The sequence below is a fragment of the Enterobacter cloacae complex sp. IR5459 genome (assembly GCF_049238005.1).
GTDB classification, from domain to species: Bacteria; Pseudomonadota; Gammaproteobacteria; order Enterobacterales; family Enterobacteriaceae; genus Enterobacter; species Enterobacter hormaechei_C.
Window position 1 is genome coordinate 1 of record NZ_JBMKIG010000008.1, and the last position, 113,619, is coordinate 113,619.

General features: G+C 56.4%; 105 protein-coding genes and 2 pseudogenes (1 of these 107 only partly in view). 56 read left to right on the forward strand and 51 right to left on the reverse strand.

The genetic code is table 11. The annotated features are described in order from the left end of the window. Positions 1–25 precede the first annotated feature (25 nt). Together ACOTX4_RS16730 and ACOTX4_RS16735 are read left to right on the forward strand one after the other, a co-directional pair. Entirely contained in the window at positions 26–265 is a 240-nt protein-coding gene (locus tag ACOTX4_RS16730; protein ID WP_022650864.1) for a hypothetical protein, read from the forward strand. Then, positions 265–588, forward strand: a complete 324-nt coding sequence (locus tag ACOTX4_RS16735; protein ID WP_137041795.1) for a hypothetical protein — start codon at positions 265–267, stop codon at positions 586–588. The genes ACOTX4_RS16730 and ACOTX4_RS16735 overlap by 1 nt, the downstream gene beginning before the upstream one ends. A 189-nt stretch (positions 589–777) precedes the next feature. Here the strand turns inward: ACOTX4_RS16735 and ACOTX4_RS16740 are convergent, their stop codons facing one another. The 3 genes from ACOTX4_RS16740 to ACOTX4_RS16750 are packed head-to-tail and all read right to left on the reverse strand — an operon-like array spanning position 778 to position 1,671. Beyond that, a complete protein-coding gene (locus ACOTX4_RS16740) occupies positions 778–960 on the reverse strand; it encodes a DUF1869 domain-containing protein (protein WP_003856955.1) in 183 nt (60 codons plus the stop codon). A 3-nt stretch (positions 961–963) separates the two neighbouring features. Then, on the reverse strand, positions 964–1,317 hold the full coding sequence (locus ACOTX4_RS16745; protein ID WP_003856958.1) for a DUF1971 domain-containing protein: 354 nt from the start codon (positions 1,315–1,317) through the stop codon (positions 964–966). A 27-nt stretch (positions 1,318–1,344) separates the two neighbouring features. Next, positions 1,345–1,671 carry a DUF1971 domain-containing protein gene (locus ACOTX4_RS16750; RefSeq protein WP_015570441.1) on the reverse strand — a complete coding sequence of 109 codons (327 nt, stop codon included), beginning with the start codon at positions 1,669–1,671 and terminating at the stop codon, positions 1,345–1,347. Positions 1,672–1,914: 243 nt separating this feature from the next. Between ACOTX4_RS16750 and ACOTX4_RS16755 the strand changes: the two genes are divergently transcribed. Both ACOTX4_RS16755 and ACOTX4_RS16760 read left to right on the forward strand, forming a co-directional pair. Beyond that, positions 1,915–2,088 carry a GhoT/OrtT family toxin gene (locus ACOTX4_RS16755; protein WP_003856960.1) on the forward strand — a complete coding sequence of 58 codons (174 nt, stop codon included), beginning with the start codon at positions 1,915–1,917 and terminating at the stop codon, positions 2,086–2,088. Between the two features lie 86 nt (positions 2,089–2,174). Further along, positions 2,175–2,933, forward strand: a complete 759-nt coding sequence (locus tag ACOTX4_RS16760) for an alpha/beta fold hydrolase (protein ID WP_045333083.1) — start codon at positions 2,175–2,177, stop codon at positions 2,931–2,933. Positions 2,934–2,966: 33 nt separating this feature from the next. Here the strand turns inward: ACOTX4_RS16760 and ACOTX4_RS16765 are convergent, their stop codons facing one another. Genes ACOTX4_RS16765 through ACOTX4_RS16775 form a run of 3 tightly spaced genes read right to left on the reverse strand, consistent with a single transcriptional unit; the run spans position 2,967 to position 9,461 of the window. Further along, positions 2,967–5,141: a virulence factor SrfC family protein gene (locus ACOTX4_RS16765; protein ID WP_048244150.1), complete on the reverse strand. Its 2,175-nt coding sequence runs from the start codon at positions 5,139–5,141 to the stop codon at positions 2,967–2,969. Beyond that, entirely contained in the window at positions 5,138–8,119 is a 2,982-nt protein-coding gene (locus tag ACOTX4_RS16770) for a virulence factor SrfB (protein WP_003856965.1), read from the reverse strand. The genes ACOTX4_RS16765 and ACOTX4_RS16770 overlap by 4 nt, the downstream gene beginning before the upstream one ends. Before the next feature lie 4 nt (positions 8,120–8,123). Continuing rightward, positions 8,124–9,461 (reverse strand): SrfA family protein, encoded by a 1,338-nt coding sequence (locus ACOTX4_RS16775; protein ID WP_045333081.1) that lies wholly within the window; start codon positions 9,459–9,461, stop codon positions 8,124–8,126. A gap of 282 nt (positions 9,462–9,743) precedes the next feature. Between ACOTX4_RS16775 and ACOTX4_RS16780 the strand changes: the two genes are divergently transcribed. Both ACOTX4_RS16780 and ACOTX4_RS16785 read left to right on the forward strand, forming a co-directional pair. After that, the gene (locus ACOTX4_RS16780) at positions 9,744–11,342 is read left to right on the forward strand and encodes an ABC transporter substrate-binding protein (protein ID WP_045333080.1); all 1,599 of its coding nucleotides are present in this window, start codon (positions 9,744–9,746) and stop codon (positions 11,340–11,342) included. A 74-nt stretch (positions 11,343–11,416) separates the two neighbouring features. Continuing rightward, positions 11,417–11,650 carry a YdcY family protein gene (locus ACOTX4_RS16785; RefSeq protein WP_003856971.1) on the forward strand — a complete coding sequence of 78 codons (234 nt, stop codon included), beginning with the start codon at positions 11,417–11,419 and terminating at the stop codon, positions 11,648–11,650. 3 nt (positions 11,651–11,653) lie between these two features. Here the strand turns inward: ACOTX4_RS16785 and ACOTX4_RS16790 are convergent, their stop codons facing one another. Beyond that, positions 11,654–12,103 carry a DMT family transporter gene (locus ACOTX4_RS16790; protein WP_032658547.1) on the reverse strand — a complete coding sequence of 150 codons (450 nt, stop codon included), beginning with the start codon at positions 12,101–12,103 and terminating at the stop codon, positions 11,654–11,656. Then, positions 12,100–12,618, reverse strand: a complete 519-nt coding sequence (locus ACOTX4_RS16795; protein WP_003856975.1) for a GNAT family N-acetyltransferase — start codon at positions 12,616–12,618, stop codon at positions 12,100–12,102. The genes ACOTX4_RS16790 and ACOTX4_RS16795 overlap by 4 nt, the downstream gene beginning before the upstream one ends. A gap of 148 nt (positions 12,619–12,766) precedes the next feature. Here ACOTX4_RS16795 and ACOTX4_RS16800 point away from each other — a divergent pair, with 148 nt between their 5' ends. The 3 genes from ACOTX4_RS16800 (at position 12,767) to ACOTX4_RS16810 (ending at position 15,371) form a co-directional block, all read left to right on the forward strand. Further along, a complete protein-coding gene (locus ACOTX4_RS16800) occupies positions 12,767–13,342 on the forward strand; it encodes a helix-turn-helix domain-containing protein (protein ID WP_003856978.1) in 576 nt (191 codons plus the stop codon). A 66-nt stretch (positions 13,343–13,408) separates the two neighbouring features. Beyond that, entirely contained in the window at positions 13,409–14,443 is a 1,035-nt protein-coding gene (locus ACOTX4_RS16805) for an NADP-dependent oxidoreductase (RefSeq protein ID WP_045333079.1), read from the forward strand. 259 nt (positions 14,444–14,702) lie between these two features. Beyond that, positions 14,703–15,371 (forward strand): GntR family transcriptional regulator, encoded by a 669-nt coding sequence (locus ACOTX4_RS16810; protein ID WP_032658540.1) that lies wholly within the window; start codon positions 14,703–14,705, stop codon positions 15,369–15,371. A 123-nt stretch (positions 15,372–15,494) separates the two neighbouring features. On the opposite strand, the gene pqqU is transcribed toward ACOTX4_RS16810, so the two are convergent. Beyond that, on the reverse strand, positions 15,495–17,612 hold the full coding sequence (pqqU, locus tag ACOTX4_RS16815) for a TonB-dependent receptor PqqU (RefSeq protein ID WP_045333078.1): 2,118 nt from the start codon (positions 17,610–17,612) through the stop codon (positions 15,495–15,497). A gap of 246 nt (positions 17,613–17,858) precedes the next feature. Between pqqU and ACOTX4_RS16820 the strand changes: the two genes are divergently transcribed. Further along, on the forward strand, positions 17,859–18,920 hold the full coding sequence (locus ACOTX4_RS16820; protein WP_023324693.1) for a YncE family protein: 1,062 nt from the start codon (positions 17,859–17,861) through the stop codon (positions 18,918–18,920). Between the two features lie 92 nt (positions 18,921–19,012). On the opposite strand, the gene ansP is transcribed toward ACOTX4_RS16820, so the two are convergent. After that, a complete protein-coding gene (gene ansP, locus ACOTX4_RS16825; RefSeq protein ID WP_022648235.1) occupies positions 19,013–20,509 on the reverse strand; it encodes an L-asparagine permease in 1,497 nt (498 codons plus the stop codon). 327 nt (positions 20,510–20,836) lie between these two features. Further along, positions 20,837–21,727, reverse strand: a complete 891-nt coding sequence (locus tag ACOTX4_RS16830) for a LysR family transcriptional regulator (RefSeq protein WP_032658533.1) — start codon at positions 21,725–21,727, stop codon at positions 20,837–20,839. Positions 21,728–21,839: 112 nt separating this feature from the next. Here ACOTX4_RS16830 and ACOTX4_RS16835 point away from each other — a divergent pair, with 112 nt between their 5' ends. The 13 genes and pseudogenes from ACOTX4_RS16835 to ACOTX4_RS16895 all read left to right on the forward strand — a co-directional run bounded on the left by ACOTX4_RS16835 (position 21,840) and on the right by ACOTX4_RS16895 (position 33,315). Next, positions 21,840–22,238 carry a (R)-mandelonitrile lyase gene (locus ACOTX4_RS16835; protein WP_023314200.1) on the forward strand — a complete coding sequence of 133 codons (399 nt, stop codon included), beginning with the start codon at positions 21,840–21,842 and terminating at the stop codon, positions 22,236–22,238. 71 nt (positions 22,239–22,309) lie between these two features. After that, positions 22,310–22,849: a shikimate kinase gene (locus ACOTX4_RS16840; protein ID WP_003856993.1), complete on the forward strand. Its 540-nt coding sequence runs from the start codon at positions 22,310–22,312 to the stop codon at positions 22,847–22,849. 109 nt (positions 22,850–22,958) lie between these two features. Next, the gene (locus tag ACOTX4_RS16845) at positions 22,959–23,960 is read left to right on the forward strand and encodes an MsnO8 family LLM class oxidoreductase (protein WP_421635402.1); all 1,002 of its coding nucleotides are present in this window, start codon (positions 22,959–22,961) and stop codon (positions 23,958–23,960) included. Further along, positions 23,957–25,078: an amidohydrolase gene (locus ACOTX4_RS16850; RefSeq protein WP_017382285.1), complete on the forward strand. Its 1,122-nt coding sequence runs from the start codon at positions 23,957–23,959 to the stop codon at positions 25,076–25,078. The genes ACOTX4_RS16845 and ACOTX4_RS16850 overlap by 4 nt, the downstream gene beginning before the upstream one ends. 16 nt (positions 25,079–25,094) lie before the next feature. Continuing rightward, positions 25,095–27,358: pseudogene (locus ACOTX4_RS16855) on the forward strand (NtaA/DmoA family FMN-dependent monooxygenase). Between the two features lie 9 nt (positions 27,359–27,367). Then, entirely contained in the window at positions 27,368–27,877 is a 510-nt protein-coding gene (locus ACOTX4_RS16860) for a GNAT family N-acetyltransferase (protein ID WP_022651238.1), read from the forward strand. Between the two features lie 9 nt (positions 27,878–27,886). Next, positions 27,887–28,813 (forward strand): amino acid ABC transporter permease, encoded by a 927-nt coding sequence (locus ACOTX4_RS16865; protein ID WP_003857005.1) that lies wholly within the window; start codon positions 27,887–27,889, stop codon positions 28,811–28,813. Beyond that, positions 28,797–29,570, forward strand: coding sequence for an amino acid ABC transporter ATP-binding protein (locus ACOTX4_RS16870; protein ID WP_003857007.1), 774 nt, complete (start codon positions 28,797–28,799; stop codon positions 29,568–29,570). The genes ACOTX4_RS16865 and ACOTX4_RS16870 overlap by 17 nt, the downstream gene beginning before the upstream one ends. Positions 29,571–29,579: 9 nt before the next feature. After that, positions 29,580–30,467 carry an ABC transporter substrate-binding protein gene (locus tag ACOTX4_RS16875; RefSeq protein ID WP_022651236.1) on the forward strand — a complete coding sequence of 296 codons (888 nt, stop codon included), beginning with the start codon at positions 29,580–29,582 and terminating at the stop codon, positions 30,465–30,467. Positions 30,468–30,508: 41 nt separating this feature from the next. Then, positions 30,509–31,126, forward strand: a complete 618-nt coding sequence (locus ACOTX4_RS16880; RefSeq protein ID WP_045333076.1) for a glutathione S-transferase family protein — start codon at positions 30,509–30,511, stop codon at positions 31,124–31,126. 37 nt (positions 31,127–31,163) lie between these two features. Then, entirely contained in the window at positions 31,164–31,394 is a 231-nt protein-coding gene (gene pptA, locus ACOTX4_RS16885) for a tautomerase PptA (protein WP_003857012.1), read from the forward strand. Between the two features lie 186 nt (positions 31,395–31,580). Beyond that, positions 31,581–32,582: a Kdo(2)-lipid IV(A) acyltransferase gene (locus tag ACOTX4_RS16890; RefSeq protein ID WP_045333075.1), complete on the forward strand. Its 1,002-nt coding sequence runs from the start codon at positions 31,581–31,583 to the stop codon at positions 32,580–32,582. 91 nt (positions 32,583–32,673) lie between these two features. Further along, positions 32,674–33,315, forward strand: coding sequence for a hypothetical protein (locus ACOTX4_RS16895; protein ID WP_023296669.1), 642 nt, complete (start codon positions 32,674–32,676; stop codon positions 33,313–33,315). Here the strand turns inward: ACOTX4_RS16895 and ACOTX4_RS16900 are convergent. Beyond that, a complete protein-coding gene (locus tag ACOTX4_RS16900; RefSeq protein ID WP_000612740.1) occupies positions 33,308–33,607 on the reverse strand; it encodes an ArsR/SmtB family transcription factor in 300 nt (99 codons plus the stop codon). The two genes, ACOTX4_RS16895 and ACOTX4_RS16900, sit on opposite strands and share 8 nt — an antisense overlap. Before the next feature lie 161 nt (positions 33,608–33,768). On the opposite strand from ACOTX4_RS16900, the gene fusA reads away from it, so the two are divergent. Then, entirely contained in the window at positions 33,769–35,871 is a 2,103-nt protein-coding gene (gene fusA, locus ACOTX4_RS16905; RefSeq protein WP_003857019.1) for an elongation factor G, read from the forward strand. A gap of 67 nt (positions 35,872–35,938) precedes the next feature. Here fusA and ACOTX4_RS16910 read toward each other — a convergent pair whose 3' ends face one another. The 3 genes from ACOTX4_RS16910 to ACOTX4_RS16920 form a co-directional block, all read right to left on the reverse strand. Next, positions 35,939–36,364 (reverse strand): DUF3828 domain-containing protein, encoded by a 426-nt coding sequence (locus ACOTX4_RS16910; protein ID WP_045333074.1) that lies wholly within the window; start codon positions 36,362–36,364, stop codon positions 35,939–35,941. Continuing rightward, positions 36,364–36,726, reverse strand: a complete 363-nt coding sequence (locus ACOTX4_RS16915) for a hypothetical protein (protein ID WP_038416106.1) — start codon at positions 36,724–36,726, stop codon at positions 36,364–36,366. Before ACOTX4_RS16915 ends, ACOTX4_RS16910 begins: the two co-directional genes overlap by 1 nt. Positions 36,727–36,851: 125 nt before the next feature. Continuing rightward, positions 36,852–37,424, reverse strand: coding sequence for a flavin reductase family protein (locus tag ACOTX4_RS16920; RefSeq protein WP_045333073.1), 573 nt, complete (start codon positions 37,422–37,424; stop codon positions 36,852–36,854). 105 nt (positions 37,425–37,529) lie between these two features. Between ACOTX4_RS16920 and nhoA the strand changes: the two genes are divergently transcribed. Both nhoA and ACOTX4_RS16930 read left to right on the forward strand, forming a co-directional pair. Next, positions 37,530–38,375, forward strand: coding sequence for an N-hydroxyarylamine O-acetyltransferase (nhoA, locus tag ACOTX4_RS16925; RefSeq protein WP_045333072.1), 846 nt, complete (start codon positions 37,530–37,532; stop codon positions 38,373–38,375). A 46-nt stretch (positions 38,376–38,421) separates the two neighbouring features. Then, positions 38,422–38,871, forward strand: a complete 450-nt coding sequence (locus ACOTX4_RS16930) for a hypothetical protein (RefSeq protein WP_047071785.1) — start codon at positions 38,422–38,424, stop codon at positions 38,869–38,871. A gap of 87 nt (positions 38,872–38,958) precedes the next feature. Here the strand turns inward: ACOTX4_RS16930 and narI are convergent, their stop codons facing one another. The 6 genes from narI to ACOTX4_RS16960 form a co-directional block, all read right to left on the reverse strand. Continuing rightward, positions 38,959–39,639 (reverse strand): respiratory nitrate reductase subunit gamma, encoded by a 681-nt coding sequence (gene narI / locus ACOTX4_RS16935; RefSeq protein WP_003857027.1) that lies wholly within the window; start codon positions 39,637–39,639, stop codon positions 38,959–38,961. Next, positions 39,636–40,331: a nitrate reductase molybdenum cofactor assembly chaperone gene (narW, locus tag ACOTX4_RS16940; protein ID WP_063937605.1), complete on the reverse strand. Its 696-nt coding sequence runs from the start codon at positions 40,329–40,331 to the stop codon at positions 39,636–39,638. Before narW ends, narI begins: the two co-directional genes overlap by 4 nt. After that, positions 40,331–41,875: a nitrate reductase subunit beta gene (gene narH, locus ACOTX4_RS16945; RefSeq protein WP_022651229.1), complete on the reverse strand. Its 1,545-nt coding sequence runs from the start codon at positions 41,873–41,875 to the stop codon at positions 40,331–40,333. Before narH ends, narW begins: the two co-directional genes overlap by 1 nt. Next, positions 41,872–45,612: a nitrate reductase subunit alpha gene (locus ACOTX4_RS16950; protein ID WP_022651228.1), complete on the reverse strand. Its 3,741-nt coding sequence runs from the start codon at positions 45,610–45,612 to the stop codon at positions 41,872–41,874. Before ACOTX4_RS16950 ends, narH begins: the two co-directional genes overlap by 4 nt. Before the next feature lie 67 nt (positions 45,613–45,679). Next, on the reverse strand, positions 45,680–47,065 hold the full coding sequence (locus ACOTX4_RS16955; protein WP_003857034.1) for a NarK family nitrate/nitrite MFS transporter: 1,386 nt from the start codon (positions 47,063–47,065) through the stop codon (positions 45,680–45,682). A 211-nt stretch (positions 47,066–47,276) separates the two neighbouring features. Beyond that, entirely contained in the window at positions 47,277–47,852 is a 576-nt protein-coding gene (locus ACOTX4_RS16960) for a TetR family transcriptional regulator (RefSeq protein ID WP_003857036.1), read from the reverse strand. Between the two features lie 116 nt (positions 47,853–47,968). On the opposite strand from ACOTX4_RS16960, the gene ACOTX4_RS16965 reads away from it, so the two are divergent. Then, the gene (locus tag ACOTX4_RS16965; protein ID WP_045333070.1) at positions 47,969–49,459 is read left to right on the forward strand and encodes an MFS transporter; all 1,491 of its coding nucleotides are present in this window, start codon (positions 47,969–47,971) and stop codon (positions 49,457–49,459) included. 45 nt (positions 49,460–49,504) lie between these two features. Here ACOTX4_RS16965 and ompC read toward each other — a convergent pair whose 3' ends face one another. Both ompC and yddG read right to left on the reverse strand, forming a co-directional pair. Beyond that, positions 49,505–50,578, reverse strand: a complete 1,074-nt coding sequence (ompC, locus tag ACOTX4_RS16970) for a porin OmpC (RefSeq protein ID WP_045333069.1) — start codon at positions 50,576–50,578, stop codon at positions 49,505–49,507. A 627-nt stretch (positions 50,579–51,205) separates the two neighbouring features. Next, on the reverse strand, positions 51,206–52,084 hold the full coding sequence (gene yddG, locus ACOTX4_RS16975; protein ID WP_023314188.1) for an aromatic amino acid DMT transporter YddG: 879 nt from the start codon (positions 52,082–52,084) through the stop codon (positions 51,206–51,208). Positions 52,085–52,304: 220 nt separating this feature from the next. Between yddG and fdnG the strand changes: the two genes are divergently transcribed. The 3 genes from fdnG to fdnI are packed head-to-tail and all read left to right on the forward strand — an operon-like array spanning position 52,305 to position 56,897. After that, the gene (fdnG, locus tag ACOTX4_RS16980) at positions 52,305–55,352 is read left to right on the forward strand and encodes a formate dehydrogenase-N subunit alpha (RefSeq protein ID WP_099544046.1); all 3,048 of its coding nucleotides are present in this window, start codon (positions 52,305–52,307) and stop codon (positions 55,350–55,352) included. A gap of 11 nt (positions 55,353–55,363) precedes the next feature. Continuing rightward, positions 55,364–56,248 (forward strand): formate dehydrogenase subunit beta, encoded by an 885-nt coding sequence (gene fdxH / locus ACOTX4_RS16985; RefSeq protein WP_003857048.1) that lies wholly within the window; start codon positions 55,364–55,366, stop codon positions 56,246–56,248. Continuing rightward, positions 56,241–56,897 carry a formate dehydrogenase-N subunit gamma gene (gene fdnI / locus ACOTX4_RS16990; RefSeq protein ID WP_003857050.1) on the forward strand — a complete coding sequence of 219 codons (657 nt, stop codon included), beginning with the start codon at positions 56,241–56,243 and terminating at the stop codon, positions 56,895–56,897. The genes fdxH and fdnI overlap by 8 nt, the downstream gene beginning before the upstream one ends. Positions 56,898–56,956: 59 nt before the next feature. On the opposite strand, the gene ppk2 is transcribed toward fdnI, so the two are convergent. Then, the gene (ppk2, locus tag ACOTX4_RS16995) at positions 56,957–57,775 is read right to left on the reverse strand and encodes a polyphosphate kinase 2 (protein WP_023314186.1); all 819 of its coding nucleotides are present in this window, start codon (positions 57,773–57,775) and stop codon (positions 56,957–56,959) included. A gap of 161 nt (positions 57,776–57,936) precedes the next feature. Here ppk2 and araJ point away from each other — a divergent pair, with 161 nt between their 5' ends. Beyond that, positions 57,937–59,112: an MFS transporter AraJ gene (gene araJ, locus ACOTX4_RS17000; RefSeq protein WP_003857053.1), complete on the forward strand. Its 1,176-nt coding sequence runs from the start codon at positions 57,937–57,939 to the stop codon at positions 59,110–59,112. A 39-nt stretch (positions 59,113–59,151) separates the two neighbouring features. On the opposite strand, the gene ACOTX4_RS17005 is transcribed toward araJ, so the two are convergent. Further along, a complete protein-coding gene (locus ACOTX4_RS17005) occupies positions 59,152–60,354 on the reverse strand; it encodes an NAD(P)/FAD-dependent oxidoreductase (RefSeq protein WP_045333067.1) in 1,203 nt (400 codons plus the stop codon). Between the two features lie 130 nt (positions 60,355–60,484). On the opposite strand from ACOTX4_RS17005, the gene ACOTX4_RS17010 reads away from it, so the two are divergent. Further along, entirely contained in the window at positions 60,485–60,994 is a 510-nt protein-coding gene (locus ACOTX4_RS17010; protein ID WP_015570482.1) for an RrF2 family transcriptional regulator, read from the forward strand. A gap of 39 nt (positions 60,995–61,033) precedes the next feature. Here ACOTX4_RS17010 and adhP read toward each other — a convergent pair whose 3' ends face one another. From adhP to ACOTX4_RS17045, 7 genes are all read right to left on the reverse strand, one after another. After that, positions 61,034–62,044: an alcohol dehydrogenase AdhP gene (adhP, locus tag ACOTX4_RS17015; protein WP_023314184.1), complete on the reverse strand. Its 1,011-nt coding sequence runs from the start codon at positions 62,042–62,044 to the stop codon at positions 61,034–61,036. A 206-nt stretch (positions 62,045–62,250) separates the two neighbouring features. Beyond that, positions 62,251–63,960 (reverse strand): ABC-F family ATP-binding cassette domain-containing protein, encoded by a 1,710-nt coding sequence (locus tag ACOTX4_RS17020; RefSeq protein ID WP_045333066.1) that lies wholly within the window; start codon positions 63,958–63,960, stop codon positions 62,251–62,253. Between the two features lie 387 nt (positions 63,961–64,347). Further along, positions 64,348–66,045 carry an NAD-dependent malic enzyme gene (locus ACOTX4_RS17025; protein ID WP_003857058.1) on the reverse strand — a complete coding sequence of 566 codons (1,698 nt, stop codon included), beginning with the start codon at positions 66,043–66,045 and terminating at the stop codon, positions 64,348–64,350. A gap of 176 nt (positions 66,046–66,221) precedes the next feature. Then, entirely contained in the window at positions 66,222–66,359 is a 138-nt protein-coding gene (gene sra, locus ACOTX4_RS17030; RefSeq protein WP_003857059.1) for a stationary-phase-induced ribosome-associated protein, read from the reverse strand. A gap of 95 nt (positions 66,360–66,454) precedes the next feature. After that, positions 66,455–66,670, reverse strand: coding sequence for a biofilm-dependent modulation protein (gene bdm / locus ACOTX4_RS17035; protein ID WP_003857061.1), 216 nt, complete (start codon positions 66,668–66,670; stop codon positions 66,455–66,457). A gap of 141 nt (positions 66,671–66,811) precedes the next feature. Then, positions 66,812–67,333: a VOC family protein gene (locus ACOTX4_RS17040; protein ID WP_003857065.1), complete on the reverse strand. Its 522-nt coding sequence runs from the start codon at positions 67,331–67,333 to the stop codon at positions 66,812–66,814. A gap of 51 nt (positions 67,334–67,384) precedes the next feature. Then, on the reverse strand, positions 67,385–68,236 hold the full coding sequence (locus ACOTX4_RS17045; protein ID WP_032666370.1) for a Vmh family MBL fold metallo-hydrolase: 852 nt from the start codon (positions 68,234–68,236) through the stop codon (positions 67,385–67,387). Positions 68,237–68,347: 111 nt separating this feature from the next. Here ACOTX4_RS17045 and ACOTX4_RS17050 point away from each other — a divergent pair, with 111 nt between their 5' ends. Further along, entirely contained in the window at positions 68,348–69,235 is an 888-nt protein-coding gene (locus tag ACOTX4_RS17050) for a LysR family transcriptional regulator (RefSeq protein ID WP_074167744.1), read from the forward strand. Between the two features lie 69 nt (positions 69,236–69,304). Beyond that, positions 69,305–69,733 (forward strand): OsmC family protein, encoded by a 429-nt coding sequence (locus ACOTX4_RS17055; protein ID WP_003857069.1) that lies wholly within the window; start codon positions 69,305–69,307, stop codon positions 69,731–69,733. Between the two features lie 23 nt (positions 69,734–69,756). Here ACOTX4_RS17055 and ACOTX4_RS17060 read toward each other — a convergent pair whose 3' ends face one another. Next, positions 69,757–70,662 (reverse strand): LysR family transcriptional regulator, encoded by a 906-nt coding sequence (locus ACOTX4_RS17060; protein WP_045333064.1) that lies wholly within the window; start codon positions 70,660–70,662, stop codon positions 69,757–69,759. Between the two features lie 136 nt (positions 70,663–70,798). Between ACOTX4_RS17060 and ACOTX4_RS17065 the strand changes: the two genes are divergently transcribed. Further along, positions 70,799–71,548, forward strand: coding sequence for an SDR family oxidoreductase (locus ACOTX4_RS17065; protein WP_003857073.1), 750 nt, complete (start codon positions 70,799–70,801; stop codon positions 71,546–71,548). On the opposite strand, the gene ACOTX4_RS17070 is transcribed toward ACOTX4_RS17065, so the two are convergent. From ACOTX4_RS17070 to ACOTX4_RS17105, 8 genes and pseudogenes are all read right to left on the reverse strand, one after another. Beyond that, a complete protein-coding gene (locus tag ACOTX4_RS17070) occupies positions 71,502–71,612 on the reverse strand; it encodes a hypothetical protein (protein WP_349861263.1) in 111 nt (36 codons plus the stop codon). The two genes, ACOTX4_RS17065 and ACOTX4_RS17070, sit on opposite strands and share 47 nt — an antisense overlap. Continuing rightward, positions 71,569–72,471: pseudogene (locus ACOTX4_RS17075) on the reverse strand (oligopeptide/dipeptide ABC transporter ATP-binding protein); the annotation flags it as partial. The gene ACOTX4_RS17070 and the pseudogene ACOTX4_RS17075, both read right to left, overlap by 44 nt. Beyond that, positions 72,464–73,450: an ABC transporter ATP-binding protein gene (locus ACOTX4_RS17080; protein ID WP_022651223.1), complete on the reverse strand. Its 987-nt coding sequence runs from the start codon at positions 73,448–73,450 to the stop codon at positions 72,464–72,466. The pseudogene ACOTX4_RS17075 and the gene ACOTX4_RS17080, both read right to left, overlap by 8 nt. Next, positions 73,447–74,343 carry a D,D-dipeptide ABC transporter permease gene (gene ddpC, locus ACOTX4_RS17085; protein ID WP_003857076.1) on the reverse strand — a complete coding sequence of 299 codons (897 nt, stop codon included), beginning with the start codon at positions 74,341–74,343 and terminating at the stop codon, positions 73,447–73,449. Before ddpC ends, ACOTX4_RS17080 begins: the two co-directional genes overlap by 4 nt. Continuing rightward, positions 74,340–75,362, reverse strand: a complete 1,023-nt coding sequence (locus ACOTX4_RS17090) for an ABC transporter permease (protein WP_003857077.1) — start codon at positions 75,360–75,362, stop codon at positions 74,340–74,342. Before ACOTX4_RS17090 ends, ddpC begins: the two co-directional genes overlap by 4 nt. Positions 75,363–75,385: 23 nt before the next feature. Beyond that, the gene (locus tag ACOTX4_RS17095; RefSeq protein WP_003857078.1) at positions 75,386–76,918 is read right to left on the reverse strand and encodes an ABC transporter substrate-binding protein; all 1,533 of its coding nucleotides are present in this window, start codon (positions 76,916–76,918) and stop codon (positions 75,386–75,388) included. A gap of 15 nt (positions 76,919–76,933) precedes the next feature. Further along, entirely contained in the window at positions 76,934–77,506 is a 573-nt protein-coding gene (gene ddpX / locus ACOTX4_RS17100; protein ID WP_063937601.1) for a D-alanyl-D-alanine dipeptidase, read from the reverse strand. Positions 77,507–77,518: 12 nt separating this feature from the next. Further along, positions 77,519–78,373, reverse strand: coding sequence for a MurR/RpiR family transcriptional regulator (locus tag ACOTX4_RS17105; RefSeq protein ID WP_022651219.1), 855 nt, complete (start codon positions 78,371–78,373; stop codon positions 77,519–77,521). A gap of 266 nt (positions 78,374–78,639) precedes the next feature. Here ACOTX4_RS17105 and ACOTX4_RS17110 point away from each other — a divergent pair, with 266 nt between their 5' ends. The 11 genes from ACOTX4_RS17110 (at position 78,640) to dsbG (ending at position 91,606) form a co-directional block, all read left to right on the forward strand. Beyond that, on the forward strand, positions 78,640–80,115 hold the full coding sequence (locus tag ACOTX4_RS17110; RefSeq protein ID WP_063937599.1) for an alpha/beta hydrolase: 1,476 nt from the start codon (positions 78,640–78,642) through the stop codon (positions 80,113–80,115). An 87-nt stretch (positions 80,116–80,202) separates the two neighbouring features. Further along, positions 80,203–81,414 carry a diguanylate phosphodiesterase gene (locus tag ACOTX4_RS17115; protein WP_045333061.1) on the forward strand — a complete coding sequence of 404 codons (1,212 nt, stop codon included), beginning with the start codon at positions 80,203–80,205 and terminating at the stop codon, positions 81,412–81,414. 88 nt (positions 81,415–81,502) lie between these two features. Further along, on the forward strand, positions 81,503–82,399 hold the full coding sequence (locus tag ACOTX4_RS17120; RefSeq protein ID WP_032609241.1) for an aminoimidazole riboside kinase: 897 nt from the start codon (positions 81,503–81,505) through the stop codon (positions 82,397–82,399). A 171-nt stretch (positions 82,400–82,570) separates the two neighbouring features. Continuing rightward, entirely contained in the window at positions 82,571–84,088 is a 1,518-nt protein-coding gene (locus tag ACOTX4_RS17125; RefSeq protein WP_032609240.1) for a carbohydrate porin, read from the forward strand. A 66-nt stretch (positions 84,089–84,154) separates the two neighbouring features. Further along, positions 84,155–85,525 carry a sucrose-specific PTS transporter subunit IIBC gene (locus ACOTX4_RS17130; protein ID WP_045333059.1) on the forward strand — a complete coding sequence of 457 codons (1,371 nt, stop codon included), beginning with the start codon at positions 84,155–84,157 and terminating at the stop codon, positions 85,523–85,525. Next, entirely contained in the window at positions 85,525–86,931 is a 1,407-nt protein-coding gene (locus ACOTX4_RS17135; RefSeq protein WP_045333058.1) for a sucrose-6-phosphate hydrolase, read from the forward strand. The genes ACOTX4_RS17130 and ACOTX4_RS17135 overlap by 1 nt, the downstream gene beginning before the upstream one ends. Before the next feature lie 28 nt (positions 86,932–86,959). After that, complete coding sequence (locus ACOTX4_RS17140; protein ID WP_003857087.1) at positions 86,960–87,976, forward strand: LacI family DNA-binding transcriptional regulator; 1,017 nt, start codon at positions 86,960–86,962, stop codon at positions 87,974–87,976. Positions 87,977–88,071: 95 nt separating this feature from the next. After that, positions 88,072–89,622: a methyl-accepting chemotaxis protein gene (locus ACOTX4_RS17145; RefSeq protein WP_045333057.1), complete on the forward strand. Its 1,551-nt coding sequence runs from the start codon at positions 88,072–88,074 to the stop codon at positions 89,620–89,622. Positions 89,623–89,811: 189 nt separating this feature from the next. After that, a complete protein-coding gene (locus ACOTX4_RS17150) occupies positions 89,812–90,225 on the forward strand; it encodes a hypothetical protein (protein ID WP_045333056.1) in 414 nt (137 codons plus the stop codon). Then, positions 90,222–90,788, forward strand: a complete 567-nt coding sequence (locus ACOTX4_RS17155; RefSeq protein ID WP_045333055.1) for an RNA polymerase sigma factor — start codon at positions 90,222–90,224, stop codon at positions 90,786–90,788. The genes ACOTX4_RS17150 and ACOTX4_RS17155 overlap by 4 nt, the downstream gene beginning before the upstream one ends. Before the next feature lie 41 nt (positions 90,789–90,829). Then, positions 90,830–91,606: a thiol:disulfide interchange protein DsbG gene (dsbG, locus tag ACOTX4_RS17160; protein WP_045333054.1), complete on the forward strand. Its 777-nt coding sequence runs from the start codon at positions 90,830–90,832 to the stop codon at positions 91,604–91,606. Positions 91,607–91,645: 39 nt separating this feature from the next. Here the strand turns inward: dsbG and ACOTX4_RS17165 are convergent, their stop codons facing one another. The 3 genes from ACOTX4_RS17165 to ACOTX4_RS17175 form a co-directional block, all read right to left on the reverse strand. Beyond that, positions 91,646–92,935, reverse strand: a complete 1,290-nt coding sequence (locus ACOTX4_RS17165) for a glycoside hydrolase family 10 protein (RefSeq protein ID WP_045333053.1) — start codon at positions 92,933–92,935, stop codon at positions 91,646–91,648. Between the two features lie 7 nt (positions 92,936–92,942). Continuing rightward, positions 92,943–93,230 (reverse strand): VF530 family DNA-binding protein, encoded by a 288-nt coding sequence (locus tag ACOTX4_RS17170; RefSeq protein ID WP_003857097.1) that lies wholly within the window; start codon positions 93,228–93,230, stop codon positions 92,943–92,945. A 130-nt stretch (positions 93,231–93,360) separates the two neighbouring features. Further along, positions 93,361–94,842: a UbiD family decarboxylase gene (locus ACOTX4_RS17175; RefSeq protein WP_045333052.1), complete on the reverse strand. Its 1,482-nt coding sequence runs from the start codon at positions 94,840–94,842 to the stop codon at positions 93,361–93,363. 113 nt (positions 94,843–94,955) lie between these two features. On the opposite strand from ACOTX4_RS17175, the gene ACOTX4_RS17180 reads away from it, so the two are divergent. Further along, positions 94,956–95,840, forward strand: a complete 885-nt coding sequence (locus tag ACOTX4_RS17180) for a LysR substrate-binding domain-containing protein (RefSeq protein ID WP_003857101.1) — start codon at positions 94,956–94,958, stop codon at positions 95,838–95,840. Here ACOTX4_RS17180 and ACOTX4_RS17185 read toward each other — a convergent pair. From ACOTX4_RS17185 to ACOTX4_RS17200, 4 genes are all read right to left on the reverse strand, one after another. Then, positions 95,831–96,739, reverse strand: coding sequence for a LysR family transcriptional regulator (locus tag ACOTX4_RS17185; protein WP_045333051.1), 909 nt, complete (start codon positions 96,737–96,739; stop codon positions 95,831–95,833). The genes ACOTX4_RS17180 and ACOTX4_RS17185 overlap by 10 nt on opposite strands. Position 96,740: 1 nt before the next feature. Then, a complete protein-coding gene (locus ACOTX4_RS17190; protein ID WP_045333050.1) occupies positions 96,741–97,718 on the reverse strand; it encodes an MBL fold metallo-hydrolase in 978 nt (325 codons plus the stop codon). A 107-nt stretch (positions 97,719–97,825) separates the two neighbouring features. Beyond that, positions 97,826–98,710 carry an SDR family oxidoreductase gene (locus ACOTX4_RS17195; RefSeq protein ID WP_045333049.1) on the reverse strand — a complete coding sequence of 295 codons (885 nt, stop codon included), beginning with the start codon at positions 98,708–98,710 and terminating at the stop codon, positions 97,826–97,828. 111 nt (positions 98,711–98,821) lie between these two features. Further along, the gene (locus ACOTX4_RS17200; RefSeq protein ID WP_003857109.1) at positions 98,822–99,349 is read right to left on the reverse strand and encodes a GNAT family N-acetyltransferase; all 528 of its coding nucleotides are present in this window, start codon (positions 99,347–99,349) and stop codon (positions 98,822–98,824) included. 131 nt (positions 99,350–99,480) lie between these two features. Between ACOTX4_RS17200 and treZ the strand changes: the two genes are divergently transcribed. Genes treZ through glgX form a run of 3 tightly spaced genes read left to right on the forward strand, consistent with a single transcriptional unit; the run spans position 99,481 to position 105,824 of the window. Further along, complete coding sequence (gene treZ, locus ACOTX4_RS17205) at positions 99,481–101,268, forward strand: malto-oligosyltrehalose trehalohydrolase (RefSeq protein WP_045333048.1); 1,788 nt, start codon at positions 99,481–99,483, stop codon at positions 101,266–101,268. Continuing rightward, positions 101,265–103,733: a malto-oligosyltrehalose synthase gene (treY, locus tag ACOTX4_RS17210; protein ID WP_061856105.1), complete on the forward strand. Its 2,469-nt coding sequence runs from the start codon at positions 101,265–101,267 to the stop codon at positions 103,731–103,733. The genes treZ and treY overlap by 4 nt, the downstream gene beginning before the upstream one ends. 15 nt (positions 103,734–103,748) lie before the next feature. Next, a complete protein-coding gene (gene glgX, locus ACOTX4_RS17215; protein WP_063937595.1) occupies positions 103,749–105,824 on the forward strand; it encodes a glycogen debranching protein GlgX in 2,076 nt (691 codons plus the stop codon). Here the strand turns inward: glgX and ACOTX4_RS17220 are convergent. Next, positions 105,821–106,369 (reverse strand): winged helix DNA-binding protein, encoded by a 549-nt coding sequence (locus tag ACOTX4_RS17220; protein ID WP_003857118.1) that lies wholly within the window; start codon positions 106,367–106,369, stop codon positions 105,821–105,823. The two genes, glgX and ACOTX4_RS17220, sit on opposite strands and share 4 nt — an antisense overlap. Positions 106,370–106,593: 224 nt before the next feature. On the opposite strand from ACOTX4_RS17220, the gene ACOTX4_RS17225 reads away from it, so the two are divergent. The 3 genes from ACOTX4_RS17225 to ACOTX4_RS17235 are packed head-to-tail and all read left to right on the forward strand — an operon-like array spanning position 106,594 to position 109,304. Next, positions 106,594–107,316: a DUF969 domain-containing protein gene (locus tag ACOTX4_RS17225; RefSeq protein ID WP_003857121.1), complete on the forward strand. Its 723-nt coding sequence runs from the start codon at positions 106,594–106,596 to the stop codon at positions 107,314–107,316. Beyond that, on the forward strand, positions 107,313–108,299 hold the full coding sequence (locus tag ACOTX4_RS17230) for a DUF979 domain-containing protein (RefSeq protein WP_063159052.1): 987 nt from the start codon (positions 107,313–107,315) through the stop codon (positions 108,297–108,299). Before ACOTX4_RS17225 ends, ACOTX4_RS17230 begins: the two co-directional genes overlap by 4 nt. 9 nt (positions 108,300–108,308) lie before the next feature. Then, on the forward strand, positions 108,309–109,304 hold the full coding sequence (locus ACOTX4_RS17235) for a DUF2891 domain-containing protein (protein WP_003857125.1): 996 nt from the start codon (positions 108,309–108,311) through the stop codon (positions 109,302–109,304). 21 nt (positions 109,305–109,325) lie between these two features. On the opposite strand, the gene ACOTX4_RS17240 is transcribed toward ACOTX4_RS17235, so the two are convergent. Beyond that, positions 109,326–110,714: an MFS transporter gene (locus ACOTX4_RS17240; protein WP_023314162.1), complete on the reverse strand. Its 1,389-nt coding sequence runs from the start codon at positions 110,712–110,714 to the stop codon at positions 109,326–109,328. Positions 110,715–110,843: 129 nt separating this feature from the next. Here ACOTX4_RS17240 and ACOTX4_RS17245 point away from each other — a divergent pair, with 129 nt between their 5' ends. The 3 genes from ACOTX4_RS17245 to ACOTX4_RS17255 all read left to right on the forward strand — a co-directional run bounded on the left by ACOTX4_RS17245 (position 110,844) and on the right by ACOTX4_RS17255 (position 112,576). Further along, positions 110,844–111,773, forward strand: a complete 930-nt coding sequence (locus ACOTX4_RS17245) for a LysR family transcriptional regulator (RefSeq protein WP_045333045.1) — start codon at positions 110,844–110,846, stop codon at positions 111,771–111,773. A gap of 63 nt (positions 111,774–111,836) precedes the next feature. Further along, the gene (locus ACOTX4_RS17250; protein WP_045336276.1) at positions 111,837–112,103 is read left to right on the forward strand and encodes a DUF1778 domain-containing protein; all 267 of its coding nucleotides are present in this window, start codon (positions 111,837–111,839) and stop codon (positions 112,101–112,103) included. Beyond that, positions 112,091–112,576 carry a GNAT family N-acetyltransferase gene (locus tag ACOTX4_RS17255; RefSeq protein ID WP_003857133.1) on the forward strand — a complete coding sequence of 162 codons (486 nt, stop codon included), beginning with the start codon at positions 112,091–112,093 and terminating at the stop codon, positions 112,574–112,576. Before ACOTX4_RS17250 ends, ACOTX4_RS17255 begins: the two co-directional genes overlap by 13 nt. A gap of 176 nt (positions 112,577–112,752) precedes the next feature. Here ACOTX4_RS17255 and ACOTX4_RS17260 read toward each other — a convergent pair whose 3' ends face one another. Further along, positions 112,753–113,619 carry the 3' portion of a glycoside hydrolase family 28 protein gene (locus ACOTX4_RS17260; RefSeq protein WP_045333044.1) on the reverse strand. 426 nt of this gene lie beyond the right edge of the window, so 867 of the gene's 1,293 nt are visible here — the last part of the coding sequence; its start codon lies beyond the right edge, outside the window; it ends in the stop codon at positions 112,753–112,755.

Genomic DNA, 113,619 nt, shown 5'->3' on the forward strand with positions numbered 1-113,619 from the left:
CACAGTAATAAAGGGAGTGCAGATTATGCCCCGAATTTCAGATATTCAGGCCGCCTTTATTGCGGCCATAGAGCTTAACCCAAAGGGCTACCGCTACCTGAGAACAGACAGCTTTATAGAAAAGTTGCGTGGTTTTAACTGGCACTTCACCCGAGCCGACGCCAATGCATGGATAGAGCGCAATCAGCCAGGCTTCGCTGACAAGACGACAGACGGCAGTGATAACAGATACTGGATCCTGCGCAACATGGGGAGAGTTCTCTAATGGGATTTGCATCACCTGCTACCGATTACGTCGAACGCCAACTTTCTCCATCCGTTCTGTGCAACATAGGGGCCGAAAGCAGGGTGCTTGAAACAGATGTTGGGTTTGCAGTCATCGAGCCAGCCACGAAAAAAAGGCCAGGAGATGTGTTGTTAATTTTGTGCGACGGCCATACGCAGTTTGCCAAACTGATGGGTAAGGCGTTAATCACGGACGATGGCGAGGCGATAGAAGGCCCGGCACTGGAAGAGGTTGAGGTAATGGGGCGGGTGACGTTCTTCATTAACCGTGCGAGGGATGATGACGACTGCCCGGTGATGTAATGGGGCATGGTTGGGGCAAAAAATTAGCGCAAAACAACTCAAAACCTCATAAGGCAGTGATTCGTCTTGCGCTAATACTTTGGTTTTAGCTAGCTTCTTACTTACTTCAACTCAGTTCGTCAAAAAGATGCCGTACATCATGTTTAAACACTAAACCCTCATGCCCGGCGCAGTGCCGGGCGATTCAGCTTACCAGCCACATACCTCGTGTTCATTTTCCGTATCGTAGGCGCGAACGGTGTTCACCAGATCCTTCACGACATCTGCCGCGACGTCCGGGATCAACAGCTCCATTGGCGCTTCTGTTTCATAATCCACTGACACGCCGTTGCTGTTGTTGGTGACGGTCACGGTATAGGTAGCCTTACCCATTATTTACTCCTTATGCGTGTTGACCACTTTACCGATGCCCGCACCGCTGAGCGTGACGGCAGGATCCGCGAAAAAGTCGATATTAAAATAGGTGTCGTCGGTCAGAAGCTCAATGCGGTGCCATTTTTGCGGTGGGGAGATGCCAAAAGAACCGGCCTCAATGACCACTTCCAGATCGGGCTCGGTGGCGTCGCCATCGGCAAAGCCAAAGTAACGCACCGCACCCTGCATGACGGACAACCGACCGTACACGCCGGCTTTGGTGTTGTGATGGGTAAAAAGCGCTTTTGGGGCGGTCTCTTTATTCCAGAACGGCGTCGAGCGGGTATGAACAAAGTTTTCAGGAATACGTAACATCATAGTTTCCTTCATGTTGGCGGGTGCTTAAAGGGACTTAAGCACCTCAGGTTCAACAAAGAATTCAATATTGAACAGGGTGTCGTCGGTCATCACCTCAATGTGGTGCCATCTCTCTGGCGGGAAAACGCCGAAACGACCCGCTTCAATGACGAGCTCGCTGTCAGGCTCAGGTGTAAATTCATCAGCATAGCCCAGATAACGCACTGCGCCACGCATCACCGAAAGGCGAGGGTAAACGCCCGGACGCGTGCCCGTATCAAGGTGACGTTTAAAAATGCCAGCTGGGGCCGTTTCTTTGTTCCAGAAAGGCGTGGAACGGGTGTGAATGCAACTCTGCGGAATGCGTAGCATGTTTCCTCCCTTAAAAGCCTGCTGTTATTAGACTGCTTTCTGCGGGGATGGATTTATCAAAAAGTGCATTTAGTTTGCATGTTATCAATAATAACCGTTTTGCTTTACCCGGCGTTGTTACACAAGGTACTCAGTTGTTATTATCCATAGTGTTTAAGTGGTTATGATGTAACGAAAAAACTTGATCTGTGTCAACATATGACGCATATTGCGTGCGGTTATTTTTCGGCTCAGGTAAACAGAATGACGTTGTATCAAAAGATGTTGGTGTTCTACGCAATCATGGCCTCCATCTGCGCATTAATCACCTGGTTCCTGTCTAAAGATCGTAAACGTATTCGCCTGTTGAGCGCATTCCTGGTGGGTTCCACCTGGCCGATGAGCTTTCCTGTTGCCCTGTTGATCTCTCTTTTCTGAAGCACGCTTCCAGAATCGGCATCCAGACATAGCATTCCATACATTGAGGCTGTATAAATATACAGTTTGTCATACATGGAGTGCTTATGAACAGTTTCTATTCGCAGCAAGCAGGCTGCACTGTGCGCTGGCAGGATCTTCCCGGTTTCGGTGACCCGGTTGTGTTTATCCACGGGTTGGGCTGTGCATCGTCGTATGAATATCCTCGTATTGTCTGTGATACCCGTTTCGGGGGGCGCAGAGCCATTCTGATCGATCTTCCCGGTAGCGGTTACAGTGACAAACCTGACATCTACCGTTATCGCACGAGCGAACAGGCGCAGGTGGTGGTTGAACTGTTAAACCATCTCGGCCTGGATAGTCTATGGCTCTATGGTCATAGCATGGGGGGGAGTATCGCGATCGAAACGGCAACGCTGTTAACGTCGCGCGTTAAGGGCCTGATAGTGTCTGAACCCAATTTTCATGCGGGTGGCGGGATGTTCAGCCGGGCAATTGCGGCCCAAACGGAACAACATTTTCTGGCTCAGGGCTATGATGACATGCTGCGGGCGGAAACGTCGCCGTGGACTGGAAGCCTTCAAAGTAATGCCCCCTGGGCCGTCTGGCGCGGCGCAACAAGCCTGGTCGAGGGCGTTAAACCTGACTGGGAACACCTGTTCTTGTCATTGCGCTGCCCGGTAATGTTAGTTTTTGGTGAGCGATCCCTACCTGATGACGATTTTAATCGTCTGCAACAAAACGGCGTTGCTGTAAAAATTATCCCTGATGCGGGCCATTCAATGTCCTGGGAAAACCCGTCAGCGTTGGCTCAGGCTTTGTCTGGCTTCATAAACGGCTCATGAATGGGCAGCCCGCATTGTTGCGGGCTGGAATGATTAAGACAGCAAGGCAGACAAGGCTTTCCGTGCCGCAGGCTGAACGTCATACGGACACTGATAATCCACGTTCTCAATCGCGCGGGTGTAGAGCGCAACCAACCAGTCATAAACATAGGCTGTCGCCGCATGGACAGGCTGCTCGCCAAGTCGGGTAAGACGGGGTGAGGCGCTGCTCACAACGGGCGTCACAAAAATTGGCTCACCTTTGCGGATCCGGCTTGCAGGCCGTTCAGAGACGGGTGTCAGTTCATAGCCAAGCCAGCTAATGAAATTGCCTGTCGCGGCATGCAGCTGCGCGGCGCTGCTTTTATCTTTTTCTGCAATGCGTTGCAGTTGCAGCGGCAGATCCAGCCGATAGCTGGTAACGATCAGCACATCCGCAATCTGCTGTAATACCTCTGCGTCCAGGCCCAGACGGGCAGCCGCCGCGTCGTTGCGACTCCACTGACGAAGATGGTTAACCCACACGTTATGGGCCAGCCGCGCTTTGTCTTTGGTCTGCAACGCGCCTGGATTTTCCTGCGTCTCTTCCGCAAACAGATCGATAACATCGTTAAACAGGCCGTTGACCTGTTCCTCACGAGGCTGGTGGACGGTCAGCAGCGTCTCAAACGCGTTTAACGGCGGCAGAAGCCCCTCAAGCAGTTCACCATGACGAGCGGCACTGCCTTGCAGCGTTCGGACCATTTTTTCGGCCATTGCCCGCCCTGCGCCTGGCTCCTGAGTGAGAGGCGCGACATATGGGCGCATCAGCGTTGACAGCGACTCTAGTAACAGCCTTTTCAGCGCGCGGAGACGCTTCTGGCGCTGTGCCGGCAGGGTAGCCTGCGACAGCCACTCAATCACTCGCTGCATGCTGTGGCTATCGAGCGCCTGAAGCGTGCCCCAGCGCAGACCCGGCTGGCCCAGCAATTGCTGCACCGCTTCGTCCAGATTCTGCTTTGTGGTAAACCGCGCATCATGAGGGGTAATGGCCCAGACCAGCCCCGGCAACGCGGATTCTTCAACCGGCTGCGTCTCTTTGACCCAGTTTTGCAGGAGCCTTGCCGTTTTCGCGGTCTGCTGGTGGTGCGCCGTTGCATTGCAGATAACCAGGACATCCGGCTGAATGTGCTGACGATAATGCTCCAGCAACCACAGGCATTTTGCCTGCATCATCAGCGGCGTGTTTTCCTCAGAAATGGCCGGAATATCAATGACGTCAACGGTATCCAGCACGCAGTTCTCAACGGGCAGCACAACTTCGCGGGTCAGAGATGCCAGTACATCAACTGGCAGGCTAATGGCGTTAAGCAGCTCGCCGTTTTTTACCGGATGAAGCAGTGTTTCCTGTGCTTCCGGCACGGTAAACGCCCCGTGAGTAAGAAAGCCTTCGCAGGGTAGACCAAAGCTGTCCACCAGCAGACTCAACGGCGCCGCAAGTGCGCTGGCATGGCTGGTTTGATGCAGCACCTGGGCGAATTTAAGCCACTGCTGGGTTAACTCCTGCTGCTCACCCCACAGCAGAGACCAGACGCTGGCGCGGGTGCTGAGATCAAGCGACGGAACCAGCAGAGCAAACTGGTGCCACAGGGCATCATCAATATGCTGCTTAGCGCCGGGTACTACGCTTTGCCAGAACCGGGCAATGGTCGCGACTTCCCGCGCCGTCATTCCCGGCACGCTCTGCGGTTGACGCAGCACCCGCCACTTCTCAAGCCGGGCTTCAATCACCGATTTATCCACCGCGCGGATCTGCGGATCCAGCGTGGTGCGCGCGATAAACAGCTGCACCAGCTCGGCCTCCGTTACCAGGCGCAGGCGCAGGGGAAACGCGTCGTCTGCGACCTCGCGGGACGCTCTGCTGAAACGCACGGCCATGTTGGTCGGTGCATGCCCGGGGTTAATATGCGAGAAGTAATCAAAAGTGCGTTGACCCGGCGTTACGTTCAGCCGTTCGTCCCCGCTGCCGCACAGGGCAGCCAGCAGGTGCGCTTTCGCGGCCTGCGAGTGGCCATATAGGCCGATACTGCCCTGGCTGACAAGGGCGCGATCGAGCGCCTCTTCACGCGCGCTTAGTGCGTTAAGGCGGGCAAGCAGGGCGTCGGCTTCGTTATCCAGCATCGGGGCGTGCTGTCGCGTCTCGTTGATCCACCCGATTAAGGCCTGAGTGGTGGCAGTCGTCGCAGTCATTTGAGGTATACGCTCCCGCTGTCGATCCAGTAGTGGCTGCCGCTGTGTCGGCGATCGGCCAGAGTATTCAGTTTAAAGGTCAGGGCATCCGGCGGCACTGGCGTGCCGTCCTGTAGCCAGGCATCACTCAGCTCGAAAGATTCCGGACCTTCCTGCTTAGTGCCGCCACGCAGCTTCAGGCGCACGTTCAGTACGCCGTCGCCCGCAATGGCTTTCGCCAGCTCGGCAGAGTTGATGCTCAGGGTATAGAGCGGTGTCGCGGGCCAGCGGGCATTGGCCAGCTGCCGGAAGCCGAGCGTAACGTTGCCGCGCAGCGGGAAGTGCAGACGGGCGTCCAGTTTCGCGCCGGGTTTATCGAGGTCGATATCGTGATACCAGACGTTCTCGTCCCGCAGGGTATTGATCGTGTTATCCAGCACGCCCAGATAGCGCACCGTAGAGTACGCGCCGATATCCGCTGCTTTAAAGTTAAAACGCGGCAGACGAAGATCCAGCGCCAGGCTACAGAGCATCGCTCCTACCGCAGCGGTGGATTTCGGGTTGCCGATCCGTCCCTGCTGGCTGAACGGATACCATTCATGAACCTGATATTTATCCAGCCAGACGATGCGGTTGACGGGCACCGGTTGCAGGTGGCGAATCAGGGCCTGAACGCCCGGCAGGCAGCCCGGCCGTCCCGTGATCAGCAGGATATCGCAGCTGTAGTGAGAGATCGCCTCACATACCGCATGAAGCGGGGCGGCAAGCGTGAACTGACCCGCCAGCATGGCGTCCCGCATCTCCCGAAAGCTGACGTGCAGCGGTACGCTGAACAGATCAAAGTGTTCTGAGCCGGCAGGCAACGCATGGTCAATCGCCTGCTGGAGATAATTCATCACGTTGCGCGTCGGTTTTTGCGTAAGCAGGTCGCCAAAGGTGGCATGCAGCCCGGCCAGCGGATCGTCAACATCGCTCGATTCCCACGCCGCCAGGATCGCGTGACCTATCGGCATAAAAAGCTGAAGCGCCGTCTGCTGGCGCAGGACCGCCTGGGTATCGATCCGCCCTGAATCACCGAACAGGGATGCCATCAGTTGGGAGGCATCGGCTATGCCGGATTTCTGAAGCTGGGTTTGCAGCGCGGGCAGAACGTAGCGCTGGATCACGTCCAGCAGCGTATCATCGCCAGCGACCTTGAACCCTTCGCGGAACAGCAGCTGCGGGGTGATTTTGACGTTATTTCCGGAACCATCATCTAACTGATAGTGCGTGATGGCCATATCCGTCGTGCCGCCGCCGATATCAATCGAGGCCACGCGCAGCGCACGCCCCGGCAGGACGCCAGGCTCAGGCGCGCGATCCGGACGGGCGAGGGAGGCGAAAAAGGCCTCGGTCTGGCCACCGAAATGGGAAATGGCTTCGTTATACAGCCACACCAGCTGGCCGCAGCTGGCCTCGTCCCACTCCATCTGGATCTCAGGGACCGGCACCACGCTTTTTTCCTGCTGCTTGCGGCTGGCAAAATCTTCATCCTGCGGGTGCCAGCCCATCGCTTTCCAGACGATGGCGATGGCTTCGAACATGCGGCGACGGAAAATCTCGCGCTCCTGTTTCGGCATTGCCGAAGGCAGGGTGAGGATCAGCGTCCGCAGCTGGCGGGGAGAGGCCGGGAAGCCGAGCCGCAAGCGGGTGGCCACGCTGTTAATCTGGCCAAGCGCCTGAGCCAGCAGCTCGCAGAGCATGTGCGTCATCAGGGTGCTGCGGCTGTACTGCGGAGAGAACACCGGCAGACGCTCATCCTGCGGCAGCGTAAAGAGTGGTTCCCCGTCGTCGTTCATCAGGTTCATCAGCGGAAACGCAGTTGCCAGCGGTTCGCGCTGGGTTTTGCTGTTCATCTGGCTAAAGCGCCAGTCCTGCACTACCGGCGTCTCGTCCCACAGATAGCGACGCGGGCTGGAAATTCCACTGTTGCCTTCCGTGCCCAGACGCTGCATTGCCAGCTTACGCGCTTCATCACCCACGCGGACAATGGACGGCCAGACGAATGCATCCTCCCGGCCGCTTTCCACCGAGAAGTGCTGCTTGCCAAAACGCGCTTCGGAAAATTCAAGACGGCTGGTAAACAGCGGCTCATTCAGGAACTGTGGCTCACTCAGAGATCGTACCTGAAGTTCAGCCGTCTGGCGCAGGCCGTCGTTGGCATCACCATGATCTTCAATAATCACGCCGCAGGTGTGGGTGTTGCCTACGTCAAGGATCAGATCGACAGGAATAGCAGGGGTGCTCAGGGTATGGGTGACAAACTTCACTTCCGGCACGGTGAGTTGTTCCCCGAGCATGGAGAGCAGGTTGAGCCAGTGTGCCTGATATTCAAAGCTGCGCATGGCCTGATGCAGCTCCCGCTCGGAGCGTTTTTCAACCCCGTCGGCAAACTGCGTAAAGGCTTCGCGCAGCCAGCCGTCAATCCAGGTCTGGTCAAGGAAACTCTCAACCTCACTGTCGCGCCAGGCGAGCGCGAAACGCGTGCCGTTAAGGATATCGTTTTCAACCGGCGACAGGGCAGACGTTGCATGCTCTGCAATCTGGCTGTCGAGCGCGACGGTGACCCGGTGCGTATTGCCAGCCGCGTCGGGAGTGGAAAGCTTTCGTACCTGGACGCGCGCCCAGTTATCCGGACCATCAACAAACGTCCGCGGCGGGTTAAAGCGCAGGAAAGGGAGCGGCAGCCAGACGCCGTCCAGCACGTTCAGGGAGTTATGCAGTGGAATGGTGCTTTCAGGCTTGACCACTTCCGGCTGCCCGCCATCGGTGGCAGGCAGCGTGTACCGGCCGTTAACCAGATCAAAATCCAGGCGCAACAGCGGGCCATTTGCCGTTTTACGCACGAAACGCCCGTTGCTGGCGGTGTCCTGCGGAGTCAGGCCAAAATCGAGAAACTGCACGCCGCTGTTAGCAATCAGCGTCACGCTCTGTTTATAGTCGCAAAGATTAACCAGCATAGGATCAGACACCTGCTTTCTTGAACGTCAGAGGAACGATGGTGTTGGCATCGTAACGTGCGGTGCATTCCGCCACGTCGCTGGCACCTGCCTTACAGGTCACTTCCGGCATCGGATAGCGTGAACCGTCGGTGCAACGAGCGTTTCCGCGCGTTTTGATCAACAGCTCGCCGTTGCTGTGTAATCCGGAAAAGACGTCTACCCGGCAGACAATGTTGTCGCCATGCACAACCCGGGCGAAACCTTTATTGTTCTGGATCTGGTAGCGCAGCGACGGCGGTTTGCCGGTGAGCGGATCCTGCACATCGAGAAACGCGCGCCAGGTGCCATTCAGGAAGCGCGTTAACCCCGCTTTGACCTGGTTTGCCTCCATCACCATCGCATCTTTCGGTATCGCGGTAATGACCACTGGTTCGGCTGCCGGTGCAGGCGTTTTCACCTTCGGCTCTACCACTTCGGCCTGGTGCAGCGGGAGTTTCAGCTCAAGCGGCTCGACCGTCTTTACGGGGGCCGGAGCAATGGCGACAGGCACTGGCGCTGGTGTGGCAACAGGCGCTGCGGTCGGGGCCTGTTTTGGCCAAAGCAGCGGGGTGGCAATGGCCGCAATAATGACGGCGGCAACCGGCAGCAACCACAGGGGAGAGCGACGTTTTTTCTGCATGGCCGCCGGTGCGGGCTCTGGCGGCGCGGCGTTCATGCGCACCGGCTCTGGCGTATACAGTTCATCTTCGGTGATACGGACTGAAGCCACAGGCGTGATAAGCGGCGCGTCGGCCTGCTCAAAGGTCACTACCGGGGCCGGTTCTGGCTCCTGTTCAGGTTCAGGCTCGTTAATCACCACTGGCTCAGGTTCAGGGACCAACGATTCGCGCAGGCAGTCCAGCACGTCGTCGCGCGCGTTCTCGTTAAGATTGACGAAACCCCAGAAGCAGATCACCGGTTTGCCATCCACCAGGAAAACAAAGTTTTCACCGGGAAACTGAAAGGCTTTTGAGAGCAGAGAGCCAAACAGTTGCTGCGCCGTTTTCGGTGACTGAAGGCATTTTTTACTCAGAGACTCCACGCTGGCGAGCGTGTTTTCCAGATAGCGTAGGGCGCGATAACGATCATCTTCATCCGCCGCCTTCCAGCTGGAGACGGTTCCCTCAACCGGGGAGTACCAGTCAACGCGATCGCCGCCGTCGTAGACCTGGGGGATGGCCAGACAATCGACGATAGCCTGTTGTTTGCGCAACCGAAGCGCTTCGCGGATTTGCAGCGCTGATTCAAAAACGGCCTGTCCGCCGCCACCAACGGCCTGAAAATCATCCAGATTACCGCTGCGTAAAAGTGTTTTTGCCACGATTTGGTCCTGTAGACTTCTTCACGCCATTACTTTAACGAAACAGCTAAGCAAGCAAACGGCGGAGGAGACGATAAAAGGGACGATTTCTTGCGGCATTGATCGTGATGGTTGTGCTTGACGAATAATGAACCTTAAGGCAAATCGGTTTCTGCGGGGTGATGCTAAAACCAGCGAAATGTACGGCTTTAGAATAACCTGATAGTGATTCGTTATTTGTCAGGCCAATACGTCTGTGCTGTTATTACTGTTCACTATAATAAAACCGAAAGGGTAATAACCATGTCTACAGGGAAAACCGTGCTCGCCCTCGCGCTGAGCGCGCTGCTACCGGCAAGCGCCGCATGGGCGGCAAATAAAGACACCATTATCTACTGCTCCGAGGCGTCGCCGGAGTCGTTTAACCCGCAGATCGCCAGCTCTGGACCTTCGTTTGTCGCCAGCTCGCAAACGCTGTATAACCGTCTGATTAACTTCGACCCGGTAAAAAACACGCCGGTGCCTTCTCTGGCCGAGTCGTGGACCATTTCGCCAGACGGCAAAACATACACGTTTACCCTGCGTAAAGGGGTAAAATTCAACAGCAATAAATACTTCAAACCTACCCGTGATTTTAACGCTGATGACGTTATTTTCTCCGTTATGCGTCAGAAAGACCCTAAGCATCCCTATCACAATGTTTCCCAGGGTAATTACGAATACTTTAATGACGTGGGCCTCGACAAGCTCATTCAGGATGTGAAAAAGATCGACGATTATCACGTCCAGTTCACGCTGAGCGAACCCAACGCGGCGTTCCTGGCCGACTGGGGAATGGACTTCGCCTCGATCCTCTCTGCCGAGTACGCGGACGCGATGCTGAAAAAGGGGACACCTGAAAATGTGGACACCTGGCCAATCGGCACCGGCCCGTATGTGCTTCAGCAGTACAAGGTGGATTCGCTGATCCGCTACGTCGCCAATCCGAACTACTGGGACGGTGAGGTGCCGACCAAACACCTGATCTTCTCCATCACGCCAAACGTTGAGACGCGTCTGGCGAAGCTGCAAACGAACGAGTGTCAGATCATTCCTGCGCCGTCGCCGGTGCAGTTTGAAGCGATCAAGAAAAACAAAGAGCTGACCCTGCACTCGGTGGATGCGCTGAACGTGGGGTACCTGGCGTTCAACACGGAGAAAAAACCGTTTGATAACGTGCTGGTGCGCCAGGCTCTGAATTACGCGACGGACAAAAAGGCCATTGTGAACGCGGTCTTTATGGGGTCTGGTACGGTCGCTAAATCGCCGATCCCGCCGAACATGCTCGGCTTTAATAAAGACCTGAAGGATTACGGCTACGATCCGGAAAAAGCGAAAGCGCTGCTGAAGCAGGCGGGTCTGGAGAAGGGCGCGGAAGTGACCCTCTGGTCCATGCCGGTTCAGCGTCCGTACAACCCGAACTCGCGACGCATTGCGGAGATGATCCAGGCTGACTGGGCGAAAGTGGGTGTGAAGGCGAAAATCGTCTCTTACGAGTGGGGTGAGTACCTCTCCGGCATGCGTAAAGGCGAGCATGATTCCGCGCTGTTCGGCTGGATGTCTGATAACGGCGATCCGGACAACTTCGCCGATGTGCTGCTGGGTTGTAACAGCATCAAAACCGGATCTAACGCCGCGCGCTGGTGTGATAAGGGGTATGATGAGCTGGTGCAAAAGGCCAAACTGACCAGCAACCCGGACGAACGTGCGAAGCTGTATGGCCAGGCACAGGAGATTTTCTACCAGCAGGCACCGTGGATTGCGTTAGCTAACGGCAAAACGTTCTACGCGACCCGCAGCAACGTGACCGGGTACAGCGTGAGTCTGATGGGCAGTGACTTCTCGAAAGCGAAGCTGAACTGATCGTATTCTTGCCGGGTGGCGGCTATGCATTACCCGGCCTACAGTTAGCACCCGGCACGTGATAAGGAGTGACAATGTCACATTTAAACAAAGTTATCGCCCGCGTCGATGCCACCATCGAAGAGAGCGTGATTACCCACATGAACGAACTGCTGATCGAATTAAGCGATGATGCAGAGCTCAGCCGTGAAGATCGTTATACCCAGCAGCAGCGCCTGCGTACCGCGATTGCGCATCATGGCAAGCAACATAAAGAAGAGGCGGAGGCACGCCATGCCCACCTCACGCAGGGTGGGACTATCCTGTAAGGGTTAAAACTGGCGCCGTGCCACCAGCCAGGCGCCAACCACCAGCATCACTGCGCCGCAGACCGGGCCAACCAGCGCGCGCAGGGGAATGCCGTTGCTCTTGAGGATGTCCATCACCAGACCGCCAATCAGCTGGCTTGCCACCAGTACGGCAATGGTCGTTGCCGCGCCCACATTCTGATATCCGCTAATACTGGCAAAGACAAAAAAAGACCCCAGCAGGCCGGGGATCAACGTCCACCAGCGCACCGTTGACGCCAGTTCGTTAAACCCCGCCAGGCCATTTTTCACCAGCAACATGCTGACAAACAACACAATCCCCACCAGCGAGTTCAGCAGCATGGCGATAAGAATGGTGGAAGAGGATTGCGTAATGCGCACCATAAGGGTGTTTTGTACCACCAGCCCAATCCCGGCGGCCACCAGAAATGCTAACGTCAACGATTGATTCATGGCAGAGCATCCGGATCGCTGCGCTCATCGAGCTGGAGTTGCATAAAGGTTAAATCCAGCCAGCGACCGAATTTGGTTCCTACCTGCGGCATATTTCCGGTGGTAATAAAGCCCAGGGTTTCATGCAGATGAATCGACGCCTGGTTCTGCGCCTCAATACCGGCAACCATCACATGTTTACCTATCTGGCGGGCTTCCTTAATTAATTCCGTCATTAGCAGTCGACCAATGCCTTTGCCCTGATGATCGGGATGAACGTAAACCGAGTGCTCCACCGTATGGCGAAAACCGTCGAATGCTCGCCAGTCGCCAAATGAGGCGTATCCCGTCACTACACCTTCTTCTTCACTGACCAGCACCGGATAACCCAACAGCGTGCGCGCCTCAAACCATGCAATACGGTTATCGGTATCGACAGTTGTATCGTTCCATATTGCGGCGGTGTGCAGCACCGCATGGTTATAAATTTCACCGATAGCGGCACAATCTTCTTTGCAGGCATGACGAACAATCATGGTTAACCTCTGGCTGTGTTGTTCACTATAGTAGTATGGTTTTGTCACAATATTACACAGTTCATGTATTCCATCGCTACGACAAAATCCCTGTTTTTTTGTCACAAAACTCCCCCGAAAAACCATCCGTACACTATAGTATGACGTCATGAATACAATGACAGACAATATGAATCAACGCATTAGCGCCCGCATACGCCTTGAACGCGAGTCGCGTGGCTGGTCATTAAGCGAACTGGCCGAACGGGCAGGTATCTCACGCGCCATGATCCATAAGATTGAACGGGGTGACAGTAGCCCAACGGCGACGCTGCTTGCGCGGTTATCCGGTGCCTTCGGTATTAGCATGTCTACGCTCATTGCGCGCGCGGAAATGCAGGAGGGCAAACTGTTACGTCTGGCGAACCAGCCCGTCTGGCGCGATCCGCAAACCCACTATTTGCGTCGCCATGTGTCGCCGCGCACCGATATGCCTATCGACCTCGTCCAGGTGGAGCTACCCGCAGGCAGCGATGTGCCGATGCCCGCTTCCTCTTACGCGCTGGCGCGACAGCTGATTTGGTTGCAGGCAGGTGAACTGGTCTTTCTGGAGGGGGATACCCGCCATGAAATGAAGGCCGGAGATTGTCTGGAACTCGGGCCGCCGAACGACTGCCGGTTTATCAACGAAACGGATGAATCGTGCCTCTATCTGGTCGTGCGGCTTAATCAGTCCGGCTCATAATGCAAAGGCGATCCGCAGGATAACGTGCCAGACTTGAATGACATTTTCAGCAGTAAGGAGCGAAGAATGAATCAATCAACTACGCAAAACCGACGCTGGGTACTGGCTTCCCGTCCACACGGCGCGCCGGTTGCCGAAAATTTCCGCCTGGAAGAGCAGCCGATCCCCACGCCCGCAGAGGGACAGGTATTATTACGCACCGTATGGCTCTCGCTTGATCCGTACATGCGGGGCCGTATGAGCGATGCGCCATCCTATTCACCTCCTGTCGAGATTGGTGCGGTGATGGTGGGCGGCACGGTAAGCCGCGTCGAGACCTCCCGCCATCCGGATTATAAAGAGGGTGAATGGGTGCTGGGTTACAGCGGCTGGCAGGAGTATGAACTGTCCGACGGGCAGGGGCTGGTGAAGCTGGGTGAAAACCCGTCGCATCCTTCATGGGCACTCGGCGTGCTCGGGATGCCGGGCTTCACCGCGTATATGGGGCTGCTCGATATCGGCCAGCCTCAGGCAGGGGAAACCCTCGTCGTGGCGGCGGCCACGGGGCCGGTTGGCGCAACGGTGGGGCAGATCGGAAAAATCAAAGGGTGCCGGGTCATCGGCGTGGCTGGCGGGGAGGAGAAATGCCGTCATGCGGTCGACGTGCTCGGTTTCGACGCCTGTCTGGATCACCATGCGGATGATTTTGCCGAACAGCTGGCGAAAGCCTGCCCGCAGGGCATTGACGTGTATTATGAAAACGTCGGCGGTAAAGTCTTTGACGCCGTACTGCCGCTCCTGAATACCTCCGCGCGCGTGCCGGTTTGCGGACTGGTCAGCGGCTACAACGCGACCAACTTGCCGGAGGGGCCGGATCGCTTGCCGCTGCTGATGGGGACCATCCTGAAAAAACGCATCCGCATGCAGGGCTTTATCATCGCTCAGGACTATGGTCATCGTATCGTCGAGTTCCAGCAGGAAATGGGACGCTGGGTGAAGGAAGGCAAAATACACTATCGCGAGCAGGTCACCGAAGGGCTGAACGCGGCGCCGGAGGCGCTGATTGGGCTGCTGGAAGGGAAAAACTTCGGCAAGGTCGTGATCCGCGTGGCGGCGGACTAAACAGAGCATCGGTTATGGCGGGCAAAGTCCGCCATAATTATTTGTGAAGATACGATATATTGTCTTTAATTAATCCATAAGCATTGCGCGCCATCGGCCCAGCTGAGCCAGAAGTGGTAAACGTAATAGTAATTGAACAATTTTTATTTTAACGCGCGCCCTTCATACCAGGCATGACGATACAGGATATATCAAACCGGCGATGTTTTTTTAAACAGTCGCTGAAAATGGCATTTTGTTTTGGCTACGGGAATTAAACATGCTTGATTTGGAAAACCTGGAAAAAGCACAAAGAATCAGTCTGACGATGCAAGTTGAGAACAGTTTAAAGGGAGCGTTAATTACGGGCTCATTAAAACCTGGGGCTCGACTCATCACGAAAGAGATTGCGGATAAATTAGGCACCAGCATCACACCAGTGCGCGAAGCCCTGCTGCGCCTGGTGTCGGCAGGCGCATTACAGGCCACGCCTGCTCAGGCGTTTTTGGTGCCAGAGGTTACGCTGGAGCGTTATAACGAAATTAACGCCATCCGAAAACAGCTTGAGCCGATGGCCGTTGCGGCGGCATGTCAGAATATGACCGAGACCAAACTGGGTGCATTACGCGCGCTGTCAGATAACTTCAGCACCGCCATGCATCAGGGCGACGTGCAGAAGGCGATCCATGCCAACCGCGTGTTCCGGTTTACGCTCTATCAGTATGCCGAAATGCCGACCCTGAACTCGCTGATTGAGCAGCTATGGGTACGGATTGGTCCGTGTATCAACTACCTGCACGAAGAGATGAAAGATATCCCTGCCACGACTTACCATTATGCCGATCTGCTTTCTGCGCTTGAGCAAAGGGACGTGACGGCCAGTCGGGAAGCGATCGACCGAGCCATTGATGAAGCCAATATCCTCCTGCAACGGCAATACTACAGTTAAGGATCGCACTGGCGCACTTATTTTTTTATTCGTTTTAAAGTTCCCTGAGTATATTCCCGGCGCTTAAGGCTACCGGGAATGATGTTATTTTTTTACCGGCAACGTGCGCTGCCGGAAAATGTTTTACTCAAAGCGATAAGAGACCGACAGGCCCACGCCATAGTTACGGCCAGGGGCGGGTTCGTAATAGCGATTGTAGCCGGCGTTTACAATCTCTGAACCGACGTACTCTTTATCGAACAGGTTATCGACGCGACCAAAGATGTCCATTCCCCATTTGCCGTAATTGAGTTTATACCCGGTATTCAGACCGACCACGGTATAAGAGGGCGCTTTGGCGGTATTGGTGTCGTTTGCCATCACGTCGCTCATGTAGCGGGCATCTGCCCCCGCGTACCAGCCTTCCTCAGGCTCCCAGCCAAACGACGCATACCCCATGTTACGGGCAATCCCCGGCATCCGGTTGCCGCTACAGTCTGCATTGCTACAGACGTTGGTACGGTAGGTCGCATCAAGATAGGTCCACGCCATTTTCAGCTTCCAGTTTTCGGCAAACTGCTGGTCGAGCGCAATTTCCACACCCTGACGGCGCGTTTTCCCCGCATTTTTGTAGGTAGTGCGACCATCTTTGTTTTCGTCCACCACGATCTCGTTGTCGGTATCCGTGCGGAACAGTGCCGCCGTCAGGATGCCATTGCCGATGCGGGTTTTGCTGCCAATCTCATAGGTGTTGTTGGTTGACGGTTGCAGATTAATATTGAGGCCGCCTTTGCCATCAGAACGGTATGAGAGTTCGTTGATGGTAGGGGTCTCAAATCCCCGTCCCGCCGCGGCATACAGGTTCCAGGCGTCGGTCATGGCGTATTTCACCGCACCAGCCGGGAGCCATTTATGGTAGCTGGCGTCACCGCTGTCATCGCCGTTTTGAGGGGTAATGTAATGATCGTTGGAGTCAAACCAGACGGAGCTGTAACGCACGCCCGCCTCAACGGACAGCTTTTGCGTGAGCTGCCATTGGGTTTGCAGGTAGGGATCAAGGGTCCACATCAGGTTACGTTCGTCACGGCGTTTGTTACCCTTCACGCCAAAATCCGGCACGCCGTTGTTCATCACGAAGTTTTCATACCCGCGGCGATTTTCACTCATATTTTCGTAGTTCAGGCCGGTGGTAAACGTTACCGGCACCAGAAGCTCACCGCGGTGGGTCCAGCGGGTATCAATACCCTGATAGTGGCGCTGCATATCAATTACGCCACCCGAATGCGCAGGATTTTCAGTCTGCGCGGTATCCGGAATGGACTGGTACTGGGTCATTTCACGCTCACCGGCGTACATCATCACGCTGAGGTCGTCCTGTTCGCTCAACTGACGGTCGTAGCGGATCCCGGCCTGGGTCTGCTTAATGGTTTTACGCGTGTTGTACTGATCGCCACGGGGTGACTGGCGTGGGTTGTTCTGCCACTCCTGATAACTCAGTCCGCCCGGATCGTTGGCTTTCATGTCGACGCTGTTAAAAATCAGCGTTAGCTTGCTGACATCATCAATGCGTACGCCCAGTTTCGCATTGGCGAGGTTTTTCCGTGCGCCGCTGTGGTCGCGATAGCCATGGGTGGTGAAGCGGGTTGTGGATACCGCATAGTCCACATCCCCCGCCTGAGTCCCGTCGCCCACCGCACCGGTGGCCTTCATGCCGTAACGCCAGGTGCCGTAACTGCCGTAATAGCTGCTGGCTTCAATTGTGGCTGGCTGTTGTCCGGTCTGGGTGTTGATGTTGATTACGCCGCCGGAGGCATTGCCGTACAGGGCAGAGAAGGGGCCGCGCAGCACGTCGACGCTCTCAATGCTGTTGAGGTCTATGTTTGACGTCTGCCCCTGGCCGTCGGGCATGGTTGCCGGAATGCCGTCCACGTACATGCGGATCCCGCGTACGCCGAAGGTTGAACGCGCGCCGAATCCGCGAACGGAAAGTTGCAGATCCTGAGCATAGTTCTGGCGGTTCTGGATTTGCAGGCCAGGCACGCTCCCAAGGGATTCAGAAAGGTTGATGCGCGGTGTGGCATGTCGCATATCCTCGCCGCTCACCACGCTGACTGCGGCCGGGGTGTCCAGTTCGGAGACAGTTTGCGACGTGGCGCTGACGATCAGGGTCTGTTCATCCGCGGCCATCGCACTCAGCGGGCCAAAAATGACGGGAGCGAACAGCAGGGGTAGTGATGCCTTGCGGGCAGTAATAATTTTCATGGAGTAAACCGGTTAAGAAAAATTCGAACCAAATCAACTGGAACCTGTGTATATATGTTAAATCCTTTGTAAATGTTATGAAAACTATAACCGCACATTTCGTGAATGTAAGGCTTTGAACGAAAGAAATACTCCACATTCAACTGATTAATGATTACTATTCTCATTAAAATAACGGCAAAGCGATGACTTTGCCCACCGGAAGTGATGTCAGCGGTAAATCTCCTCATTTAAAAAGGAATTGTTATGTCTTTACGTCATCTGTGCTCGCCGCGCCTGCGTGGGTCTCTGCTGTTGGGCTCTTTACTGTTTGCCGGTACGTTCCAGGTTCATGCCGCTGAAGAGATGTTGCGCAAAGCGGTCGGCAAGGGCGCGTATGAAATGGCCGTCAGCCAGCAGGAAAACGCGCTGTGGGTTGCGACGTCACAAAGCCGCAAAACCGATAAGGGCGGCGTGGTTTATCGTCTGGATCCGGTCACGCTGGAAGTGACGCAGGCGATTCATAACGATCTCAAGCCGTTTGGCGCCACGATCGATAACGCCACCCAGACGCTGTGGTTCGGTAACACCGTCAACAGCGCCGTGACGGCGATTGACGCCAAAACGAGCGAGGTTAAAGGGCGCCTGGTGCTGGACGATCGCAAGCGTAGCGACACGGTGAAGCCGCTTCAGCCGCGCCAGCTGGTGGCCGATGACACGACCAATACGGTGTACATTACCGGCATCGGCAAGGAGAGCGTGATCTGGGTTGTTGATGGCGCAACGCTGAAGCTGAAGGACACTATCACGAACACCGGCACGTTCAGCACCGGACTGGCGCTGGATGCGAAGGCAAAACGCCTGTATACCACCAATGCGGACGGCGAGCTGGTGACCATTGATACGGCAACCAACAAAATCCTCAGCCGTAAAAAAGTGCAGGATGACGGAAAAGAGCACTTCTACCTGAACCTGAGCCTGGACACTGTCGGCCAGCGTGCGTTTGTGACGGATTCAAAACAGCCAGAAGTGCTGGTGGTGAATCTGAAAGATGGCAGCGTGATGCAGAAAATCGCCGCGCCAGAATCGCTGGCCGTACTGTTTAACCCGGCGCGTAACGAAGCCTATGTGACGCACCGCGAGGCGGGCAAGGTGAGCGTGATTGACGCCAAAACCTACAAAGTGACCAAGACCTACGATACCCCGGTTTACCCGAACAGCCTGGCGCTGTCTGCGGACGGTAAAACGCTGTACGTAACGGTGAAACAGAAATCAACCCGTCAGCAGGAAGCGACCCAGCCTGACGATGTGATTCGTATCGCGCTCTGATGTGGGATTTGCCCGGTGGTGGTGCGCTACCGGGCATAAAAAAAACATGAAATGCAGGCCGGGTAAGGCGAAGCCGCCACCCGGCTTTTTTATTAACGCGACGTCTCTTCCACCAGCGGACCGTCCTGTTTGTCATCTCCAGGATGAACCGGTGCGGTACTGTGGATTTCATTCACGCGTTTACGAACGCCAAACCAGCCAGCAATCAACAGCACCGCCAGCAGCGGTATTGTGGCGATGGTGTAGGTACCGTTCGGGTAGTCGAAGGCCATCAGCACCAGCACGCTCAGCAGGAACAGCAGGGTAAGCCAGGAGGTCACCGGTGCGCCCGGCAGCTTGAAGCTGACGTCAGCCGCTTTTCCTTCTTTGATCGCTTTGCGCAGACGCATCTGACACACCACAATAAAGGCCCAGGAGGCAATAATGCCCAGTGCAGCGACGTTCAGCACGATCTCAAACACCTGAGACGGCACCAGATAGTTCAGGAACACGCCAAAGATATACACCACCAGAGTGGCCAGAATACCCGCGTAAGGCACCTGCTGCTTGCTCATCTTCGACATAAACTTCGGCGCAGAGCCCCCCATCGACATGGAGCGCAGGATACGGCCCGTCGAATAGAGTCCGGAGTTCAGGCTGGAGAGCGCGGCGGTCAGTACCACGATGTTCATGATGCTGCCCACGTACGGCACGCCCAGCTTAGAGAAGAAGGTTACAAACGGGCTTTGGCCCGCCTGGTATGCGTTCCACGGCAGCAGCAGAACCAGCAGCACCACGGAGCCCACATAGAACAGGCCGATACGCCAGATCACGCTGTTGATGGCTTTTGGCACCATCGTCTGCGGATCTTTGCATTCACCTGCCGCCGTACCGACCAGTTCGATGGAGGCAAAGGCGAACACCACCCCCTGCACCAGAACCAGCGCTGGCAGCAGGCCGTGCGGGAAGAAACCACCGTTATCGGTAATCAGGTGGAAGCCGGTTGCGTTACCGTCCAGCGGTTTACCGGTGCCGAGGAATACGGTCCCGACCACCAGGAAGATCACAATGGCCAGCACCTTAACCAGCGCGAACCAGAACTCCATTTCGGCGAACCATTTCACGCCGATCATGTTCATGGTCCCGACAATTGCCAGCGCTCCGAGGGCGAACACCCACTGCGGCACATCGCCAAACGCGCCCCAGTAGTGCATATACAGCGCAACGGCGGTGATATCGACAATACCGGTCATTGCCCAGTTAACGAAGTACATCCAGCCCGCGACATACGCGGCTTTTTCACCAAGAAACTCGCGGGCGTAAGAGACAAAGCTGCCGCTGGAAGGGCGGTGGAGTACCAGTTCGCCGAGCGCACGAAGGATGAAGAAAGAGAAGATCCCGCACACCAGATAGACCAGGGCGAGAGCGGGGCCAGCCATTTGCAGACGTGCGCCTGCACCTAAAAACAGACCTGTACCGATAGCGCCGCCGATGGCGATCATCTGCACCTGACGGTTGCCCATCGCCTTGTGATAGCCCTCTTCATGAGAGTTCAACCAGCGACGTTTCGCAGCATGATGATCGGCTGCGCTTTTATTGCTTGTTTTCATTGAGTTACCTGTTTGCCTGTCTGAACCATTAACGTGATAGTCCTGCCTGGCAGATGCCGAAACAAACGATTGCTTCTGCGCAGACACATGCTGCCTTTCCAGTCATTCTGTGTATGGATAAGGCAAAACATGGCGAGGCATCCTACCCGCAATTGATAAGCGACGCAAAATATAACCGTGCCGAAAGTGATGCACGTCGAAGGAAATCGTGTGGTCAGAGCAGACGGGGATCACAACGCGCTGAATCGTGGCGTTTTTTTAGGCAAAAAGGTCTGCGAATGCTGATTTAATCATCAGGTTTACTTAATAGTTACTTATAGGTAGAGACTATGTATGCCGCAGGGCTGCAATGAGTAATGCAAAGGCGGTAGTGTGCTGGCGGCGGCTCGGATAATACAGATGGTATCCCGTAAAAGCCGGACACCAGGCTTCAAGCACACCCACTAACCGGCCCTTAGCAAGGGCGTCCTGAACCGCATCTTGCGGAACATACGCCAGCCCCAGACCGTTTTCGGCGGCATCGATGCGCTGCGGCAGGCTGTTGAGGATCAGCTGGCCGTCAACCCGCACGCGCAGCTCACGTCCGTCCCGTTCAAATTCCCAGGCATATAATCCGCCGCGTGTGGGCAGGCGCATATTAATGCAGCGGTGCTGATCGAGCTGCTCCGGCGTTTTCGGTATGCCGAAACGTTGCAAATACTCTGCTGACCCGACAACCGCCATGCGCATGTCCGGCGCAATACGTACCGCAATCATATCTTTCGCCACCTGCTCACCCAGACGCACCCCCGCGTCAAAGCGGCCATCGACAATATCAGTCAGCCCATTGTCCACCGTGACTTCAACGTTGATGTCAGGATACTGCGCCATAAAGGGTTTAAGCACAGGCCACAGCACCGTAGACATGGCGTGTTCCCCGGCGTTAAGGCGAATATTCCCGGCAGGTCTGTCGCGGGTATCACGCAACGCGGTGAGTTCCTGCTCGATCTCCAGCAGATGGGGGCTTAAGCGCCTAAAGAGTTGCTCGCCGGCCTCGGTAGGGGCCACGCTACGGGTGGTGCGGGTTAACAGACGGACTTCCAGCCTCGCTTCCAGCTTGCGCATTGCGTGGCTGAGTGCCGACTGAGATACCCCAAGCTGCGCCGCGGCGCGGGTAAAGCTGCGCTCCCGGGCGACGACCATAAAGGAAAGCAGATCGTTGAAGTTGTCTTTTAACATGGCGGCTTACTCGATTTATGAATTGAACTCATGGTTCCTTTCTGATTATGCACTCTAATGCTCCCCATGGCTTTACGCTACTGTTAACGCAACAGCAAACGAGGAGTAAATCATGAAAATTATCCGTAGCGGTTCGTTACCTTCCGTTCAGGGTCCAGAGGCCTGGTTTACCGGCAGCGTGCGCATTGACGCGCCTTTCCAGGCGACTGAACCGGCAAAAGTCGGTGGCGCGACCGTCACCTTTGAACCCGGCGCACGTACCGCCTGGCATACGCATCCTCTTGGACAAACGCTGATCGTGACGCAGGGGCGCGGCTGGTTACAGGAGTGGGGGAAAGAGGCGGAACCGCTGAATCAGGGGGATATCGCCTGGATCCCACCCGGCGTGAAGCACTGGCACGGCGCAAGCGCGCAGACGGCGATGACCCATATCGCCATCGCAGAAGCGGTCGACGGGAGTCCGGTGGCGTGGCTGGAGAAGGTCACCGACGAGCAGTATCCGAACGAGTAGTCTGGCGTTTCGTAAACAAATTATTAACGTTATGATTCGATCCGTTTTCTTCAGCATTTGCAGGCGGAACGTTGAAAATCAATATCATAGGTACCAGCGGAAGTGGGAAAAGCACGTTTGGCAGGCGAATCGCGGAGGCGCTGGCTATCCCTTACATTGAGATGGACAGGCTTTACTGGCGAGCGAACTGGCAGGGAACACCGGACGATGAGTTTCTTGCAACCCTGGAAAAAGCGCTCGCCGCCTCGCCTGACTGGGTCCTGGACGGGAATTACAACCGCACACGCGACGTTAAGTGGCGCGACGTCGATCTGGTGGTGTGGATAGATCGTGGGTTTATCCGCACGCTCTGGCAAGCGGTGACGCGGGCCTCCAGACGCGCCTGGCACAAACAGGAGCTCTGGCCCGGCACGGGGAACCGCGAAAGCTTTCGTCGGTCGTTCCTTAGCAAGGACTCTATTATCATCTGGACGATCAAAACCTGGCGCAGCAACCGCAAACGCTATCAAGCGGATATGCAAAACCCGCAGTACAAACACATTCGCTTTCTCCGCATTACCCGACGGCAGGATGCCGAAAGACTCATTGCCTCGCTTAAATCACGCCGATGACAGACTCTCTATTGCCGTTTTCCGGCAATCCAAATGTAAATTAATTGTTTCTCAGAGGTGAAATCCGCCTTTAATAATGACGACATGTTAAGTCAAACGAGAACGCAACATGTCATGGCGAATCAGCATTCTGGATAAAAGCCCCGTCGCAGAACACGAAACAGCCGCCGATGCGCTGGCGCGAACCTTAGCACTGGCGCAGCAGGCAGAAACGCTGGGTTATCACCGCTTCTGGATTGCCGAACACCACAATACCCCGCAGCTTGTCAGCCCCTCGCCGGAGCTGCTGATTGCCTGGATCCTCGGGCAAACAAAGCGTATTCGCGTGGGCTCAGGCGGCGTCATGCTGCAACATTACAGCCCCTACAAAGTCGCCGAAAATTTTAACGTACTGGCCGCCATTGCGCCGGGCCGGGTTGATCTGGGCGTTGGCAAAGCGCCCGGCGGTCTGCCGCTCTCTACCCGCGCCTTGCAGTACGGCCTAAATCCGCAGGAAAAAGGCAGCTTTGCGGACCAACTGACGCAGCTTGATCGCTGGATCCGCCCTGAAAATCAGTCAGCGGAGGAGGACGTTCGCGCCACGCCGCTGCCACCGGCGCCTGCCCGGGGATTCCTGCTGGGCGCCAGTACCGAAAGCGCGCTGCTGGCGGCCTCCCTCGACTGGCATTTTGTCTTTGCCGCCCATCTGAATGGTGATCCTGAGCTGCTGCGCGAGGTCGTCACAGCCTGGCGTCAACACAGCGTCCGGGAGGTGATTGTGGCCGTGCAGGTCATTGTTGCCCCAACCCAGGCTGAGGCCGATGCGCTGGCGCAGAAGGTTGAAGTGTGGGGTGTGGAGCTGGCAAACGGACAGCGCGTCACCGTCGCCAGCGAAGAACAGGCCTACGCCTTTGCGCGGCAGGCGGGGAGTGAACCGGTGCGCATTGCGCGTCGGGCGCAGTCTCTGCTGGCCGGAACGGCGGCGTCGGTGCTTGAACAGCTCAACGCGCTGCATCAGCAGTGGGGGATTGACGAATTTATCATCGACACGCCGGTCGCTGATGGCGCAACGCGCGTGCAGTCCCTGCGACTGCTGGCCGAGGCGCGTCTTAACAGGGAGGTTACCGTATGAGCTTTAGCGAACAACTGATTGCCTGGCGCCGTGAGCTGCACCAGAACCCTGAACTCTCCGGTCAGGAGGTCGAAACAACGGCCCGCCTGCGCGAGTGGCTGACGGCAGCCGGGATTGCACCGCTGCCTTACGATCTCCAGACCGGGCTGGTTGCGGAGATCGGCACGGGCAACGCACTGGTTGCGCTGCGCGCCGATATCGACGCGTTACCCATCGACGAGCGCAGCGGGGTGCCGTTTAGCTCCCGGCGTGCCGGGGTGATGCATGCCTGCGGACACGACATTCACACCAGCGTGATCCTCGGCGCCGCGCTAAAGCTGAAAGAGCGGGAAGCCTCGCTCAACGGTCGCGTGCGGATCCTGTTCCAGCCTGCGGAAGAAAATTTCGGCGGAGCGAAAAGCATGGTGCGTGCCGGGGCGTTACGCGACGTACGCGCGATTTTCGGGATGCATAACGAGCCGTCACTGCCGGTCGGCGAGTTTGCCACGCGCGGCGGCCCGTTCTATGCCAACGTTGATCGCTTCGTTATTCACGTGACCGGCAAAGGCGCGCATGCCGCACGTCCCCATGAAGGCAACGACGCCATCGTGCTGGCAAGCCAGCTGGTAACAGCGCTGCAAAGCGTAGCCAGCCGTAACGTCAACACGCTGGATTCGGTTGTTCTGAGTGTGACGCGCATCGCCGGGGGGAATACCTGGAATGTGCTGCCGGAAAGCGTTGAGCTGGAGGGCACGCTGCGCACGCACCGCACGGAAGTGCAGCAGAACGTGAAAGCGCGCGTCGGTGAAATCGCCGCTGGATTTGCCAGCGCCTTTAGCGCGCAGATCAACATCACCTGGTACGCCGGGCCCACCGCGCTGGTGAACGATGAGCACTGGGCCGGGTTTGCCACCTCGGTCGCGCGCGAAGCGGGATATGAAACCCGGCATGCGGAACTGCACATGGGCGGGGAGGATTTCGCGGTCTATCTGCAAAACATACCCGGCGCGTTTGTCAGCATTGGCAGCAACAGTCCGTTTGGGTTACATCACCCGGCATTTAACCCGGACGAAGCATTAATCGAACCCGCTGCCCGCTATTTTGCTCAGCTCGCGGAAAAAGCCCTGCAACACGTTTAATTAATTTGAGGTGAATATGACTGCACATCGTCAATTGCGGCTGGGGACCATTTTGCATGGTGCATCCGGTAATATGTCTGCCTGGCGCCATCCCGCGGCGGTCGCGGATGCCAGCATTAATTTTGATTTCGTTAAAGAAACGGCTTTAAAAGCAGAAGAGGGCAAGCTCGACTTTATATTTGTGGCCGACGGCCTTTATATTAACGAGAAATCCATTCCGCATTTTTTAAACCGCTTTGAGCCGCTGACGGTGTTGTCCGCGCTGGCGAGTATCACCTCGCGCCTGGGACTGGTCGGCACGTTGTCCACCTCCTACAGCGAGCCCTTCACCGTTGCACGCCAGTTCGCCAGCCTCGATCACCTGAGCAACGGACGCGCGGGCTGGAACGTGGTGACCTCACCGCTGGAAGGGTCAGCGAAGAACTTCTCACGTGAAAAACACCCGGAGCATGCGCTGCGCTACCGCATTGCCGATGAGTATCTCGACGTGGTGAAAGGACTGTGGGATTCCTGGGAAGGGGATGCCTTTATCCGCAATAAAGAGAGCGGACAGTTCTTTGATGCGTCGAAACTGCATACTCTGGATCACCACGGTGATTTCTTCCAGGTTTCCGGCCCGCTGAATATTGGCCGCACGCCGCAGGGACGTCCGATTGTCTTTCAGGCTGGCGCGTCCGACGACGGTAAAAAGCTGGCGGCAAAACACGCTGACGCCATCTTTACCCACCATGACACGCGGGAAGAAGCCCAGGCTTTTTACCGCGATGTTAAACAGCAGCTGGAAAGTCACGGCCGTCGCGCAGGGGATTTACATATATTCCAGGGCGTCAGCGTGATTGTTGGAAACGACGCCGATGACGTAGAAAACCAGTATCAAACTACGGCGGCACTGGTCTCCATTAATGATGCGCTGAATTACCTCGGACGATATTTCGAGCATCACGACTTCAGCCAGTATCCCCTCGACGCGCCGTTCCCGGATATTGGCGATTTGGGCAAAAACAGCTTTCGCAGCACCACCGATGAAATCAAGCGTAACGCCCGTGAGCGCAACTTAACTCTGCGTCAGGTCGCGCTGGAAGCCGCATCGCCGCGCCCGCGTTTTTCCGGCACACCGGAGCAGGTGGCCGATGGTTTACAGGCCTGGTTCGAAGAGAAGGCGGCGGATGGCTTCATCATTCAGGGCGGCACGCCGGACACCTTCCCGCGCTTTGTCGACCAGGTGGTGCCTGTTTTACAGGCGCGCGGCCTGTTCCGCACCGACTATCCCGGCACCACGCTGCGCGAAAGTCTGGGCTTAGACGAGCCCAAAAATCAGTTCACACAACAATAAAAGAGAAAAACGCTATGCAGAAATCATCGCTTATTCTGGCGCTTGCGCTGGCCTTTACCCCTGCCGTCTGGGCAGAGAACGTCAATATTAACGGCACCGGCGTGAGCATTGAGGCCAATAAAACGCCGATCAATACCGCCAAAAACAGCGATGCGATCGCGCAACTGCCGAAAGACTATCGCTTTGCCGTGCCGGGGAAATTTACCGTGGCGGTGGCGGGACTGAATCAACCGCCGCTGACGGTCTTTTCCGACGACAACAAAACTCTGCTGGGAAGTGAGGTCGACATTGCGCGTCTGGTATCGGACAGCCTCGGACTGGAGCTGAACGTGGTGCCCACCTCCTGGGAGGACTGGCCGCTGGGGGTTGCCTCCGGGAAATACGACGCGGCTATTAGCAACATCACCGTCACTAAAGCGCGCAAAGAGAAGTTCGACTTCGCCACCTACCGCAAGGATTCACTTGGCTTCTACGTGAAATCCACCAGTCCGATCAACTCGCTTGTGAAGGCAGAGGATATCGCCGGGCTGCGCATCATCGTAGGTTCCGGCACCAACCAGGAGGCCATCCTGCTGGCATGGAACGAAGAGAACCTCAAAAAAGGGCTTAAACCCTTTACGCCGATATACACCAAAGACGACGCGGCCCAAACGCTGGCGCTTCAGTCCGGACGCGCGGACGCCTACTTTGGCCCGAACGTGATCGGTGCCTGGAAAGCGGCGCTTAACGGTAAAACCAAACTGGTCGGCAGCGTCGATGGCGGCTGGCCGAAGGCAGCGCATATCGCGGTGACGCTGAAAAAAGGCAGCGGCCTGGTCGAACCGGTTCAAACCGCGCTGAATGGCGCGATCAAGAACGGAGATTACGACAAGGTGCTGAACCGCTGGGGGGAAGGCGTGGAGCGTATCCCCAGTTCCGAAGTTAACCCGGCGGGTCTGGGCGATTAAGGAGGCGCTATGCGCGAACAATTTCGTGACGTTTCGCCAGAAGATACCGATCTTCAGCCCATTATCGAGGGGCTTTTTGGTGAATACGCTGCTCGTTACGGCGACTACTTTTCAAAGGATGCGGAAGTCGAGCTGACAGAGTGGTACCTGGCGCCGCAGGGGCTGTTTATCGTACTGGAGCGCGATGGCGAGATCATCGCCACCGGGGCGTATAAGCCCTTCGACGAACATACCGCAGAGATCAAACGTATCTGGACGAATAAAACGCTGCGCCAGCAGGGGCTGGCCGCGCGCGTGGTACAGGAGCTGGAGCGCCGGGCGGTGCTGGCGGGCTACAGCCACATCTACCTGACCACGGGGTTTCGTCAGCCGGAGGCGGTGCGGCTCTATCTCAGCCAGGGGTATCAGCCGCAGTTCGATCTCAACCGCGACCCGGAAGAGTACAGCCAGCCGCCGTTCGACGGTCGGCTGCGTTTCACCAAGACGCTGATCCGCGAAGCGCTCAGCAAAACCGCATAAGGAGCGACGATGAGCAACGTTGAAACCATAAAAGTGGTCCCGGCACGTTATCCGCTGCGCGCTGCTGGCGCCGTGGTGGCGCTGTTTGTGCTGGCGGTCGTGATTCAGTCCGTGGCCTTTAATCCGCGCTGGGAGTGGGCGGTATTTGCCCGCTGGTTCTTCGACCCGGTGATCCTCGAAGGCGTCGGCCAGACGCTGCTGCTGACGTTGATAAGCACCGTACTGAGCGTGGTGATTGGCGGCATGCTGGCGCTGGCGCGGCTCTCGTCATCATGGCTGTTGAGCAGCCTGGCGTGGGGTTACATCTGGCTGTTCCGATCGCTGCCGCTGATCGTGGTGCTGATTATCCTCTATAACTTCTCCTATCTCTACGACACGCTCTCTCTCGGCGTGCCTTTTACCGGCATTACCTGGGGCAGCTTTGAAACCATCAACGTTCTCGGGCAGTTTTCTACCGCCATCGTGGGGCTGACGCTGGTGCAGAGCGCCTATACTGCGGAGATCATTCGCGGGGGCTTCCTTGGGGTCGACCACGGTCAGTATGAGGCGGCCGCTGCGCTAGGTCTGCCGGCGTGGCGTCGCACCGTGCGCATAATTCTCCCGCAGGCGCTGCGCACCATCCTCCCGTCCGGGTTTAACGAAATTATCAGCCTCGCAAAAGGGACGGCGATGGTGTATGTGCTGGCGATGCCGGAACTGTTTTACACGATCCAGATGATCTACAACCGCACCCAGGAGGTGATCCCGCTGTTGATGGTGGGGGCCGTCTGGTATCTGGTGATCACCACCGTACTGTCTGCCATCCAGCATGTTATTGAGCGTGGACTCGCCCGCAGCGAGCGCCGCTCCGCCGTAAACCAGAACCGGGCGGCGAGTCGCTCGCGTTCGGTCACCACTTCGCCAGCACAGGAGCCTGTTCATGCAAGCCTCTCCTGAAGGACACATTTCCATTACCGGCGTCAGTAAGTTTTTTGGCCGACATAAAGCGCTCGATAACGTCACGCTTGAGATCCCGCCGGGCTCCGTGACGGTGATCCTCGGCCCCTCTGGATCGGGAAAATCGACGCTGCTGCGCGCCATTAACCATCTGGAGCGCGTAGACGAAGGCTTTATTCAGATTGACGGGGATTACATCGGCTATCGCCGTCAGGGTGACAAACTCTACGAACTAAAAGAGAGAGAGATCCTCAAACAGCGCGTCAACGTTGGGTACGTGTTTCAGAACTTCAATCTTTTTCCGCATCTCACGGTGCTGGAAAACCTGATTGAAGCACCCATCGCGCATAAAAAGTTCAGTAAAAAAGAGGCTGTTGAAAACGCCTACAGCCTGCTGGATGTGGTAGGACTGCGCGATAAAGCCGATGCCTGGTCGCGTCACCTCTCCGGCGGCCAGCAGCAGCGTATCGCCATTGCCCGCGCGCTGGCGCTGCGCCCGCGCGTGATGCTGTTTGATGAACCAACCTCGGCGCTGGATCCGGAACTGGTTGGCGAAGTGCTGGACGTGATTAAAAAACTCGCCCGTTCCGGCACTACGCTGGTGGTGGTCACCCATGAGATCGGCTTTGCCCGGGAAGTGGCGGACCAGGTGGTATTTATGGTCGACGGTAAAATTGTGGAGCAGGGCAGCAGCGACGACGTGTTAAACCGACCGTCTCATCCGCGAACGCGCCAGTTCCTCTCAAAAGTGCTGTAAGGAGCGCAGATGAAATATGGACTCCTGGCGGGGCTGGTCTTCACGACGGCGAGCCACGCCAGCATTGATTTAAAGGCCAACGAACAGCCGCTGCCGGTGACGGTTGATCAACAGGCAGTGGCGAAAATCCCGGCGAACTATAAATTTGTTGAGCCGGGTACCCTCACGGTGGCGATTTCAGCCCTGAATTCTCCGCCGCTGGCGCTGCTGGCCAGTGATAACCGCACCCGTATTGGCAGCGACCCGGATATCGCCCGGTTGCTGGCGGGCAGTCTGGGGCTGAAGCTGAAGCTGGTGCCAACGGCGTGGGAAGACTGGCCGCTGGGGATCACTTCCGGGCGCTATGACGTGGCGTTGGTGAATATCGCCGTCACCGAGCAACGTAAGGAGAAGTTCGATTTTGCGACCTATCGCGTCGATTCCCTGGCCTTCTCGGTGAAATCCACCAGCAACGTACAGTCGATCACCAGTGCGAAAGATCTGGCCGGGAAAAAGGTGATTGTCGGGTCTGGCACCAATCAGGAGCGTATTCTGCTGGGCTGGAACGAAGAGAATAAAAAGGCCGGGCGCGAGCCTGCGTTGCCGGTTTACCTGACCGACGACGCCTCAGGCAATCTTTATATTCAGTCCGGCAGGGCGGATGTGTTCTTTGGACCGCAGTCCGTTTCGGCCTATAAAGCCGCGTTAACCGGCAAAACCCGCGTCGTGGGTTTAGGCCCGAAGAAAGCCTATGTCGCCACCACAACCAAAAAAGATAATGGGCTGGTGTATGCGTTGCAGGCTGCGCTGGACGGTGCGATTAAGCGCGGGGAGTATCAAAAGGTGCTGGCGCGCTGGGGGGAAGCGGGCGAAGCGGTGACGTCTTCAGACGTTAATCCGCCCGGGATAACCTACTAATGGTGCTCTACACTTAGGGTTTTCATCCCTGAGGGGGCAACATGATCAAACTCTATGGCGTACCTGGCTGGGGATCGGCAATCAGTGAAGTGATGCTGACTCTGGCAGACATCCCGTATCAGTTCGTCAACGTGGACGGGTTTGACCAGCCCGGCCCGCAGCGCGAATTGCTGTTGAAACTGAACCCGCTGTGCCAGGTGCCGACGCTGGAGCTGGAAAACGGGGCGATCGTGACGGAAACCGCGGCGATCGCCCTGATGGTGCTCGACAGACGTCCCGACCTCGCGCCGCCCGTTGGGCAGGCCGAGCGCCAGCAGTTTCAGCGCCTGCTCATCTGGTTTGTGGCGAACGTCTATCCCACCTTTACGTATGCAGATTACCCGGAACGCTGGGTTCCTGATGCCCCGGAACAGTTGAAGAAAAACTGCATTGAGTACCGAAAATCGCTTTATCTGTGGTTCGACAGCCAGCTCAGCGCCTCGCCGTTTGCGTTTGGCAAACAGCTGACGCTGCTTGACGTCTATATTGCCGTTGCGCGTACCTGGGGTCCACGCCATGAGTGGTTTGCCACCAACACGCCTAATTTTACCGCCGTCGCGGATGCCGTCTGCGCGCTGCTGGAACTGCACAAGGTGCTAAAAGCTAACGATATAATCTGATAACGTGGAACGCTCACCTATAAAAGGAGCCCTGCCCATGCCACACGTTGATATCAAATGTTTTCCACGCGATCTGACTGACGAACAAAAAACGGCCCTGGCGGCGGATATCGCCGAAGCGATCGCCCGCCACCTGAACAGCAAAGATCGCTCAATCTCCGTGGCGCTTCAGGAGGTTCAGGAAGCTGACTGGAAGGCGCAGGTCTGGGATACCGAGATCGGCCCGAAACTGGATGAACTGATTAAGAAGCCCGGCTATTCGATGTAACTTGCCTGCCGGGTGGTGCAATTTCACCCGGCGATCCCCACTTTTATTCCCTTTCGCAAAAATCGATAATAAAAACCATAACGATTCCGCTACAATTCATCCTTCCAAACAATATTCGTTAAATCAGCAGGTAAGCACTGCAACTGCACCAGATTAAGTACAAATAAGTAAAAGGATAATTTTTCCATGACAAAATTACCTCAGTTTTCACTCGCCTTTATTCATCCTCGTTACTGGCTCAGCTGGGCAGGCATTGCCGCGCTCTGGTGCACGGTTCAGCTTCCGTACCCGCTGCTGTTGAAAACAGGTCACAGGCTTGGGCGTCTGGCTATGCGCCTGCTTCCACGCCGCTTGGAGATCGCCAGACGAAATCTTGAGCTTTGCTTTCCTGATATGAAAGAGGACGAGCGCGAGCGTTTACTTGAGCGTAATTTTGAATCGGTTGGAATGGGCGTCATCGAAACCGGGATAGCGTGGTTCTGGCCTAACTGGCGCGTGCGGAAACACTTCAGCGTGACCGGCTACGAACATATGGAACAGGCGCGGGCGCAAGGTAGGGGCGTGGTGCTCATTGGCATGCATTTTCTCACGCTGGAATTAGGCGCACGCATCTTTGGCATGCTCAACGCGGGTATTGGTGTGTATCGTCCCAACAATAATGCGTTGCTCGACTGGCTGCAAACGCGCGGTCGTCTGCGTTCCAATAAAACCATGCTTGACCGCTATGACCTGAAGGGCATGATCCGCGCACTGAAGCAAAACGAGATCCTGTGGTATGCCCCGGACCACGACTATGGCAAAACGAATAGCGTGTTTGTGCCGTTTTTTGCCGTCCCGGACGCCGCGACAACTGCCGGGAGCTACATGCTGGTGAAAAGTGCCAGACCGGCCGTGATCCCGTTTGTACCGCGCCGAAAAGCAGATGGCACAGGGTATGAGCTGCTTATTCTGGAAGATATCAGCGATACCTTGCAGGGAGGCGATAAAGCGTCGGTGGCCACGCAAATGAACAGAGCGATTGAGCGCGCCGTGATGATGGCGCCTGAGCAATATATGTGGCTGCATCGCCGGTTCAAAACCCGCCCTGAAGGCCAGCCGGACCGGTATAAACGCAAAAAACAGGTCGCGTCTACTGCAAGAACCTTATCTGCCAGCGATATTTCGGACCGGTCGAGTATCCAGCAGTAGTCGGTCAGGGCGGGTGCCGGTGCGCTCCGCCCTTTATAAATCCTGCCGCGCTGGATAGAATTACCGCATCCACATTGACGGGATGCCCCACATGACCGGAAGAGTCGATTATCATCTTGAAAAATACCTCCTTACCGAAGCCGGCGAGCCCGAACGTTTGACGCGCCAGTGGGCCGAGGTGATGCGCGAGTGTCATGACCAGAAATCCGGGGCAGAAGAGCGGCTGCGTCTCGCGCTGCTGAACGTGGATTATGTGACCAGCTTTGAGCTTCCCTTCCGGTTACTTCTTACCCGTGCACCGCAGCTGATTGATGGCATCAGAAATGAGTTCCAGCTCAGTCAAAAAAATGTCCTGTTCAACGGCAAGCGGTTTGGCTGCGTTTACAGCCTTAAACAGGATTTGAACGGCATTCCAGATGAATTTACCTACCACCTGAAGACCCGTATTCAGCGGATCGATGCCTCCGGCGGTTCGGAAGTGCCTTACCGGCAAATCGCTCAGCAGGTGAAAGCCCCCCGCGAGCGCCTCCAGCTGGCGCTGGAACAGGGGCTTGCGGTCACCGCGCTTGACGGGCTTTTCTGGTTTGGCCTCCAGCGCATAGCCGCCGACGTGCAGCGGTTAAGGAAGACGGGGATGAGAATAGTGACGTCCGATACAGAGGTGTTCGACACCCTTACCGGAACAACACGGCGCATTCCGGTTTATCGTCTTGAGGACGCTGCCGCTACTTAGCCTGGAGCAGGATCGCCAGCAGTCCCGGAAAGCGGGCGTCCAGATCCTCTCTTCTCAGTGAAATCATATTCTCGCGCCCCTGCGGGCGCTGCCAGATCACGCCGCTGTCGCGCAGCACGCGCCAGTGGTGAGTCATAGTGGATTTCACCACCTCTTCCGGGCGCAGCGCGTTACAGCTCAGTTCGCTGCCGTCGGCCAGCCTGCGAATAATCGCTAATCGCAGCGGGTTGCCGAGGGCGAACAGCACATTTTCCAACACTATTTGTTCAGGTTCCGGGTGGTTTGGGATCATCGTTTTCCTGCGTCTCGCGTGAGATTGAGCTATATCAACAATAGGTCAACCGTTAAAAAATAGTTCGATAATACTCGTACAATGGGACTATTATAACAAACGAACGAATACGCGACCATCCCGGTCGTCACAAACCAGTCTTGAAGACTTAAGGAAATATCATGCCCCGACCCATTCCACTCGAACGTTATCGCAACATCGGTATCTCCGCGCATATCGATGCGGGCAAAACAACCACCACTGAGCGCATCCTGTTTTACACCGGGATGAGCCACAAGCTGGGTGAAGTACACGATGGCGCGGCAACCACCGACTGGATGGCGCAGGAGCAGGAGCGCGGGATCACCATTACGTCGGCGGCGGTAAGCTGTTTCTGGCCTGGTATGGACAGAGGCTTTGAACCGCACCGCATCAATATTATCGACACCCCCGGGCACGTGGATTTCACCATTGAGGTGGAACGTTCCATGCGTGTGCTCGACGGCGCGGTAATGGTCTATGACTCCGTCGGTGGCGTGCAGCCGCAGTCGGAAACCGTCTGGCGTCAGGCGAATAAATATCATGTTCCGCGTCTGGCATTCGTCAACAAAATGGACCGCCCGGGCGCAGATTTCTTCCGCGTGGTGCGGATGATGCAGGAGCGGCTGAAAGCCAATCCTGTCCCGATTGTGATCCCCGTGGGGGCAGAAGAACACTTCACCGGCGTGGTGGATCTCATCAAGATGCGCACCATTCTGTGGGACGATGCGACGCAGGGCATGGCATTTAGCTACGCGCCGGTGCCTGACGATCTGCTGAGTACCGCCCAGACGTGGCGAGAAAAAATGGTCTCGTCTGCGGCAGAAGCCAGCGATGAGCTTATGGATAAGTACCTTGAGACGGGCGAACTGGATGAAGCGGAAATCATCAAAGGACTGCGGATCCGGACTATCTCCGGTGAAATACAGCCCATGCTGTGCGGCAGCGCTTTCAAGAACAAGGGCGTGCAGCGCATGCTCGACGCGGTGATTGAATTGATGCCGTCTCCACTGGACGTGCCCGCTATTGATGGGGTAGACGAAGACGGACAGCACGCCGAGCGCCACCCAAGCGATGATGAACCGTTCTCGGCGCTGGCCTTCAAGCTGATGAGCGATCCGTACGTCGGCCAGCTGACCTTCATCCGCGTCTATTCCGGCATACTGCGTAAAGGCGACGCGGTGTACAACCCGGTGAAGGGCAAGAAAGAGCGTATCGGGCGCATCGTGCTGATGCATGCCAACGATCGCCATGAGGTGGACGAGCTGCGCGCAGGGGATATCGCAGCCTGTGTCGGGCTGAAAGACGTCACCACCGGTGACACGCTGACCGACCCGAATGCGGTGATCACCCTTGAACGGATGGAGTTCCCGGATCCGGTTATTTCGTTGGCGATTGAGCCGAAAACCAAGGCCGATCAGGAGAAAATGGGGATCGCCCTACAGCGCCTGGCGGCGGAAGATCCGTCGTTCCGCCTGCACACGGACGAAGAGTCCGGTCAGACGATTATCTCCGGGATGGGCGAGCTGCATCTGGAGATCATCGTCGACCGCATGAAGCGCGAGTTTGGCGTTGAGGCGAACATTGGTCGTCCGCAGGTCACCTACCGTGAAACCCTGCGTAAAGCGGTGAAGGATATTGAAGGTAAATTTGTCCGACAGTCCGGCGGGAAAGGGCAGTACGGTCATGTGGTCCTGAGCCTTGAGCCGTTAGCAGCCGGGAGTGGTTTTGTGTTTGAAGATGCCACCAAAGGCGGGGTGGTGCCGCGAGAGTACATCCCGTCGGTGGAAAAAGGGTTGCGAGAAGCCATGAATACGGGTGTGCTGGCGGGCTATCCGGTGGTGGATGTGAAAGCGACCCTGACGTTTGGTTCTTACCATGACGTTGACTCCTCGGAGATGGCCTTCCGCATGGCGGCGATCCTCGGCTTCAAAGAGGGCGCACGGCGGGCGGACCCGGTTATTCTTGAGCCGGTCATGCACGTTGAGGTGGAAACGCCGGAAGAGTATGCCGGGAACATTATGGGCGATCTCTCCTCCCGTCGCGGCCTGGTGCAGGGGATGGCAGAGCAGTACGGCAGCCAGATTATTCGCGCTGACGTCCCGCTGGCTGAGATGTTTGGTTATGCCACCACGCTGCGCTCGATGTCCCAGGGGCGCGCGACGTATACGATGGAATTCCATCATTTTGCGGAAGCTCCGCGGAATGTGGCGGATGAGATCATTGCGAAGCGTGTGAAGAGTTGATTAATTGCGCATGGTAGTCATTTGGCTACCATGTGCCTTTATTATTACGACAGGGAGTTTATGCCTGTTACTTAATTAGCGTCGCCGATCGCACTTTCCATTTTCCTTGCTCTTCAACGAGACAATCTGCAATAACATGATCTTGCTTCTTACCAAATGCGACATAGACATTTGTGCAAACGGCGTCAAAATCAGAATGTAAGACGGTTATCTGATTCCAGTCATCATCCCAGTCCTGCGCTTTGATAAACATATCCGCATCGGGCATATCTTTGTTGTTACTGTCGCCAGAGTACATTTCTTTAATTGCTGCAATGGTCCCTGAGGCCACGTAATCATTCATAATGTCTGGATTGAGTACGGGCGGTTTGTTCTGATCTAACTGCGCTATATACCATTGATTGAATTTAAGTGCCGCCTGACCCGGTGCATAAATATTTTCTGCGGCCGCGAGCGGAGACAGGGCGAAAAGTAAAAAGTAGAGTGGTTTCATTAATCATGCCTGAACAGTTCGTAATGAGGTTGTATGTTGCGGTAAGCCTGCCCAGGATACATGGTGCGTTGCACAAAATCGCTGATCCACTGTTGACCATCGTATATACAAACGTGACCGCTATCATGACCAACTATATTTTGGATAACTGCGACGTCACCAGCATGGGGTTGATCATATACCAGGTGAAAGCCTGCATTGACTAATGTGCGCCCCATATCTTTTGCCAGACGCGTGTTGGGGATTTTTAATCGACCACCCGCTCTGATCGCTTCTGTTACGTAACGAGCACAATAACCCGTGCTGCTGGGTTGCGCGTGTGATTTCGCATATGATATTGCGCCATCTTTGTTCCATGACATGGATATTACCTTTACGAAAGATTGTTTATGCAACAGCTTCTGAAATATCCTCCGTTTAACATCGTCATGATAAACATAAAATGCCATAGAAATTTTATATAATTCATATGGGTATAATTAAAAAATCATTCCAGCGCCTTCACCATTTTCCCGCTCGCAACAAACGTACCCGCTCCCATGTGATGCAACGTATTCAGCTTATCCCCGTCAAACTGCCAGCGTCCGGCGACAAATGCGCGTTCATCCGCCGCGGCGGAAACCACTTCGCCAAACAGGGTGTCATATTTCTCTGCCGCAGAGGTGACAGGTAATAACCGGCACTCCATCCAAGCCAGACATTTTTCTTCTATAACCGGCAGGTCAAGCTCAGGGCCATAAATAACCGGGATCCCGTAGCAGTTAAATTTATCCTCGTCGCGCCCGCTGACGCTGCCGACCGCCCAGGTCCAGTTGGCTGCCGCCACGCCGGGGATCACAATGCCGAATTTCCCGCTGCGTTCGATCAACTCCCGTGACCACGCGCTTTTGTCTACCACAATCGCGATACGCGGGGGTTCAAATTCCACCGGCATAGACCATGCGGCGGCCATGACATTGCGACGATCGATGGTCTCATCCCGGCTGGTGATGAGCACGGTTGGACCGTGATTCAGAAGGCGGCTGGCGTGACGTAATTCAACAGGGCGAAAGTGGCTCATAGGATCTCCTCGTGTACACGATGAGTATGACGAAAAAGCACTTTTACGCATATGCAAAAGGGAAAATAGTTTATAAACAGGGGATATCACCTCCTGGAGCAAATCATGTCCCCATTTCTGAGTGCTTATTTTGCCCGCACGGGCTGGCAGCAGCCCGTACAGGTTAATATCGATACCCTGCGGGGGCTGCATTTACACCATAACTGCGCGATCCCCTTCGAAAATATCGACGTCGTTTTGCCGCGGGAAATCCATCTGGACGACGGGTGTCTGGTGGATAAACTGGTCACCGCACGTCGAGGGGGGTATTGCTTCGAGCAAAACGGCTTGTTTGAGCGGGTATTGCGCGAAGTCGGGTTTACGGTGCGCAGCGTGCTGGGGCGGGTTGTGCTGGCCAATCCGTCGCAGATGCCGCCGCGTACGCACCGGTTGCTGCTGGTTGAGCTGAACGGCGAGCGCTGGATCGCCGATGTGGGATTTGGCGGACAAACGCTGACGGCGCCGATTCGTTTGATCGCCAACGAGGAACAGGAAACCCCACACGGGCGTTATCGTTTGCTGAGCGAGGGTAACGACTGGATACTGCAATTCCGCCATCACGACCACTGGCAGTCGATGTATCATTTTGACCTGGCGACGCAGTATTTCAGCGATTACGTGATGGGAAATTTCTGGTCGGCGCACTGGCCGCAGTCGCATTTCCGCCATCATCTGCTGATGTGCCGCCATCTGCCGGACGGCGGCAAGCTGACGCTGACCAACTTCAACTTTACCCACTGGCAGAACGGTCATGTGGAGGAGCAGATCCATTTGCCGGATGCGGAGGCGCTGTATAAGCTGCTGCAGGAGCGGTTTGGCCTGGGCGTTGATGACCCGAAGCACGGCTTTACCCTGGCCGAGCTGACGGCGGTGATGGCGGGGTTTGATACGCATCCGCAGGCCGGGAAATAGCCGCCACCCGGCAGGTTAGTTTAAACATCATCAAAGGCATGCTGATATGGAAATCTTGTTGCGGAATAAATTCAGTTCAGTGGGAATGTTACTCGGGGTTATTGCACTGCTTCTCTCATTAGTGCAGTTCACCTTTGGTCCTTTTTCGACAAAGTCGACGGCGCTTGAAATTGTTGTGGCTGAAAAGGTTTCGGCGGTAAAAAAAGGGATCATTGCTGGCATAAAGGGAGAACAGCCGACCGTTGAGGCAAAAAAGAAAGCGGTCGATATCGACAGCATTCTTATCAATAGCGGAATAATTTTATCCGTTGTGGCATTAGGGCTTGCCTTCACGGCTGGGATGCGCAAAGAGAACAGATGGGGGGTGAGTGGTGCACTGTTTTTTTCCGGGGCCACGCTCGCTTTTCATGCGGCGTTACTGGCTTTTGGTCTGATTGTCGCAGTGTTGCTGCTGCTGTTGGTTATTTCAGTCGTCAGCGGAAGTACTTTGTTCTGACATTGCGGCCCGGTGGCGTCTACACCTGACCGGGCCTACATGCGTGTGAACGTAGGTCGGGTAAGGCGTAGCCGCCACCCGACAAAATCAACGGCGCGATCTCACAACCTGATAGCGACGGGTAAAATACTCAAACGGCGCGCTCCACACGTGCACCAGGCGGGTGAACGGGAAGATAAGGAAGATCGTCATCCCCAGCACCAGATGCACGCGGAAGATCGGCGCGACGCCGCTCAGCATTTCCGACGAGCCTCCCTTAAACGTCACGATCCCCTGCGCCCAGCCGACCAGCTTCATCATCTCGCTTCCGTCAGGATACTGGGCGGAGAAAGGAATGGTCGACAGCCCAAGGATGCACTGAAGCAGCAGGATACTCATGATGATAATATCCGGCGTGGTGGACGTGGCGCGCACCCGCTGGTTGAACAGGCGGCGGATCAGCAGCATAGAGCCGCCAATCAGCGTTAGCACCCCGCAAATACCCCCCGCAATCATGGCTAACTGCTGTTTAACCGCGATGGGTAAAAACCAGGCGTACATCCAGTGCGGGGTTAACATGCCGAACAGGTGCCCGAAGAAGATCCCCAGAATGCCGATATGAAACAGGTTCGAAGCCCAGTTCATCCCGCGCTTGCTGAGCATCTGGCTCGACGAGGCGCGCCAGGTGTACTGCCCGTAGTCGTAGCGCAGCCAGCTGCCAAGGAAAAAGACGGTGGCGCAGATGTACGGATAAATGTCATAGAAAAACACGTTCAGGTAATGAGTCATTTTGGGCCTCCGGCGCTGACGTCCACGTACTGCGGCGCGACGTCCTGGCTAAAGCGTCGTTGATATTGCTGCATCGGCGAACTGTCGCACGATGTGGCGTTGTCTTCGATAAACTTGACCTGTTCCTCTTCCCACACGGAGTCCAGCGCCTGACGGGTATCATCCCGTATTTCACCGGACACCTGTTTCGCCACGCTGTCGCTGGAAAGCCGTGTTTCCGCCAGCGACAGCAGGGCGTCAAACAGCTGGTAATGCGCGACCTCGCGCTGTTTCAGGCGGCCTCCAATCAGCGCCAGTATAGGCGCGACGTTTTGCAGCCCTTCACGTGCCTCGTCGTCGCTGACGATACTGAGATATTCCAGATAGAGCGGCAGATAGTCCGGCAGCTCGCGGCAATCCAGCTCCAGCCCGGCTTTCTCATACTGGCTCATCAGGTCGACCATCGCCTGACCGCGATCGCGTGACTCGGCGTGAACGTGCTCGAACAGCAGCAGCGACGTTGCGCGTCCCCGCTCGAAGACTTCACACCATTCGGCCTGCTTATCCAGCAGCGGGGCGCTCAGGTGCTGCTGCGCAAACGGCAGCAGCATGGGCGCATCCTGTTCCACCAGGGAAAGCGCTTCGTCACGGTTTTCCCACAGCAGCTCATCGGGATACTCAATGAGCAGCGCGATGATTTTGAGGATTTGCATTACTCTCCCTCCCCGTGATCGCGCACTTCGGTGATGTTGATCGCGTCGATGCGGCTGCTGTTGAAGAGGTTGAATTTTGTGTCGGAGCCGTGACAGCCGTCGCCGAAGGTGAAGCCGCAGCCGTTTTTCTCCGGGAAAGCGTCGCGTGCCATTTCGCGGTGGCTGGTGGGGATCACGAAGCGGTCTTCGTAGTTGGCAATCGCCAGATAGCGGTACATCTCTTCAACCTGCGCTTCGGTCAGGCCGACCTCTTCAATGGCGCGGGTATCGGTCACGCCTTCCACGGTCTGGGAGCGCTTGTAGTGACGCATTGCCATCATGCGCTTCAGGGCGCGCAGCACCGGGCCGGTATCGCCCGCGCTGAGCATGTTTGCCAGGTACTGCACCGGGATGCGCAGGCTTTCTACCGCAGGCAGTACGCCGTCGCTCTGCGGCAGACCACCCGCGTCCGCGTAGGACTGAATCGGTGACAGCGGCGGCACATACCAGACCATCGGCAGGGTGCGGTATTCCGGGTGTAGCGGCAGGGCGAGCTTCCAGTCCATCGCCATTTTGTAAACCGGGGAACGCTGCGCTGCGTCGATGACGTTCTGCGGAATACCCTGTTTCAGCGCTTCCTCAATCACCGCCGGATCGTTCGGGTTAAGGAACACGTCGCACTGGCGCTCATACAGATCGGTTTCATGCTCGGTGCTGGCCGCCTCTTCAATGCGGTCTGCGTCATACAGCAGCACCCCGAGATAGCGGATGCGTCCGACGCAGGTTTCCGAGCAGACAGTCGGCTGGCCGGACTCGATGCGTGGATAGCAGAAGATGCACTTCTCTGACTTGCCGCTTTTCCAGTTGAAGTAGATTTTTTTGTACGGACAGCCGCTAATGCACAGACGCCAGCCGCGGCATTTGTCCTGGTCGATCAGCACAATGCCGTCCTCTTCGCGTTTGTAAATCGCACCGCTCGGGCAGGTGGCGACGCAGCTCGGGTTCAGGCAGTGCTCGCACAGGCGCGGCAGGTACATCATGAAGGTGTTTTCGAACTGGCCGTACATCTCTTTCTGGATCTTCTGAAAGTTTCGATCGCGGGCGCGTTTTTCGAACTCGCCGCCCAGCAGCTCCTCCCAGTTGGGCCCCCATTTGATTTTATCCATTCGCTTGCCGTCGATCAGCGAACGTGGGCGGGCGGTGGGGAGGTGATCCCCCTCCGGGGCGCGGTGCAGATCCTGGTAATCGAAGGTGAAAGGTTCATAGTAATCGTCAATCTGCGGCAACACGGGGTTGGCGAAAATTTTCGACAGCACGCCCATTTTTCCGCCGAGGCGTGGGGTCAGCTTGCCGTGAATACCGCGGATCCAGCCGCCTTGCCACTCATCCTGATCTTCCCAGTTTTTCGGATAGCCGATGCCGGGTTTGGTTTCGACGTTATTAAACCACGCGTACTCCATCCCTTCGCGCCCGGTCCAGACGTTCTTACAGGTGACCGAGCAGGTGTGGCAGCCAATGCATTTATCGAGATTCAGTACCATGCCAACCTGTGAGCGTATTTTCATTTTTTCGCCTCCTGTACCTGATCCCGACCTTCGCCGTCCAGCCAGTTAATGTTTTTCATTTTGCGGATCATGATGAACTCGTCGCGGTTCGAGCCGACGGTGCCGTAATAGTTGAAGCTGTACGCCAGCTGCGCGTAGCCGCCGATCATGTGGGTCGGTTTCGGGCAGACGCGGGTAACCGAGTTGTGGATCCCGCCGCGCCGTCCGGTTACTTCTGAACCCGGAATGTTCAGGATTCGCTCCTGAGCGTGGTACATCATGGTCATGCCCGGCGGCACGCGCTGGCTGACCACCGCGCGGGCGGTGAGGGCGCCGTTGGCGTTGAAGGCTTCAATCCAGTCATTGTCCTCAATGCCCAGCTCGCGCGCGTCGGTTTCGCTGATCCAGACGATGGGCCCGCCGCGCGACAGGGTCTGCATCAGCAGGTTTTCGCTGTAGGTGGAGTGAATGCCCCATTTCTGGTGCGGCGTCAGGAAGTTAAGCGCTTTTTCCGGGAATCCGTTCGGCGGGATTTCGCGCATATGGGTAACGCTGCGGGTGTCAATCGGTGGACGATAGGCCACCAGACTCTCCCCGAAGGCGCGCATCCAGGCGTGATCCTGATACAGCTGCTGGCGGCCGGAAATCGTGCGCCACGGGATCAGCTCGTGAACGTTGGTATAGCCTGCGTTATACGACACGTGCTCGCTCTCAAGGCCGGACCACGTCGGGCTGGAGATGATTTTGCGCGGCTGCGCCTGAATATCGCGGAAGCGGATTTTCTCGTCTTCTTTGTTCAGCGCCAGATGGGTGTGATCGCGCCCGGTCAGTTCGCCGAGGGCTTCCCAGGCTTTGACCGCGACCTGACCGTTAGTTTCCGGGGCAAGGGCGAGGATCACCTCTGAAGCATCAATGGCGGTCTCGATGCGCGGACGGCCTTTCGCCGGGCCGTCGGGCTTGACGTAGTTGAGCTTGCCGAGGAAATCGACCTCATTCTGGGTGTTCCACGATATGCCTTTTCCGCCGTTGCCGAGCGTGTCCAGCAGCGGGCCAAGCGCCGTAAAGCGCTCGTAGGTTTCCGGATAGTTGCGCTCGACGACTGCAATGTTTGGCGCGGTTTTGCCGGGGATCAGATCGCACTCGCCTTTGCGCCAGTCCAGAATATCAAAAGGCTGCGACAGCTCCCCCGGGGAGTCATGCTGTAGCGGCTGTAGCACCACGTCAGTTTCGGTGCCGAGATGTCCGACGCACACTTCAGAGAAGACTTTGGCGATGCCCTTGTAAATCTCCCAGTCGCTGCGGGACTCCCACGCCGGGTCAACGGCGGCGGAGAGCGGGTGAATAAACGGATGCATGTCCGAGGTATTCATATCGTCTTTTTCATACCAGGTGGCGGTGGGCAGGACGATATCCGAGAACAGGCAGGTGCTGGACATACGGAAATCAAGCGTCACCAGCAGATCCAGCTTGCCCTCAATGGCGGCGGTTTGCCATTCTACTTCCTCAGGCTTCACGTCGTCCGTTGAACCTAAATCCTCACCCTGAATACCGCTCTCGGTGCCAAGCAGGTATTTCAACATGTATTCATGGCCTTTCCCGGACGAACCGAGCAGGTTAGAACGCCAGACGAACAGGTTGCGCGGGTGGTTCTTGCCGTTGTCCGGCTGTTCGCAGGCGAAGCGAATATCACCCGATTTTAACGCCTGCACGGTGTAATCCTGCGGCGACATCCCGGCGGCGTCGGCGCGAGCTTTCACGTGCAGCGGGTTGAGGTTGAGCTGCGGCGCGGAAGGGAGCCAGCCCATACGCTCGGCGCGGACGTTGAAATCAATCAGATGACCGGTAAACTTCGATGCGTCTGCAAGGGGAGAAAGCAATTCCCTTGCGGTGAGCTTCTCATAGCGCCACTGGCTGGCGTGGTTGTAAAAGTACGATGTGCTGTTCATCTGGCGCGGCGGACGGTTCCAGTCCAGCGCGAAGGCCAGCGGCAGCCAGCCGGTTTGCGGGCGCAGCTTTTCCTGGCCGACATAGTGCGACCAGCCGCCGCCGCTCTGCCCGACGCAGCCGCAGAAGACCAGCATGTTGATCATCCCGCGGTAGTTCATGTCCATGTGGTACCAGTGGTTCACACCGGCCCCGAGAATGATCATCGACCGTCCGTGGGTCTTATGCGCCGTGTCGGCAAATTCACGGGCGATTTTTTCTATCAGATAAGCGGGGACGCCGGTAATTTGTTCGCCCCAGGCCGGGGTGTAGGCTTTTATCTCGGCGTAGTTTGTCGCCGCGTTACTGTCTTCCAGACCGCGATCGAGGCCGTAGTTTGCGAGCACCAGATCGTACACGCTAACCACGCGTCTCTGGCTGCCGTCGGCCAGCGTCAGGGTTTTACTCGGTACTCGGCGCGTCAGCACCGGCTCCTGCTTCACGCTGCGGAAATGCGGGTTCTCGTTGCCCCCGAAGTAAGGGAAGGCCACGTCTGCCACGCTGTCGTGGGTGATGAGCAGGGAAAGCGTCAGCTCGGTTTCCTGTCCCGCGGCCAGCGACTCCAGGTTCCATTTGCCTTTTTCACCCCAGCGGAAGCCGATGGAACCATTCGGCGCCACCAGATTTCCGGCCACGTCAAAGGCGATGGTTTTCCACTCCGGATTATTGGTTTCACCCAGCCCGTCGGCCAGATCCGATGCACGCAGCATGCGGCCCGGCACCACGAGACCGTCAGCCTGTTCATCCAGCAGAACCAGCATCGGCATGTCGGTGTAGCGGCGGCAATAGTTGAGGAAGTAATCGCTCGGGTTATCAAGATGGAACTCTTTGAGGATCACATGCCCCATCGCCATGGCAAGGGCGCTGTCGGTACCCTGTTTGGGGGCCAGCCATTGGTCGCTGAGCTTTGCCACCTCCGAGAAGTCCGGCGTAATGGCGACGGTCTTGGTGCCTTTGTAACGCACTTCGGTAAAGAAGTGGGCGTCCGGGGTGCGCGTCTGCGGCACGTTCGAGCCCCAGGCAATGATATAGCTGGAGTTGTACCAATCCGCCGATTCCGGCACGTCGGTCTGTTCGCCCCAGGTCATCGGCGACGCCGGAGGCAGATCGCAATACCAGTCATAGAAGCTCAGGCAGGTGCCGCCGAGCAGGGAGAGATAGCGCGTACCGGCGGCATAAGAGACCATCGACATGGCCGGGATGGGGGAAAAACCGGCTACCCGATCCGGGCCGTAGTTTTTGATGGTCCAGACGTTGGCGGCAGCAATCAGCTGGTTAAGCTCTTTCCAGTTTGAGCGGATAAAACCGCCTTTACCCCGCGCCTTCCTGTAGCTCTGCGCTTTCTGCGGATCGTTCTGAATGGCGTCCCAGGCCAGCACCGGATCGGTATGCTGCGCCAGCGCCTCGCGCCAGAGTTCGATCAGCCGACGGCGCACCAGCGGGTATTTCAGGCGGTTGGCGCTGTAGAGATACCAGGAGTAGCTTGCGCCGCGCGGGCAGCCGCGTGGTTCGTGGTTAGGCAGGTCAGGGCGGGTACGCGGGTAGTCGGTCTGCTGGGTTTCCCAGGTCACCAGGCCATTTTTGACATAAATCTTCCAGCTACAGGAGCCGGTGCAGTTAACGCCGTGGGTGGATCGCACAATTTTATCGAACTGCCAGCGTTGACGGTAGCTGTCCTCCCAGTCGCGGTTGGTGTGGTACACCTGCCCGTGCCCATCGGCGAAACTGTCGCCTTTTGTTTTGAAGTAACGGAAGCGGTCCAACAGTTTGCTCATGACATTTCTCCTGCTTCGATAGCATGGCCGGAGGGTGAGGCATCACGCTCCGGCGAAGATGTAGTTATTATTTTTGTGAGGATTTGCGGCCGTACACCAGCCAGGTGACGAGCACGCAGACGATGTAAAACACGAGGAAGACTTTCATGGCGCCCACCGGGGATCCGGTCATCGCCAGGGATGTGCCAAAGGCTTTGGGAATAAAGAACCCGCCTACCGCACCGATGGCAGAGATAAAGCCCAGCGCGGCAGCCGTTTCGGTCACCGCTTCATGCTGTGCCTGTTCGTCGCTCCCGCCCTGTTTTTTTACGCGGTCGAGGGTGATTTGGCGAAAGATAATCGCGATCATCTGGAAGGTCGAGCCGCTGCCCAGGCCTGCGGTCAGAAACAGACCCATAAAGACCAGATAGAAGGCGATAAAACTGCCTGAACCAGACCCGGGGAGTGTCAGGAAAATCAGGGCGCTAAAGATGGCCATAAAGACGAAGTTGATCAGCGTCACCCGTACGCCGCCCAGCCTGTCTGAAATCATCCCGCCAGCCGAACGCGCCAGGGCGCCAATCAGCGGGCCAAAGAAGGCGAGGTGGAGGATATTTACGTCCGGAAACTGGGTTTTCGACAGCATGGCAAAGCCTGCCGAGAAACCGATAAACGAGCCGAAGGTTGCCAGATAAAGCAGGCTCAGCAGCCAGAGGTGAAAGCGCTTAAGTACCGGAAGCTGGCTGGCAATGGATGCTTTCGAGCTGGCGATGTCGTTCATGCCAAAAAACGCCGCAAGGGTGGCCAGAATCAGCAGCGGCGCCCAGATCCACGCCGCGTTCGCCAGCCACATCGTCGAGCCATCCTCCTGGGGGACGCCGTGAACGCCGAGAAAGGTAAACATCGGCAGGAAAATCACCAGCGGCGCAACCAGCTGCATCACGCTCACACCCAGGTTACCCAGCCCGCCGTTAATGCCCAGCGCGCTGCCCTGTCTGGCTTTCGGGAAGAAGAAGCTGATGTTTCCCATGCTGGAAGCGAAGTTGGCGCCGGCAAAACCGCACAGCAGTGCAATGATGATAAAGACCCAGTAAGGCGTGGCGGTATTCTGGATGGCGATCCCAAGCCAGACACAGGGTACGACCAGGATAACGGTGCTTAACACGGTCCAGTAACGCCCGCCAAATATCGGCACCATAAAAGAGTAGGGGACACGCAATATCGCGCCGGAGAGAGAAGGTAATGCCGTTAGCATAAAAAGCTGATCGGTGCTGAAATTAAATCCGACCTTATTAAGGTTTACCGCAATAGCGCTAAACAACATCCAGACACAAAACGCGAGGAGCAAACACGCCACGGAAATCCACAGGTTTCTTCGTGCGATATGTTTCCCTTTATTCTCCCAAAATTGCGCATTTTCCGGTTTCCAGTTACTCAACAGATGCTGGTTACTCTTCTCGCTTTGATGTGACATATCACCCTCTTGCTTACCCAAGTGGAGAGAAAAAATTAAATAAAAACAGAAAGATACCTGTCGATAGCTTGTAGGAATTATTGGATGTTATGGGATACATCTGAAAGGATAGATAAAAAAGCGAATCCCTGAGTTTGGAATGGGAATCTGGGTTCGCTTTATGTGTTACTAATTGTAACTTTTTGCGGAAATTAACACCCCGATGGGAGTATTAAAACAATTCGAGGGAGATAAGTTTATCCAGATGCTTATTAAAGGCCGCGTCGTCCATTTCAGGCATATTTAATACGTATATGCCATCCAGGCCACATACCAGACCAATTAAACGCCAGGCGATATTTTCCGGCTGGTCAGCAAGCGTAAAGGCGTTGGCCTCCGCCCCGGCCCTGATAATCGCAACCGTTTCCTGGTGCCACATCTCCATAGTCAAAACGTAGGCGCCTTTAATATCGCTATCCCGGCTGGCGAGAATTTGCGCCTCTCGCCACAGCCGAATGTAGGGCTCAAACCCGCCGTCATCGCTGCCGAGCATGGCATGCAGGCGCTCGCGCCAGCCAGCGTTTTCGCCAACGATTTCAGCATCCAGCAAATCGCGGATTAGCCGGACAAACGCCAGCGACTTAAGCTCGCCCGCCGACGCAAAGTGGTGATGCAACTGCCCGGTAGCGACGCCCGCTTCGGTGGCGATGCGGCGCACGGTCATTGCAGCGAATCCTTCGGTCAGCGCCACGCGCATCGCGGCCTGGAGGATCTCTTCCCGCCGCTCGTCCTTGCTCAGATAACGCATAATTTCTCACTCTCAATGGCAACGAAACGAGTGTAACAAAGAGCTGGACAAGTGTTCAACTTTACGTAGGATCGCAATTTGGACATGTGTCCAGTTTTTAACTGAAAAGGAAATTTATGTTTCGTCAGTGGTTAGCGTTAGTGATTATCGTGCTGGTATATATCCCGGTGGCGATTGACGCGACGGTGCTGCACGTGGCGGCGCCAACATTGAGCATGACGCTGGGTTCCAGCGGCAACGAATTGTTGTGGATTATTGATATTTACTCGCTGGTGATGGCGGGGATGGTGCTGCCGATGGGCGCGCTGGGCGATCGCATAGGTTTTAAGCGCCTGCTGATGATCGGCAGCGTGCTGTTTGGCCTGTCATCGTTAGCGGCGGCTTTTGCGCCGTCCGCGGGCTGGCTGATTGCCGCCCGCGCGTCGCTGGCGATTGGCGCGGCGATGATTATTCCGGCTACGCTTGCAGGGATCCGCACGCTGTTTATTGATGCGCGGCACCGTAATATCGCCCTCGGCGTCTGGGCTGCCGTTGGGTCGGGCGGCGCGGCGTTTGGCCCGCTGATTGGCGGCATGCTGCTGGAGCACTTTTACTGGGGTTCGGTCTTCCTGATTAATGTGCCGATCGTGCTGATGGTGGTTTCGCTTGCTGCGCGCTTTGTGCCTGCTCAGCAGGGGCGGCCCGAGCAGCCGCTCAATATCAGCCATGCCATTATGCTAATTGTGGCGATTTTACTGCTGGTCTATAGCGCCAAAACCGCCTTGAAAGGGGTGCTGTCGCCGTGGATGGTGACCATTACGCTGCTTACCGGGGCGGTGATGCTGTTTATCTTCGTCCGTATCCAGCTGCGCGCGCGCGTACCGATGATCGACATGCGTCTGTTTTGCCATCGCATTATTTTAAGCGGCGTGGTCATGGCGATGACCGCCATGATTGCGCTGGTGGGCTTTGAACTGCTGATGGCGCAGGAGTTGCAGTTTGTGCATGGTTTTACGCCGTTTGAAGCAGGGATATTTATGCTGCCGGTGATGGTGGCGAGCGGATTTAGCGGGCCGATCGCGGGTGTGCTGGTCGGGCGTCTGGGGCTGCGCATTGTCGCGGCCGGAGGCATGGGGCTAAGCGCAGTCAGTTTTATCGGCCTGTCGATGCTTGATTTCAGCACCCAACAGTGGCAGGCGTGGAGCCTGATGGTGCTGTTGGGCTTCAGTGCCGCCAGCGCACTGCTGGCATCGACGTCAGCGATCATGGCTGCCGCGCCGAAAGAGAAAGCGGCCGCCGCAGGCGCGATCGAAACCATGTCCTACGAGCTGGGCGCTGGTCTGGGGATCGCCATTTTCGGTTTGCTGTTAACCCGCAGCTTTTCGGCGTCTATTGTACTGCCGCAGGGGCTGAGCGCGTCGCTGACCGATAAAGCCTCGTCGTCCATCGGTGAAGCGATGAAGGTGGCGCAGGAGCTGACGCCGTCACTGGCCGAGCCGGTGATGACGGCGGCGAAAACTGCGTTCATCACCTCGCACAGCGTGGCCCTGGGCAGTGCGGGAGGCATGCTGCTGATTCTGGCGGTCGGGATCTGGTTTAGTCTGGCGAAGGTCGGAGGGCAGCAGTAATAAAAAAGGCCAGCCGGGAGGGCTGGCCTTTTGAACTAACAGATCTTAGAACTGGTAGGTCAGACCTACAGCCACGATGTTGTCGGTAGCCACTTTGGCATCTTTGGTGAACTGGCTGTCATCCACGAGGTTGATTTTGTAATCAACGTAGGTGGACATGTTTTTGTTGAAGTAGTAGCTCGCGCCAACGTCAACGTATTCAACCAGATCCTGGTCGCCATAAGAACCGATGTCTTTACCTTTGGATTTCAGGTAAGCGATGGATGGACGCAGACCGAAGTCGAACTGGTACTGCGCCACAACTTCGAAGTTCTGCGCTTTGTTGGCAACGTGACCGTTACCGAACGCCGTCATGTTGCGGGTTTCAGAGTAGGTGGTTGCCAGGTAGATGTTGTTCGCATCGTACTTCAGGCCAGCAGCCCAGACTTCTGCGTTTGCGCCACCGGCGTTCAGGTTGCTTGCAGCACGAACCTGACGGTCAGTACGGTCAGATTTCGCGTAGGTCGCACCCACACCGAAGCCGTCGAATTCATAGGTAGAAGACAGACCCCAGCCGTCACCGTTGGATTCGGTGATCTCTGAACGGTCGTTTTTACCCTGGTACTGAGCAGCCACGTTCAGGCCGTCAACCAGACCAAAGAAGTCGGTGTTACGGTAGGTTGCAACGCCAGTGGTACGGCCGGTCATGAAGCCGTCAGTCTGCGTCCAGGTATCGCCACCGAACTCTGGCAGAACGTCAGTCCACGCGCCGATGTCATAAGCCACACCGTAGTTACGACCGTAGTCGAAGGAACCGAATTCATCGAATTTCAGACCAGCGTAGGCCAGACGGGTTTTGTTGCCGTCGGAACCCTGAGCTTCGGAGCGATTGCCCTTGAACTCATATTCCCACTGGCCGTATCCGGTCAGCTGATCGTTGATCTGAGTTTCACCTTTGAAGCCCAGACGAACATACGTTTTGTCGCCGTCGCTACCAGCATCATCAGAAAAATAGTGCAGACCAGTAACTTTGCCGTACAGATCCAGTTTGTTACCGTCTTTGTTAAAAACTTCAGCCGCGTTAACAACGCCAGCTGCCAACATGGAAGTCACTGCCACTGCAACTAATTTAAGTTTCATCTTAAATAATCCTTATAATTTTATTTAGGTATTTCCTAAGCCACCTGAGCGATTTTTAAACGAGGCTTATCGTCAATGGCAGACTATTTTTAAAATTCCGTAGACTGCTTTCAATAATAAGTTTCAAAATATTAAAGATAATTTCAATTAGTGTGATCCTGATCGGGTAAATTACCCTTAAATCGCTCAATCAGGTTAATATATAGACATAAATTGATTATTAACAAAGCACGATAATATGGCTGTAAATAATTGTCGGACGTTTTAGTTTTTCGGGGGAATTAAAGGAATTTGACAGAGAGTATCAACGTGTGGGGCGCGATAACATCTTGTAAAACAGCGGATTATGAATTTTTCGGTGAGCCAATGTCTGTTTTCTAAGTGAAATATTAAGAAATAAACTATTGCACTTTTTGCTATATAGCGGGGTAATATTGGCGCTGAACTAATTACCTGTGTTGTCAGTTTATGTCAACTTCCACAACGGCTCTGGCTATCTGTGGGCATTCTATACAGAAATTTTAGTTGTCTCGAATGTTACTAATTATATTCGAGGGTGTGATCACATATTAAAAAATTGTTAATTTTGTGCCGGGCATATTGGGTACCCGGCAAAAAATAAAAATACTATTTGCGGGTGGCATACCAGCACAGTAACGATCCGGCGCACACCATTAATGCCCCTTGCCAGAATGAGAATGAAAGCGGAGAGCTCAGCACAATAGCCGCCAGCGCGGCGGAAAGAACGGGCGTGAAATAAGAGACAGCCGCAAGCACCGTGACGTTACCGTGAAGAATACCGATATTCCAGGCGGCGTAGCCAAAGCCAAGCGCAACCCCACACATCAATAGCTTCACCACAACCGGGACGCTGAACACCATTTCGGGCTGATCGCTGACGGCATATTTGACCCACAGGCTCAGGGCGGTCAGCAGGACGAAAAGGGTAATGCCATTTTGCCCTTTGGCATACTTGCTGGTGACGGTGCAGTAGGCGGCCCAGATAAAAGCGCCAGCAAACGCCAGCCCATAACTCAGCGGACTTGAAACGACGTTCTGCATGATGTCATTCAGTTGCAGACCGTTTTCGCCACCTAAAACCCAGCACACCCCCAACAGCGAGATGAGAAGCCCAGGGATGACCCACAGGGTGGATTTTTGCCCGTTGAACAAAATCGCGAAGGCAATCGTCAGGCTTGGCCACAGATAATTGACCATACCGACTTCAATCGCCTGTGAGCGCGTCGCGGCATATCCCAGCGACAGGGCCAGGCACATCTCATAGCTGACAAACAGGATGCTGCCCGCAAGAAGATAGCGCCTGGAAAAACGCCGAAGATCGGGAAAACCCACCGTTACCAGACACAGCAGCCCGCTGACGGTGTAAATCATCGCCGCGCCGCCCACCGGGCCCAGTCCTTCACTGACGCTGCGGATGAGACCCACCATGGTGCTCCACAGCAATATGGCCGCCAGGCCTGTCAGCGTTGCTCTTTTTCTGTCCATTACCCTGCCAGTCTTCAAAAAATCAAAGGGAAAACTTATAGCATCTATCCGCTACACCTGGCGAATTTTCTACGGGGGAGATACCCCGAAAAGAGTAGCAAATCGTACCAGCGGTGACTATTTGGGGGGCTAAGTATAGCGACCTTGATTTGACGCAATAAAAAAAGGGGCTTTGCTGTTAGTTTGCCGCGCGAAGTCTTATCAGATAACGAGGACAACAATGGACGTCAGCCGCAGACAATTTTTTAAAATCTGCGCGGGCGGTATGGCCGGAACAACAGCCGCGATGCTGGGATTCGCTCCCAAAATGGCGCTGGCTCAGGCACGCAACTATAAACTGCTGCGCGCGAAAGAGATCCGTAACACCTGCACATACTGCTCCGTGGGTTGTGGGCTATTAATGTATAGCCTGGGTGATGGCGCGAAGAACGCCAAAGAAGCGATTTATCATATTGAAGGGGACCCGGACCATCCGGTGAGCCGCGGGGCGCTTTGCCCGAAAGGGGCGGGGCTGCTGGACTACGTCCACAGTGAAAACCGTCTGCGCTACCCGGAATATCGTGCGCCGGGGTCTGACAAATGGCAGCGTATCTCCTGGGACGACGCTTTCTCCCGAATTGCAAAACTGATGAAAGCGGATCGCGACGCCAATTTTATTGAGAAGAACGAGCAGGGCATCACGGTAAACCGCTGGACCTCCACCGGGATGCTGTGTGCCTCTGCGGCAAGTAATGAGACCGGCATGCTGACGCAAAAATTTGTGCGCTCCCTCGGCATGCTGGCGGTTGATAACCAGGCGCGCGTCTGACACGGACCAACGGTAGCAAGTCTTGCTCCAACATTTGGTCGCGGTGCGATGACCAACCACTGGGTTGATATCAAAAACGCAAACGTCGTGGTGGTTATGGGCGGTAACGCCGCTGAAGCCCATCCGGTGGGGTTCCGCTGGGCGATGGAAGCGAAAAACAACAACGATGCGACGCTGATTGTCGTCGATCCACGCTTTACGCGTACGGCATCGGTGGCTGATATCTATGCGCCGATCCGCTCCGGTACGGATATTACGTTCCTTTCCGGCGTACTGTTGTACCTGATCGAAAACAATAAGATTAACGCGGAATACGTTAAGCATTACACCAATGCCAGCCTGCTGGTGCGGGAAGATTTCGCTTTCGAAGATGGTCTGTTCAGCGGCTATGACGCCGAGAAACGTCAGTACGATAAATCATCCTGGAACTATCAGTTCGACGAAAACGGCTACGCGAAACGCGATGAGACCCTGAGCGATTCGCGCTGCGTGTGGAACTTGCTGAAACAGCACGTTTCCCGCTATACGCCGGACGTGGTGGAAAACATCTGCGGTACGCCGAAAGCGGACTTCCTGAAAGTGTGTGAAGTGCTGGCCTCCACCAGTGCCGCCGACAGAACCACTACTTTCCTGTACGCGCTGGGCTGGACGCAGCATACCGTGGGCGCGCAGAACATTCGCACCATGGCGATGATCCAGCTGCTGCTCGGCAACATGGGGATGGCCGGTGGCGGCGTGAACGCCCTGCGCGGGCACTCTAACATTCAGGGCTTAACCGACCTCGGCCTGCTGTCGACCAGCCTGCCGGGTTACCTGACCCTGCCGTCCGAGAAGCAGACCGACTGGCAAAGCTGGCTTGACGCCAACACGCCAAAAGCGACGCGTCCGGACCAGGTGAACTACTGGAGTAACTATCCGAAGTTTGCCGTCAGTCTGATGAAATCGTTCTACGGCGACGCGGCGCAGAAAGAGAATGACTGGGGCTTTGAGTGGTTGCCGAAATGGGACCAGGCTTACGATGTCATCAAGTATTTCAACATGATGGATAAGGGCGACGTCACGGGGTATATCTGCCAGGGCTTTAACCCGGTGGCGTCATTCCCGGATAAAAACAAAGTCGTTCGCAGCCTGAGCAAGCTGAAGTACATGGTGGTTATCGATCCGCTGGTCACCGAAACGTCTACGTTCTGGCAGAACCACGGTGAATCAAACGATGTCGATCCGGCATCCATTCAGACGGAGGTGTTCCGCCTGCCATCGACCTGCTTTGCGGAAGAGGACGGTTCTATTGCCAACTCTGGCCGCTGGCTACAGTGGCACTGGAAAGGTCAGGATGCGCCGGGTGAAGCGCGTAATGACGGCGAAATTCTGGCCGGGATTTACCATCGTCTGCGCGAGATGTACCGCACAGAAGGCGGCAAAGGCGCTGAGCCGCTGCTGAAGATGAGCTGGAACTACAAGCAGCCGGATCATCCTGAGTCCGAAGAGGTGGCAAAAGAGAACAACGGTGTGGCGCTGGCCGACCTGTACGATGCCAACGGCAATCTGGTGGCGAAGAAAGGCCAGTTGCTCAATAGCTTCGCGCTGTTGCGTGACGACGGTACCACCGCCTCGTCCTGCTGGATCTACACCGGCAGCTGGACTGAGCAGGGTAACCAGATGGCCAACCGCGATAACGCCGATCCGTCAGGCCTGGGTAACACCCTGGGCTGGGCATGGGCGTGGCCGTTAAACCGCCGCGTACTGTACAACCGTGCCTCCGCAGACGTGAACGGTAAGCCGTGGGATCCGAAACGCATGCTGATCGAGTGGAACGGCACGAAGTGGACGGGGAACGATATCCCGGACTTCAACACCGCCGCGCCGGGTAGCAACACCGGGCCGTTTATCATGCAGCCGGAAGGGCTGGGACGTCTGTTTGCTATCGACAAACTGGCGGAAGGGCCGTTCCCTGAACACTACGAGCCGATGGAAACGCCGCTCGGCACTAACCCGTTGCACCCGAACGTGGTGTCAAGCCCGGTGGTACGCATCTACGAAGACGACGTGCTGCGTTTAGGTAAAAAAGACAAGTTCCCGTATGTCGGCACTACTTACCGCCTGACCGAGCATTTCCATACCTGGACCAAGCACGCGCGGCTTAACGCCATCGCGCAACCGGAACAGTTTGTGGAGATAAGCGAAACCCTGGCGAAGGCGAAAGGCATTGCCAATGGCGATCGCGTGAAGGTCAGCAGCAAGCGCGGCTTTATTCGCGCGGTGGCGGTGGTCACCCGTCGTCTGCAAACGCTGAACGTGCACGGCCAGCAGGTGGAAACGGTGGGCATACCACTGCACTGGGGCTTTGAAGGGGTAGCGCAGAAAGGCTACATCGCTAATACCCTGACGCCAAACGTTGGCGATTCCAACTCGCAAACGCCGGAGTATAAAGCGTTTCTGGTCAACATCGAGAAAGCGTAAGGAGCGATTAAATGGCGATGGAAACACAAGACATTATTAAACGCTCCGCGACCAACCCGATAACGCCCGCGCCTCGTGCGCGGGACTACAAGGCAGAAGTCGCCAAGCTGATCGATGTCTCTTCCTGCGTGGGCTGTAAGGCCTGCCAGGTGGCCTGCTCGGAGTGGAACGATATCCGCGACGAGGTGGGGCACTGCGTTGGGGTCTATGACAATCCTGCTGATCTGAGCGCCAAGTCCTGGACGGTGATGCGCTTTAGCGAAACCGACCAGAACGGCAAGCTGGAGTGGCTGATCCGTAAAGACGGCTGTATGCACTGTGAAGATCCGGGCTGCCTGAAGGCGTGCCCGTCTGCCGGGGCAATCATTCAGTACGCCAACGGGATCGTCGACTTCCAGCAGGATAACTGCATCGGCTGCGGCTACTGCATCGCAGGCTGTCCGTTTAATATCCCGCGCCTCAATAAAGAGGATAACCGGGTCTATAAATGCACCCTGTGCGTCGATCGCGTCAGCGTCGGCCAGGAGCCTGCCTGCGTGAAGACCTGTCCTACCGGGGCGATCCACTTCGGCACCAAAAAAGAGATGCTGGAAGTGGCGCAGCAGCGGGTGGATAAGCTCAAAGCGCGCGGCTATGACAAGGCCGGGATTTATAACCCGCAGGGCGTGGGCGGCACGCACGTCATGTATGTTCTGCACCACAATGACCAGCCGGAGCTGTATCATAATCTGCCGAAAGATCCGGCGATCGATACATCAATCAACCTGTGGAAAGGGGCGCTTAAACCGCTTTCAGCGGCGGGCTTTATCGCCACCTTTGCCGGGCTGATTTATCACTACATCGGTATCGGGCCGAATAAAGAGGTGGATGACGACGAGGAGGAGCATCATGAGTAAGTCGAAAATGATAGTGCGCACAAAATTTGTCGATCGCGCCTGTCACTGGACGGTAGTCATCTGCTTCTTCCTGGTGGCGGTATCCGGCATATCGTTCTTCTTCCCGACGCTACAGTGGCTCACGGAAACCTTCGGGACACCGCAGATGGGGCGCATTCTGCATCCGTTCTTCGGCGTGCTGATTTTCGTGGTGCTGATGTTTATGTTCGTGCGTTTTGTTCATCACAACATCCCTGACAAGCAGGATATTCCGTGGCTAAAAGGGATTGTTGAGGTTCTGAAAGGCAACGAGCATAAAGTCGCGAAGGTGGGGAAATACAACGCCGGGCAGAAGATGATGTTCTGGACCATCATGAGCATGATTTTTGTGCTGCTGGTGACCGGGGTCATCATCTGGCGTCCGTATTTTGCGCACTATTTCCCGATTCAGGTAGTGCGTTATGCGCTGCTGATCCACGCGACCTCGGCCATTATTCTGATCCACGCCATTCTGATCCATATGTATATGGCCTTCTGGGTGAAAGGATCGATTAAAGGCATGATTGAAGGGAAGGTGAGCCGCCGCTGGGCGCAAAAACACCATCCGCGCTGGTACCGGGACGTTGAGCGTCTTGAAGCGCAAAAAGAGAGTTCGGAAGGGTTGAAGTAAACCTTGCGCCGTCGGCATTGTCCGGCGGCGCTGCGCTTGTGCTGGCCTGCTTCCCCGTATCAAAATCGCTCTGCAATATACCGGAAGGGATATTTTGTAGGCTTCACTTTGCCGATCTTGCGTTTCGGTAAATCCACTTTGTCTACGTGAATTTCTTTATAGGGGATCTGTGAAAGCAGATGCGAAATAATATTCAGCCGCACCCGTTTTTTATCTTCTGAGCGCGCCACAAACCACGGCGCCCAGGCGGTGTCGGTCGCTTTAAACATCGCGTCACGGGCGAGGGTATATTCATCCCACAGATTAAAAGATTTTATGTCCATTGGAGACAGCTTCCAGATCTTGCGACCATCATTAATGCGATCGCGCAGGCGGCGTTCCTGCTCTTTTGGCGTTACTTCAAGCCAGTATTTCAACAATATGATCCCGGCATCGACCATCGCTTTTTCCATTACCGGCGTTCCATCAAGAAATTTTTCGGTCTGCTCTTCAGTACAGAAACCCATTACTTTTTCCACCCCCGCGCGGTTGTACCAGCTGCGGTCAAAAATAACGATTTCCCCGGCAGAGGGCAGATGAGGAACGTAACGCTGAAAATAGAGCTGACTTTTCTCTTTATCGGTGGGGGCCGGTAACGCAACAACGCGAAACACCCGGGGGCTGACGCGTTCGGTGATGGCTTTGATGACGCCGCCTTTACCGGCGCCGTCTCGCCCTTCAAAAACAATACAGACTTTTAACCCTTTGGCGACCACCCATTGCTGGAGCTTAACCAGTTCAACATGGAGGCGGCGCAGCTCTTGCTCGTACGTTTTGGTTTTGAGCGGCGCGTTTTTAACGACATCATCAACAACACGGGTTTTCTTCTTACTGACCATGGAGGGTCTCCCTATGGGTCCGGTCGCGGGATCGAGGCCGTACTAAGCGTGTAATCGGCCTGAATGAATGGATTAATGTGTCAGAAAGCTGATTTGAACTGGTTCACCATACAAGTTTAATCAATAATGCACGCTGCGTATTTTTTAACAGTGGTCGCGGTATGAAAAAGACAATTTTTTCGTTAGCACTGGCTACCTTTGGTCTGGGGATGGCTGAATTTGGCATCATGGGCGTGCTGACAGAACTGGCCCATGACACGGGCATTTCGATTCCCTCTGCCGGAAATATGATTTCGTTTTACGCTTTTGGCGTGGTGATCGGCGCGCCGATTGTGGCGCTGTTCTCCAGCAAATTTTCGCTGAAAACAACGCTGCTGTTTCTGGTGGCGATGTGCGTCGTTGGTAACACACTCTTTACCTTCTCTGACTCCTACGTGGGGCTGGCGGCGGGGCGCTTAATCTCTGGTTTTCCGCATGGCGCGATTTTCGGCGTGGGGGCGATAATCCTGTCAAAAATCGCACCGCCGGGTAAAGTGACGGTCGCTGTGGCCGGGATGATTGCCGGGATGACCGTTGCCAACCTGCTTGGCGTACCACTCGGGACGTGGCTGGGACATGAATTTAACTGGCGTTACACCTTCTTTTTGATTGCGGTCTTTGACGCGCTGGTGATCCTGTCTGTTCTGCTGTGGGTGCCAGACATTCACGACACGACAACCACCCGGCTGACAGAACAATTCCATTTCCTGAAGAAACCGGAACCGTGGTTGATTTTTGCCGCTACGATGTTTGGCAATGCCGGGGTGTTTGCCTGGTTTAGCTTCGTGAAGCCGTTTATGGTCAACGTGTCAGGCTTTTCCGAGGGCGTGATGACCGCGATCATGATGCTGATGGGGCTGGGCATGGTGCTGGGAAATGTCTTCAGCGGCAAGCTGTCGTCGCGCTTTAGCCCGCTGCGCATTGCTGCCACCACCGACCTGGTGATTGTGGCTTCGCTGCTGGCGTTGTTCGCCTTTGGCGAGCTTAAAACAGCTTCACTGGTAATGGGATTCGTGTGCTGCGCCGGGCTGTTTGCGCTCTCTGCGCCGCTGCAAATACTGCTGCTGCAAAATGCGAAAGGCGGCGAGATGCTGGGGGCCGCAGGCGGACAAATGGCGTTTAACCTCGGCAGCGCAATTGGCGCGTATTTCGGTGGAATGATGATTACGCTCGGCTTTAGCTGGAGTTATGTCACGCTGCCGGCAGCGATCTTATCCTTCTCAGCGATGACCTCTCTGTTGATGTATGGTTATTTATGTGCCAAAAAGCGTCAGGCCAACGCAGGAGCGCTGGCCTGATTCCACATGTTGCCCGCTGGTCGCGGGTGGTGGAGTGGACTACACGAATTTCGCCAGCGGGTCAGCGGCGGCAAAAGCAACCGCTTTGTCTGCTGCTGGCGGGTAAATCAGTTCGTTGGTGATGGCAACTTTGATCTTTTTGCCTTCCTCGCGCACGGATTTAATGCGCTGGTCCCAGCCCTCGGTGTATACCGCGCCCCAGCTACCCAAATCCAGACAGGTAACGTAGTTCACCTGACGGTAAGGGTACGGCTCCACATTTAACAGGCTGGCCGCCGCGTTGTGTCCGGCGAATTTCCCCAACTGGATCGCGTGCTGGCAGGTCATCAGCGCCGTGTTGCCCACATCGTCCGTTTTGGCATGCGCCATATCACCCGTCGCGTAAACCTCCGGATGCGCAGGAACCTGCAATGTGTCGGTGACGATAAGGCGTCCCTGAGTGTCGCGTTCCCCGTCAATTTGCAGGCTGAGGGGGTTAGCTTCTACCCCTGCCGTCCACACTACAGTGGCGCTGGCAATGCGTTCTCCGTTTTTCAGCGTTACGCCGCTGGCATCGATGGCTTCAACTTCACTGTTTAAACGCCATTCAACGCCCAGCGCGCTGCTTGCTTCTTCAATGGTGTTTCTCAGCGCCCCGCTGTAACGCCCGCCAATGGTTGCACCCCTTTCAACTACGATTATTTTAGTCTTTGTATTGGCGCCGAAGCGAGTGCGGAGCCGGGCAGGGAGTTCCGTTGCCAGCTCGATGCCGGTAAAGCCGCCGCCACACACGACCACGGTATTACGCTCCGGGGTGGAGGGGCGCGAAACCAGCGAATCAAGATGTTGCTCGAATAACCTGGCGGAGTCGAGTTGGTCGATATCAAAGGCGTATTCAGCCAGACCGGCAACAGGAGGACGTTTAGTCTGGCTACCGGTTGCGAGGATCAGACGTTCCCAGGCGACGTCAGCAATCGCGCCGTTTGAATCGCGATACAAAACGGTTTTAGACGAGGTATCAATACGTTGTGCTTCGCCCGCAATAAAGGCGATACCCAGCTCAGCAAACAGTTCGGTCAGCGGCGCGACCATCGTCGACACGTTCTCTTCATAAAAGCGTGGGCGAACGCGTAGCTCCGCAACAGGGGCCAGCACGGCAATGCTGAGGCTATTGTTACCCGCCAGAGCAGAAAGGCGCGCGGCGCTGACCGCAGCCCACATACCGGAAAACCCACTACCCACAATTAAAATCTGCTTTTTCATACTCGATCCTTTAGTGCGTCAGGCTGTATGTCTGACATAACTGCCACTATACTTGTCGGAGTTAACTGCGACAACTTCTTTCTGAGTTAAAAATCGTTATAATGCAGCGAACAATGACCCGGAGTGAGCCATGGCGTTTTACAGTTCTGGTGTGGAATATGGCATTCATAGCCTGATGTGTATGGTGGATGCAAAAGGCAATGAACGTGAGATGAGCGTCCGGGAGATGGCGGCCTTGCAGGGCGTGCCGTACGACTATCTTGGAAAAATCTTCACCCGTTTATCACGCGCGGGGCTGGTTATCAGCACCGAAGGCAAAGGGGGAGGCTTCCGGCTGGCGCGTCCGGCCGAGCTGATCAGCGTGCTGGACGTGGCGCACGCCATCGACGGCGAGAAGAATATGTTTGAGTGTCGGGAAGTGCGTCAGCGCCTGGCGGTGTTTGATGAAACGCCACCTGCCTGGGTCTGTGACGGCCCGTGTGGGGTGCGCTCGGTCATGGACAGCGCGCAGCAGCGGATGGAAGAGGAGTTAGGGCGCCATACCATTCTGGATCTGGCGCGGAAGATGTATCGAAAAGCGCCTGACACGTTCCAGATCGAGGTTCAGGAGTGGATTTCCGATCGCCGTTCGTCCACGTGAAAAGCCGGGCAGGGCAAAGCCGCTACCCGGCCGCCGGGGTTAAGAACGTAAATCAATCACCATACGGCCACGGATCTGGCCCTGTTCCATCTCTTTAAAGATGGCGTTGATATCTTCCAATGGGCGCATCGTGACTTTCGGAACCACCTTACCTTCAGCCGCAAACTGGAAGGCTTCGAGCAGATCCTGACGGGTACCCACCAGAGAGCCCACCACCTGAATCCCATCCAGGACCAGACGTGGAATATCCAGGCTCATCGCTTCCGGCGGCAGGCCAACAGCCACCACGCGGCCTCCGGCGCGAACTGCGTCAACGGCAGAGTTGAAGGCCGCTTTCGCTACTGCCGTCACCACCGCCGCATGCGCACCGCCGGTTTTCTCCTGAATCACTTTTGCCGCATCTTCACTGCGGGAGTTCACGGTTAAGTCTGCTCCCATGCTGGCAGCGAGCTTCAGCTGCTCGTCATTCACGTCAATGGCGATAACCTTCGCATTGAAGACATTTTTGGCGTATTGCAGCGCGAGGTTGCCCAGACCGCCCAGGCCATAGATCGCAATCCACTGGCCGGGTTTGATGTCAGAGACTTTTACCGCTTTGTAGGTGGTGACCCCGGCGCAGGTGATACTGCTGGCTGCCGCGGAGTCCAGCCCGTCCGGGACTTTAACCGCGTAATCCGCGGTTACGATGCACTCCTCCGCCATGCCGCCGTCAACGGAGTAACCCGCGTTTTTCACGTCACGGCACAGCGTTTCGTTGCCGGTATTACAATATTCACAGTGGCCACAGCCTTCAAAGAACCACGCCACGCTTGCACGGTCGCCTACTTTTAGCGACGTGACGCCAGGACCAATCTCTTTGACGATACCAATCCCTTCGTGGCCGAGGATCACCCCGGTTTTGTCGCCAAAATCGCCATTCTTAACATGGAGATCGGTATGGCACACGCCACAGCACTCCATCTTCAGCAGCGCTTCACCATGTTTAAGCGCGCGTAAGGTTTTCTCTGTAACATTAACCTGATGATCCTGAGTGACAACAGCAGCCTTCATGTGTTTCTCCTTTCATGATGAGTATCTGCATAGCAGGTGTAATACCCATTAAGGATTAATACTTTGACGCTGTAATGCAAGGCAACCGCAACATAATGTCATCATTTAGCTCAGTTTCAGATTAAGAATACGGCGATCCTCTAATAATCAGTAGGGAAAAACACTGACGTAAAAAAGACCCGGCGTAATGACCGCCGGGTACAGGCTTACAGTTGGGCTTCTATCTCCTCAATCTCTTTTCGCCATTGCGCCTGCAACTGCGGTTTTTGATGTTTGGGCTTACGCGCCAAATCTTCTTCCAGCAACGTTTCCAGGGCGACAAGGCGTTCGAGCAGATCGTCTGACGCTGAAGAGGGTGCCTTCAATGCGGCGTTCGATGCCTCAGGTACAGCCGGACCGGCGTCCTCACGCAGGCGCTCAAAGACCGCCTCCGCATCGTGCCATTCGCTCAGCCTGCCGTCCTCAATCAGCCAGAAGCGGTTACAGCACTGGCTAATTAACTGACGATCGTGGCTCACCAGCAGCACTCCGCCTTCAAACTGTTGCAGCGTTTCCGCCAGCGCCTCTTTGCCCTCCATATCCAGGTGGTTGGTCGGTTCATCCAGCATCAGCAGGCTATAACGGGCAAGGGTCAGGCCGACGAACAGCAGGCGCGAACGTTCCCCGCCGCTCAGCGTACTGACTTTTTGCCCGTGCCGCGCCCACGGGAAGCCGGCACTGATGAGCGCCATTTTACGGGTCTGCGGATCTGGCGCGAAAGGCTCCAGCGCATCAAGCAGCGCCGTATCGTCTGGCAACTGATGCAGCGTCTGGTCGTAGTAGCCGGGTGAAACGCGCGGATGACGCTTAAGCCGCTCGTCCGAGATCTCGTCGCGAAAATGTCGCCAGATAAGCTTCAGCAGCGACGATTTTCCGCAGCCGTTACGACCCACAATCGCCACGCGATCGCCGCTCTTCAGCCGCGCGCTGACGAGGGTAAACAGGTCTGGCAGACCCGGCGCCGGGGGGACGCCGAGGTCGGTTATTTCCAGCAGGCGGTCGGCCCGAAGCGCGTCCCCGCGCAGGGTTAAGGTCCACGGGCTTCCCGCCGTCAGTTCCGTCTGGTTTTCTTTAAGCCGTTCGACCTGTTTTTCCATCTGCTTAGCCTTACGGGAGAGATCTTCGTTGTCGTAGACCTTGCCCCAGGTCGCGAGGCGTTTGGCGCTGGCCGTGACGCGGTCGATCTCTTTTTGCTCTGCCTTATGCCGCAGCGCATCGCTTTCGTCTTTCGCCTCCAGCGCCTGACGGGCGGCAGTGCAGGGAAGGGCGAAGTAGTGCAGTGTTTTATCGCGCAGGATCCAGCTGCCGTTGGTTATCGCGTCCAGCAGTTGCCTGTCGTGTGAAACCAGCACAAAGCTGCCGGACCAGCTCTGTAAAAACTGCTCCAGCCACAGCAGGGTCGGCAGGTCGAGGTGGTTGCTCGGTTCGTCCAGAAGCAGCAGATCCGGATCGCTTATCAACGCCCGCGCCAGCAGCAACCGCGTATGCTGACCGCCGCTCAGCGTGGCGGATTGCAGCACCGTTTCCTGCGTCGTAAAGCCCATTCCGGCCAGCAGCGTCTCGGCCTTCCAGCGAAGACTGTCGCGCTCACCGGTCGGCAGCTGCGCCAGCACCGCATCCAGCATGGTCAGGGGATAAAGGGTCTCCGGCAGATGTTGTTCCACGCGCGCCAGCAGGCAATGTCCAGCCAGTGAAACGGTTCCGGCAGCAGGGGACTGCGTCCCGTCGAGGATTTTCAGCAGCGTACTTTTTCCGCAGCCGTTATCACCCAGCAGGCCAATGCGGTCGCCTTTTTTCAACGTAAAGGAGAGAGAGTCGAAGAGCGTGCCAAACGCGGTATCAACACGTAAAGAATGTGCAGTAAGTAGAGTGCTCATTGTTGCTTACCCAGGAGTTACAGGCATGTTTATGCCTCGTCAAACATCGCTGACGATAACTCAGTAAGCCCGAGAGAAGGGATTTCAGGGGTTAGTGTCTTCGCTCAAGCGGAAGTTATCGCAGCACGATACCGATAACGCTTGAGCTGGTGCGATCACCAAATGTATGTGAAACATTGAAAATTTCACAGTACAGCATAATTGGCCTCCTTATATATTCAGTAGGTTAATGGATGAAGGGAGTGTAGCGGGGGAAAATGGGTTTGGCTAGTGGGAAGTGCCGTATATTCCCCTCACCCTAACCCTGTCCCCAAAGGGGCGTGGGAACTGTCCGGTGCGGTTTTCACCCTCTCCCCTTTGGGGAGAGGGCTGGGTGAGGGGCAATGCTTAAATCGAAGTACGACGATAGCTACGGTATTCCGGCATCCAGAAATTATCATCAATCGCCTGCTGCAACGCATCGGCAGAGGTTTTCACCGCGACGCCTTGCTGCTGCGCCATTTTGCCTACCGCGAAGGCAATTGCGCGGGACACTTTATGAATGTCTTTCAGCTCCGGCAGTACCAGGCCTTCACCGTTATTCACCAGTGGTGAGTGACCTGCCAGCGTTTCGCTCGCGGACATCAGCATTTCGTCGGTGATGCGGGACGCGCCGGAAGCGATCACTCCCAGACCAATACCCGGGAAGATATAGGAGTTATTGCACTGCGCAATGGGGTAGAGCTTGTCCTTCCACACCACCGGATCGAACGGACTGCCGGTCGCGACCAGCGCATTGCCTTCGGTCCAGGCGATGATATCCTGCGGCGTCGCCTCCACGCGTGAGGTCGGGTTCGATAGCGGCATCACGATAGGGCGTTCGCAGTGCTTATGCATCTCGCGAATGATCTCCTCCGTGAAGAGGCCGGTCTGCCCGGATACGCCGATCAGAATATCCGGTTTCACGTTGCGCACCACGTCAAGAAGCGAGAGCACCTCGTTATCCGTATCCCAGTTTTTCAGGTTCTCGCGCTTCTGCACCAGTTTGGTCTGGAACGGGAGCAGGTTTGGCATACCGTCGGTCAGCAGGCCAAAACGGTCCACCATAAAGACGCGGGAGCGGGCGAGCTCTTCGCTTAAGCCTTCGCGCTGGGTCTGGGCAATAATTTGCTCGGCGATGCCGCAGCCCGCGGAGCCTGCCCCCAGGAAGACAATTTTCTGATAGCTGAGCTGGCTGCCTGCCGCACGGCTCGCAGCAATCAGCGTACCGACGGTCACTGCCGCAGTGCCCTGAATGTCATCGTTGAACGAGCAGATCTCATCGCGGTAGCGGTTCAGCAGCGGCATGGCGTTTTTCTGTGCGAAGTCTTCGAACTGCAACAGCACGTCCGGCCAGCGGTGCTTCACGGCCTGGATGAAATCATCCACAAACTGATAGTACTCGTCGTCGGTAATGCGCGGGTGACGCCACCCCATGTACAGCGGATCGTTCAGCAGTTGCTGGTTGTTGGTCCCCACGTCCAGGACCACCGGCAGGGTGTAGGCCGGGCTGATCCCGCCGCAGGCGGTATACAGCGAGAGCTTACCGATGGGAATACCCATCCCGCCAATGCCCTGGTCGCCAAGGCCCAGAATACGTTCGCCATCGGTTACCACGATCACCTTGATGTTGTGGTTCGGCACGTTTTGCAGAATGTCATCCATGTTGTGACGGTTCTGATAAGAGATGAACACGCCGCGGGAACGACGGTAGATCTCTGAGAAGCGTTCACATGCCGCGCCGACGGTTGGGGTGTAAATGACGGGCATCATCTCTTCGAGATGGTTCTGCACCAGGCGGTAGAAGAGGGTTTCGTTGGTGTCCTGGATATTACGCAGGTAGATGTGCTTATCGATTTCGGTTTTAAAACCCTGATACTGGATCCAGGCGCGTTCCGCCTGTTCTTCAATGGTTTCAACCACTTCAGGCAGCAGGCCCAGCAGGTTAAAGCTGCTGCGCTCTTCCATGCTAAAGGCGCTGCCTTTGTTCAGAAGAGGAAACTCCAGTAAAACCGGACCGGCGTAAGGAATATAAAGGGAACGATGTTTTTTCAGTTTGTTGTCCATGTCACTCACTCTTTTTAAGAAGATCCGTCCCTGACACTGCTGTTTGTCATCTTTCTGGCCTGTGCTACGGGGTGCGGTCGGTTGGTATTATAAAGGAGCTGAATATTAATTACCGCAACACATAAACAAAAACACCATCGGGATTACCGATGGTGTTGTGAATATCGTGCCGGAACTTACTTGCCGGAAGGGCGTTTTCTGCCGGTAGCGTGGGTAACCTGCGTTTCGCTACCCTCCTCAATAACCACTTTACGCTTGTTAGAGAGCTTGTAGTTCAGTCCCAGAATGTGGCGTGCCTGACGGTTCGATTTCATTTTAACTCCTCAATCCCGTTGATAGTTTTAAGGACAAGTTTGCTCACGCAAACGAAATGTAACCCCTTAGGTTGCAGATCCAGCTTAGCAGGTTTTTACAAAGGTGCATTTTGCCCGCTGACCACATAGTTGATGGTTTGCTGGTAGATGTCACTGAGGATGTCATTGTCTGTGGCTTCCACCCACTTGGTCAGTTCCATCAAAATGTCATCTTCGGTAACAACGCCGTGCTCTGCCTGAAGACCCTGCGCAATCGCGTTAACGAGTTCGGGTTGTGCTGCTGTGGTATGTGCCGGGTAATAAGTAAACATGCTGCCTCCGTGTCGTTGTCTGTTTAATGTTACGGCGTGCAAAATCGTAATTCACATTCAGATTGGCAAATATTTTCGCCGTTGTGGTTCAGATTCGTCCTGGAAATAAAAATATCATCTCTCCTGGCACACAAATAAAATTCAGGGTTTCCAGCGGCGTAAATTTGTCGTTTTTTCATAAGGCATGGGCGTCGGCCAGGAGATCAATTCCACAATGCTGCCCCAGGGGGTCTGTCCATAGCAGAAAGCATTCCCTTCACCTTGCTCATCCGGAAACGTGAGCGGCTTTGGCGCGGTAAACATCTCCCCGCCGGCAGCGGTGAAAGCGGCTATCGCCTTATCAAAATCATCAACATAAACAGCAAAATGCTGGAGGCCAAAGTCGCTGGCGCGGGCGGGCATTCCCTGTTCAGGGCCATGCATTTCGAAAAGTTCAATGCCGGGTCCATGGGGCATAACAAGCATGCGAATGGCGTGAATTTTTGTGCCGGGAAATAATTTTAAGGTGTGCTGTTGGGCGGCCTGATCAATATTATCGGTTTCCGCATCGACAGAATGATATAAAACCTGTGCGCCGAAAGCGCGTTCAAAAAATAGGGTGGCTTTTTCAATGTCGGGCACCGTAATACCGATATGGTCGATGCCCCTTACTGACGATGGCATAGTAAACTCCTGCTATAAAAAATTTAAATATAGCAGGAGATAATCAGGATATTACCACTTCATTTCGCCGGTATTCACTTTGGCACTCAATTCCAGCGAACTGGCTTCCGCCAGATTCGGCCACTGTTTTTTCATCGTGCTAATGACGCCGGTTGACGCTTTATGTGTCATGAGGGCCTGTTCAAACTGATGTAGATAGCGACGGGTAAAGTCGATAGCGCCGGTACCCGCTGGCGGTGTCCCAAGGTAGTGGCCCGGAATAACGTGTTCGGGCTTAAGGGCTGCCATGCTATCCAGCGTCTGCTGCCACTGTTTGCGGCTTTCCGGCGTTTGGGTATCCGCCGTCCAGACGTGAATACCCCACGAGACGCCCGTGCCGCCGAGGATGGTTTTTGCGGATGGGATCCAGACGTACGCCGCATAGCTCTCAGGCTCTTCAATATTCACTCTTTCACCATCAATCATAAAGGTGGTTGAGGCAAGCACTTGCGGCACGTAGAGCTGTGACGGCGCGCCGTCTTTCATCTGTGGCCCCCAGAAGGCGAGCTTCGCGTCTTTTGTGGCCCTGATATGGTCCACCACCTGTTGCGTGGCGACAACTTTGGCATTAGGGAAGGCTTTCACCAGCGGTTGCAGGCCGAAATAGAAATCCGGATCGCCGGAGGTGATCACGATTTTGTTCAGCGTTTTACCGCTGTGGCGAATTTTTTCTACCAGCGCTTCGCCATCCTTCACGCTGAACTGCGCGTCAAACAGCACTGCCTCTTTCGGCCCAGATACCAGGGTGGATGAGACGGCAAAAATGCCTTTTTCCTGCGGGTTGTACGTATCAACGGTCAACGGCGCGGCAAAGACGGCCGGAGTGAAAAGGGTTGTCAGCAAAGCAAGGCGGGCGATAGTCATGGTCATGTCTCTGTTCTTCAGGAAAGTCTCTATTGTACGGATCTCTTCATTTGCCAGAATTCCTGAAACAGGAGATGCTTAGTTTCATAAATCGAGCAAATGGAGGTCAAAATGGATCGCGTTATTGCCGCCCAGGTGTACAACCGCATCTGTGAGCTGGGGAGTTTAAGCGCGGCGGCGCGGGCGCTGGGGATCTCCCGTCCGATGGTGAGCCGTTATCTGGAGCAGATGGAGAAGTGGGCCGGGGCGCGGCTGGTGAACCGCTCCACCCGCAAGCTGACGCTGACGGCTGCGGGGGAGAAGGTCCTGCAAAAGACCCGCACGCTCTCGCAAATTTCTCAGGAAATTGAAGATCAGTCAGTGAAGAATTTACCCTCAGGCACGCTTCGTGTCGCCTGCGCGCACTTTACGGCGATGCATATTATCGTTCCGGTGCTGCCCGATCTGTTGCAGCGTTACCCTCAGCTGCGCATTGAGCTGGATGTTAACAATCATCCGGTAAGTCTGGTGGGCGAGCGAATTGACGTGGCGATCCGCATCACCGATAACCCTGAACCGGGCATGATCGCCCGCCGACTGGGAGAGTGTCGGTCCGTACTTTGCGCCTCGCCGCACTACCTTGCCAGTCGGGGCGTTCCAGAGCAGCTGGAGGATTTATCCCGGCACAACTGCCTGCATTACAGCTTTTTTGCCGGTCAGTCGTGGCGTTTTTTGACGCCAGAAGGGGAGTCGGTCACGACGGCGGTCAGCGGCAATCTCAGCGCCAGTATCTCGTCATTGCTGATGGAGGCGGCGATAAACCACTGTGGTATTGCCATGCTGCCCGAGCGCGAGGCCGACGCGGCGCTACGGCAGGGCAGCCTGGTGCCGGTGCTCGGCGCCTTTACGCCAAAACCGATCGGTATTTTTGGTATTTATCAGTCGCGAGACTATCAGCCTGCGGCGCAGCGTGTGTTCCTGGATGCACTTGCAAACCACCTTGCCACGCGCTCGGACTAGTCTGTCTTCCCTGCAAAATGGATTATGCGTCCTATACTTATCCCTTTGTAAGCCAAAAGGAGAGCAAGAATGACGATTCATAAGCACGGTTCAGCACACTGGTCTGGCGACATCAAACGCGGCAAAGGGACGGTCTCAACAGAGAGTGGCGTCCTTAACCAGCAACCTTACGGCTTTAACACCCGCTTCGAGGGCGAAAAAGGGACTAACCCGGAAGAGCTGATTGGCGCAGCGCACGCGGCCTGTTTCTCTATGGCCCTGTCGCTAATGCTGGGCGAAGCGGGTTATACTGCCGATTCCATCGATACCACGGCGGATGTCTCGCTGGATAAAACCGACAGCGGTTTTGCCATCAGCAAAGTGGCGCTACAAAGCAAGGTGACGGTACCGGGTATCGATCCGCAGCAGTTCGACGGCATTATTCAGAAAGCGAAGGCGGGTTGTCCGGTATCGCAGCTGTTGAAAGCCGAAATCACGCTGGATTACAAACTGAACTGATATCAGGCCGGGCAAATGCCCGGCTAACCTTTCACTGCCGCAGGGAAAACCTCGGCAAGCCACGCAATAAACACTCTCAGGCGATGCGTTAAATGCCGACTCTGGGGATAGACCACGTGAAAAGGATACGCCTTAGGACGCCAGTCGCTCAGGATCTGTACCAGCGCGCCCGTTTCCAGATGCGCTCTCGCAGCATAGCCAAACGTCTGAATAATCCCTAAACCCGCCAGCGCCGCGGCCAGATGTGCGTTGCTTTCATTGACCCCAAGATGGTGCGGTACGCTGATCTCCAGCGGCTCACCCCGGTCGAGGAAGCGGAACGGAAATGCGCGTCCGGTAACCGGGGAAAGGTAGCTAATCAGCTTATGGCCGTTGCGCAGCTCCTGCGGATAGGCAGGGATGCCGTGAGCTTTAAGATAGCCCGGCGCCGCGCAGGCGATCATCCCGGCATCACCGATATGCCGCGCGATAAGCGAAGAGTCATCCAGCGCGCCGCCGCGGATCACGCAGTCCACGTTTCCGCTGATTAAATCTACCGGACGATCGGCTACCCCCAGGTTAATGCGCAGATCCGGGTAGCGCTGAAAAAAATCCGGCAGCAGGGGGATCAGCACGTCCCGGGCGGTTGAGCCCCCCACGTCAATACGCAAATGGCCTTTGGGCGTGCAGCACGATGCGCGAAAGGCGGTATCAATGTCCTCTATATCAATTAATACCCGTAGCGCTTTCTCGTAGTATTCCATGCCTTCTGCCGTCGTGACCACCCGGCGCGTCGTGCGATGCAGCAGCCGTGTTTCCAGGTGCGCTTCAAGTGATTTTACCAGCTTGCTCAGCGTGGCTATCGGCATGTTCAGGGAGTCTGCCGCTCGGGTAAAGCTTCCGGATTCAACCACCCGCGTAAAGGCACGCATTGCCATTAGCTGATCCACATAGATCTCCTCTGATTATTTCCTGCTGTGAAAATTCATTTTCATTTTTGCCCGTTTATCGCTAATCCCGCAAGGTCTAAAGTCTGCCTGACGCGGGCAAACGCTCCTCTTTTACATCACAACAAAGGTTATGAGTATGAATACAACGCTTGCAGGAAAAATCGCTCTGGTGACCGGTGGCAGCACCGGTATTGGTCTCGCAACGGCACAGGAGCTGGCGGCGCAGGGAGCGAAGGTCTATATCACCGGACGTCGTCAGGCCGAACTGGATGCTGCCCGGGCAGACATTGGCGCCGCGGCGGTAGCTATCCGCGCGGACGTCTCCAGAATGGCCGATCTGGATGCGGTTTACGCGCAGATTGCTAAAGAAGAAGGACGACTCGATATTCTGTTCGCCAACGCCGGGGGCGGCGACATGCTGCCGCTGGGCGCTATCACCGAAGAGCAGTTTGACCGGATTTTTGCCACCAACGTGCGCGGCGTGCTGTTCACCGTCCAGAAAGCGCTGCCGCTGCTCTCATCTGGTTCATCCATTATCCTCACCGGATCGACGGTTTCGATTAAGGGGACGGCGAATTTTAGCGTCTACAGCGCCAGTAAAGCCGCCGTGCGTAACTTTGCCCGCTCCTGGGCGCTGGACTTACAGGGCCGCGGGATACGCGTCAACGTCGTCAGCCCTGGCCCCGTGAAAACGCCCGGTCTTGGCGATCTGGTTCCCGAAGAACAGCGTCAGGGATTATACGATGCGCTGGCGGCCCAGGTACCGCTGGGTCGCCTGGGCGCGCCGGGCGAAGTCGGGAAAGCCGTGGCGTTTCTGGCGTCCGATGCCGCCAGCTTTATTAACGCCACGGAGCTGTTTGTCGATGGCGGGATGGCGCAAATCTAGCGGTTACGCCAGCAGCGTACGCTTCGGCCTTCGGCTGCGGGCTGAAGCGGCTGCGGCCGTTCACATCCCTGCATCGCCAGCGGGCAGCGGTCGCGAAAGTAGCAGCCAACGGGCAGGTGGCGATTACCGGGAAGATCGGTTTTGCGTAATGCCAGATCTTCGTCCAGCGGTTCTCCGGTACGGGGAACGGAGTCAAGCAGCAGCTGCGTATACGGATGCCGCGGCTGACTCAGCACCTGGTCCGCCGGACCCAGCTCCACGATCTGCCCCAGATACATCACTGCCACCCGGTCGCTCATGTGCCGGACCACCGAGACGTTGTGCGAGATCAGTACGTAGGTCAGATTTCGCTGCTGTTGCAGGGCAACCAGCAAATTGAGGATCTGCGCCTGGACAGAAATATCCAGCGCGCTGGTGGGTTCATCCAGCACGATGATGTCAGGATCTGAAGAGAGCGCCCGGGCGATAGCGATGCGCTGGCGCTGTCCGCCCGAAAACGCATGCGGCAGGCGGTCAAGATATTCTGCTCGAATGCCCACCTGCTGCGCCAGCGTCTCAGCCAGCTGACGACGCTCCCGTTCGCTGCGGCGTTGCTGTATCCACACCGGCTCGGTGATTATGCGCCAGACGGGTAAACGCGGATCGAGGGACGAGAGCGGGTCCTGAAATACCATCTGCATACCGCCTGCCGCATTTGCGCGCTGACAGGCACCTGTAATCGGTTTGAGCATGCCCATCAGCAGTTGCGCCAGCGTGCTCTTTCCACAGCCGGATTCCCCCACAACGCCCAGCGTTTCGCCGCGATGGATCCGGAGATCCATGCCGTTGAGGGCGTGTACCTGCTCCGTCACGCGCCCCAGCCAGTTTTTGCGCGCAGGAAAATTCACATGCACGCTATCCAGTTCCAGCAGTACCTCAGACATGTCGTCTCTCCTGTTGTGGGTACCAGCAGGCAGCCTGTTGGCCTTCTGCGCCCGTGGAAATTAAGCGCGGCGTTTCGCTGCATTTCGCCCCGGCAGCAAAACAGCGTTCGCGAAAGGCACATCCGCGCGGGAGGTGGCTGAGGTTAGGTACCGTGCCGGGAATGGCCGGGAGGATCTCGCGCGGTTCACCATTTTCCGGGGCACACCGCAGCAGGCCAATCGAATAGGGGTGTACAGGATGGTGGATCAAAGTCTGCGTGCTGCCGCTTTCGATCACGCTGCCCGCGTACATAACGTACATCCGGTCACAAAGCTGCGACACCACCGCCATATCGTGACTGATAAACAGCACCGACGTCCCGCTGGCGCGCGCTTTGTGTTTCAGTAGCCGCAGCACCTGACGCTGAACGGTCACGTCCAGCGCGGTGGTCGGCTCATCGGCAATGATCAGCTCCGGCTCGCAGGAGAAGGCAAGGGCGATCATCACCCGCTGGCGCATGCCGCCGGAAAGCTCAAACGGATAGCGATCCATCACCTGTGCCGCATCCGGGATTTGCATCTCGCCCAGCAGGGCGATCGCCTTCTGCTGCGCGTCGCGGCGGGAAAGCGACTGATGCTGGCGGATCACCTCCACCATTTGTCTGCCAATCCGGCGCGTAGGGTTAAGCGCCGTCATCGGCTCCTGAAAAATCATCGCCACCCTGGCGCCGCGCCACTGACGAAGCTGTTTTTCCGACGCGTTCAGGACATCTTCCCCGAGCAGGGTGACCCGGCCATGGTGAACATGGTAACTGCCTTCCGGCAGCAGGCGCATCGCCAGCATCGCGGTGACCGATTTTCCCGAGCCGGATTCGCCCACCACGCCGACAATTTCACCCCGGCCAATCTCCAGCGAGACGTGGTTGAGCGCGTGGACGTCACCGCGAAAAATGGGGAAGCTCAGATGCAAATCTTCAATCGATAATACGGAATCACTCATGACTGCTTCCCTCCTGATTTGGGATCCAGCAGGTCGCGAAGACCATCGCCAAACAGATTAAACCCAACCGCCGTGATCAGAATTGCCGCCCCCGGAAACGCGCAGTACCACCACTGGTCAAGCACGTAGTTACGCCCCACGGCCACCATCGCGCCCCATTCGGCGGTCGGCTGCTGCGCGCCTAATCCAATAAAGCCCAGCGTGGCGGCCATCAGAATGGCGCTGCCGATATCCAGCGACGCCTGTACGATCAGCGGCGGAAGGGCGTTACGCAGGATATGCCAGCTGATCAGGTGCCAGCGCGATGCGCCAAAGGTGCGGGCGGCCTGCACGTAGGTGAACTGGCGCACCAACAGCGTTTGCCCGCGTGCCAGCCGCACGTAAAACGGAATGCGTACAATCGCAATCGCCAGCATCGCGTTAAACAGGCTTGGGCCGAGCGCGGCGGCCAGCGCCATCGTCAACACCAGCGAGGGGATGGAGAGCATAATGTCCATGATACGCATAATGATGGCGTCGCCGCGTCCGCCGAGTACGCCGGACAAACAGCCGAGCAGAGAACCGATGCCGCCCGCAATCACCACCACCGCCAGCCCCGCCGTGATGGACTGCTGGCTGCCCACCAGCACGCGGCTGAACAGATCCCGGCCCACCTCATCGGTGCCAAACCAGTGCTGGGCTGAAGGCGCCTGCAATCGCGCGGTCAGATCCAGCGCATTCGGATCGTGCGGGACTATCCACGGCGAGACCATCATCATCAGCAGCATCACGATCATAATCACCCCGCCGATCAGCGTGAGCGGGCTTTTGCGTAACATCCAGAATAGCTTTGCCCAGTTAATGCGCTGTTTAGCGGTGCTGACAGGGACGGGCGTTTCCTGAGTTAACATCATTCGGCACCTCCGCGCCCGATTCGCGGGTCGATCCACAGATACAGCAGATCCACCACCAGATTGACGAAGACATAGGCCAGCGATACCACGACCGCGAAGCCCATGACGGCAGGGAAGTCCAGCGCCTGAATGGAGGTCACCACCCAGGCTCCCATTCCCGGCCAGGCAAACACGGTTTCGGTAAGGACTGCCCCGTACAGCAGATCGCCCAGCGCCAGCCCGAGCACGGTAATGGAGGGGATCATGGCGTTGGGTAAGGCGTAGCGCAGCACGATGTACCACCCCGGCAACCCGCTCGCGCGGGCGGTACGAATATAATCCTCGCTCAGTTGCTCCAGCATCGCGGAACGTACCTGACGCGCCACAATACCCAGATGCACAAAGGCCAGGGTCAGGGAGGGGAGAATCAGGTGCTGTAGGGCGTTGAAAAACACCTCGCCGTTGCCTTCCAGCAGAGCGTCCAGCAGATAAAAACCGGTAACGTGGGCGGGCGGATCGAGCCAGTCGTCCAGCCTGCCGCCGCCGGGCAGAATTTGCAGTTGCCCGTAGAACAGAACGATAACACCCAGTCCCAGCCAGAAGGCAGGCGTCGAGATGCCCGTCATCGCCATCAGTCGCACCAGGTGATCCAGCCAGCGGTTACGGTACACCGCCGATAAAATGCCCAGCGGCACGCCAATCACCAGGGCCAGCAGCAAAGAGCAGAAGGCCAGTTCCAGCGTGGCGGGGAAAAAGGCTTTCAAATCTTCCGCAACGGGGCGACCGGTGCGAATGGATGTGCCCAGATCGCCATGCGCCAGCGCCTCTACATAGCGGCCAAACTGAATATAGAGCGGTTGATCCAGCCCCAGCTGCTGGCGGATGCCCTGCACGATTTCATCGCTGGCGCGGTCACCGGCCAGCAGGCGGGCCGGATCGCCGGGGATCAGGTGTGAAATAATAAAAGTAATAATACAGACACCGGCCACCACCAGGATTAACCCCCAGCAGCGCTGGCGCACAATGCTCCAGAACGTCATACACTTTCCCCCGGCGTGGGCCGTTACTTACTCATGGTGGCGATGTTAAAGACCTGCTCAAGCATCGGATTAAAGGTGAAGCCTTTGACCTCTTTGTTCATCGCCAGCTGATAGTTCTTCTGGAACAGATAAACGTAAGCCGCCTCGTCAATCACCACTTTCTGCGCCTGCTGGTAATCTTTGGTGCGCTCCGCCTGATCGGTGGTTTTCAGTGCCGCCTGCAACAGCGCATCGACCTCTTTGTTCTCATAGAATGAGCGGTTACCCGGCAGCCCTTTTTTGTCCGATTCGAACCAGTAGTTCATGAACATGTACGGGTCAGCGAAGTCCGGGCTCCAGTTACCAATCGCAATGTCATAATCACCTTTGCCGACGCGGTCGCGCATGGTGGCGTTCGCCAGTTTCTCGAGCTTGACGTTAATCCCCAGCTTGCCCAGGCTCGCCTGCGTGGAGAGGGCGATAGGCTCCCAGTTCGGGTCGTTATCGGAGTAGAGGAACGTCAGGCTGGCCGGTTTATCGTTGACTTTCTCCAGCGCCGCTTTGGCTTTGGCCTCGTCAAAGCTGTACTGCATGGCGTTCGCATCAAAGCCCCACATGCCCTCCGGGATCGGGCCGCGCATCTGCTTGCCGTTCCCGCTGAGAATGCCTTTCACCATCCCCTGATAATCGGTCGCCCAGGAGACCGCGCGGCGCAAATCCACCTGATTCATCGGAGGCTTACTGTTGTTCAGATAGAGGTAGGTCACCCGCAGGGACGGGTATTCCGCCACGGCCACTTTGCCTTCCTGCTTCAGAGCGGCAAGCTGATCCACCGGCAGGGCGTCGGCGATATCCAGATCGCCACGGGAAAGTTGCAGGCGACGCGAGGCGCTTTCACCGATAATCTTGACCGAGACACGCTTGAAGTGCGGCTTTTCACCCGGCCAGTGTGGGTTGGGCACCATCACCAGCTGCTGACCTTTCCGCCAGCTTTTCAGCATAAACGGTCCGGAACCCGCGGTGTTTTGCGCCAGGAAACCGCGTGCGTCGTCGGCGGCATTGGCTTTCAGCACCGCCGGGTTGACGATCGACGCGCCGTCATTGGCCAGCGTGTAGAGGAACGGGGCGAACGGCTGGCTGAGGGTGAATTTCACCGTATGCTCATCCACCGCGTCCACTTTCAAATCTTTCGGGAACGCTTCGGAAGGTCCCTGGTTAATTTTCAGCAGACGTTCAAACGACAGCTTGACCGCTTCGGCGGTCACCGGCGTGCCGTCGGAGAATTTTGCATTATCTGCCAGGGTGAACGTCCACTCTTTCTGGTCGTCAGACGCCTTCCAGCCCGTCGACAGATCGCCTTCCACCTCCGTGGTGCCAGGCTTGTATTTCACCAGACGCTGGTACGAGGGGTAGGTCACCGTCCAGTCGTTGTTATCGATAGTGACCGCCGGATCCAGCGTTTGCGGATCGGCAGCTTTCCCAATCACCAGCATATCTTTTGGCACCGCCGCCAGCGCGAGAGGGGCGCTCAGGGCGAGCGTAGCGGCAATCAGGGTTGTAAGCAGCGTTGTTTTCATGGCGGGGCTCCAGAATTACAGTGAGTGTGTGGTCGGATAACAGGCGAACTGGTCATCTAACAGCGGGTAGCTGGCGGCATTCGGCAGTTCGAAATGCCACCATTCGCTGCTGATGCCCACAAAACCGCCGCCGTACATAACGGCGTTCAGGAGCAGACGATTTCGCTGCGCCTCAGGCGGAACGGAAGGGTGCCAGGCATGAGAACGGTCGTGCATTTCGTCAAACCCGGCACCCATATCCAGCACGTTGTCGTTTTCATCCATCAGCGTGACGTCAATGGCGGTGCCCCGGCTGTGGTTAGAGCCAATTGCGACATCCACCACGTATTCCGGATTGGGGCAGGCATCCCAGAGTTGCGACTGCGCCTGCTGGGGGCGGTAGGCGTCGTAAACCACCAGCTTCAGACCGGCCAGCGCGGCGATGCCGATCGCTTTCGCCAGCGCGGTGGCGGCATCCGTATGCAACAGGCACGCGGCGTGCTGGTAGATCGGGCGGCCAGTGATGTTATCGGCGGTCGCGTATTTCAGATCGATATGCAGCGTGGGAAAGGTTTTCGCCACATCAATCAGTTGACTCTCTTCAGGCATAGCTCCGCTCCTTTAGCGTTCAAATTGACCAAACTCTTGTTGTAGTTGTCGGTTGATTGCCAGACGTTCCGGCAGCGCATCCCCCAGCGCCTCCACAACGCCCGACAGCAGCAGGTTGAACAGACAGCTCACCGGCGCCAGCGAATCCCAGAAATGGCCGGTATCGGTCTTCACCTGGAGTAAATCAATCGGGTAATCCCGCGCCCACGGGCACCAGATATCGGTGATCAGCGCCATCGCCAGGCCTTTTTCGCTCGCCACGCGGCAGTACTGGCGGGCAATGGCGGAGTAGGCGCGGGTATCCGTCAGCACGATATACGGGTTCGCAAAGCCGGAGTTAAGCGACTCCACCCAGCTACCGGAGAGCCCTTCTGAATAGCTCACCCGCGGGCGCAGATACTCCAGATGGCTGAAGAACGCATTGGCGATCCCGCGCGTGGACTGGATCCCCAGCACGAAAACGGCGTCGGCATGGGTAAGTTGCTGGACCACCTGCCTGAACGTTTCGCTTTGCGCCAGCTGGTAGACATGGGCAATGGCGTCCACCTCCAGCGACAGGGAGTTCTGAAGGCGATCCGACAGCGGCTGTTGCTGCTTCCAGGAGTCGAGACGCTCGTTAATGCCCCAGGGCTGGTGGGGATCGCGCAGGCTTTTTTTGGCGTCGTCCAGGTTGCGATAGCCCAGCTTGCGCAGAAAGCGTCCGACGGTGATCCCGCTGGTGGCCGTGGCCAGCGCCACGCTCTCTGCCGTTTCAAAGGGGATCTGCCCGACGTGCGCCAGCATCCAGCTTGCCACCCGTTTTTCGCTCGGGGTGAGCTGGCTAAAGGTCGCTTCGATACGGCTCAACACCTCAGGTTTGGTCGTCATACCGCCTCGCTGTTAACTGGCTGTCAAAGGCCGGGTTTCTGTTACCGGATTAACAATGCAGGACGCGTGCCATGTTCACATTGCGGCGAAAACGCGCTGTGCAGCAAAGTTAATGCAATATTTGTTTAACATGTGATCAACATTTGTGCAGCGTAGTTCACTTTTGGTGCAGTGTGCAGGCTGAAGGGTATCTATTTGGTGAATACGTCAGCCTCTTCACATTTTTTGGTAAGATGAAAGCTCTGGGAAAAAAGAGGGAGCCTTACATGGCGAATTTGCCCTGGCGGGTCAGCGTGCGCCTGATGGCTCTCGCAAAAAAAATAGCGATGGTCATCGGGATCATTGTGCTCGTTCTGCTTTCGGTGCGGGTTTATCTTTCGCAGCAGGGGCCAGCCCTGCATCACTGGCACACCTGGCGGGCTGATGAAATGTCTGTGCAGGAGATGGATAACGCGACCTTCGCAGCGTATGTCGCGCGGGAAAACGCCATCTTCACCGCTCTCGACGCTGAGGTGACGGCGAAAGTCACCCCCGCAGAGCGCACGCCGCTGAACCGTTATTACCGCCAGAGCCTGGTGTGGCCAGGACACTTTTCCCCGGATGCAAACCGGTCGTTCGTGCTGATGCCTGCCGGAAAGCCGCGCGGGGGGGTGGTATTGCTGCACGGTCTGACGGATTCGCCCTACAGCGTCAGGCATCTGGCAGAGAATTATCAAAAGCACGGCTTTGTGGCCGTAGTGCCTCGTTTGCCCGGACACGGCACGGCACCGGGCGCGCTGACAGACGTTGACTGGGAGGCGTGGCTGGCGGCAACGCGCCTCGCGGTTCGTGAAGCGACACGCCTGACGGGGAACGATCTCCCCCTGCATCTGGTGGGCTACTCCAACGGCGGGGCGCTGGCGATGAAATATGCCCTCGACGCCCTTGATGCGCCTGCACTGCGTCAACCTGAGCAGATCGTGTTGCTCTCACCGATGATTGGCGTCACGGCGTTTGCGCGCTTTGCCGGATTCGCCGGGCTACCGGCTATGTTACCGGCGTTTGCCAAAGCCGCGTGGCTCAACATTTCGCCGGAATATAATCCTTATAAATACAATTCGTTCCCGGTGAATGCGGCACGTCAGTCCTGGCTGCTTACCCAGGCGCTGCATGAGCAGATAAACCGCGATGTTCATGATCACAAACTGGCGCAGCTTCCGCCGATACTTGCTTTCCAGTCGGTCATGGATTCAACGGTCAGTACCCGCGCCGTGGTCAGCGGGCTGTTTGACCAGCTTCCGGCAAACGGCAGCGAACTGGTGGTTTTTAATATCAACCAGGCCGGGAGTTTCCGTCCACTGTTCAGGCCATCATCCTGGACGGCGGTGGCTGACCTGCTACCGGAGGCAAAAAGACGTTACAGTGTCATAATTGTGACCAATGCCAGCCCCGACAGGTTTGATATGGTGGCAAAGACAACGCCAGCGGGCAGCACCCGGGAAACGGTGATGCCGCTGTCGGTCGCGTATCCGCAGGAGGTTTATTCCCTGTCGCATGTTGCTATTCCGTTCCCGCCTGATGACGATCTGTATGGCCGCCATCCTGCGGTGAAAAACCGCTACGGTATCAGCCTCGGGACGATAGCCCTGTGGGGAGAAACATCGGTTCTGAGCGTCGGCAAAGATGCGCTGATGCGCGTGACGTCGAATCCGTTCTACGACTATATGCAGACGAGGATCGACAGCCGTATCGGGGAGAATTAAGCCCGACGTGGAATAGATTAGGTCACACCGGGGAACTGTGTTAAACAGTACCGTTCAGGCGTATACCCCATACCGGACCCCGTTTCTGTGCTGACAACTCTCATTTATCGAAGCCAGCTTAGCTTAACCTGCACCCCCGCAGCGTTAAGCGCGCTGGTTGAACAGGCCAGGATCCGTAACACGGAGCAGGGCATCTCAGGCATTCTTCTCTCCCGTGGACGTGACGTTCTGCAAATTCTCGAAGGCACGGAACAGCGCGTCGTCGCGCTTTTTAACTCCATCCGTGCGGATGACCGGCATACCGGCGTAGTGGAGCTGATGCGCGATTACGGCCCGCGCAGACGTTTCGAAGACGTGGGAATGCTGCTGTTTGACCTGGACGTTCAGACCCCGAAAGCGGTTCTGGCGTCGGTTCTGCATTACAGCAAGCTGGAAAGTTATCTGACTTCTGAGGATCGGGTCTTCAAATTCATTCAGACCTTTATCACCGGTAAAACCGCTATCCCACCCGCTTCGGACTATGAGCCCGATAAATGGACGCTTTCGCGAGAGCGCGCGCCGTTTGGTAAAGGGTTAGGTCTGCTGGCGGGACAGCCCTGCCAGTTTGCGCTGCAACCCATTGTCGAGCCGTCCGAAGGCAAGATCAGTTCTCTCGAAGCGCTTATACGCGGAAACGACGGCGGCAGCCCGGAGCATTTCTTCCGTAGTCTCGATCGTGAACTGATTTACGAAGTCGACCTGCAAACCAAAGCCTGGACCTTTGCGCTGGCGCAAAAGCTCGGCATCGGCAGCCACAAACTGGCGGTGAACCTGCTGCCAATGTCGCTGGTTAACGTGCCGGGCGCGGTAGAGTTCCTGGTAACGCAGATCAAAAAGCACAATCTACAGCCGGAGCAGGTGATCATTGAAGTCACTGAGAACGAGATGATCTCAGGCTTCAACCAGTTTAACAGCGCGATTAAACAGCTGCGGGCGGAAGGGGTTGGGCTGGCGATAGATGATTTTGGTTCCGGCTATGCTGGTCTTTCGCTGCTCACGCGGTTCCAGCCGGATAAACTCAAAATCGACAGAGAGATCGTCAGCGATATCCACCTGAGCGGGCCCAAGCAGGCGATTGTGAAGTCGATAATCAGCTGCTGCACCGATCTGGAGATTACGCTGGTCGCAGAAGGCATTGAGAAGATAGAAGAGTGGTGCTGGCTTGAATACGCCGGTATTCGCCGCTTCCAGGGCTTTTTGTTCGCCCGCCCGCAGCTCAATGGCGTGGGTGATATCCACTGGCCCCATCGGGTGGGTTAAGCAAATTTTCCCTCGCCATATTTCCCCGACACCCTGCCTGTGCTTAAATAGCTAAACCGGTTTAACATGATTTAGCTAAGAAGGTGATATGGAGACGATCTGGGTACTTGGCGATGCAGTGGTGGATCTGTTGCCCGACGGAGAGGGCAAACTGCTGCAATGTCCTGGCGGCGCACCGGCCAACGTCGCGGTAGGGGTAGCGCGTCTGGGCGGCAGAAGCGCCTTTATAGGCCGGGTGGGCGACGACCCCTTCGGGCATTTTATGCAAAAAACGCTTGCGGATGAGCAGGTTAATACAGAATGGCTGCGGCTGGACCCGCAGCATCGCACCTCCACGGTGGTGGTGGATCTCGATAACGACGGTGAACGTTCCTTTACCTTTATGGTTCGCCCGAGCGCTGACTTGTTCCTCGACGCCGCCGACCTCCCGTCATTCCGCGCCGGGGAGTGGCTGCACGTCTGCTCTATCGCGCTCAGCGCCGAACCCAGCCGTTCCGCGACGTTTCAGGCGATGGCCGCGATCAGACAGGCGGGGGGATTCGTCAGCTTTGACCCCAATATCCGCGCCGATCTCTGGCACGATGAAGTCGAGCTGCGTCAGTGTCTTGAGCGGGCATTAGCCTGTGCAGATGTGGTGAAAATCTCGGTGGAAGAGCTGGCGTTCTTAACCGGAAATGCGCAGGTCCATGAGGGGCTGGCGGCGCTGATGCGCACCTGTCCGGCCAGGCTGGTGCTGGTAACGCAGGGAAAAGAGGGCGTCACCGCCTGGCAGGAAGGCGCGTTGACACACTATGCTGCATCACCCGTGGAATGCATTGATACCACTGGCGCGGGGGATGCTTTCGTCGCAGGGCTACTGTTCGGTCTGGCACGTTATGGCCAGGCCCGTCTCTCAGAGGTCATCACGTTAGCGCAGCGCTGTGGGGCGCTGGCGACAACCGCAAAAGGGGCAATGACCGCGCTGCCTTATCATCACGAACTGTAATTCACCTCTCCAGGCCACCATTCGGCGGCCTGAATTGTCGCCTCGATCACACTTACTAAAACGGTTTAGCAAAAAACATTGCCGATCTAAAATTCAACGGTTTAGTATCACCAGCCTAAACCGGTTTAGCAATTTAGCACTTTCACCGATAGTTATTAGGGATGCGACAAAATGTATAAAAAACGCAGACTTGCCGTGATGATAGGCATGCTGGCCGGCAGTACCTCTGTTTTTGCCCAGACGGATATGACCCGTATCGAAGCGCGCCTGGCGGCGCTGGAGCAGCGTTTGCAGGAGGCGGAAACTCGCGCGCAGGTTGCTGAAAAGCGCGCCACGGCAGCGGAACAGAAAACGCAGCAGCTGGTGGCTGCGCAGCAGGAAGCGCAAACCTCCACACAGGCGGTGGCGCAACGCACCACGATGCTGGAAGAAAAAGCCGACCGGACAGGCGGTTTTGAATTTCACGGTTACGCCCGTTCCGGCCTGCTGATGAACGACGCGGCCTCCAGCAGCAAAAGCGGCCCTTATCTGACGCCCGCCGGGGAAACGGGCGGGGCCATCGGGCGTCTGGGGAACGAAGCGGATACCTACGTTGAGCTGAATGTTGAGCACAAACAGACGCTGGAGAATGGCGCGACGACGCGCTTTAAGGCGATGCTGGCCGACGGTCAGAAAACCTATAACGACTGGTCGGCAGACAGCAGCGACCTGAACATTCGTCAGGCCTTTGCCGAGCTGGGCAATTTGCCGGACTTTACCGGCGCGCTGAAGGGCAGCACCTTCTGGGCGGGTAAGCGTTTTGACCGCGACAACTTCGACATTCACTGGCTGGATTCCGACGTGGTATTTCTCGCCGGGACCGGTGGCGGCGTCTACGACGTGAAGTGGAACGATACGCTGCGCAGTAACTTCTCCCTTTATGGCCGTAACTTCGGCAGCGAAGAGGAGATCGACAACAACGTTCAGAACTACATCCTCAGCATGAATCACTTCGCCGGGCCGGTGCAGATGATGGTCAGCGGCTTACGGGCAAAAGATAACGACGACCGTAAGGACAGCAACGGCGATCCGATTAAAACCGACGCGGCCAATAACGGAGTACATGCGCTGGTTGGTCTGCATAACGAGAGCTTCTACGGCCTGCGGGAAGGTTCCGCCAAAACGGCGCTCCTTTACGGCCACGGTCTGGGCGCCGAGGTGAAAAGCATTGGTTCAGACGGCGCGCTGCTGTCAGAAGCCGATACCTGGCGTTTTGCTAGTTACGGTGTCACGCCTCTGGGCGGTGGCTGGCACATTGCGCCCGCCGTGCTGGCTCAAAGCAGTAAGGACCGCTACGTGAAGGGCGACAGCTATGAGTGGGTCACGCTCAACACGCGTCTGATCAAAGAGGTGACCCAGAATTTCGCCCTCGCGTTCGAGGGCAGCTATCAGTACATGGATTTAAGCCCGGAAGGCTACAAGGATCGCAATGCGGTTAACGGTAGCTTCTACAAGCTGACCTTCGCGCCGACGTTAAAGGCGGGCAAGATTGGCGATTTCTTCAGCCGTCCGGAGCTGCGTCTGTTCGCCACCTGGATGGACTGGAGCAGCAAGCTGGATAACTACGCCAGCGATGACGCCTTTGGCAGCAGCGGCTTTAACGCGGGCGGGGAATGGAACTTTGGGGTGCAGATGGAAACCTGGTTTTAACCCTTCACGCTCCCGCATCGCGGGGGCGTTTCAAACACCATAAAAAGAGGTCAGGAAGAGGTATCTATGGATTTTAATCATATTGCGCGCGAGCTGATTCCGCTGCTCGGTGGCAAAGAGAACATTGCCAGCGCGGCACATTGCGCCACGCGCCTTCGTCTGGTGCTGGTCGATGATGCGCTTGCCGACCAGCAGGCTATCGGCAAGGTTGAAGGCGTGAAAGGCTGTTTTCGCAACGCCGGGCAGATGCAGGTGATCTTCGGCACCGGGGTGGTGAATAAGGTTTACGCCGCGTTTATTCAGGCGGCAGGAATTAGCGAGTCCAGTAAATCGGAAGCGGCGGATATTGCGGCCCGCAAGCTGAACCCGTTCCAGCGTATCGCGCGTCTGCTCTCCAACATCTTCGTGCCGATTATCCCGGCGATCGTGGCCTCGGGTCTGCTGATGGGCCTGCTGGGGATGGTTAAAACCTACGGCTGGGGTAATCCGGATAACGCGCTCTATATCATGCTGGATATGTGCAGCTCGGCGGCGTTTATTATTCTGCCGATCCTGATTGGCTTCACCGCCGCGCGGGAGTTTGGCGGCAACCCGTATCTGGGGGCAACGCTCGGCGGCATCCTGACTCATCCGGCGCTGACCAACGCCTGGGGCGTAGCGTCCGGCTTCCACACCATGAACTTCTTCGGTCTTGAAATCGCCATGATTGGCTATCAGGGAACCGTCTTCCCGGTGCTGCTGGCGGTGTGGTTTATGAGCATTGTGGAAAAACAGCTGCGCCGGGCAATACCGGATGCGTTAGATCTGATCCTGACGCCGTTCCTGACCGTCATTATCTCCGGCTTTATCGCGCTGTTGATTATTGGCCCGGCGGGACGCGCGTTGGGCGACGGGATCTCCTTCATTCTTAGCACCCTGATTGCCCACGCGGGCTGGCTGGCCGGGCTGTTGTTTGGTGGGCTCTATTCGGTGATTGTCATTACCGGCATTCACCACAGCTTCCACGCTATTGAGGCCGGACTGCTGGGTAATCCGTCGATTGGCGTTAACTTCCTGCTGCCGATCTGGGCGATGGCGAACGTGGCGCAGGGCGGGGCGTGTCTGGCGGTGTGGTTCAAAACCCGCGATGCTAAAATCAAAGCCATTACCTTACCGTCGGCGTTTTCCGCGATGCTGGGCATCACCGAAGCGGCAATTTTTGGCATCAACCTGCGTTTTGTGAAGCCGTTTATCGCGGCGCTGATCGGTGGTGCGGCGGGCGGTGCCTGGGTGGTGTCGGTGCATGTCTACATGACCGCCGTTGGCCTGACCGCGATTCCCGGTATGGCTATCGTTCAGGCCAGCTCGCTGCTCAACTATATTATCGGCATGGTGATTGCATTTGGCGTGGCGTTCACCGTCTCTCTGCTGCTGAAATATAAGACGGACTCTGAATAATGACTTTAACTTCCCGCTGGCCTGCCGTATTGCAGGCCGTGATGCAAGGCCAACCGCGTGCGCTGGCGGACAGCCACTATCCGCAGTGGCATCCCGCGCCGGTGACGGGGCTGATGAACGATCCGAACGGCTTTATCTGGTTTGCCGGACGCTATCATCTGTTTTATCAGTGGAACCCGCTGGGCTGCGATCATCGCTACAAGTGCTGGGGACACTGGAGCTCAGCAGATCTGGTGCACTGGCAGCACGAGCCAATGGCGCTGATGCCTGACGAAGAGTATGACCGCAACGGCTGTTACTCCGGCAGCGCCGTGGATAACAACGGCGTGCTGACCCTGTGCTATACCGGCAACGTTAAGTTTGACGATGGCGGCCGCACCGCCTGGCAGTGTCTGGCGGTGCAAAATGACGACGGCACGTTTGCCAAACTGGGACCGGTGTTGCCTCTGCCGGACGGGTATACCGGGCACGTCCGCGATCCGAAAGTGTGGCGCCATGACGGGCAGTGGTACATGGTGCTCGGGGCGCAGGATCGGCATAAGCGCGGCAAGGTGCTGCTGTTTACGTCAGCCGATTTACACACCTGGGCGCCCTGCGGCGAAATCGCTGGTCACGGCGTCAACGGACTCACGGACGCGGGCTATATGTGGGAGTGCCCGGATCTGTTTGCGCTTGATGGCACACACGTCTTGATCTGCTGCCCGCAGGGGCTGGCGCGCGAACCGCATCGCTATCTCAACACCTATCCGGCCGTCTGGATGAGCGGGGCCTTTGATTATCAAACGCCTGCATTTACGCACGGCGAGCTGCATGAGCTTGACGCCGGATTCGAATTTTACGCGCCGCAAACCACGGTGGCAGAAGATGGCCGCCGCCTCCTCATCGGCTGGATGGGCGTGCCGGACGGCGAAGAGATGCTCCAGCCTACGCGGGCGCACGGCTGGATCCACCAGATGACCTTTCCTCGCGAGCTGCGCTACCGCGACGGTAAGCTCTGGCAGACCCCGGTCCGTGAGCTGGAAACGCTGCGCGAGGATGAACACCACTGGCAGGGACGCGCCAGCGATGCCCCGGTGCTGGCGGGAGCGCGTCTTGAGTTCGAACTGAGCGCCTCGTGCGTGAACGTGGATTTTGCCGGCGCGTTGCGACTGATTGTGGATGATGCGGGGATCCGTCTGGAACGCGCCAGTCTGAAAACCGCAGACACGCTGACCCGCTACTGGCAGGGCACTGTTCATCATTTACGCGTGCTGTGTGACCGTTCCAGCGTCGAAATTTTCATCAATCACGGTGAAGGCGTCATGAGCAGCCGCTATTTTCCTGACCATCCGGCCCAGGTACGCTTCGAAGGTGCGTCCGACATCACATTACGCTACTGGTCGCTGCGCAGCTGCATGATAGAATAGAGGTTTTGGCAGCCGGATCTAAGTCGTTGTGAGAAAAACAAAACGCGTCACCATTAAAGATATCGCGGAGCTCGCGGGGGTATCAAAAGCCACCGCCAGCCTGGTGCTGAACGGCCGCAGCAAAGAGCTTCGGGTGGCGGAGGAGACACGCGAGCGCGTGCTGGCGATTGCCAAAGAACATCATTATCAGCCCAGTATTCACGCCCGTTCGCTGCGGGACAACCGCAGCCACACCATTGGTCTGGTGGTGCCAGAAATCACCAACTACGGGTTTGCCGTTTTTTCTCATGAGCTGGAGACCCTCTGCCGCGAGGCGGGTGTTCAGCTGCTGATCTCCTGTAGCGATGAAAATCCGGGCCAGGAGACGGTGGTGGTCAATAACATGGTGGCCCGCCAGGTGGACGGGCTGATTGTCGCCTCCAGCATGCTCAACGACGCGGACTATCAAAAGCTGAGCGAACAGTTGCCCGTTGTGCTTTTTGACCGTCATATGAACGACAGTACTCTGCCGCTGGTCCTCACCGATTCAATTACCCCAACCGCCACACTGGTGGCCGACATCGCGCGCCAGCATCCGGATGAGTTCTACTTCCTCGGCGGCCAGCCGCGGCTTTCCCCGACGCGTGACCGTCTGGAAGGGTTTAAGCAGGGGCTGCGTGACGCTGGCGTCGAGTTACGTCCGGAGTGGATCATTCATGGTAATTACCATCCGAGCTCCGGCTACGAAATGTTTGCCGAGCTTTGCGCGCGCCTGGGCCGCCCGCCAAAAGCCCTTTTTACCGCCGCCTGCGGTCTGCTGGAAGGGGTGTTGCGCTATATGGGGCAACATAATCTGCTGCAAAGCGATATGCGTCTGGCCAGCTTTGACGATCACTATCTCTATGATTCTCTGACCATTCCTGTCGATACCGTTCGTCAGGATAACCGCCAGCTCGCCTGGCACTGCTTTGATCTGATTGGCAAACTGATTGAAGGGGAAACGCCGGAGCCGATCCAGCGTAAGCTGGATGCCACCCTGCAACGGCGATACAAGGCCGTGGAGTGACAGGGTAACGTATGAGAGGTACATCTATAACTTTAATTAATTAAAGATTGGATTCAGCCGATAACCAAAGGGAAATTATATCCCTGAGGTGTGTTATGTCGTTGAAAAAATCATCCCTGATTATCCTGTTTTCCCTGCTTTTCTTCTTTGTGGCCAGCACTATCACCAGCGTTGGGCTCATCATTAAAAGTAATACTTCGCTGGATAATGTGAACAAAGAAATTCAGGTGGTTCTGTCCATTATTGATCCCATTAACCACAGCCGAACCCTGCGCGTCAGGGTTATGGAGTATGTGAAAATGGTGGAAGCGGGGGACGCTACCGACCCGTCTGCGAAACTGGCCTCGGTTAAAGAGGCGCTGACCAAAGCCGATAGTGCATTTTCGGCGTTTATGGCCTCGCCGCGTTTGCCGGACGAAGCCCCGCTGGTCACTGCCTACCAGGAGGCGTGGCAAAACTACCGTAACCAGGGACTGGCGCCTCTCATCGCCGCTGCCGCCGCTCACGACGTGTCGCGGTTCAACGCTCTTATTCCCGTGGTGTCTCAACTCGATCGCCAATATGAAATTGTGCTCGATCAGGTTCTCTCCGTTCACCAGAAGTACGCCAAAACGCTGAACGAGGAGGCGAGCCATGATTTTGTGTCGGGTCTGGTTATTATCGCCAGTATTGCGGTGCTGTTCGTGGTGGTGATCTTCGCCGTCAGCCTGCTGATGAAACGCGTGGTCTTTGCGCCGGTGAACCTGGCGCGCGAGCACTGTCGCCAGATTGCGGCCGGGAAGCTGGACGTACCGGTACCGATCAAGCGTGATTCCGGGAATGAAATCGATCACCTGATGTCCTCGATGGAGCAGATGCGCCAGGCGCTGCTCTCCACCATTTCTCAGGTGCGCGATGCCAGCCACACCGTGACGCATGCGGCGCAGGAAATTGCCTCCGGCAATATCGACCTGGCCTCCCGTACCGAGCAACAGGCTTCGGCCCTGACCCAGACGGCCGCCAGCATGGAAGAGCTGAGCGCGACGGTGGCGAATAACACCGACAACGTTTTCCAGGCCGGTAAGCTGGTGCAGGATGCCGTGAAAAATGCCCATACCGGTGAAGCGGTAACCCGTGAAGTCATCGAAACGATGAATACTATCGCGTCCAATTCGAAGCGTATTGAGGACATCACCAGCGTCATCAACAGCATTGCTTTCCAGACTAATATTCTGGCGCTAAACGCGGCCGTTGAAGCGGCGCGTGCTGGCGCGCAGGGGCGAGGATTTGCCGTGGTAGCAAGTGAAGTGCGCACACTGGCCCAGAAAAGCGCGGTGGCGGCGAAGGATATCGAAAGCCTCATCGCCCAGTCTGTTTCCAGCGTGAAAAACGGTGCGGAACTGGTGAATCGTTCGGGAGAGGTGATTGATTCTATTATCAGCTCTGTGAATAAAGTGCATATGCTGATGGAACAGATTTCGGTTGCCTCAGAAGAGCAGAGCCGCGGGATTGGTCAGGTTGGGCAGGCCGTAACGGAGATGGACGGTGTGACCCAGCAGAACGCGGCGCTGGTGCAGCAATCCGCCGCCGCCGCGGCCTCGCTGGAGGAGCAGGCGCAGCAGCTGTCCCAAAGTATCTCGCGCTTTAGTTTGCCTGCTACGGCGTGATGTTCAGAGAGGCTCCCGAGGGAGCCTTTTTAATGTTTGTATTCAGCCGCTGCACAATCTCCTTCAGCCAATACTGTTATCCATACAACGCCGCTATCACATAAATTTTCTCTTTCCCCGGCAATATTTCTGTTTCTCATCCGTCTACCTCATCAGAGACCATAATCATTCAACATAAACGAGGCACACATGAGAAATTTTGATATGCACGGAAAAGGTCACGGGCGTGGCTTGGGCCGCCATCGTATGGGTAAGGGCATCGTGATTGGCGCAGTCCTGTACGTGGTGCTTGGCCTGCTGGTCATGTCCCTGTGGAACGCGTTGCTCCCGGCCATCCTGGGGGTTAAAGCCATTGGCTTCTGGCAGGCGCTGGGGATCCTGCTGCTGAGCCGCATTCTTTTCGGTGGGCTGGGTTTCCGTCCCGGTATGTTCGGTGCGCACCGCCGTATGCACGAACAATGGATGAATATGAGCCCCGAACAACGTGAGGCCTTCATTCAGCAGCGTCGGGCGGGATTTGGTCGCCATGGTCATTGCCGATGGCACGATGGCCGGGATGAAAAACGAGATGATAACGGTGCGAAAGCGCCGGAAGCCGAGTGAGCGATATGAAAGCCGGTGAGGCGGGGGAATCATTACTGATCTCGGCACTCAATGCCTGCCGCACGCGGCTAAAAGCCTTCATTCGCGGAAGGACTGCGGTTCGTGATGATGTCGATGATATTCTTCAGGAAGTGACCTGGCAGTTGATGAAAGTGGAACAACCGGTCGAGAACGTCGCCGCCTGGCTGTTTCGCGCCACACGAAATGAGATGATCGACCGGGCGCGAAAAAAGCACGAGGTTTCACTGCCGGGGTACCTGACAGCAGATGACGAGGACTTTCCGGAGCAGGAGATTGCAGAAACGTTATTCGGCGTACCGCAAACGCCGGAAGAGGAGTATCTCAACATGCTGCTATGGGAAGAGTTGGGGCAAGCCCTGTCGGAACTGCCGCCACCTCAGCGCGAGGTGTTTGAAAAAACGGAATTTGAGGGCTACAGCATGAAGGTGCTGGCAGAGGAAACAGGCGACAGTGTGCAGGCGTTATTATCCCGCAAACACAAAGCCGTGCGATTTTTGCGTAGCCGCCTCAAGGATATTTATGAAGCGTTGACAGGGCAATAAACTTCGACCACTCTGAAAAACAATATTTTAGAGGGGTCGTTATGCTTCAACGGTTAGCAAAGAAAAAGGTGCTGTTACTCTCTGCTCTGATGGTTTCGGGGCTGGTCAGCGCAGAGGAGTCGCTTCCGGATGTGGTGAAGCACTTCAGTGAACAGCAGGACATCAAGATCATTAAGAAAATTGACGCCCCCGGCGGCGCGCCAGCGTGGCTGGGGCAATATCAGGACATGGGCGTGACGCTCTTTCTGACCCCTGACGGAAAGCACGTCGTGTCTGGCTATCTGTATGATGAGAAGGGAACCAACCTCAGCGAGGCCTTTTTCCAGAAAGAGATCTACGCCCCGATGGGCCGCGAGATGTGGAAAAAGCTCAATGCGGCGCATCCCCTGAAGGAGGGCGCGGAGAGTGCCCCGCGCAAAGTCTTCGTCTTTGCCGACCCGTACTGCCCGTACTGCAAGCAGATCTGGGCTGAAGCGCAGCCGTGGGTGAAGGCTGGCAAGGTCCAGCTCAACACGCTGCTGGTTGCGTTTCTTAACCCGAACAGCGGGCGTAACGCCTCCGCGATCCTGAATGCGAAAGATCCGGTGTCGGCCTGGAAAGCGTACGAGCTGTCCGGCGGTAAAAAGCTGCCGAAACCTGAAGGAGCGGCGTCCCGGGAAACCGTTGAGATCCTGCAAAATCACCAGACGCTCATGGACAGTCTCGGCGCGAATGCCACACCGGCTATTTATTACCTGAATGAGCAAAACGAACTGCAACAGGTCGTGGGTATGCCAGACGCAAAACAGCTTGAGGCAATGTTCGGACCGAAGCCGTAAAAAGAAAGGCAGAAACAGGACGTTTCTGCCTTTTTTCAGTCAACTACCCCAGCGTCCCCGGAGGTAATTTACTGCTTCCTGCGTCTGCGGCTGGTTAAGATAGTCTTCACGGAACAGGATGGTGCCCTTAACGTCTGGCAGTGAATCATTGAGGTCGAGCTGTTTTTTCAGCTCCGGTACGCCGCCGTTCACCGTCCAGTCCGGTTCGTTTCTGGAAGGCGCGCCCACTTTGTAGAACGCGATCCCGATATACAGACGGGTGTGGGTCGGTTTCACCACGTCAGCCCACCATTTTGTCAGCACATCGTAACGTGCCGCGTCGCGGGCGAAGGGCCAGTAGATCTGCGGCGCAATGTAATCCAGTAATCCCTGCTGTACCCATTTGCGCGTGTCAGCGTAGGATTCATCATAGGCTGCGGCGCCGCGCGTGTCCGAGCCTGCCGGGTCGAAGGAGCGATTGCGCCAGACCCCCGCCGGGCTGACGCCAAATTCGACCTCAGGTTTAGCCTGCTTGATCGCCCTGGAGACCTGCACAATCAACTGCTGCGTATTGTGTCGACGCCAGTCCGCTTTTGACGAAAATCCTTCGCCATAGCGCCTGAAGGTCCAGGCATCATTCAGGGGGGAACCCGGCGTCTCGGTGTAAAAATAGTCATCGAACTGAACGCCGTCGACAGGGTAATGATTTACCACTTCCATCACCACCTGGGTTATCCAGTCCCGCACCTCGGGAATGCCCGGGTCGAGAACAAAACGATCCCCCGAGGTGCGGATCCACTCTGGATGCAGGACGTACACGCTCGAAGGATGAAGCGACGAGGTGCGGTTAAGCGCGGCGATGGTCGACGGCTTCGTGTTGGTGGAAACGCGGTATGGGTTAAACCAGGCATGAACCTTCATCCCACGCTTGTGCGCTTCATCCAGCATAAACTGAAGCGGATCGTAACCGGGATCTTCCCCGATAGTCCCCGTCAGGGTATCTGACCAGGGCAGTATTTTAGAAGCCCACAGCGCCGTACTGTCCGGTTTTACCTGAAAGAAGACGGTGTTGATCCCAAGATTTTTCAGCTTATCGAGCTTGTCCGTCAGCGCCCGCTGTTGCTGGGCGATGCGCTGGTCCGCGCTACGGCCATTCACCGATGAAACGGGAGGCCAGTCGAGACGGGAGACGGTCGCCAGCCAGATCCCGCGCATGGGTTCTTTAGTCTGCTGTACAGGTCTCGCCTGCGGCAGCGGGGTTACGAGTGATTTAGGTGGTTTGGAAGTGCAACTTACCAGTAAAAGCGCGCAGCCAAGCAGCGCGCCAGTCCGTTTTACGTGTCGCATCATTTGCGTGTTAGCTCCTGGGTGTCCGGCTATCCGTCCAGGGATTAAACGCCGGTTCGTCCTGTTCCCCGTTACCGTCATCGTGAAGGGAGTCGAGGTAGAGGGCTTCAACTTCCGCCCGCGCCCATGGGGTGCGGCGCAGGAACTTCAGACTCGATTTAACACTCGGGTCCTTGCGAAAACAGTTGATTTTGATTCGGTTGCCCAGTTCATTCCAGCCATATCGCGCAACCAGCGCGTTAACCTGCATTTCGAGGGTTACGCCATGCAAAGGATCGTTGGAAACATGTGCTGTCATAGGCGTCCGGTAGTCTCATTTTTTATGGGGATGTGATAAACGCTCAAAGGTTACAAGAAAGCAGGGGACGCGGCAATTTCAGCGTGAGGTTCTTCACCCGTGAAGGGTGAAGAAGATTTTCCGGTTAACGCTATTTTTTAAACAGTTCAGGTGCCCACGGCGTTGGGTCTACCTCCATAAAGGGCGCACGCTCAAAGCGGGACTTCAGCGCCCAGGGCACCGTACAGTCGAAAATCGTTTTGCAGGTGATCCCGTTGCCACGAATGGAGGGGCTGTAGTCCGGCGCCTGAGACGGATCGAGCTGGTGTCCGCGGATCCCCGGCAGATGGGTGATGCTGACATCGCCCTGCATACGGGTCGTCATCGCCCACAAGATGTCGTCGCTGTCGAAAATATCCACATCTTCGTCGACGAGAATAATGTTTTTAAGCTCGGAATAGGTGGCTAACGCAATGAGAGCCGCCTGACCCTGACGCCCTTCGTCAGAGGGCTGGCGTTTTTTCACCTGCAATACGCCAAGGAACTTGCCGCCGCCAGCGGTATGCGCATAGACGTTTTGCAGAAAACCGGGAATGGCTTCTTCCACCGCATTACGGATGCTGGCCTCCGTTGGCAAACCGGCCAGCGTGGTGTGCTCTTCGCCCGGTCCTACCAGGGTTTGCAGGATCGCCTGATGACGCATCGTGACGGCCTTCACTTTTATTACCGGTAAGGAGGGGTTAGCCTCCCCGCAGTAGCCGGGAAATTCCGGCATCGCGTGCCCGGTGTGGGTATGCTGATCTTCTACTACGCGCACGCCCGGCAGCAGTTCGCCTTCGATGATAATTTCCGCACGCGCAATCGCTTTTTCATTTACGGCCACACCCTGCACCAGCTCGACGGGGGTCTGACGTAACGCACCGGCGACACCCAATTCGTTGTAGCCGAAGGGCGTGGTAGGGGCTTCGAAACAGGCGCCAATATAGATAGCGGGATCGAGACCCATATTGATCGTGACCGGCAACGGTTTACCCGCCTCCTCGGCTTTCTTACGGAACACTTCAATATGGCGGCCCGCGGCAAGAAACATGGAGAGCTCATCGCGCTCCTGCACGCAGAGACGGTGAATAGTGACATCGGTCAGTGAGGCATCTTCCGGATCGCTTGCCAGCACCAGCCCCAGACAGAAGAACGGACCGGCATCTATCGGCGTGTTGGTCGGTGCCGGAAGCAATTTACGCAGATCGAAGTCCGGATTGTCGGCATAAAACACCTGTTCCTGACACGGCGCCTGTGCCGCCGGAACCACAACGGGAGCAATCGGGTTTTTCACGGCCTGGCCGACATGTTTTGCCAGTTCAGAGGGTTCGCAGCCCAACAGGAGCGCTGCCCGCTCGCGGCTGGCGTGCATTCCGACCAGAATACGGGAGTCGGGGTATCCCTTAATAGCGTTAAACATCATCGCCGGGCCAATGCGCGTCGGACGTTTTACCGTGCCGCCAGCACCAATATGCCGGTACACACCCGCCAGCTCCGCGTCAGGATCGACCGGATGGCTGGTTTCAAGGTATTGACCTTCATGGCGTTTGAGCAGTTCGATAGCACTTCTGAGATCGTTGATGTGGTTTTCCATATTTTTCCCCCCTCGGATGAATGTATCCATTCTTAACCGGACGAAGAGGGCTATCAATTGCATCATTTATGCTATTTTAATATGAATTTTATTATCAATAATAAAGGCATGGTATGCAGTTTCGACTGATGCGCAATTTTATCGTGGTGGCGGAAGAGCTTCACATGCATCGAGCGGCGGAGCGCCTTAACATGGCGCAGCCCGCGCTGAGTCAGCAGATAAAAACGCTTGAAGATCGTCTGGGGGTAATGCTCTTTAGCCGGGCGAATCGTCGCCTGACGCTGACGCCAGCCGGTGAGGCGTTTCTCAGTAAAGCCAGAGTCGCGATTTTAATGACCGATCAGGCGATTCTGGATGCCAGACAGACGGCCAGAGGAGAACAGGGCGTGCTGAATCTCGGATGTGTTTCAAGTGCGATATTCGACAGTAAGCTGCCCGCCGCGCTGCGGCTTTTACATGAGAAATGGCCCGCCATCAGCCTTTCAATGATGACGGGAAACGTGCAAACCCTTTATACCGGCGTGCAAAGCAACCAGCTGGATGTGGCCATTATTCGTGCCCCGTTACCGCTGCTGCCTGACGATCTGCAAAGCCGTCCTTTCACAACGGAAAAAGCCGTGCTGGCCTTACCTCGTCAACACAGCCTGGCGGGCTCCGCCGCGCTGACGCTTGCGTCGGTGAAAGAGGAGAAGTGGATCGCCCTGCGCGACCCGGAGGGGATGGGGCTGGAGCAATATTTCTATGATGCCTGCCACAGCGCGGGCATACAGCCTGACGTTGTGCAAAATGCCACCGATGTCCCCACGGTGATAAGCCTCGTCTCGGCAGGGTTTGGCATCGCCATGCTGCCGGCTTCAGCGAAGGCGATATGCGTACAAAACGTCGTCTTTGTGGATATTCTTGACCGACTCCGGGAGAGCGAGCTGACGCTGGTTTGCCACCGGATTATTCGCTCTGAGGTGCTGAAAAAATTGATGAGTATCCTCGATCATACCTGACGTCCGGCGGCCTGAAGAAGCTGTTCTCGCAGCCAGCGGTTAGCCGGATCCTGGCTGTTTTTCGGGTGCCAGTACATACCAATGACGATCGGCGGGAGATCCAGCGGCGGCGGAAAAATATCAAGCGTTTGCGTAAACCGTAGCAACATGCGTCTGGGTAAGGTGCAGAGCAAATCGGTACCGGCAACAATCGCAGGCGCCATCGCATAGCTTTGCGTCGACATCACTACGTTACGCTGGTGGCCAAGCCCCGCCAGGTGCTGATCGACAAAGCCCGCGAACGGGTCGCCCTCGGATGAAACCACCAGGTGGGAAAGGCTACAATAGCTATCCAGATCCATCGGACCCGTACCGCGCGGATGGCCTTTTCGCTGGGCTGTGGCATATTCATCGTCAAACAGCTTGCGTCTGACCCATGCATCGTGCGCCACCGCGTTAACGCCGACATAAATATCCACATCGCCATTTTCCATCTGCGCTGGCAGCAGTTGGGTTTCCGGGAGCGCAAAACGCAGGCGGATACCTGGCGCCGCACTGCTAATCTGATTCTGCAACTCTGCCCCCAGCATCAGCGCCGGGTTCTCGTGCAGGGCAATCACGAAGGTGCGGTTGCTGTTCTGCGCGTTAAACGTGGTGGGTTCAAGCATCGCCGATATACCCTGCAAAACCGTCGCGACCTGCGGCCTTAACGCCTCGGCGCGCGGCGTCGGTAACACCCCACGTCCGTGTGGGGAAGGGACAAACAGCGGCTCACCAAACAACACGCGCAGGCGCGCAAGGCGGGCAGACATCGCCGGCTGGCTGATGCCCAGCCGCGCGGCGGCATGGGTGATATTCTGGTCCCTGAGTAACGCATCCAGCGTCAGGATCAGGTCCATATCTATATCGGAGGGGGACATCTTATTTTGCGTCACGGTTGGTATAGGTCACCGGAACCCACGCGTAGCCGTCCCGCTCACCTTTCGTCACATAGCCGATCCCGGGGAAAGGCAGATGTGGCGCCGCAATCAGCGCTTTATTTTTCACAAACTCAGCGAAAGCAGCGTTGCGCACCCGGGCGGCGCCGTCCTGATCCTCATCGTAAGCAATCGTCACGTTGGGCTGTGGGAACTGAACCGCGGCAACGTGAATGATGTCGCCGACAAAAGTCATTTTTTCACCTTTGCTCTCCAGCGTGTAGAACGCGGAGCCTGGAGTGTGACCCGGGTGAACCGTACCGCTGATGCCCGGCAGAAGCTGTTCCGTGCCGGAGAAGGTCGTCACTTTTCCGGCATCCAGATAGGGCTTTAAGGTCTTGTGCGCGACGTCGAAGTAGTTCTGGTCATAGCCAGACTTTTTCTGGTTCTCGTCGTTAAAGAAGAAATCGATATCCGGTTTGCCGACATACACCTGCGCGCGGGTAAACACGCGCTGATCGTCTTTAACCAGGCCGCCAGCGTGATCGGAGTGCGCATGGGTGATCAGAATATCGGTAATATCTTCGGGTTTGATGCCCTGGGTCGCCAGGCTCTCAATCAGCCGCCCGCCTTTGCCGGGGCCAAACAGCTGACCAGAACCGGTATCCACCAGAATTTTGTGGCCGGGGATGGCGATATAGAACGCGTTAATCGACGCTTCCACCGGATTGGCCTGGAAGTTTTTAGCCAGTAACGCATCGGTATTTTCCGCCGTCGTCCGGCGCAGTAAGGCGTGCAGATCCTGCGGCACGCTGCCGTCCGTAAAGGCGGTGACAATCGTATCGCCAACCTGAACGCTGTAGCCGCCAGCCTGCTGTTTCACCACATGCTGCGGAACGCTGGCCACCGCGTGGATAGCGGGAAAGAATAAAACCGAACCGGTCAACAGGGTTGATATCGCAAGTTTTTTCACAGTAAACATGATGGGCTCCTCAATAGTAAGTTCATCATAGTTCAACTGCGATTTTTGAGAACCGCCGGGAAGTGAATGTGACCTATCCATGGAATGGATAGGTCTGAGAGGATGCTTTACAGCACGCCGGTACCGCCGTCAGAGCACCACACTTGCCCGGAGGCGTATGAGCAGGTATCGGAGGCAAACAATACATACAGCGGTGCGATTTCAACCGGCTGGCCCGGTCTGCCCAGGGGCGTATCTTCCCCGAACTTCTGAACTTTGGACTGCGGCTGGCCGCCGCTGGACTGAAGAGGCGTCCAGTATGGACCTGGCGCGACGGCATTCACCCGAATTCCACGCGGTCCCAGCTGCTGGGCCAGAGACTTGGTAAAGGCTACGTTACAGGCTTTGGTCTGCGCATAGTCCACCAGGATCGCGCTCGGTTTAAACGCCTGAACGGAAGTGGTGTTAATGATCACGGCGCCTTCCTGCAAATGGCGTAGCGCAGCTTTGGTGATCCAGAAGGGGGCATAGACGTTGGTCTTAAACGTCGCGTCAAAATCTGCCGTGGTGAGATCGTCGATAGATTCACAGTACTGCTGGCGTCCGGCGTTATTCACCAGAATATCCAGGCCGCCCAGTTCGGCAACGGATTTTTCCACCAGCGTGTCGCAGAACGACTCCACGCGAATGTCGCCCGGAATGGCGACCGCTTTACGGCCTTCAGCCTGAATCAGCGCAATGACCGATGCCGCATCGGACTCCTCTTCCGGCAGATAGCCAATAGCGACATCTGCGCCTTCACGGGCATAGGCGATCGCTACCGCGCGACCAATTCCGGAATCACCGCCGGTAATCAGCGCTTTTTTTCCTGCCAGTTTTCCTGACCCGATATAACTTGTTTCACCATGATCCGGTATTGGCTTCATTTCCGATGCCAGCCCGGGGGCCCTTTGCGGTTGTTCAGCAAACGGTGGACGAGGGTAATGCAGCGTGTGATTATTTCCTGTAGACATACCGGCCTCCTTAATAGTGAATTCCAAGATTAGTCGTTAATTAAACGTAAGCGGGCAAAATTGACAAATTCAGACAAATCTATCTTCCGGTAGCGGATATAAAATATTTTCTCAAGCCAGCATGTAATACCAGAAAAGGGCGACCTCATCTTTTTCCGGCAGGGCGTTGTAAAGGTAGCGATCGTAACCGCCGAGAATAAACCCATAGTGACGATAAAAAAGACAGGCAGAAACATTAACGTTCTGCGTCTCCAGCCGTAACCCGGGCGCATTGAGGCTTCGCGCCCAGACGTGGGTGGCGGACATCAGCTTGTGCGCCGCGCCCGTACGACGCTTTGAACGCTCCACGGCAATGTAATCCACCGATATAAATTTATTCCAGTTGCAGGACGCGGTAATAAAACCGGCGATTTCACCGTCATCCGTTTCGGCGATAAGAAATATTGAATCCGGATTAACACAATGATTTTCCAGCGTCTGGAGATCCAGTTCATAGGTTTTAAGATAAGGTTCGGTCAGCGCCTCGATATGCAAATCACCATTGAGAAAAGGCTCTCTGGCAATCTCATCGACCGTAAAAGAAAAATCACAGCATTCAAGACGGGCAAGGTCGGTGCTTAATCCTTTTCGAATATGCATAGTATTCCTTAAGTGGGAGTTATAAATAGATAATAGACGAAGCGGCATACTCTGCTGGCATAACACTCTGTAGATCCTGGTCTAAGCTTGTATTTCGTTCCGCGTAAAATGTGGTCATTCGAGGACAATGAATGGAATTCAGAACATGTCGCAGGCACTGGGGTGCTGAGTTTATTTCCGATGACGTTGTACGTTTTCGCGTCTGGGCAGAAGGGCAAAAAGATCTCACGTTGCGTTTAACCGATACCGACATTCACATGGCGGCGGTGGGCGACGGCTGGTTTCAGATTGACGTGCCCGGCATCAGGCACGGTACGACGTATCAGTTTGTTTTACAGGATGGAATGGCGGTGCCGGACCCGGCCTCGCGCGCGCAGCAGGCTGATGTCAATGGCCCGTCGGTGGTGATCGACCCGCGTCGCAGCCTGCCCGCTCAGCGCGAATGGCAAGGACGACCGTGGGAAGAGACGGTGATCTACGAGCTGCATATCGGCACCTTCACCGGGGAAGGAACCTTCAGGGCGGCCATCGACAAACTGCCTTATCTGGCCGAACTGGGTATTACGCAACTGGAAGTGATGCCCGTGTCCCAGTTCGGGGGCGCGCGCGGATGGGGGTATGACGGTGTACTGCTGTATGCCCCGCACTCGGCTTATGGTACACCGGATGATTTTCATGCCTTCATTGATGCCGCCCACGCGCTCGGGCTTTCCGTGGTGCTGGATATCGTACTCAACCACTTTGGCCCGGAAGGGAACTACCTGCCGTTGCTCTCGCCGGCGTTTTTCCATCAGGATCGTATGACCCCGTGGGGCAACGGTATTGCCTATGAGGTTGAAGCTGTCCGGCAATACATCGCTGAGGCGCCGTTATTCTGGCTCTCGGAGTATCATCTTGACGGTCTGCGCTTCGACGCCATCGACCAGATCCATGACGACGCTGAGACCCATATTCTTCCCGAGATAGCGCAACGGATCCGCGACGCCTTTCCGGATCGGCATATCCATCTGACCACCGAAGACAGTCGCAACGTGATTTTCCTGCATCCGCGTGATGAGCATGGTCAGACGCCGCTTTTCACCGCCGAATGGAATGATGATTTTCACAACGCCGCGCATGTCTTCGCGACGGGAGAATCACACGCCTACTATCAGGATTTTGCCTTTGAGCCCGAGAAAAAACTGGCGCGGGCGCTGGTAGAAGGCTTTGTCTACCAGGGGGAAATCTCGCTTCAGACCGGAAAATCGCGCGGGGTAGAGTGTCGCGAGCAACCCCCACAGTTTTTTGTCGATTTTATTCAAAATCACGACCAGGTCGGCAACCGTGCCCAGGGGGAGAGGCTTATCTCTCTGGCTGGGGCGGATAAAACGCGCGTGCTGTTCGCGGCGCTGCTCCTGTCGCCCCATATTCCGCTGCTGTTTATGGGCGAGGAGTATGGCGAAACGCATCCGTTCCTCTTTTTCACCGACTTCCACGGCGACCTGGCGAAAGCGGTGCGGGAAGGGCGCGCGAAAGAGTTTACCGGCCATGCCGGGCACGATGAAACCGTACCGGACCCCAATGACGTAAATACCTTTATGCGGTCGAAGCTTGACTGGAACAAGGCAGACACGGAGGAAGGCAGGGCGTGGCTGCACGTCACGCGCGAGCTGATTGTGCTGCGTCAGCGCTTTATCGTCCCGTTACTGAAACAGCGGGGCACCGTGGAGGGTAACGTCCTGCAAACGGCGCTCGGCATGGTTGCCGTGAGCTGGCGTTTTCCGTCCGGCACGTTGTCGCTGGCGCTGAATATCGGCAAAAAGCCGCTCGCCTTACCGGACCTGCCCGGAAAAACGATCTTTAGCTGGCCGGAGGCAGTCGAAAACCTGCCGTCGAACAGCATTGTTGTTCGCTTTGCTGATGGAGAAGCAGCGCTATGATCCCTTCCTCTACTTACCGAATTCAGTTTCGCAACGGCATGACCTTTGACCGCGTGGCAGACCTGATTCCGTATATGAAAGACCTCGGTATCAGCCATCTTTACGCGTCGCCTGTTTTCACCGCAACCACGAATTCCACCCACGGCTATGACGTGACCGACCCCAACGAAATTGACCCGGCGATTGGCGGGCGGGAAGGGTTTGACCGCATGGCGGCGGCGCTGAAACAGGCGGGGATGGGGCTGATTCTGGATATCGTTCCTAACCATATGTCGACCTCGCTGGAAAACCGCTGGTGGCGCGATGTTATCGAACATGGCAGGCAGAGCCGCTATGCGGCGTATTTTGATATCGACTGGTCCCGACCGCTGACGTTGCCGTTTCTTGGCGACACCTTTGAAGCCGAGCTGGAGCGGGGGACTATCACCTTAAAACGTGACAGTGTCACAAACAGCGCAGCGCTGGTTTACTATGATACCGCCTATCCGCTTAATCCCGGCACGTATGCCGAAGGCAAGAGCATCGCTGAGATCCACGAGGCGCAAAGCTGGCGGCTGATGTCCTGGCGTGAAGCGCCGAAACAGCTTTCATGGCGTCGCTTTTTTGAAATCACCGGGCTGGTCGGCGTGCGGGTAGAGGATGAGGCGGTATTCGCAGATACGCACCACCTGATCCTTGAGCTTGTCCACGCCGGGGTTGTCGACGGCCTGCGCATTGACCATGTGGACGGGCTTGCCGATCCGCTGGGCTATTTGCAGCGACTGCGTGCGGCTACCGGACCGGATTGCTACATCACGGTGGAAAAAATCCTCGCCAAAGGGGAACAGCTTCCTCCGGAGTGGCCCATCTCAGGTACTACGGGTTATGAGTTTATCGCCTCCCTGGCGGAAGTGCTGGTGGATGATACCAACCTCTCGCGGCTGGAGATGCTCTACGACGAGACGCTGGGTACGACCGTGGACAGGCAGGCGGAACTTCGCAACGCCAAAGGGCTGATGACCGATCGTAATTTTGAGGGTGAATTTACCACGTTGCTCAAAATAGCCAGCGAGCTGGCCGGGCATAACGGTGCAGAAGTGGAGCATGAGGATATCCGCCATGCCCTGCGTGAGCTGCTTATCGCGTTTCCGGTGTATCGCACCTACGGCACCGCTGAGGGACTGACGCCACCGGATGTGGCGCTGCTCAGCCGTGTGGTCGCCAGCGTCAACGCCTCTGAACCCGCTCTGAGCCTGATCGTGCGTATTCTTACTGGCGATCTGCCGGAGCATGACCACGCGCTGGCCTCGCTTTTCCGCACCCGTTTTCAGCAACTGACCGGGCCGCTGATGGCGAAATCGGTAGAGGATACGCTGTTCTTCCGCCATAACCTGGAGCTGGCCCTGAACGAAGTCGGCGCCGACCCGACGCCGCGCGCGTTTTCACTTTCCCGTTTTCATCAGGAGATGCGCATTCGACTTGCCCGCCAGCCCGATGCGCTGCTGGGAACCTCCACCCACGACACCAAACGCGGCGAGGATGCACGAGCTCGTCTGTATACGCTGACGGAAGCGCCAGATCTGTGGGGAGAAAATCTGGCGCGCTGGCGGCAGATGAACCAGACGCAGGTCCGATTCCTCAACGATGGCACCGCGCCGAACGCCGCCGACACCTGGATGATCTTCCAGGCGCTGGCGGGCGTCTGGCCAGCAACCCTGTCGCCTGAGGATCGTGATGGCCTTAAGTCACTGGAAGAGCGTTTCCTCGGCTTTATCGAGAAAGCCCTGCGCGAGGCCAAGCAGCGTACCGACTGGATCGACAGCAACGAAGGTTACGAGAGCGTGGTCCTGGACTACGTGCGCCATCTGCTTTCCCCGGATAACACCCTGTTCCTGCGTGATTTCAGTGCCGCACTCCAGCCGTTTATTCGGGCTGGGTTAATGAACAGCCTGAGCCAGACGGTGATCAAGCTGACTGCGCCTGGCGTACCGGACATCTACCAGGGCAGCGAGGGGCTTAACTTCAGCCTCGTCGACCCGGATAACCGCCGCGAACCGGATTTCGCCGCACTGGCGGAAAACCTCAGCGTAGCGGATGGCACCGTTTTTAACGATGCGCAACGCTGGCGAGACGGCAGCGTGAAGCAGTACGTTACCGCCACGCTGTTACGGCTTCGGCCACATTACCCCGCACTTTTCCGCTACGGCGACTGGCTGCCGCTGAAGGTAACCGGTGAGCGGGAGGAGAATCTGATCGTTTATGCCCGCATAAAAGATGACGAGGCGCTGATCGTCGCCGTGCCGCGTCTGGTGTTTGACGTCACCGACAATGCGTTGCTGTGGGCCAACACTATCGTGGCCATACCCCAGGAGTTGGCCGGGAAGCACTACCGGGATCTGTTTACCGGTGAGCGTCGCCTTCTGCCAGAGACGCTGGATTTAACGTCTGAAAAGGGATGTTTGTTGGTTCTGCTTACCTGCGACTAATCGAGGAGAACAAAAATGCCAAAGGATACAACGTTTGAAATTCGGGCCGGTCATGGCCAGCAGTTGGGCGCAAATTATGACGGGAAAGGGGTAAACTTCGCCCTGTTTTCCGCCCACGCGGAGCGGGTGGAGCTGTGTCTGTTTGATCCTTCGGGAAAAACAGAAATCGCCCGCCTGGAACTGCCGGAATATACCCATGAGGTCTGGCACGGCTATGTGCCGGATCTGAAACCGGGGGCGCTGTATGGCTACCGTGTGTATGGCCCCTACGATCCGGAGAACGGTCACCGTTTTAACCCCAATAAGCTGCTTATTGACCCCTATGCCCGTGAACTGGTGGGTGACATTGAGTGGAACGATGCCCACTTCGGCTATGAGCTGGGACACGATGAGCTGGATCTCAGTTTTGATACGCGAGACAGCGCGCCATTTACGCCCAAATGTAAGGTCATCGACCCCAATGCCGTTGACTGGCAGGACTCACGCCGGCCCGATATCCCGTGGCCGCATACCGTGGTCTATGAAAGCCACGTAAAAGGCTTTACCCAGCTTAACCCGGCTATTCCGCCTGAACTGCGCGGTACGTTTGAGGGGATGGGGCATAAAGCCTCGGTGGAATACATCAAAAGCCTCGACATTACCTCGGTCGAGCTGCTACCGGTTCACTGGTTCCCTGACGATCAGCACCTGCTCGATCGCGGCCTGAAAAACTTCTGGGGCTATAACTCGCTCGGTTTCTTTGCGCCAGCGTCCCGCTATTACGGCCCGGCGGGCATCCAGGGTTTCCGCGACATGGTGCGTGCCTATCATGACGCGGGCATCGAGGTGATCCTCGACGTGGTCTATAACCACACGGCGGAGGGCAACGAGCTGGGACCAACCCTGTCGTTTAAGGGGATTGATAACTTCTGTTATTACCGCACCATGCCGGATCAGCACCGGTATTACATCAACGACACCGGCACCGGGAACACCGTTAATACATCGCACCCGCGCGTGTTACAGATGGTCATGGACTCCCTGCGCTACTGGGCGGAGTCGATGCAGATTGACGGTTTCCGCTTTGACCTCGGGACCATTCTCGGACGTGAGCCGGAGGGGTTCGATCCGCGCGGCGGCTTCTTTGATGCCGTGACCCAGGATCCGGTGCTGTCGAAGCTGAAGCTCATCGGTGAGCCGTGGGATATCGGCCCCGGCGGGTATCAGGTGGGGGGCTTCCCACCTGGCTGGGGTGAGTGGAACGACAAATACCGCGATACGGTACGTGAATACTGGAAGGGGGATAACGTTTCTAACGATTTTGCCGCCCGTCTGTTAGGGTCCGGTGATTTGTACGATCTGCGCGGGCGTCGTCCGTGGGCCAGCGTCAATTTTATCACCGCGCATGACGGCTTCACGCTGAACGACCTGGTATCGTACAACGAGAAACATAACGCCGATAACGGGGAAGATAATAACGACGGACATAACGATAACCGTTCGTATAACTACGGCGAGGAAGGGCCGACGGAAAACCCGGATATCATTGCCACCCGCGAGCGGCAAAAGCGCAACTTCCTCACCACGCTCTTCTTCTCGCACGGCACGCCGATGCTGCTGGCAGGCGATGAGTTTGGCCGGACGCAAAAGGGCAATAATAACGGCTATTGTCAGGACAGCGAGATCTCCTGGGTAAACTGGGAAGGACTCACTGAAAACGACGAGAAGCTGCGCGACTTTACCCGTCGGTTGATTGCCCTGCGCGCGACGCAGCCGCTGCTGCGACGTGAGAACTGGCGCGACGGGCTGGAGATCCGCTGGTTTAACGCCGGTGGCGGACCGCAGCAGTCGGAACAGTGGGACGAGGGTTCCACCCTTGGTCTTGCCATCAGCCGTCCTGATCTTGAGCAGGAAGAGGGCGTCTGGCAAGACGTGCTGATGCTGTTTAACCCGTTTGAAGGTACGGTGCCATTCCAGATCCCGCAGTTTGGCGAAGGGGGTTGGGTGCTCGAACTCTCGACGTCGGAGGATGCCACCACGGGGGAAATCATCACTGAATCTGTCGATTACGAGCTGGCCGGGCGGAGTATCACCCTGTTCCGCCGTCCTTAAAGCGAGGCCGCCGCGCGTGCGGCGGTATCATACAGGGAGGAGATCGCGCGGAGTAACTGCGCGGTCTCGCCAATCGACGCGCCCGGAATACCGCTTTCCGCATGAATGTTGATCAGGCAGGCCTCCCGCACCTCCCGGTACTTCATGCACAGCGCTTTTCCCTCCTCCGTAGTGGAGAAAAAAAGCTCTTTTCCCGCTTTCTCGCTGGTGACGTAGCCCGCCTTGACCAGCTTTTTCAGCGCATACGTCACCACGTGGGTATCTTCCACGTTCAGCACAAAGCAGATGTCAGCCAGCTTTTTCTTACGGTTGCGGTGATTCACGTGGTGCAGAAGCGAAACATCAAAGGCCCCCATATCCGGTTCACCCGCTGCGGTCATGCAGCGCACCATCCATTTGTTAAACGCATTGCTGGTCATGATCAGCGCATATTCCAGCTCTGATAATTCAGCACACCGCTCTGAGACGAGATGACGGGAGGAGACGATTCGCCCGTCCGCAATATCGTCGTGGTTTAACGCTGTCGTCTTTTTCTTTACTGTCATAACGATCCTTCCCCCGAAATGTAAACCCGTCGATAAAATAAGAACATTTTATTGATAAATTGTTTACATGTTTTTGACGTTCAGATATAGCTTTTTAGTGCAGGTTCTGTGGAGCCTCACGCAAAACACAACATCGCGCGCCGTAATGCACCGGCTTCGCTCTGCTGCGAAGTATAAAAAATAGCCGTCGGCGCGCAACGCTCACTTTGGATAGGGTAACGTTTATGGACAGTTCTACACTGTTGCCACTTATCGGGATTCCGGTGGTGGTTATTGGTTTTGCACTGCGTTTCAACCCGCTGCTGGTTGTCGTGGTGGCGGGCCTGGCGACGGGCCTGCTGGTTGGCATGGATTTCGGTATGCTGCTGGAAACCTTTGGCGAAAAGTTCGTGAATAGCCGATCGCTTGCCACCTTCATTCTGATCCTGCCGGTGATTGGCCTATTAGAGTATTACGGGCTGAAAGAACGCGCCCAGGCCTGGGTCGCGAAGATCGCCAGCGCCACCTCGGCGCGTATCCTGATGCTCTACTTTGTTGCCCGCGAAGGAACGGCTGCGCTGGGCCTGATGTCGCTTGGCGGCCACGCGCAAACGGTGCGTCCGCTGCTGGCGCCGATGGCGGAAGGGGCAGCTCTGAATGAATACGGGGAACTGCCGCAGACTATCCGCGACAAAATCAAAGCCCATGCCGCCGCGTGTGACAATATCGCGGTTTTCTTTGGGGAAGATATTTTTATCGCCTTTGGCGCGGTACTGCTGATTGATGCGTTCCTGAAAGAGAACGGGATCGAGGGGATCGAACCGCTGCATATCGGCCTGTGGGCCATTCCGACCGCCATTGCGGCACTGATCATCCATATGACGCGTCTGCTACGCCTCGATGCCAGCATTCGTCGCGACGTGATGGCCTGGAAAGCAGAGCAGGGTACGCAGGAGATCGCACCATGATGACCCTCATCACCATTAACCGCGTGTACTACCTGATCGGCTTCGTCGTGATGCTGCTGGTTGTGATGACCCTTCGCGATCGCGCTAACCCGAAACGCTATACCACGGCGCTGTTCTGGTTTCTGTTTGGCGGGATCTTCCTGTTTGGCGATCTGATGGTGCAGGAGCTGGGTAAGCCCCTGGCGTATCGCATTATTGGCGGCGCCGTTATCGTGATTGCGCTGCTGGCCGGTTTCGGGCTGGTCGGGAAGGGGCATTATAAAATGTCCACCGAGGAGGAGCGTGTTGCCTCGTCGAACCGGCTGAAAAACTCGCTGTTTTTACCGGCACTGATGATCCCCGTGGTAACGGTCATCGGGACGCTATTTCTGAAAGGCGTGTCGATTGGCGGTGTCTATCTGCTCGACCAGAAACAGCTTACGCTGGCGGCGCTGTGCGTGGCCTGTGTGGCAGCTATCCTCACCGGCTGGTGGCTGACAAAAGGTACGCCGCTGCATGCGGTTCGTCAGTCGCGTCGGCTGGTCGATACCATTGGCTGGGCGGTGATCCTGCCGCAGATGCTCGCCATGCTCGGCGGGGTGTTTGTGGTGGCGAATACCGGCGAATCGGTACAAAAGGTGGTCAGCCTGTTTGTGAACCCGGACAGCCGCTTCATGCTGGTGGTCATTTATTGCGTGGGGATGGCGCTGTTTACCATGATCATGGGTAACGCCTTCGCAGCCTTCCCGGTGTTAAGCGCCGGTATCGCTCTGCCATTCCTGATTAACGTCCATCACGGTAACCCGGCGCCGCTGCTGGCTATCGGTATGTACGCTGGCTATTGCGGCACGCTGATGACGCCGATGGCCGCCAACTTCAACATTGTGCCCGCCGCGCTACTGGAGCTAAAAGACAAATATCAGGTTATCAAGATCCAGATCCCGACCGCGTTAACCCTGCTGGTGGTGAACGTGTTCTTAATGTATTTCCTCGTGTTTCGCTAAGGAGCTGCAATGGAATTAACGCAACATCAGGCTGACGCCTTCGCCAGAATGCCGTTGACCTATTTACGTCAGGAATACCCGAACCACATTATGCATCTGCTCAACGATGACGGCGACGTTCTGCCGCCTCGCGAGCTGCACCCGATCTTTTACGGCTGTTTTGACTGGCACTCTGCGGTGCATGGCTACTGGCTGCTGCTGCGCTGCCTGCGTCTCTGGCCCGAACTGCCGTGCCGGGAAGAGATCATCACTCTGTTCGAAGAACACCTGACCGACGAGAAGGTGGCGAAGGAGTTGGCCTATTTTACCGCGCCGTTCCGCGCGTCGTTTGAGCGGCCTTATGGCTACGGCTGGCTGCTGGCGCTGGCGCAGGAGCTGAAGCAATCGTCACTGCCGCAGGCGGAGCGCTGGTACCAGACGCTGCAACCGTTAACGCTGGATATTCGCCAGCGGCTGGTGGATTACCTCAGCAAGCTTACCTATCCGATCCGCGTCGGGACGCACTACAACACGGCGTTTGCGCTCGCGCTGGGGCTGGATTATGCCCGGGCGGTGAACGATGACACGCTTGAGCGCGCCATCCTGGACGCGGCAACGCGGTTTTACCTCGCGGACACGCAATATCCTGCGCATTATGAGCCGGGTGGCGACGAGTATATCTCCGGAGCGCTGACCGAGGCCCTGCTGATGAGTAAGGTGGTGGAGGATTTCCCGGCCTGGTTCGATGCGTTTCTGCCTGAAGTGGGCGCCGTTTCTGCGCTCATGAACCCGGCCGAGGTGAGCGACCGCACCGACCCGAAAATCGCGCATCTGGACGGTCTCAACCTCAGCCGCGCCTGGTGTATGAAGCACATTGCCCGTGCTCTGCCGGAAAATCATCACGCCCGGAAGCCATTACACGATGCCGTTGCGCGCCATCTCTCGGCAAGCGTGGAACATGTTGTCGGCAGCCACTACAGCGGCGGGCACTGGCTGGCGAGTTTTGCGCTGCTGGCGCTGGAGTAGCGCTTAGTTATATTTTCGTGCTCATCCTGTTTCCGCAGGATGAGTGATTTTACGCAACCGACTCGCGCTGACGACGACCGCTACCGCAGAAGCCGCGGCGGCGACCCACAGTGCAACATGAATTGACCTTTCATCTGCGGCCAGCAGAACGGCCACGGCGGCGGCGCCCAGACACTGCCCGAACGTGCGCATAATGGATAAAACACCGGATGCATAGCTCGCATGCTCACGAATAACGTTGGAGAGCATTTCCCGGTTATTGGGACTCTGAAAGCAGCCAAACCCCATGCCGCATACCAGACTCCGCAGGCAGATATCCCACATTGTAGGGCGGTCGGGTAATGTCGCAAGAAGGATCAAACCCACGACAAAAATCACCAGCCCCAGGGTGGATATCGCCGGGGCTGAAATCGTGTCCGCCCACCGGCCTGCATGCGGCGCAATCAGTACGATCCCTAGCGGCCACGGCGTAAACAGCAGGGCAGACAACACCGGACTGTAGCCGTATTCGCTCTGAAACAGGAAAGGCAGTGCAATAAAAGTGATCCCCTGGCTGACAAAAGCAATCATTGACGTGAAGGCCGCGAGGGTAAAACGTTCATTTTTAAACATCGTCGGCGGCAGCAAGGGGTTATCCGTGCGGCGGATCTGCCAGATAAACGCCATGCCGCTCAGCGCAGCGAGCACCGTCCAGCAAAGACTGCCGGGGTGATAAGTAGCCTCCTGGAGGCTGTTCGCCGCCATGATCGTCGACCCCAGCAGCAGCGCCGACAATATGGCGCCCGGGGTGTCGAAGGGCGCTTGCTTTCGAACCGCATCCCGCGGCAGCGCTTTGACCGCCAGCAGTAAGGCGAGGGTGCCGGGAACCACGTTTATCGCAAACAGCCATTGCCAGCTCAGGGTGTGAAGGATCGTCCCACCCAATACCGGCCCGATAGCGGAGCTGGAGGCGATGAGCAGAGCGTGTAACCCCAGAATGCGGCCAAGTAATCGCCCGGGAAATACGGATCGCAGGATTGCGGGGGCAATACTCAGCGTCGCCGCGCCGCCGATCCCCTGAAGCACGCGCATACCGATGAGCACTTCGGGCGTCTTCGCCAGCGCGCAACCCAGCGATGTCAGGGTAAAGGTTGTCAGACCTGCCAGAAAAACGGGGCGATAACCCAGGCGGGCCGCAAGCGCCGCGAATATCGCCAGCGACATCGCGGCCGCCAGCAGATACCCGTTGGCGAACCAGACGGCAATACTGGCAGGTACCTGCATCTCCTGAGCCATGGAGGGCAGGGCAATGTTGATCATGGTGCCATCAAACACGCCCATTAAGGTGGTGGTCATAATTGCGGCCATCACCCGTGCGCGCGCCGGGCCAGGCAGTCCTTCGTCGCCGGGTTGACTGGAAAAGAGCGTCATCAGGTTGTCCTCTGAGAAGAGTGTATGGATGACAAAACTATAAAGATGGCTTTTACAGGGCGGAAGGCGCACCATTTGCACTTTATCGTTGCATGAAACGCCTTATCTGAATGTACAGGAATGAGCGCTATGACCAATCCAGATTTTAATTTACTGATTGCACTCGACATATTGCTGAGCGAAGCGAGTGTCGCAGGTGCGGCACGCCGTCTGAACCTCAGCACCTCGGCCATGAGCCGGACATTAAGCAGGTTACGCGACGTTACAGGCGACCCGATCCTGGTGCGCGCCGGGCGTAACATGGTACTAACCCCGTGGGCCGAAGCGACCCGGGATCGCGCCAGGCGTGCAGTGCACGAGACCAGGGCGGTATTGCAGCCCTCAACTGAAACGTTCAGCGCGCGAAGTCTGGCGCGTCTTTTTACCATCAGGGCAAACGATGGTTTTGTGGTGGCGTTTGGGCCTGCGCTTATAGCGGCTGTGGCCGACGCCGCGCCGGACGTCTGTATACGCTTCGCGCCGAAGCCGGAAAAAACGTCGCGCTATCTTCGGGAAGGGCTGGTTGATCTGGAGATTGGCGTCCAGAGCAATATGGGGCCTGAAATACGGCTGCAACGACTGTTTGAGGATCGGTTTGTGGGCGTCGTGCGTAAGGGGCATCCGCTGGCTAATCAGGCAGAAATAGGGGTGAAGGATTATGTCGCCTGGGGCCATGTGGTAGCGTCACCTGAGGGCGCGTTGCACGGTTCCGTTGACGATGCGCTGGCCGAACTGGGGACAAAACGTAAAATCGCCAGCGTCGTACCGGGATTTCCGACGGCGCTGTCCGTGGCGCTGGCATCAGATCTTATTGCCATGATACCCGCGCTCTATTTACTCAATCAGCAGATAACGGAGCAGTTACACGTTTTCGAGCTGCCGTTCAAAAGCCGTCGTATTACGGTTTCACAGATGTGGCACCCAAGAATGGAACGCGACCCTGGTCACCGCTGGCTGAGAGAGCAAATTCTTGCGATATGCGGTGTGGAGAGGTCAGACATGATAAAGAGCGCTGTATAGCGATTGCTATACACGCCGCTTATGTTATGCTTGTAAAGCAATTGCTATACAAGAGGTATACCCATGAAATCAGATGTTCAACTCAATCTCAGAGCCAAAGAATCCCAGCGGGCGCTTATCGATGCCGCCGCAGAGATCCTCCATAAATCACGTACAGACTTCATTCTGGAGATGGCCTGTCAGGCAGCCGAGAATGTGATCCTCGATCGACGTGTATTCAATTTTAACGATGAACAGTACGCAGAGTTCATTGACATGCTCGATGCCCCGGTCGCGGACGATCCTGCCATAGAAAAACTGCTGGCAAGGAAACCGCAGTGGGGCGTGTAACAGCACCAGAGCCCTTATCCAGCGTCCATCAACTGGCGGAGTTCGTCAGCGGAGAGGCCGTGCTTGACGAATGGCTAAAACAAAGAGGTCTGAAAAACCAGGCGCTCGGCGCAGCCCGAACATTTGTCGTTTGTAAAACGGGCACGAAGCAGGTCGCGGGATTTTACTCTCTGGCTACCGGCAGCGTTAACCATACGCAAGCGACAGGTAATCTGCGGCGTAACATGCCGGATCCCATTCCCGTGATTATACTTGCCCGTCTGGCTGTTGATGTCTCGTTACGCGGAAACGGGTTGGGAGCCGATTTACTCCACGATGCGGTTTTACGCTGTTATCGGGTAGCTGAGAATATCGGGGTGCGGGCGATCATGGTTCATGCACTCACTGAGGAAGCCAAAGCGTTTTATATCCACCATGGTTTTAAAGCCTCGCAGACTCAGGAACGGACACTGTTTCTCCGGCTTCCTCAGTAGAGGCAAAGGAAAGGGTGGTATGCGATGGGCTTATCTGATGAGTGATAGGATTCATAATATTTCATTTAACATAATATACATTATGCGTACTAAGATTAATTAAGAACAAATCCAGCCGTTTCGGGCCCAGCCTTGTTCTGCTCATTCAGCGAATTATGCCCATAGATTCTATGCCATCAACGTTCATAACTGTCGTTACAGTCTTGCGTGTTCTCTACGGCAGTCACCTGCACATCCTGAAAGCGCAACCCATCCACACCGGAAATTTTCCCAAACTCTGTCGCGTCAATAAAAATCCCCTCCAGCGTTAACCCGGCCACAGGACGCTCCGGATACCCCTCAATGAAAAATGCCCGCGAGAAATATTTGTTGTCTGAGCGACGCGCCGTCATATTTTTAATCGTCAGTCCGCTGACCTCAGTAAGACCGGCTTCGCCCTCAACACCTTCAGCCAGCTTGCGCCAGTGTTCTGGTTTATCAGATAAATTGCTCTGGTCGCCATAGCTGTATTGCGGAAACCAGTTCAGCTGGATCAGCACCGGAAAACGTACGTCCGTAAGACGTAAATTTTGGACGGTGATATCACGGATAAACCCGCCACGGTTGCGGGCCGACTTAATGCGAAACCCGACGCCCGTTCCGTTAAACGCGTTATCTTCTATCAGGACGCGTTCAATGCCACCTGAAGTTTCACTCCCCAGCGTGATCCCGGATCCCTTATTCAGCGTACATCCTCGAATCACTATATCCCGCGCGGTACGTGCTTTTTGCGCCGCTTCGCGTCCTCGTCCTGATTTGATGCAAATATTGTCGTCATTGCAGGATACAATGCAGCGTTCAATCCGCACCTGTTCGCAGGAGTCGACGTCAATCCCGTCGGTGCTCGGCCCCGCAGAATTGCTGATTTGCACACCCTCAACCGCGATACGGCGCGAATAACAGAGGTGTATGTTCCAGAATCCGGACTCCCGACTGGTAAAATCACGCAGCAGAATGTTCTGGCTTTCAAAGACCAGGATATTGCGCGGGCGCTGACAGTCGTA

What these genes read in the sequence shown, in the direction of transcription:
- ACOTX4_RS16730 (WP_022650864.1), top strand. Translation starts at nt 26, where the DNA reads ATGCCCCGAATTTCAGATATTCAGGCCGCCTTTATTGCGGCCATAGAG.
- ACOTX4_RS16735 (WP_137041795.1), top strand. Translation starts at nt 265, where the DNA reads ATGGGATTTGCATCACCTGCTACCGATTACGTCGAACGCCAACTTTCT.
- ACOTX4_RS16740 (WP_003856955.1), bottom strand. Translation starts at nt 960, where the DNA reads ATGGGTAAGGCTACCTATACCGTGACCGTCACCAACAACAGCAACGGC.
- ACOTX4_RS16745 (WP_003856958.1), bottom strand. Translation starts at nt 1,317, where the DNA reads ATGTTACGTATTCCTGAAAACTTTGTTCATACCCGCTCGACGCCGTTC.
- ACOTX4_RS16750 (WP_015570441.1), bottom strand. Translation starts at nt 1,671, where the DNA reads ATGCTACGCATTCCGCAGAGTTGCATTCACACCCGTTCCACGCCTTTC.
- ACOTX4_RS16755 (WP_003856960.1), top strand. Translation starts at nt 1,915, where the DNA reads ATGACGTTGTATCAAAAGATGTTGGTGTTCTACGCAATCATGGCCTCC.
- ACOTX4_RS16760 (WP_045333083.1), top strand. Translation starts at nt 2,175, where the DNA reads ATGAACAGTTTCTATTCGCAGCAAGCAGGCTGCACTGTGCGCTGGCAG.
- ACOTX4_RS16765 (WP_048244150.1), bottom strand. Translation starts at nt 5,141, where the DNA reads ATGACTGCGACGACTGCCACCACTCAGGCCTTAATCGGGTGGATCAAC.
- ACOTX4_RS16770 (WP_003856965.1), bottom strand. Translation starts at nt 8,119, where the DNA reads ATGCTGGTTAATCTTTGCGACTATAAACAGAGCGTGACGCTGATTGCT.
- ACOTX4_RS16780 (WP_045333080.1), top strand. Translation starts at nt 9,744, where the DNA reads ATGTCTACAGGGAAAACCGTGCTCGCCCTCGCGCTGAGCGCGCTGCTA.
- ACOTX4_RS16785 (WP_003856971.1), top strand. Translation starts at nt 11,417, where the DNA reads ATGTCACATTTAAACAAAGTTATCGCCCGCGTCGATGCCACCATCGAA.
- ACOTX4_RS16790 (WP_032658547.1), bottom strand. Translation starts at nt 12,103, where the DNA reads ATGAATCAATCGTTGACGTTAGCATTTCTGGTGGCCGCCGGGATTGGG.
- ACOTX4_RS16795 (WP_003856975.1), bottom strand. Translation starts at nt 12,618, where the DNA reads ATGATTGTTCGTCATGCCTGCAAAGAAGATTGTGCCGCTATCGGTGAA.
- ACOTX4_RS16800 (WP_003856978.1), top strand. Translation starts at nt 12,767, where the DNA reads ATGAATACAATGACAGACAATATGAATCAACGCATTAGCGCCCGCATA.
- ACOTX4_RS16805 (WP_045333079.1), top strand. Translation starts at nt 13,409, where the DNA reads ATGAATCAATCAACTACGCAAAACCGACGCTGGGTACTGGCTTCCCGT.
- ACOTX4_RS16810 (WP_032658540.1), top strand. Translation starts at nt 14,703, where the DNA reads ATGCTTGATTTGGAAAACCTGGAAAAAGCACAAAGAATCAGTCTGACG.
- pqqU (WP_045333078.1), bottom strand. Translation starts at nt 17,612, where the DNA reads ATGAAAATTATTACTGCCCGCAAGGCATCACTACCCCTGCTGTTCGCT.
- ACOTX4_RS16820 (WP_023324693.1), top strand. Translation starts at nt 17,859, where the DNA reads ATGTCTTTACGTCATCTGTGCTCGCCGCGCCTGCGTGGGTCTCTGCTG.
- ansP (WP_022648235.1), bottom strand. Translation starts at nt 20,509, where the DNA reads ATGAAAACAAGCAATAAAAGCGCAGCCGATCATCATGCTGCGAAACGT.
- ACOTX4_RS16830 (WP_032658533.1), bottom strand. Translation starts at nt 21,727, where the DNA reads ATGTTAAAAGACAACTTCAACGATCTGCTTTCCTTTATGGTCGTCGCC.
- ACOTX4_RS16835 (WP_023314200.1), top strand. Translation starts at nt 21,840, where the DNA reads ATGAAAATTATCCGTAGCGGTTCGTTACCTTCCGTTCAGGGTCCAGAG.
- ACOTX4_RS16845 (WP_421635402.1), top strand. Translation starts at nt 22,959, where the DNA reads ATGTCATGGCGAATCAGCATTCTGGATAAAAGCCCCGTCGCAGAACAC.
- ACOTX4_RS16850 (WP_017382285.1), top strand. Translation starts at nt 23,957, where the DNA reads ATGAGCTTTAGCGAACAACTGATTGCCTGGCGCCGTGAGCTGCACCAG.
- ACOTX4_RS16860 (WP_022651238.1), top strand. Translation starts at nt 27,368, where the DNA reads ATGCGCGAACAATTTCGTGACGTTTCGCCAGAAGATACCGATCTTCAG.
- ACOTX4_RS16865 (WP_003857005.1), top strand. Translation starts at nt 27,887, where the DNA reads ATGAGCAACGTTGAAACCATAAAAGTGGTCCCGGCACGTTATCCGCTG.
- ACOTX4_RS16870 (WP_003857007.1), top strand. Translation starts at nt 28,797, where the DNA reads ATGCAAGCCTCTCCTGAAGGACACATTTCCATTACCGGCGTCAGTAAG.
- ACOTX4_RS16875 (WP_022651236.1), top strand. Translation starts at nt 29,580, where the DNA reads ATGAAATATGGACTCCTGGCGGGGCTGGTCTTCACGACGGCGAGCCAC.
- ACOTX4_RS16880 (WP_045333076.1), top strand. Translation starts at nt 30,509, where the DNA reads ATGATCAAACTCTATGGCGTACCTGGCTGGGGATCGGCAATCAGTGAA.
- pptA (WP_003857012.1), top strand. Translation starts at nt 31,164, where the DNA reads ATGCCACACGTTGATATCAAATGTTTTCCACGCGATCTGACTGACGAA.
- ACOTX4_RS16890 (WP_045333075.1), top strand. Translation starts at nt 31,581, where the DNA reads ATGACAAAATTACCTCAGTTTTCACTCGCCTTTATTCATCCTCGTTAC.
- ACOTX4_RS16895 (WP_023296669.1), top strand. Translation starts at nt 32,674, where the DNA reads ATGACCGGAAGAGTCGATTATCATCTTGAAAAATACCTCCTTACCGAA.
- ACOTX4_RS16900 (WP_000612740.1), bottom strand. Translation starts at nt 33,607, where the DNA reads ATGATCCCAAACCACCCGGAACCTGAACAAATAGTGTTGGAAAATGTG.
- fusA (WP_003857019.1), top strand. Translation starts at nt 33,769, where the DNA reads ATGCCCCGACCCATTCCACTCGAACGTTATCGCAACATCGGTATCTCC.
- ACOTX4_RS16910 (WP_045333074.1), bottom strand. Translation starts at nt 36,364, where the DNA reads ATGAAACCACTCTACTTTTTACTTTTCGCCCTGTCTCCGCTCGCGGCC.
- ACOTX4_RS16915 (WP_038416106.1), bottom strand. Translation starts at nt 36,726, where the DNA reads ATGTCATGGAACAAAGATGGCGCAATATCATATGCGAAATCACACGCG.
- ACOTX4_RS16920 (WP_045333073.1), bottom strand. Translation starts at nt 37,424, where the DNA reads ATGAGCCACTTTCGCCCTGTTGAATTACGTCACGCCAGCCGCCTTCTG.
- nhoA (WP_045333072.1), top strand. Translation starts at nt 37,530, where the DNA reads ATGTCCCCATTTCTGAGTGCTTATTTTGCCCGCACGGGCTGGCAGCAG.
- ACOTX4_RS16930 (WP_047071785.1), top strand. Translation starts at nt 38,422, where the DNA reads ATGGAAATCTTGTTGCGGAATAAATTCAGTTCAGTGGGAATGTTACTC.
- narI (WP_003857027.1), bottom strand. Translation starts at nt 39,639, where the DNA reads ATGACTCATTACCTGAACGTGTTTTTCTATGACATTTATCCGTACATC.
- narW (WP_063937605.1), bottom strand. Translation starts at nt 40,331, where the DNA reads ATGCAAATCCTCAAAATCATCGCGCTGCTCATTGAGTATCCCGATGAG.
- narH (WP_022651229.1), bottom strand. Translation starts at nt 41,875, where the DNA reads ATGAAAATACGCTCACAGGTTGGCATGGTACTGAATCTCGATAAATGC.
- ACOTX4_RS16950 (WP_022651228.1), bottom strand. Translation starts at nt 45,612, where the DNA reads ATGAGCAAACTGTTGGACCGCTTCCGTTACTTCAAAACAAAAGGCGAC.
- ACOTX4_RS16955 (WP_003857034.1), bottom strand. Translation starts at nt 47,065, where the DNA reads ATGTCACATCAAAGCGAGAAGAGTAACCAGCATCTGTTGAGTAACTGG.
- ACOTX4_RS16960 (WP_003857036.1), bottom strand. Translation starts at nt 47,852, where the DNA reads ATGCGTTATCTGAGCAAGGACGAGCGGCGGGAAGAGATCCTCCAGGCC.
- ACOTX4_RS16965 (WP_045333070.1), top strand. Translation starts at nt 47,969, where the DNA reads ATGTTTCGTCAGTGGTTAGCGTTAGTGATTATCGTGCTGGTATATATC.
- ompC (WP_045333069.1), bottom strand. Translation starts at nt 50,578, where the DNA reads ATGAAACTTAAATTAGTTGCAGTGGCAGTGACTTCCATGTTGGCAGCT.
- yddG (WP_023314188.1), bottom strand. Translation starts at nt 52,084, where the DNA reads ATGGACAGAAAAAGAGCAACGCTGACAGGCCTGGCGGCCATATTGCTG.
- fdxH (WP_003857048.1), top strand. Translation starts at nt 55,364, where the DNA reads ATGGCGATGGAAACACAAGACATTATTAAACGCTCCGCGACCAACCCG.
- fdnI (WP_003857050.1), top strand. Translation starts at nt 56,241, where the DNA reads ATGAGTAAGTCGAAAATGATAGTGCGCACAAAATTTGTCGATCGCGCC.
- ppk2 (WP_023314186.1), bottom strand. Translation starts at nt 57,775, where the DNA reads ATGGTCAGTAAGAAGAAAACCCGTGTTGTTGATGATGTCGTTAAAAAC.
- araJ (WP_003857053.1), top strand. Translation starts at nt 57,937, where the DNA reads ATGAAAAAGACAATTTTTTCGTTAGCACTGGCTACCTTTGGTCTGGGG.
- ACOTX4_RS17005 (WP_045333067.1), bottom strand. Translation starts at nt 60,354, where the DNA reads ATGAAAAAGCAGATTTTAATTGTGGGTAGTGGGTTTTCCGGTATGTGG.
- ACOTX4_RS17010 (WP_015570482.1), top strand. Translation starts at nt 60,485, where the DNA reads ATGGCGTTTTACAGTTCTGGTGTGGAATATGGCATTCATAGCCTGATG.
- adhP (WP_023314184.1), bottom strand. Translation starts at nt 62,044, where the DNA reads ATGAAGGCTGCTGTTGTCACTCAGGATCATCAGGTTAATGTTACAGAG.
- ACOTX4_RS17020 (WP_045333066.1), bottom strand. Translation starts at nt 63,960, where the DNA reads ATGAGCACTCTACTTACTGCACATTCTTTACGTGTTGATACCGCGTTT.
- ACOTX4_RS17025 (WP_003857058.1), bottom strand. Translation starts at nt 66,045, where the DNA reads ATGGACAACAAACTGAAAAAACATCGTTCCCTTTATATTCCTTACGCC.
- sra (WP_003857059.1), bottom strand. Translation starts at nt 66,359, where the DNA reads ATGAAATCGAACCGTCAGGCACGCCACATTCTGGGACTGAACTACAAG.
- bdm (WP_003857061.1), bottom strand. Translation starts at nt 66,670, where the DNA reads ATGTTTACTTATTACCCGGCACATACCACAGCAGCACAACCCGAACTC.
- ACOTX4_RS17040 (WP_003857065.1), bottom strand. Translation starts at nt 67,333, where the DNA reads ATGCCATCGTCAGTAAGGGGCATCGACCATATCGGTATTACGGTGCCC.
- ACOTX4_RS17045 (WP_032666370.1), bottom strand. Translation starts at nt 68,236, where the DNA reads ATGACTATCGCCCGCCTTGCTTTGCTGACAACCCTTTTCACTCCGGCC.
- ACOTX4_RS17050 (WP_074167744.1), top strand. Translation starts at nt 68,348, where the DNA reads ATGGATCGCGTTATTGCCGCCCAGGTGTACAACCGCATCTGTGAGCTG.
- ACOTX4_RS17055 (WP_003857069.1), top strand. Translation starts at nt 69,305, where the DNA reads ATGACGATTCATAAGCACGGTTCAGCACACTGGTCTGGCGACATCAAA.
- ACOTX4_RS17065 (WP_003857073.1), top strand. Translation starts at nt 70,799, where the DNA reads ATGAATACAACGCTTGCAGGAAAAATCGCTCTGGTGACCGGTGGCAGC.
- ACOTX4_RS17080 (WP_022651223.1), bottom strand. Translation starts at nt 73,450, where the DNA reads ATGAGTGATTCCGTATTATCGATTGAAGATTTGCATCTGAGCTTCCCC.
- ddpC (WP_003857076.1), bottom strand. Translation starts at nt 74,343, where the DNA reads ATGATGTTAACTCAGGAAACGCCCGTCCCTGTCAGCACCGCTAAACAG.
- ACOTX4_RS17090 (WP_003857077.1), bottom strand. Translation starts at nt 75,362, where the DNA reads ATGACGTTCTGGAGCATTGTGCGCCAGCGCTGCTGGGGGTTAATCCTG.
- ACOTX4_RS17095 (WP_003857078.1), bottom strand. Translation starts at nt 76,918, where the DNA reads ATGAAAACAACGCTGCTTACAACCCTGATTGCCGCTACGCTCGCCCTG.
- ddpX (WP_063937601.1), bottom strand. Translation starts at nt 77,506, where the DNA reads ATGCCTGAAGAGAGTCAACTGATTGATGTGGCGAAAACCTTTCCCACG.
- ACOTX4_RS17105 (WP_022651219.1), bottom strand. Translation starts at nt 78,373, where the DNA reads ATGACGACCAAACCTGAGGTGTTGAGCCGTATCGAAGCGACCTTTAGC.
- ACOTX4_RS17110 (WP_063937599.1), top strand. Translation starts at nt 78,640, where the DNA reads ATGGCGAATTTGCCCTGGCGGGTCAGCGTGCGCCTGATGGCTCTCGCA.
- ACOTX4_RS17120 (WP_032609241.1), top strand. Translation starts at nt 81,503, where the DNA reads ATGGAGACGATCTGGGTACTTGGCGATGCAGTGGTGGATCTGTTGCCC.
- ACOTX4_RS17125 (WP_032609240.1), top strand. Translation starts at nt 82,571, where the DNA reads ATGTATAAAAAACGCAGACTTGCCGTGATGATAGGCATGCTGGCCGGC.
- ACOTX4_RS17130 (WP_045333059.1), top strand. Translation starts at nt 84,155, where the DNA reads ATGGATTTTAATCATATTGCGCGCGAGCTGATTCCGCTGCTCGGTGGC.
- ACOTX4_RS17135 (WP_045333058.1), top strand. Translation starts at nt 85,525, where the DNA reads ATGACTTTAACTTCCCGCTGGCCTGCCGTATTGCAGGCCGTGATGCAA.
- ACOTX4_RS17145 (WP_045333057.1), top strand. Translation starts at nt 88,072, where the DNA reads ATGTCGTTGAAAAAATCATCCCTGATTATCCTGTTTTCCCTGCTTTTC.
- ACOTX4_RS17150 (WP_045333056.1), top strand. Translation starts at nt 89,812, where the DNA reads ATGAGAAATTTTGATATGCACGGAAAAGGTCACGGGCGTGGCTTGGGC.
- dsbG (WP_045333054.1), top strand. Translation starts at nt 90,830, where the DNA reads ATGCTTCAACGGTTAGCAAAGAAAAAGGTGCTGTTACTCTCTGCTCTG.
- ACOTX4_RS17165 (WP_045333053.1), bottom strand. Translation starts at nt 92,935, where the DNA reads ATGATGCGACACGTAAAACGGACTGGCGCGCTGCTTGGCTGCGCGCTT.
- ACOTX4_RS17170 (WP_003857097.1), bottom strand. Translation starts at nt 93,230, where the DNA reads ATGACAGCACATGTTTCCAACGATCCTTTGCATGGCGTAACCCTCGAA.
- ACOTX4_RS17175 (WP_045333052.1), bottom strand. Translation starts at nt 94,842, where the DNA reads ATGGAAAACCACATCAACGATCTCAGAAGTGCTATCGAACTGCTCAAA.
- ACOTX4_RS17180 (WP_003857101.1), top strand. Translation starts at nt 94,956, where the DNA reads ATGCAGTTTCGACTGATGCGCAATTTTATCGTGGTGGCGGAAGAGCTT.
- ACOTX4_RS17185 (WP_045333051.1), bottom strand. Translation starts at nt 96,739, where the DNA reads ATGTCCCCCTCCGATATAGATATGGACCTGATCCTGACGCTGGATGCG.
- ACOTX4_RS17190 (WP_045333050.1), bottom strand. Translation starts at nt 97,718, where the DNA reads ATGTTTACTGTGAAAAAACTTGCGATATCAACCCTGTTGACCGGTTCG.
- ACOTX4_RS17195 (WP_045333049.1), bottom strand. Translation starts at nt 98,710, where the DNA reads ATGTCTACAGGAAATAATCACACGCTGCATTACCCTCGTCCACCGTTT.
- ACOTX4_RS17200 (WP_003857109.1), bottom strand. Translation starts at nt 99,349, where the DNA reads ATGCATATTCGAAAAGGATTAAGCACCGACCTTGCCCGTCTTGAATGC.
- treZ (WP_045333048.1), top strand. Translation starts at nt 99,481, where the DNA reads ATGGAATTCAGAACATGTCGCAGGCACTGGGGTGCTGAGTTTATTTCC.
- treY (WP_061856105.1), top strand. Translation starts at nt 101,265, where the DNA reads ATGATCCCTTCCTCTACTTACCGAATTCAGTTTCGCAACGGCATGACC.
- glgX (WP_063937595.1), top strand. Translation starts at nt 103,749, where the DNA reads ATGCCAAAGGATACAACGTTTGAAATTCGGGCCGGTCATGGCCAGCAG.
- ACOTX4_RS17220 (WP_003857118.1), bottom strand. Translation starts at nt 106,369, where the DNA reads ATGACAGTAAAGAAAAAGACGACAGCGTTAAACCACGACGATATTGCG.
- ACOTX4_RS17225 (WP_003857121.1), top strand. Translation starts at nt 106,594, where the DNA reads ATGGACAGTTCTACACTGTTGCCACTTATCGGGATTCCGGTGGTGGTT.
- ACOTX4_RS17230 (WP_063159052.1), top strand. Translation starts at nt 107,313, where the DNA reads ATGATGACCCTCATCACCATTAACCGCGTGTACTACCTGATCGGCTTC.
- ACOTX4_RS17235 (WP_003857125.1), top strand. Translation starts at nt 108,309, where the DNA reads ATGGAATTAACGCAACATCAGGCTGACGCCTTCGCCAGAATGCCGTTG.
- ACOTX4_RS17240 (WP_023314162.1), bottom strand. Translation starts at nt 110,714, where the DNA reads ATGACGCTCTTTTCCAGTCAACCCGGCGACGAAGGACTGCCTGGCCCG.
- ACOTX4_RS17245 (WP_045333045.1), top strand. Translation starts at nt 110,844, where the DNA reads ATGACCAATCCAGATTTTAATTTACTGATTGCACTCGACATATTGCTG.
- ACOTX4_RS17250 (WP_045336276.1), top strand. Translation starts at nt 111,837, where the DNA reads ATGAAATCAGATGTTCAACTCAATCTCAGAGCCAAAGAATCCCAGCGG.